General features: G+C 33.4%; 97 protein-coding genes (2 of these 97 only partly in view). 43 read left to right on the forward strand and 54 right to left on the reverse strand.

Annotated features, from left to right (window positions below; all coding sequences use genetic code 11):
- From AC6CH4_RS13640 to trmD, 8 genes are all read right to left on the reverse strand, one after another.
- Positions 1–376, reverse strand: the 5' portion of a protein-coding gene (locus tag AC6CH4_RS13640; protein ID WP_498103767.1) for a thiamine diphosphokinase. The gene continues 287 nt to the left of window position 1, outside the view; the window shows 376 of its 663 coding nt (coding positions 1–376); its start codon is at positions 374–376; the stop codon falls past the left edge of the window.
- Between the two features lie 137 nt (positions 377–513).
- Positions 514–960, reverse strand: coding sequence for a DinB family protein (locus AC6CH4_RS13645; protein ID WP_498103769.1), 447 nt, complete (start codon positions 958–960; stop codon positions 514–516).
- 12 nt (positions 961–972) lie between these two features.
- Positions 973–1,455 carry a GyrI-like domain-containing protein gene (locus tag AC6CH4_RS13650; RefSeq protein ID WP_498103771.1) on the reverse strand — a complete coding sequence of 161 codons (483 nt, stop codon included), beginning with the start codon at positions 1,453–1,455 and terminating at the stop codon, positions 973–975.
- Positions 1,456–1,466: 11 nt separating this feature from the next.
- Positions 1,467–2,288, reverse strand: a complete 822-nt coding sequence (locus AC6CH4_RS13655; protein WP_498103773.1) for a DUF4249 domain-containing protein — start codon at positions 2,286–2,288, stop codon at positions 1,467–1,469.
- A 38-nt stretch (positions 2,289–2,326) separates the two neighbouring features.
- On the reverse strand, positions 2,327–4,708 hold the full coding sequence (locus tag AC6CH4_RS13660; protein WP_498103775.1) for a TonB-dependent receptor: 2,382 nt from the start codon (positions 4,706–4,708) through the stop codon (positions 2,327–2,329).
- Between the two features lie 132 nt (positions 4,709–4,840).
- Positions 4,841–7,063, reverse strand: coding sequence for an NADP-dependent isocitrate dehydrogenase (locus AC6CH4_RS13665; RefSeq protein WP_498103777.1), 2,223 nt, complete (start codon positions 7,061–7,063; stop codon positions 4,841–4,843).
- A gap of 285 nt (positions 7,064–7,348) precedes the next feature.
- Positions 7,349–7,699, reverse strand: coding sequence for a 50S ribosomal protein L19 (rplS, locus tag AC6CH4_RS13670; protein ID WP_007804248.1), 351 nt, complete (start codon positions 7,697–7,699; stop codon positions 7,349–7,351).
- Between the two features lie 213 nt (positions 7,700–7,912).
- Complete coding sequence (gene trmD, locus AC6CH4_RS13675; RefSeq protein WP_192185512.1) at positions 7,913–8,590, reverse strand: tRNA (guanosine(37)-N1)-methyltransferase TrmD; 678 nt, start codon at positions 8,588–8,590, stop codon at positions 7,913–7,915.
- 263 nt (positions 8,591–8,853) lie between these two features.
- Here trmD and AC6CH4_RS13680 point away from each other — a divergent pair, with 263 nt between their 5' ends.
- The 8 genes from AC6CH4_RS13680 (at position 8,854) to AC6CH4_RS13715 (ending at position 14,705) form a co-directional block, all read left to right on the forward strand.
- Entirely contained in the window at positions 8,854–9,213 is a 360-nt protein-coding gene (locus AC6CH4_RS13680; protein WP_498103779.1) for a hypothetical protein, read from the forward strand.
- 72 nt (positions 9,214–9,285) lie between these two features.
- Entirely contained in the window at positions 9,286–9,831 is a 546-nt protein-coding gene (locus AC6CH4_RS13685; protein ID WP_498103781.1) for an NADPH-dependent FMN reductase, read from the forward strand.
- Between the two features lie 52 nt (positions 9,832–9,883).
- Positions 9,884–10,747, forward strand: a complete 864-nt coding sequence (locus AC6CH4_RS13690; RefSeq protein WP_498103783.1) for a sugar phosphate isomerase/epimerase family protein — start codon at positions 9,884–9,886, stop codon at positions 10,745–10,747.
- Between the two features lie 9 nt (positions 10,748–10,756).
- Positions 10,757–11,662 carry a Zn-dependent protease gene (locus AC6CH4_RS13695; protein WP_498103785.1) on the forward strand — a complete coding sequence of 302 codons (906 nt, stop codon included), beginning with the start codon at positions 10,757–10,759 and terminating at the stop codon, positions 11,660–11,662.
- Between the two features lie 27 nt (positions 11,663–11,689).
- Positions 11,690–12,040 carry a cupin domain-containing protein gene (locus tag AC6CH4_RS13700; RefSeq protein ID WP_498103787.1) on the forward strand — a complete coding sequence of 117 codons (351 nt, stop codon included), beginning with the start codon at positions 11,690–11,692 and terminating at the stop codon, positions 12,038–12,040.
- A gap of 142 nt (positions 12,041–12,182) precedes the next feature.
- Positions 12,183–13,331, forward strand: a complete 1,149-nt coding sequence (locus AC6CH4_RS13705) for an MFS transporter (RefSeq protein WP_498103789.1) — start codon at positions 12,183–12,185, stop codon at positions 13,329–13,331.
- A gap of 36 nt (positions 13,332–13,367) precedes the next feature.
- Positions 13,368–14,300 carry a peptidylprolyl isomerase gene (locus AC6CH4_RS13710; RefSeq protein WP_498103791.1) on the forward strand — a complete coding sequence of 311 codons (933 nt, stop codon included), beginning with the start codon at positions 13,368–13,370 and terminating at the stop codon, positions 14,298–14,300.
- Positions 14,301–14,396: 96 nt separating this feature from the next.
- The gene (locus tag AC6CH4_RS13715; protein WP_498103793.1) at positions 14,397–14,705 is read left to right on the forward strand and encodes a cytochrome c; all 309 of its coding nucleotides are present in this window, start codon (positions 14,397–14,399) and stop codon (positions 14,703–14,705) included.
- A gap of 112 nt (positions 14,706–14,817) precedes the next feature.
- On the opposite strand, the gene AC6CH4_RS13720 is transcribed toward AC6CH4_RS13715, so the two are convergent.
- The 3 genes from AC6CH4_RS13720 to AC6CH4_RS13730 form a co-directional block, all read right to left on the reverse strand.
- Positions 14,818–15,213: a GreA/GreB family elongation factor gene (locus AC6CH4_RS13720; protein ID WP_498103795.1), complete on the reverse strand. Its 396-nt coding sequence runs from the start codon at positions 15,211–15,213 to the stop codon at positions 14,818–14,820.
- Positions 15,214–15,595: 382 nt separating this feature from the next.
- The gene (locus AC6CH4_RS13725) at positions 15,596–16,150 is read right to left on the reverse strand and encodes a thioredoxin family protein (RefSeq protein ID WP_498103797.1); all 555 of its coding nucleotides are present in this window, start codon (positions 16,148–16,150) and stop codon (positions 15,596–15,598) included.
- 157 nt (positions 16,151–16,307) lie between these two features.
- Positions 16,308–17,201, reverse strand: a complete 894-nt coding sequence (locus tag AC6CH4_RS13730; RefSeq protein ID WP_498103799.1) for an alpha/beta fold hydrolase — start codon at positions 17,199–17,201, stop codon at positions 16,308–16,310.
- Between the two features lie 136 nt (positions 17,202–17,337).
- Here AC6CH4_RS13730 and AC6CH4_RS13735 point away from each other — a divergent pair, with 136 nt between their 5' ends.
- Positions 17,338–17,673 (forward strand): tRNA-binding protein, encoded by a 336-nt coding sequence (locus tag AC6CH4_RS13735; protein WP_498103801.1) that lies wholly within the window; start codon positions 17,338–17,340, stop codon positions 17,671–17,673.
- Between the two features lie 57 nt (positions 17,674–17,730).
- Here the strand turns inward: AC6CH4_RS13735 and AC6CH4_RS13740 are convergent, their stop codons facing one another.
- The 5 genes from AC6CH4_RS13740 to AC6CH4_RS13760 form a co-directional block, all read right to left on the reverse strand.
- Positions 17,731–18,276, reverse strand: a complete 546-nt coding sequence (locus tag AC6CH4_RS13740) for an RBBP9/YdeN family alpha/beta hydrolase (protein WP_498103803.1) — start codon at positions 18,274–18,276, stop codon at positions 17,731–17,733.
- A gap of 22 nt (positions 18,277–18,298) precedes the next feature.
- Positions 18,299–19,129, reverse strand: a complete 831-nt coding sequence (locus AC6CH4_RS13745; RefSeq protein WP_498103805.1) for an alpha/beta hydrolase — start codon at positions 19,127–19,129, stop codon at positions 18,299–18,301.
- A 10-nt stretch (positions 19,130–19,139) separates the two neighbouring features.
- Positions 19,140–21,395, reverse strand: a complete 2,256-nt coding sequence (bglX, locus tag AC6CH4_RS13750) for a beta-glucosidase BglX (RefSeq protein WP_498103807.1) — start codon at positions 21,393–21,395, stop codon at positions 19,140–19,142.
- Positions 21,396–21,480: 85 nt separating this feature from the next.
- A complete protein-coding gene (locus AC6CH4_RS13755; protein WP_056186704.1) occupies positions 21,481–21,849 on the reverse strand; it encodes a PUR family DNA/RNA-binding protein in 369 nt (122 codons plus the stop codon).
- A gap of 68 nt (positions 21,850–21,917) precedes the next feature.
- Positions 21,918–23,696 carry an ABC transporter ATP-binding protein gene (locus AC6CH4_RS13760; RefSeq protein ID WP_498103809.1) on the reverse strand — a complete coding sequence of 593 codons (1,779 nt, stop codon included), beginning with the start codon at positions 23,694–23,696 and terminating at the stop codon, positions 21,918–21,920.
- Between the two features lie 204 nt (positions 23,697–23,900).
- Here AC6CH4_RS13760 and AC6CH4_RS13765 point away from each other — a divergent pair, with 204 nt between their 5' ends.
- The 3 genes from AC6CH4_RS13765 to yajC all read left to right on the forward strand — a co-directional run bounded on the left by AC6CH4_RS13765 (position 23,901) and on the right by yajC (position 26,562).
- A complete protein-coding gene (locus tag AC6CH4_RS13765; RefSeq protein WP_498103811.1) occupies positions 23,901–25,010 on the forward strand; it encodes a Glu/Leu/Phe/Val family dehydrogenase in 1,110 nt (369 codons plus the stop codon).
- A 274-nt stretch (positions 25,011–25,284) separates the two neighbouring features.
- A complete protein-coding gene (nusB, locus tag AC6CH4_RS13770; RefSeq protein ID WP_498103813.1) occupies positions 25,285–26,196 on the forward strand; it encodes a transcription antitermination factor NusB in 912 nt (303 codons plus the stop codon).
- A 93-nt stretch (positions 26,197–26,289) separates the two neighbouring features.
- On the forward strand, positions 26,290–26,562 hold the full coding sequence (yajC, locus tag AC6CH4_RS13775) for a preprotein translocase subunit YajC (protein ID WP_498103815.1): 273 nt from the start codon (positions 26,290–26,292) through the stop codon (positions 26,560–26,562).
- Between the two features lie 381 nt (positions 26,563–26,943).
- Here the strand turns inward: yajC and AC6CH4_RS13780 are convergent, their stop codons facing one another.
- The 5 genes from AC6CH4_RS13780 to AC6CH4_RS13800 form a co-directional block, all read right to left on the reverse strand.
- Positions 26,944–27,531, reverse strand: a complete 588-nt coding sequence (locus AC6CH4_RS13780) for a YdeI/OmpD-associated family protein (RefSeq protein ID WP_498103817.1) — start codon at positions 27,529–27,531, stop codon at positions 26,944–26,946.
- Positions 27,532–28,809 (reverse strand): peptidase T, encoded by a 1,278-nt coding sequence (pepT, locus tag AC6CH4_RS13785; protein ID WP_498103819.1) that lies wholly within the window; start codon positions 28,807–28,809, stop codon positions 27,532–27,534.
- A 178-nt stretch (positions 28,810–28,987) separates the two neighbouring features.
- Positions 28,988–30,118: a formylglycine-generating enzyme family protein gene (locus AC6CH4_RS13790; protein WP_498103821.1), complete on the reverse strand. Its 1,131-nt coding sequence runs from the start codon at positions 30,116–30,118 to the stop codon at positions 28,988–28,990.
- Positions 30,119–30,212: 94 nt separating this feature from the next.
- Entirely contained in the window at positions 30,213–31,211 is a 999-nt protein-coding gene (locus AC6CH4_RS13795; protein ID WP_498103823.1) for a DUF6515 family protein, read from the reverse strand.
- A 150-nt stretch (positions 31,212–31,361) separates the two neighbouring features.
- Complete coding sequence (locus AC6CH4_RS13800) at positions 31,362–32,582, reverse strand: OprO/OprP family phosphate-selective porin (protein WP_498103825.1); 1,221 nt, start codon at positions 32,580–32,582, stop codon at positions 31,362–31,364.
- Between the two features lie 262 nt (positions 32,583–32,844).
- On the opposite strand from AC6CH4_RS13800, the gene AC6CH4_RS13805 reads away from it, so the two are divergent.
- A complete protein-coding gene (locus tag AC6CH4_RS13805; RefSeq protein ID WP_498103827.1) occupies positions 32,845–33,873 on the forward strand; it encodes a quinone-dependent dihydroorotate dehydrogenase in 1,029 nt (342 codons plus the stop codon).
- Here the strand turns inward: AC6CH4_RS13805 and AC6CH4_RS13810 are convergent.
- Both AC6CH4_RS13810 and AC6CH4_RS13815 read right to left on the reverse strand, forming a co-directional pair.
- Positions 33,865–34,581, reverse strand: coding sequence for a DUF3307 domain-containing protein (locus tag AC6CH4_RS13810; RefSeq protein ID WP_498103829.1), 717 nt, complete (start codon positions 34,579–34,581; stop codon positions 33,865–33,867). The genes AC6CH4_RS13805 and AC6CH4_RS13810 overlap by 9 nt on opposite strands.
- Positions 34,578–35,192, reverse strand: a complete 615-nt coding sequence (locus tag AC6CH4_RS13815) for a SatD family protein (protein ID WP_498103831.1) — start codon at positions 35,190–35,192, stop codon at positions 34,578–34,580. The genes AC6CH4_RS13810 and AC6CH4_RS13815 overlap by 4 nt, the downstream gene beginning before the upstream one ends.
- Positions 35,193–35,404: 212 nt before the next feature.
- On the opposite strand from AC6CH4_RS13815, the gene AC6CH4_RS13820 reads away from it, so the two are divergent.
- From AC6CH4_RS13820 to guaB, 4 genes are all read left to right on the forward strand, one after another.
- Positions 35,405–36,271, forward strand: coding sequence for a hydroxymethylglutaryl-CoA lyase (locus AC6CH4_RS13820; RefSeq protein WP_498103833.1), 867 nt, complete (start codon positions 35,405–35,407; stop codon positions 36,269–36,271).
- Positions 36,272–36,348: 77 nt separating this feature from the next.
- On the forward strand, positions 36,349–36,903 hold the full coding sequence (locus tag AC6CH4_RS13825; protein ID WP_498103835.1) for a hypothetical protein: 555 nt from the start codon (positions 36,349–36,351) through the stop codon (positions 36,901–36,903).
- The gene (locus AC6CH4_RS13830; protein WP_498103837.1) at positions 36,900–38,300 is read left to right on the forward strand and encodes a DUF5723 family protein; all 1,401 of its coding nucleotides are present in this window, start codon (positions 36,900–36,902) and stop codon (positions 38,298–38,300) included. Before AC6CH4_RS13825 ends, AC6CH4_RS13830 begins: the two co-directional genes overlap by 4 nt.
- A 284-nt stretch (positions 38,301–38,584) precedes the next feature.
- Complete coding sequence (gene guaB, locus AC6CH4_RS13835; protein ID WP_498103839.1) at positions 38,585–40,057, forward strand: IMP dehydrogenase; 1,473 nt, start codon at positions 38,585–38,587, stop codon at positions 40,055–40,057.
- A 55-nt stretch (positions 40,058–40,112) separates the two neighbouring features.
- Here guaB and AC6CH4_RS13840 read toward each other — a convergent pair whose 3' ends face one another.
- The 17 genes from AC6CH4_RS13840 to AC6CH4_RS13920 form a co-directional block, all read right to left on the reverse strand.
- The gene (locus AC6CH4_RS13840; protein ID WP_498103841.1) at positions 40,113–40,616 is read right to left on the reverse strand and encodes a hypothetical protein; all 504 of its coding nucleotides are present in this window, start codon (positions 40,614–40,616) and stop codon (positions 40,113–40,115) included.
- Between the two features lie 242 nt (positions 40,617–40,858).
- Positions 40,859–41,740, reverse strand: coding sequence for a L,D-transpeptidase (locus tag AC6CH4_RS13845; RefSeq protein WP_498103843.1), 882 nt, complete (start codon positions 41,738–41,740; stop codon positions 40,859–40,861).
- Between the two features lie 106 nt (positions 41,741–41,846).
- Entirely contained in the window at positions 41,847–42,461 is a 615-nt protein-coding gene (locus tag AC6CH4_RS13850; RefSeq protein WP_498103845.1) for a hypothetical protein, read from the reverse strand.
- A gap of 37 nt (positions 42,462–42,498) precedes the next feature.
- Positions 42,499–43,080 (reverse strand): NUDIX domain-containing protein, encoded by a 582-nt coding sequence (locus AC6CH4_RS13855; protein WP_498103847.1) that lies wholly within the window; start codon positions 43,078–43,080, stop codon positions 42,499–42,501.
- A 53-nt stretch (positions 43,081–43,133) separates the two neighbouring features.
- Entirely contained in the window at positions 43,134–44,405 is a 1,272-nt protein-coding gene (locus AC6CH4_RS13860) for an adenylosuccinate synthase (RefSeq protein WP_498103849.1), read from the reverse strand.
- Positions 44,406–44,500: 95 nt separating this feature from the next.
- Complete coding sequence (locus tag AC6CH4_RS13865) at positions 44,501–44,959, reverse strand: Fur family transcriptional regulator (RefSeq protein ID WP_056186646.1); 459 nt, start codon at positions 44,957–44,959, stop codon at positions 44,501–44,503.
- 184 nt (positions 44,960–45,143) lie between these two features.
- On the reverse strand, positions 45,144–45,686 hold the full coding sequence (locus tag AC6CH4_RS13870; protein ID WP_498103851.1) for a hypothetical protein: 543 nt from the start codon (positions 45,684–45,686) through the stop codon (positions 45,144–45,146).
- A 21-nt stretch (positions 45,687–45,707) separates the two neighbouring features.
- Positions 45,708–47,927 carry a RelA/SpoT family protein gene (locus AC6CH4_RS13875; RefSeq protein ID WP_498103853.1) on the reverse strand — a complete coding sequence of 740 codons (2,220 nt, stop codon included), beginning with the start codon at positions 47,925–47,927 and terminating at the stop codon, positions 45,708–45,710.
- 238 nt (positions 47,928–48,165) lie between these two features.
- On the reverse strand, positions 48,166–49,707 hold the full coding sequence (locus AC6CH4_RS13880) for a serine hydrolase (protein WP_498103855.1): 1,542 nt from the start codon (positions 49,705–49,707) through the stop codon (positions 48,166–48,168).
- 17 nt (positions 49,708–49,724) lie between these two features.
- Entirely contained in the window at positions 49,725–50,516 is a 792-nt protein-coding gene (locus tag AC6CH4_RS13885) for a TrmH family RNA methyltransferase (RefSeq protein ID WP_498103857.1), read from the reverse strand.
- A gap of 199 nt (positions 50,517–50,715) precedes the next feature.
- A complete protein-coding gene (locus AC6CH4_RS13890; protein WP_498103859.1) occupies positions 50,716–51,660 on the reverse strand; it encodes a DUF2167 domain-containing protein in 945 nt (314 codons plus the stop codon).
- Positions 51,661–51,704: 44 nt separating this feature from the next.
- Complete coding sequence (locus tag AC6CH4_RS13895; RefSeq protein WP_498103860.1) at positions 51,705–52,790, reverse strand: phosphoglyceromutase; 1,086 nt, start codon at positions 52,788–52,790, stop codon at positions 51,705–51,707.
- 216 nt (positions 52,791–53,006) lie between these two features.
- A complete protein-coding gene (locus AC6CH4_RS13900) occupies positions 53,007–54,335 on the reverse strand; it encodes a DUF58 domain-containing protein (RefSeq protein WP_498103862.1) in 1,329 nt (442 codons plus the stop codon).
- Between the two features lie 106 nt (positions 54,336–54,441).
- On the reverse strand, positions 54,442–55,455 hold the full coding sequence (locus AC6CH4_RS13905) for an AAA family ATPase (RefSeq protein ID WP_498103864.1): 1,014 nt from the start codon (positions 55,453–55,455) through the stop codon (positions 54,442–54,444).
- Positions 55,456–55,567: 112 nt separating this feature from the next.
- Positions 55,568–56,773, reverse strand: a complete 1,206-nt coding sequence (locus AC6CH4_RS13910) for a DUF4350 family protein (RefSeq protein ID WP_498103866.1) — start codon at positions 56,771–56,773, stop codon at positions 55,568–55,570.
- Complete coding sequence (locus AC6CH4_RS13915) at positions 56,766–57,539, reverse strand: DUF4129 domain-containing protein (protein ID WP_498103868.1); 774 nt, start codon at positions 57,537–57,539, stop codon at positions 56,766–56,768. The genes AC6CH4_RS13910 and AC6CH4_RS13915 overlap by 8 nt, the downstream gene beginning before the upstream one ends.
- A 12-nt stretch (positions 57,540–57,551) precedes the next feature.
- Positions 57,552–58,532, reverse strand: coding sequence for a stage II sporulation protein M (locus AC6CH4_RS13920; RefSeq protein ID WP_498103870.1), 981 nt, complete (start codon positions 58,530–58,532; stop codon positions 57,552–57,554).
- Between the two features lie 20 nt (positions 58,533–58,552).
- Here AC6CH4_RS13920 and AC6CH4_RS13925 point away from each other — a divergent pair, with 20 nt between their 5' ends.
- The 7 genes from AC6CH4_RS13925 to AC6CH4_RS13955 all read left to right on the forward strand — a co-directional run bounded on the left by AC6CH4_RS13925 (position 58,553) and on the right by AC6CH4_RS13955 (position 65,532).
- Positions 58,553–59,296, forward strand: a complete 744-nt coding sequence (locus tag AC6CH4_RS13925) for an RDD family protein (protein ID WP_498103872.1) — start codon at positions 58,553–58,555, stop codon at positions 59,294–59,296.
- A 238-nt stretch (positions 59,297–59,534) separates the two neighbouring features.
- On the forward strand, positions 59,535–60,383 hold the full coding sequence (locus tag AC6CH4_RS13930) for a hypothetical protein (protein ID WP_498103874.1): 849 nt from the start codon (positions 59,535–59,537) through the stop codon (positions 60,381–60,383).
- 102 nt (positions 60,384–60,485) lie between these two features.
- Positions 60,486–61,088, forward strand: a complete 603-nt coding sequence (locus AC6CH4_RS13935) for a trimeric intracellular cation channel family protein (RefSeq protein WP_498103876.1) — start codon at positions 60,486–60,488, stop codon at positions 61,086–61,088.
- A 103-nt stretch (positions 61,089–61,191) separates the two neighbouring features.
- Positions 61,192–62,142: a GNAT family N-acetyltransferase gene (locus tag AC6CH4_RS13940; RefSeq protein ID WP_498103878.1), complete on the forward strand. Its 951-nt coding sequence runs from the start codon at positions 61,192–61,194 to the stop codon at positions 62,140–62,142.
- Positions 62,139–63,293, forward strand: coding sequence for a DegT/DnrJ/EryC1/StrS family aminotransferase (locus AC6CH4_RS13945; RefSeq protein ID WP_498103880.1), 1,155 nt, complete (start codon positions 62,139–62,141; stop codon positions 63,291–63,293). Before AC6CH4_RS13940 ends, AC6CH4_RS13945 begins: the two co-directional genes overlap by 4 nt.
- 3 nt (positions 63,294–63,296) lie before the next feature.
- Positions 63,297–64,805: an O-antigen translocase gene (locus AC6CH4_RS13950; RefSeq protein WP_498103882.1), complete on the forward strand. Its 1,509-nt coding sequence runs from the start codon at positions 63,297–63,299 to the stop codon at positions 64,803–64,805.
- The gene (locus AC6CH4_RS13955) at positions 64,786–65,532 is read left to right on the forward strand and encodes an acyltransferase (RefSeq protein WP_498103884.1); all 747 of its coding nucleotides are present in this window, start codon (positions 64,786–64,788) and stop codon (positions 65,530–65,532) included. The genes AC6CH4_RS13950 and AC6CH4_RS13955 overlap by 20 nt, the downstream gene beginning before the upstream one ends.
- Before the next feature lie 212 nt (positions 65,533–65,744).
- Here AC6CH4_RS13955 and AC6CH4_RS13960 read toward each other — a convergent pair whose 3' ends face one another.
- Entirely contained in the window at positions 65,745–66,644 is a 900-nt protein-coding gene (locus tag AC6CH4_RS13960; protein ID WP_498103886.1) for a glycosyltransferase, read from the reverse strand.
- A gap of 54 nt (positions 66,645–66,698) precedes the next feature.
- Here AC6CH4_RS13960 and AC6CH4_RS13965 point away from each other — a divergent pair, with 54 nt between their 5' ends.
- From AC6CH4_RS13965 to AC6CH4_RS13975, 3 genes are read left to right on the forward strand one after another with little or no spacing between them, the layout of a single operon-like run.
- Positions 66,699–67,790 carry a glycosyltransferase gene (locus AC6CH4_RS13965; protein ID WP_498103888.1) on the forward strand — a complete coding sequence of 364 codons (1,092 nt, stop codon included), beginning with the start codon at positions 66,699–66,701 and terminating at the stop codon, positions 67,788–67,790.
- Positions 67,791–67,793: 3 nt separating this feature from the next.
- Positions 67,794–68,198 carry a sugar 3,4-ketoisomerase gene (locus AC6CH4_RS13970; RefSeq protein ID WP_498103890.1) on the forward strand — a complete coding sequence of 135 codons (405 nt, stop codon included), beginning with the start codon at positions 67,794–67,796 and terminating at the stop codon, positions 68,196–68,198.
- Positions 68,195–69,280 carry a glycosyltransferase family 4 protein gene (locus AC6CH4_RS13975; RefSeq protein WP_498103892.1) on the forward strand — a complete coding sequence of 362 codons (1,086 nt, stop codon included), beginning with the start codon at positions 68,195–68,197 and terminating at the stop codon, positions 69,278–69,280. The genes AC6CH4_RS13970 and AC6CH4_RS13975 overlap by 4 nt, the downstream gene beginning before the upstream one ends.
- A 139-nt stretch (positions 69,281–69,419) precedes the next feature.
- Here AC6CH4_RS13975 and AC6CH4_RS13980 read toward each other — a convergent pair whose 3' ends face one another.
- Both AC6CH4_RS13980 and AC6CH4_RS13985 read right to left on the reverse strand, forming a co-directional pair.
- On the reverse strand, positions 69,420–70,307 hold the full coding sequence (locus tag AC6CH4_RS13980; protein ID WP_498103894.1) for a glycosyltransferase family 2 protein: 888 nt from the start codon (positions 70,305–70,307) through the stop codon (positions 69,420–69,422).
- Positions 70,307–70,990, reverse strand: a complete 684-nt coding sequence (locus tag AC6CH4_RS13985; protein WP_192185456.1) for a cell division ATP-binding protein FtsE — start codon at positions 70,988–70,990, stop codon at positions 70,307–70,309. Before AC6CH4_RS13985 ends, AC6CH4_RS13980 begins: the two co-directional genes overlap by 1 nt.
- A gap of 353 nt (positions 70,991–71,343) precedes the next feature.
- Between AC6CH4_RS13985 and AC6CH4_RS13990 the strand changes: the two genes are divergently transcribed.
- The 10 genes from AC6CH4_RS13990 to secDF all read left to right on the forward strand — a co-directional run bounded on the left by AC6CH4_RS13990 (position 71,344) and on the right by secDF (position 91,398).
- Positions 71,344–74,358, forward strand: coding sequence for a tetratricopeptide repeat protein (locus tag AC6CH4_RS13990; protein WP_498103896.1), 3,015 nt, complete (start codon positions 71,344–71,346; stop codon positions 74,356–74,358).
- A gap of 104 nt (positions 74,359–74,462) precedes the next feature.
- Positions 74,463–75,326 carry a PhzF family phenazine biosynthesis protein gene (locus AC6CH4_RS13995; RefSeq protein ID WP_498103898.1) on the forward strand — a complete coding sequence of 288 codons (864 nt, stop codon included), beginning with the start codon at positions 74,463–74,465 and terminating at the stop codon, positions 75,324–75,326.
- A gap of 167 nt (positions 75,327–75,493) precedes the next feature.
- On the forward strand, positions 75,494–77,245 hold the full coding sequence (locus AC6CH4_RS14000) for a TonB-dependent receptor (protein WP_498103900.1): 1,752 nt from the start codon (positions 75,494–75,496) through the stop codon (positions 77,243–77,245).
- A gap of 165 nt (positions 77,246–77,410) precedes the next feature.
- Positions 77,411–77,860, forward strand: a complete 450-nt coding sequence (locus AC6CH4_RS14005; RefSeq protein ID WP_498103902.1) for a hypothetical protein — start codon at positions 77,411–77,413, stop codon at positions 77,858–77,860.
- Positions 77,861–78,288: 428 nt separating this feature from the next.
- Positions 78,289–79,965, forward strand: coding sequence for an asparagine synthase B (gene asnB, locus AC6CH4_RS14010; protein WP_498103904.1), 1,677 nt, complete (start codon positions 78,289–78,291; stop codon positions 79,963–79,965).
- 311 nt (positions 79,966–80,276) lie between these two features.
- A complete protein-coding gene (asnB, locus tag AC6CH4_RS14015) occupies positions 80,277–81,893 on the forward strand; it encodes an asparagine synthase B (protein ID WP_498103906.1) in 1,617 nt (538 codons plus the stop codon).
- A gap of 263 nt (positions 81,894–82,156) precedes the next feature.
- On the forward strand, positions 82,157–84,892 hold the full coding sequence (locus AC6CH4_RS14020; protein ID WP_498103908.1) for a M16 family metallopeptidase: 2,736 nt from the start codon (positions 82,157–82,159) through the stop codon (positions 84,890–84,892).
- Between the two features lie 322 nt (positions 84,893–85,214).
- Positions 85,215–87,155 carry a DNA topoisomerase (ATP-hydrolyzing) subunit B gene (gene gyrB / locus AC6CH4_RS14025; RefSeq protein ID WP_498103910.1) on the forward strand — a complete coding sequence of 647 codons (1,941 nt, stop codon included), beginning with the start codon at positions 85,215–85,217 and terminating at the stop codon, positions 87,153–87,155.
- Positions 87,156–87,263: 108 nt separating this feature from the next.
- On the forward strand, positions 87,264–88,199 hold the full coding sequence (gene mdh / locus AC6CH4_RS14030; RefSeq protein ID WP_192185448.1) for a malate dehydrogenase: 936 nt from the start codon (positions 87,264–87,266) through the stop codon (positions 88,197–88,199).
- A gap of 226 nt (positions 88,200–88,425) precedes the next feature.
- A complete protein-coding gene (gene secDF, locus AC6CH4_RS14035) occupies positions 88,426–91,398 on the forward strand; it encodes a protein translocase subunit SecDF (protein WP_498103912.1) in 2,973 nt (990 codons plus the stop codon).
- 471 nt (positions 91,399–91,869) lie between these two features.
- Here the strand turns inward: secDF and lgt are convergent, their stop codons facing one another.
- The 6 genes from lgt to AC6CH4_RS14065 all read right to left on the reverse strand — a co-directional run bounded on the left by lgt (position 91,870) and on the right by AC6CH4_RS14065 (position 97,615).
- Entirely contained in the window at positions 91,870–92,802 is a 933-nt protein-coding gene (gene lgt / locus AC6CH4_RS14040; RefSeq protein ID WP_498103914.1) for a prolipoprotein diacylglyceryl transferase, read from the reverse strand.
- Between the two features lie 67 nt (positions 92,803–92,869).
- The gene (yidD, locus tag AC6CH4_RS14045) at positions 92,870–93,109 is read right to left on the reverse strand and encodes a membrane protein insertion efficiency factor YidD (RefSeq protein WP_056186540.1); all 240 of its coding nucleotides are present in this window, start codon (positions 93,107–93,109) and stop codon (positions 92,870–92,872) included.
- A 21-nt stretch (positions 93,110–93,130) separates the two neighbouring features.
- Positions 93,131–94,609, reverse strand: a complete 1,479-nt coding sequence (gene cysS, locus AC6CH4_RS14050; protein WP_498103916.1) for a cysteine--tRNA ligase — start codon at positions 94,607–94,609, stop codon at positions 93,131–93,133.
- A 61-nt stretch (positions 94,610–94,670) separates the two neighbouring features.
- Positions 94,671–95,342: a GTP cyclohydrolase I FolE gene (folE, locus tag AC6CH4_RS14055; RefSeq protein ID WP_492965399.1), complete on the reverse strand. Its 672-nt coding sequence runs from the start codon at positions 95,340–95,342 to the stop codon at positions 94,671–94,673.
- A gap of 165 nt (positions 95,343–95,507) precedes the next feature.
- Positions 95,508–96,266 (reverse strand): hypothetical protein, encoded by a 759-nt coding sequence (locus tag AC6CH4_RS14060; protein ID WP_498103918.1) that lies wholly within the window; start codon positions 96,264–96,266, stop codon positions 95,508–95,510.
- A 152-nt stretch (positions 96,267–96,418) separates the two neighbouring features.
- The gene (locus AC6CH4_RS14065) at positions 96,419–97,615 is read right to left on the reverse strand and encodes a pyridoxal phosphate-dependent aminotransferase (RefSeq protein WP_498103920.1); all 1,197 of its coding nucleotides are present in this window, start codon (positions 97,613–97,615) and stop codon (positions 96,419–96,421) included.
- Between the two features lie 122 nt (positions 97,616–97,737).
- Between AC6CH4_RS14065 and AC6CH4_RS14070 the strand changes: the two genes are divergently transcribed.
- The 5 genes from AC6CH4_RS14070 (at position 97,738) to AC6CH4_RS14090 (ending at position 105,547) form a co-directional block, all read left to right on the forward strand.
- Positions 97,738–99,063, forward strand: coding sequence for a PDZ domain-containing protein (locus AC6CH4_RS14070; protein WP_498103922.1), 1,326 nt, complete (start codon positions 97,738–97,740; stop codon positions 99,061–99,063).
- 160 nt (positions 99,064–99,223) lie between these two features.
- Positions 99,224–101,848 carry a gliding motility-associated C-terminal domain-containing protein gene (locus AC6CH4_RS14075; protein ID WP_498103924.1) on the forward strand — a complete coding sequence of 875 codons (2,625 nt, stop codon included), beginning with the start codon at positions 99,224–99,226 and terminating at the stop codon, positions 101,846–101,848.
- Between the two features lie 32 nt (positions 101,849–101,880).
- On the forward strand, positions 101,881–102,816 hold the full coding sequence (locus tag AC6CH4_RS14080) for a PorP/SprF family type IX secretion system membrane protein (protein ID WP_498103926.1): 936 nt from the start codon (positions 101,881–101,883) through the stop codon (positions 102,814–102,816).
- Positions 102,817–102,826: 10 nt separating this feature from the next.
- Positions 102,827–104,956: an OmpA family protein gene (locus tag AC6CH4_RS14085; protein ID WP_498103928.1), complete on the forward strand. Its 2,130-nt coding sequence runs from the start codon at positions 102,827–102,829 to the stop codon at positions 104,954–104,956.
- Between the two features lie 102 nt (positions 104,957–105,058).
- Positions 105,059–105,547, forward strand: a complete 489-nt coding sequence (locus AC6CH4_RS14090) for a hypothetical protein (RefSeq protein ID WP_498103930.1) — start codon at positions 105,059–105,061, stop codon at positions 105,545–105,547.
- Positions 105,548–105,619: 72 nt separating this feature from the next.
- On the opposite strand, the gene AC6CH4_RS14095 is transcribed toward AC6CH4_RS14090, so the two are convergent.
- On the reverse strand, positions 105,620–106,000 hold the full coding sequence (locus AC6CH4_RS14095) for a DUF1573 domain-containing protein (RefSeq protein WP_498103932.1): 381 nt from the start codon (positions 105,998–106,000) through the stop codon (positions 105,620–105,622).
- Positions 106,001–106,252: 252 nt separating this feature from the next.
- On the opposite strand from AC6CH4_RS14095, the gene AC6CH4_RS14100 reads away from it, so the two are divergent.
- Entirely contained in the window at positions 106,253–108,889 is a 2,637-nt protein-coding gene (locus AC6CH4_RS14100; RefSeq protein ID WP_498103934.1) for a valine--tRNA ligase, read from the forward strand.
- A gap of 226 nt (positions 108,890–109,115) precedes the next feature.
- Here AC6CH4_RS14100 and AC6CH4_RS14105 read toward each other — a convergent pair whose 3' ends face one another.
- From AC6CH4_RS14105 to AC6CH4_RS14120, 4 genes are all read right to left on the reverse strand, one after another.
- Positions 109,116–110,429: an APC family permease gene (locus AC6CH4_RS14105; RefSeq protein ID WP_498103936.1), complete on the reverse strand. Its 1,314-nt coding sequence runs from the start codon at positions 110,427–110,429 to the stop codon at positions 109,116–109,118.
- 140 nt (positions 110,430–110,569) lie between these two features.
- Entirely contained in the window at positions 110,570–112,474 is a 1,905-nt protein-coding gene (locus tag AC6CH4_RS14110; protein ID WP_498103938.1) for a S9 family peptidase, read from the reverse strand.
- 195 nt (positions 112,475–112,669) lie between these two features.
- Complete coding sequence (locus AC6CH4_RS14115; RefSeq protein ID WP_498103940.1) at positions 112,670–114,967, reverse strand: TonB-dependent siderophore receptor; 2,298 nt, start codon at positions 114,965–114,967, stop codon at positions 112,670–112,672.
- Positions 114,968–115,257: 290 nt separating this feature from the next.
- Positions 115,258–115,343, reverse strand: partial view of a DUF4198 domain-containing protein gene (locus AC6CH4_RS14120; protein ID WP_498103942.1) — the 3' portion only. 640 nt of this gene lie beyond the right edge of the window; 86 of the gene's 726 nt are visible here — the last part of the coding sequence; its start codon lies off the right edge, out of view — the gene reads right to left on this strand; its stop codon occupies positions 115,258–115,260.

Consider the following 115,343-nt stretch of genomic DNA (forward strand, 5'->3'; position numbering starts at 1 on the left):
TATTAGTAAGATTCGTAATCGTATGATCAGCACGTCTTCCGGTGGCCCAAACTACGTTTACGGCAGGAATTTTTCGGTCGATTAAATAATCAAACGCTTTTTCAAGATCCGTTTTATTTTGATCTGGCGTGTGTACAATTTCGATTGGATATTGTGACGTTTTATAGATTTCAGGATCGAAACCACGATCGAAATCTCCCAAAAGCACATCGACTTTTATATCTAACTCAATTACTCTTTCGATAGCAGAATCTAGTACAACAACAAGCGGCGACCATTCAAGCAATTGTCCTAATAATTCAGGATTGCAGGCGGCTCCGTTGGCAATAATTAAAGCAGGTTCCTGATCGTCGCGAACTATATGGTGTGATGACATGCTGAATTGTTTTTTTATTGTGGTGCAAAGGTACAGCTACTATTTTAGATTTTAGAGGTCAGATTTTAGATTTTTTGCCACAGATTGCACAAATTAAAGGGATTAATCATGCTAATCTTTTAATCTGTGACAAAATACTATATACCCAAAAGACGACGGTGATAGTTGATTTGGCCTAAATGATACGCTAAATGAGTGGCAAGATGTACCAGAAAAAATTCGGTTGTCATTTCTTTTTCGAAAACGATTTGTGGATACATAGCTTTTAAATCGTTTTCTGATAAAGAATCGAGAGTAGTATTTACAATTAAAATAGTTTCATCAATTTTGCTAATTATTTCAGATCTGGGAATATCTTTCAGCGAAAATTCTAAAGGACGATTTCTAACATAACCTGTTTTTCCTAATTCGGTTCCAATAAAATTATTGATGTTTCCGATAAGATGTAAACAAAGATTTCCGGCTGAATTTGAAATGTTTTTATCAATTGACCAGATTTGACTTTCGTTTTGATAGGATTCGATTTCGACTTTTAGTTTATTAAGATCCCGATTAAAAAGTGATTTTAGAGTTTCTGTTAGCATGGTGTTTTTGTTTTAGGGTCTGTTTTTTATCGGAATCCAGATTTCTTCTTCAGAATCAGGTTCGTCTTTTTTATATCTTTCATCCATTACAGCAAAATGGGGTCTGTCGTCTACCGTATATTCAGAGTTGGGTAACCATTCTGTAAAAATTGAATGATAGGTTTTGTAACCCTCAGTTGCTGGCCCTCTATGTATAAAAACGGCATATATTCCCGTTGGTATTATTAAAGACTCCATTTCAGACGGAATTGTATCTAAATCTTTTACTTCGACTGCGGCCCATTTCTGGAATGTTCTGTCGGCATCAAAATTATCGAAATATTCTTGTGGAAAAACTTCAAGTGAATATAAATTAGAATCGACTGCATTTTTTATTTCCTTTCGTTCTGGCATAAAACTGCTCCATAATTGAAAGGTTTTATTTTCCATAAATGACATGATAATATGTTTGCCTATTAATTTTTTTTCGGTTAAAATTTTAATGTGGGCTTCCATTTTTAATAAGTTTATTTGATAGTGTATTTTTTTAAATCGGTTTCACAAAGTGAAAAATAGCCTAAAGGATAATTATTTTTATCCGTTGTATTGATGATATTTCCTTTTACAGTTGCGGGGGGAGATTGAAACGGTCCACCAACGTTACTGCCTGCAATACTCACCAAAATACTCATGTAATTATAATATTGTTTCGAAATTCCGTAATGTGTTATTTCAATTTCATTTCCAGCTTCTAATTCGTCATCATCTGATAGACTGAAAAATTCATTACCATTAAAAAATTTATCTTCATCTACATAATAGCTTGATTTGATTTTATTGGAGTATACATGGCGGTACAGATAAAAATTATCTACACCTCCGGGATCACTATAAAAGGCTTTTATTTCAATATCTTTTCCTGTAAAACCACCTTCGTTATTTTGTTCAATTCGGGTAATTGGCGCTACAGATTTTAAAGTCTCACTTGCTGTATAAGTACTTCCGCCAGTAATTACAGTTAGTGTGTATTGTTCTTCGATTACAGGTTTGAAATTAGTACATACATAACGGCCCGTTTTTGGAACTTCTATAAAATTAAACCGTTCATTATTACTGTTTTTTATAAAAATAGTTGCGCCGGAAATGGTTGGGATTACGTTTTCGAAATATCCGGTCGTTGTCGTTAACTTTATAGTCTGTTGTTTACCTGTTGTGCCTTTTTGCCAGTTTATAGCCGCTTCGATTACCAATCTTGGTGGCGCAGTATCTAAATCAATATCAACAACTTCTTCGCAGCTGGTGAAGAAAATCGATATAAAAAATACAATAAGGAAAGTTACTTTTTTCATGTTATATATTTTTAATTTCTGATAACAGAAAATAATTTTTAAAATTTAAAATTATAACTCACGGCGGGTACAATTCCGAAAATCGATGTTTTTACGGCTTCGTTTTCACCGGTATCTATGTTTTGTCGGAAATTAATTGAAGCAGCGTTTTTGCGATTGTATAAATTGTAAATGCTGAATACCCATTCGCCTTTCCAGTTTCTGTCTTTGTTCTTTCTTGGAGTTAAAGTTGCCGAAACGTCAAGATGATGATATGCCGGTAAGCGGTGTTCATTTCGCAAGCCGTAGCTCGGAACTGTTATTCCTAAATATTCGTATTGTCCGTTTGGATAAGTAACCGGTTGCCCGGACTGTAATGCAAAGTTAGCACCAAATGACCATTTTTCGTTCAAATTATAGGCAGAAGTAATAGCTAAATTGTGTGTTTTGTCATAGGCTGAACTATACCATTGACCATTATTGATTCCTGTTTCTTCGGGAGTTCTTCCTGGTGTTTGCTGTTCTGATTTTGATAAAGTGTATGAAATCCAGCCATTGAATTTGCCTTCATTTTTTTTGAACATTACTTCTAAACCATAGGCGCGCATTTGGCCATTTAAAATTACTTGTTCGATGGCATTGTTTGCAATCAAATCGGCGCCATCAATATAATCCAGACGATTTTGAATTTCTTTATAATAGGTTTCAACTTCTATAGAATAAGCGCCATTTTTAATATTTCTGAAATAACCCAAAGCTACCTGATCTGCAATTTGTGGTTTGATATAAGTGTCACTCGGCATCCAGACATCAAGCGGAGTAGGAGATGAGGTATTTGAAATCAACTGGAGATATTGTGCCATTCGGTTATAACTCGCTTTAATAGCTTGATCGTCGTTTAATTGGTAAGAAGCAGAAAATCGCGGTTCAAGATTATTATAGCTTTTGATAACTTTATTTTTGCCATAATATTTGGTGTCAATTGGAGTTCCTTTTTCGTAAATCTGCAAATCAGAGTTAAAGACAACAGGATTGTTATTTTCGTATAGGTTGACCGTTGATTCTCCTAAACGATAAAATAAACTGTATCGCAATCCGTAAGCAATAGTAAGTTTTTTCGAGAGCTGATTTTCAGCATCAATATAAAAAGAGGGCTCGAAAGCATATTTTTTATCTAATTGATCCGGATTAATACCGGATTCAGAATCACTAGGTTTTATAGTTCCTGGATTGAATTCGTAGTAGATTCCGTTTAAACCATAATTCAGTTTGAATTTATCTGAAATATAATGTTTGAAATCATATTTGATATTGTAATTTCTAATTCCTGAGTCCCATTTGAAACCAACAAAATCTAAATCAAGACCATAATAATAATCACTGTAAATCAGGGAAAGATTTGAAAATAACTTATCTGAATATAAATGATTCCAGCGAAGATTTAAAGTTGAATTTCCATAGGTATTGGTGAAGCTTTTGTTTAAACTGAAAACATCACGCCCGAAATATCCAGATAAATATAAATTGTTGTTATCGTTTAGTTTGTAACTCAGTTTAGTATTCAAATCATAAAAATAAGCTGAATTATCTTTTTGATCTTCTGATAGTTTAAGAAATAAATGGGCGTAAGAAGCTCTTCCTCCAATTAAAAAGGAACCTCTATCTTTTACAATTGGGCCTTCAGCAAGGATTCGACTGGAAATTAAACCGATTCCTCCATTTACATGGAAATCTTTACTGCTGCCATCTTTCTGATAAATATCCAGAACAGAAGAAGCCCTGCCACCATATCGAGCAGGAATCCCACCTTTATATAATTTTAGATCTTTAATAGCATCGGGATTAAAAACAGAGAAGAAACCAAAAACGTGAGAGGAATTAAATATTGTTGCTTCGTCTAATAAAATTAAATTCTGATCGGCACCTCCACCCCGAACATTGAACCCGGAAGCACCTTCACCTGCATTAGTAACACCCGGAAGCAATAAAATCGATTTTAAAACATCGACCTCGCCCAAAACGACAGGCATTCTTTTGATAGTTGTGATCGAGAGTTTATTGGCGCTCATTTCCGGCGACTTGATATTGATTTTGCCTCTGTTGTCTTTAATGATTACTTCCTGCAGTTCTTCTCCGCCTTCATTCAGCCCGAAATTTATTTTGGTGTTTTGATTTAAGTTGACGGTTTTCTGAACAGTTTGAAATCCAACATAAGTAATTTCTAATTGATGTTCGCCAGCCGGAGCAGTAAGCGAATAAAAGCCATATTCGTTGGTGGTAGTTCCTATTTTTAAAGATGGGATATAAATATTGACACCAATTAAGGTTTCATTGTTTTTAAAGTCGGTTATGGTACCACTTAAAGTAAATTTTTCCTGCGAAAATGAAGTAAAAGTCGTAAAAATTAGAATAAGAAAAATGCTTATTTTTTTTGTAATCATCTTCGTAATTTTGATTTACATAGTTATGAATTCTTACTAAATATTAATACTTAACGATTGTTAAACATTAGTTAAGATAAAAAAAAAGACAACCTTTTGAGGTTGTCTTTTAAATATATAACAATATTCTGCTTATTTTATTTTGGCAATAATTGCATTGAATGTTTCACTAGGACGCATTGCTTTACTTACTAATGCAGGAGTTGGTTGGTAATAACCACCAAGTGTTTGAGGTTTTCCTTGTGCACCAATTAATTCAGCATCGATTTTAGCTTCGTTAGCTTCAAATTCAGCAGCGATTGGAGTGAAAATAGATTTCAGTTCTGCATCCTTATTTTGAGCAGCCAAAGCCTGAGCCCAGTAGAATGCAAGGTAAAAGTGAGATCCACGGTTATCAATTTGTCCTATCTTACGCGCTGGAGATTTATCATTAGCTAAGAATTTATCGTTTGCTTCATCTAAAGTTTCAGATAAAACAATTGCTTTAGAATTATCTAAAGTTTGTCCTAAATGTTCTAATGAAGCACCAAGAGCCAAAAATTCTCCTAATGAATCCCAACGTAAATATCCTTCTTCGGTAAATTGTTCAACGTGTTTAGGAGCAGAACCTCCGGCACCAGTTTCGAACAATCCACCACCATTCATTAACGGAACGATAGATAACATTTTTGCTGAAGTTCCTAATTCTAAAATTGGGAATAAATCAGTTAAATAATCACGTAAAACGTTTCCGGTTACAGAAATAGTATCTAAACCTTTGATGATTCTGTCTAAAGTGAATTCAGTTGCAGCAATCGGATTTAAAATACGGATATCTAAGTTTACGGTATTGTAATCTTTTAAATATTTTTGAACTTTTGCAATCAATTCTCTGTCATGCGCTCTGTTTTCGTCTAACCAGAAAACAGCAGGAGTATCAGATAAACGAGCTCTGTTTACAGCTAATTTAACCCAGTCCTGAATAGGAGCGTCTTTTGCCTGACACATTCTGAAAATGTCATTAGCCTCAACGTTTTGCTCCATTAAAACAGTTCCTTTATTATCAACTACACGAACAACTCCGTCTCCCTGCATTTGGAAAGTTTTGTCATGAGATCCATATTCTTCTGCTTTTTGAGCCATTAAACCTACGTTAGGAACACTTCCCATTGTTTTAGGATCAAAAGCACCGTGTTTTTTACAGAAATCTATAGTTGCAGTATAAAGTCCCGCGTAAGAACGGTCCGGAATGATTGCGATTGTATCTTGTTGTTTACCTTCTTTATTGTACATCTGTCCAGAAGTACGAATCATAGCTGGCATAGAAGCATCTACGATTACATCAGAAGGAACGTGTAAGTTTGTGATTCCTTTATCAGAATTAACCATTGCCAAAGCTGGTCCGTTTTCGATCGCTTTAGTAATGTCAGCTTCAACTTCAGCTTGTTCAGGTCTTCCTGCAATTTTTGCGTAGATATCACCTAAACCATTTCTTGTGTCAATGTTTAATTCATTGAATAAAGCTTCGTATTTTTTGAAAAGATCAGCAAAATAAACTTCAACGATAGCGCCAAAGATAATTGGATCTGAAACTTTCATCATTGTCGCTTTTAAGTGAACAGAAAGTAATAAACCTTCTTTTTTAGCATCAGCAATTGCTTCTGCAGCAAAAGATTTTAATTTGCTCACACTTAAAACAGAACTGTCGATAATTTCTCCCGCTTTTAAAGGAGTGCTTGCTTTTAAAACAGTAGTTGTACCGTCTTTAGCAACGAATTCAATTTTTACATCATTAGCTTCTGAAAGAGTAAGTGATTTTTCACTTCCGTAGAAATCACCATTTGGCATAGAAGCTACCTTAGTTTTTGAGTCAGCAGACCAGGCACCCATAGAGTGTGGATTTGTTTTTGCAAAGTTTTTAACCGCTCTTGGAGCTCTACGATCAGAGTTCCCTTCACGTAAAACCGGGTTTACGGCAGAACCTAAAACTTTAGAATATTTAGCTTTAATTTCCTTTTCAGCATCATTTTGAGGCTCTTCAGGGAAGTTAGGAATTTTGTAACCGTGAGACTGTAATTCTGCAATGGCCGCCTTTAATTGCGGTACAGATGCAGAAACATTTGGTAATTTGATAATGTTAGCTTCAGGTTTTGTTGCTAACTGACCAAGTTCAGCAAGAGCATCTCCAGTTTTTTGATCATCTGTTAAGACTTCAGGAAAATTAGATAAAATTCTACCTGCTAACGAAATGTCTCTGGTTTCAATAGCAATCCCAGCCGTAGCAGTAAATGCCTGAACAATTGGTAACAAAGAATAAGTCGCTAATAGAGGCGCCTCATCAGTTAAGGTGTAAAAAATTTTTGAATTCTGTGTCATTTTTTTTTTTTTTTTTTTATAATCGTAATCACCAAAGGATGGCAATGGAAAAGGTATAGTCGGCTCAAAATGAGCGGAGCAAATATAATAAAATCAGTCCGAAAACGGTGTAGTTTTGGAGAGAAAAACAGGAATTATGAGATTGTTATTTTGGAATCTTTAAATTGTCAAATCGATGATTTTGATATTAAAATTTTACAGTTTTGATATTTTGAAAATAAGGCACAAAAAAAAACTCGTTTCAAATGATATGAAACGAGTTTTTTATAACAAAGAGATAAATGATTATCTTCTTTTATCTTTAATCTTAGCTTTTTTACCAGTAAGTTCTCTGAAGTAGAAAATTCTAGCTCTACGAACAGCACCTTTCTTGTTGATTTCAATTTTTTGCAAAGCTGGCAAGTTTACCGGGAAGATACGCTCAACTCCAATAGCACCTGACATTTTACGAATAGTAAAAGTTTCTGTGTTACCAGAACCTCTTCTTTGAATAACAACTCCTTTAAAAAACTGAGTTCTTGTTTTTTCACCCTCTTTAATTTCGTAGAAAACTGTGATAGTATCTCCAGCTCCGAAAACAGGGAAATCTTTTTTAGCAACTAATTCGGTTTGAACGAATTTCATTAAATCTGCCATGATATCTTTAATTATGGTTTTTTTATAGAGCAACATTCACGGATCTCGCCAGAGGTTAGTCTAATTCGGGTGCAAATGTAGAAAATAATTATGAATTATAAATTGTAAATTGTAAATTATTTTAACTTGTTGATAAAATGGATGTTAGTCTCAGTTTTCGGTCACGGTTGGCAGGTAATCGAATTCACTGAAAACTGAGACTGGGACTGAAAACTACTCCTGTAGCAAATCCGGGCGTCTGTTTTTAGTATGCTCGTAAGCCATATCCTCGCGCCATTTATCGATTTTGGCAAAGTGACCGCTCGTCAAAACTTCAGGGACTTTCCATCCTTTATAATCTGCAGGTCTTGTATATATAGGTCCTGAAAGCAAATTATCCTGAAAACTATCGGTCAAAGCCGAAGTTTCATCACTTAAAACACCAGGAATTAAACGGATTAAAGCATCAGATAGAACTAAAGCGCCTAATTCTCCGCCAGATAAAACATAATCACCAATTGAAATTTCTTTGGTAATAAAATGATCTCGTACACGCTGATCTACACCTTTATAATGTCCGCATAAAATGATAATGTTTTCATACATTGACATAGTGTTGGCCATTTTTTGATTCAGCGTTTCTCCATCTGGCGACATATATATGATTTCATCGTATTCACGCTGACTTTTCAAATGCGTAATGCAATCGTCAATTGGCTGTACGGTCATTACCATTCCGGCACCACCTCCAAAAGGATAGTCATCAACACTTTTTTGTTTATTGGTAGTATAATCACGCAAATTATGAAAATGTACTTCAACTAAACCTTTATCAATGGCTCGTTTCATAATCGAAGCCTCAAACGGACTCTTTAATAATTCTGGTAAAATTGTAATAATATCAATTCGCATTTTTTTTCTTCAAAAGTTCTAGGTCGCAAAGATACAAAGTAAATATTTGAGAATTTTAAAAAACAAAAATCAAATATGTAAGTCATTTATTTAGATAGAGCTTACAGATATTTTTTTTGTAATTTATTTAATTTCAGTTAAATACATAATAATTATATAACATTAGAATGATTTTATGTAAACTCATATCGTATAACTTTAAGTAATATTACTTTCCTAATTAATTTATTCAATTCTGCCAAAAAACATTAAATACTGATTCTATGAAAAATTATATCCTATTAATAACTATACTCCTTTTATCTGCATGCTCGAGTTCAAAAACGACAGGAGATCACTTGGTTGGAAAAACGAAACAAAATCTTATAAAAACCTGGGGTACTCCTATAAGAGTGTTTGATAATAGTACAAATGGAGAAATACTTGTTTATGCTGATCAAATTTATGATCAGTCAAATAGAAATGATTCAAGAGAGGCAGGTTCAAGTTATTGGAATTACAGCTATATGTATGTAGATAAAAGTGGTAAAGTATCTTCTTTTAGAAATGAAAAGCAAAGTTATCCTCCACAAGCGCTGGATTCTGATAAATTGGCAACAATGAATTTATTGACTGCGAAATAATCAGAAGAAGTATTATTTGTTGTATTAGTTTTAATTACTTTATTTTTAAAGAAATTAATTTTTACGATTACAATGTCTTTAAAAAAAATAAAAATCCTCGCCATTACTGGCAGTACAAGAAAAAACTCCAGTAATTATAAGATTCTACAATTCATCTCAGAAAATATTGAAACTCAGTTTGAAGTTGAAATTTTTGAAGATTTAGATGAATTGCCTCATTTTAATCCAGATTTAGACACAGAAAACCCGTCGGAAAAGATTCTTTCATTCCGAAATAAAATTGCTCAGACTGATGGAATCATAATCTGTACGCCTGAATATGTTTTTAGTTTACCCGGAAGTTTGAAAAATGCATTGGAATGGTGCGTTTCAACTACCATTTTCTCAAAAAAGAAAGTTGGATTAATAACCGCTTCTGCTTCTGGAGAAATGGCACACGAACAATTAGTTTTAATAATGAAAACTTTAGAAGCACAATTTGAAGATGAAAATTTGCTGCTAATACAAGGTGTTCGTGGAAAAATTAATGAAGAAGGAAAAATTACAAATGAAGAAACACTTAATTCTCTTCAAAAATTTATCAATGATTTTGAAAATCAATTTTTAAATGAAATGTAAAGAATTTCAATAAAAAGAGTAGATTTACTTTCGGATTTTTTTAAAATAAGAAATGATCACAAGAAGAAACTTCATTATAAATACAAGCCTGGCTGCAACTGCAGTTTTAGCTTCGCCATCATTTGCCTTTACCATGGATAAAAAAGAAATAGGTTTGCAGTTATACACCTTGCGTGATGAACTTCCAAAAGATGTAAAATCGACTTTAGAAAAAGTTGCAAAAGCAGGATACACTACAGTCGAAACATATGGCTTTTCTATCAAAGACCAATTTTGGGGATTGACACCAATTGAACTTAAAAAAATCTTAGACACAAATAATTTAAAAGCAGTTAGCGGACATTATAATTTAGGAAGCTTTCTATATGATGGAAATTTAGAAGAAGTTAAAGCCGCAATTGAAGCTGGTAAAATTTTAAAAAATGAATATTTAACGATTCCCTGGGTTGATGAACCTTTTAGAAATGATTTTCACAAGATTGCCGCTCGTTTAAATGAAGCCGGAAAAATGTGTGCAGATGCCGGTTTAAAACTAGCCTATCATAATCACGATTTTGAGTTTAAAAGCAAGAATGGTATCACAGGTTATGATATTTTGTTAAAAGAAACAGATAAAAATTTAGTCTCTTTTGAATTAGATTTATATTGGGTAGTTCGTTCGGGTAACGATCCGCTCAAGTTATTTAAGGAAAATCCTGGACGTTTTAATATGTGGCATGTTAAAGATATGGATAAAGTAAATCCTGCTTTAAATGCTGAAATAGGTTCAGGCGCTATTGATTTTAAACCCTTTTTTACAGCAGCAAAACAATCGGGAATGATTCATTTTTTTGTTGAACAGGAGAATAATTATATCCCAAATTCTTTTGATTCCATTAAAACTAGTTGCGGTTTTATTTCAAAAAATTTAATCTAATAATATTGTATGAAGAAACTTCTTTTGCTGTTTTTGGTGGTTTTTTGTTCGTGTCAATCAGATAAAAAAGAAAATTTAACTCCAAAGTCGCAATCAAATCCAGAAGAAATTTTACCGCTGCAACCCTATTTTACAGACATTAAAATTAATGATGTTAAGCTTGGGGAGCCTGTTTTTGGTGAATGGCTGTATTCTCATAAAGAAAAAGGGCAGAGTTTTAAGCAATTTATAAAGACACCCCATGTTGTTCCATCCAAAGAAGAGAATATTATCTATTTAAAACCTATCGGAAAATTTCATTCGGTACAATTAAAACAAATTGAATTAGTTCGTCAGTATTTGCAGATTTTTTTTCAATTAGAAACTAAGGTTTTAGAAAATGTTTCAAACGATATTATTCCTGATAATGCCAGAAGAATTGGTGATGTAGGACAAGAACAATTTTTAGCAGGTTATATTTTAAACAATGTTTTGAAAGAAGAAAAACCTCATAAAGGAATCGCTTTAATGGCAATAACAGAAAAGGATTTATATCCCAAGCCCGAATGGAATTATGTTTTTGGACTGGCATCTTACAGAGATAAAATAGCAGTAAGTTCTATTCGCAGAATGCAGCAAGAAGCTGATTTTAATTTATGTTTAGATCGATTGCTGAAAATATGTTCTCATGAAATCGGACATATGTTTGGTCTGCATCATTGTATTAATGCTAATTGTGTGATGAATGGCACCAATAGCATGCCGGAAACAGATAGACACTTTATAAGATTGTGTTCGCTCTGCCAAAGAAAATTAAATTCAGGATTTAAATACGATAATAAAAAACGGTTAGTAGAGTTAGAAAGGTATTTTAAGGAAAACAATTTAGCTGAAGGAACTGAGTTAATGAAGAAGGACCTTAAAAGTATTCAATAAATAAAAAGTTAATTAAATAGAGTTACTATGCAAAGTTTCGGATCAAGCAAAGAATTTATAAAAGGAGACGATATCGAGTGGGAAGTTGTTGGAGAAGGAATCAAACGTAAAATTTTGGCCTATGATGATCGCGTTATGTTGGTCAATGTTCATTTTGAAAAAGGAGGAGTTGGTACTTTGCATGAACATTATCATACTCAGGTTACTTATGTTTCAAGTGGTAAATTTGATGTTACGATTTCAGGAGTTACACAAACATTAAAAGAAGGAGATAGTTTTTATATTCCGCCTCACGCGATTCACGGAGTTGTTTGTTTAGAAGAAGGAATGCTAACCGATGTGTTTAGTCCGATTCGTGAAGATTTTATGAAAAAATAAAAGCTTAGAAATCAATACAATTTCCAAAATACCAATCTGATTTGATCTTACTGTTGAAAAATTTATAGATTTTTTAAAGTTTTGATAAAGATTAGATTGGTATTTTTGCATTATGAATTTATCCAAAACGAATGTCTTATTTATGACAGCTTGCACTGGACTTATAGTTGCAAATCTGTATTACTGCCAACCTTTAATTGTTTTAATTGCCAACGAATTTAAGATTCCTGAAGCCAGCGCTGGAACAATAACCTATCTGACTCAGGCCGGATATGCGATTGGTTTGTTTTTTATGGTACCGCTTGGTGATAAACTCGAACGTAAAAAGCAAATTTTAATGACCACTTTTGCTTCTGTAATTGCTTTAATTATTGCAGCAACAGCAAAAAGTTTCTTCATTTTGCAAATCGCTTCTTTGTTAATCGGAATTACTTCGATAGTGCCGCAACTTATTTTGCCTTTGGCCGCGTCCTTAAGTTCAGTAGAACAGCGAGGAAAAGTCATCGGAACCATTATGAGCGGTTTACTTGTCGGGATTTTACTTTCCAGAACTTTAAGTGGTTTTATTGGGCAGGTTTTAGGATGGAGATCAATGTTTTATATCGCTGCCGGAATTTGTCTTTTGATCTTTTTTGTGATTCAGAAAAAATTCCCCGTTAATAAACCTCAGTTTCAGGGAACTTATGGACAATTAATTCAATCTCTTTTTACCTTAATAAAAACACAACCAATTCTGCGCGAAGCAACACTTATAAATGTGTTTAGTTTTGCCCAATTTGGAGCCTTCTGGACGACAATGGTTTTGCTACTTTCCGGAGAACCGTTTCATTTTAATAGCGCTACGATTGGTTTATTCGGAATTGTTGGAGCTTCGGGAGCTTTGGCGGCGCCATTGGTTGGGAGATTAGGAGATAAAGGGGGTTCAAGAGTTGCAGTTGGTTATGGCTGTTTATTGATATTGATAAGCTTTATAATTTTCTATTTTTCAATAGAAAGTGTCATCGGAATTGCAATCGGAATTGTTTTTATCGACATCGGAATTCAGGGTGTTCACATTTCAAATCAAACCAGAGTTTATTCATTGTTGCCAGAAGCTCGAAATAGATTAAATACGGTATTTATGTCTTTTAGCTTTTTAGGAACGGCAGCCGGATCTGCTTACGGATTGTTATTGTGGAAATTAGGAGGATGGCATGCAGTAGCTATCGGATGTGTTGGTCTTTCAATATTGGCATTAACGGTTTATGGTCTCACATATAAATCAAAATCTAAAAAATTGATAAAAAATTAATTTGTAAATTTGCATTCAAAATTAAAAATAAGAACAATGGAAAACGGAATATACGCTAAATTCAATACTAGCAAAGGTTCGATTTTAGTAAAATTGACACACGACTTAACACCAGGAACCGTAGGGAATTTTGTAGCTCTTGCAGAAGGAAATATGGAAAATAAAGTAAAACCTCAAGGACAAAAATTTTATGACGGATTAACTTTTCACAGAGTTATTCCTGATTTCATGATCCAGGGTGGATGTCCTAAAGGAACTGGAACTGGAGATCCAGGATATAAATTTGATGATGAATTTCACCCAAGTTTAAAACACGATCGTCCGGGAGTTTTGGCAATGGCAAATTCGGGACCTGCAAGTAATGGTTCTCAATTTTACATTACTCACGTTCCAACTTCATGGTTAGACGGAAAACATACTGTTTTTGGTCACGTTGTAGAAGGTCAGGATGTTGTTGATGCTGTTGCTCAGGGAGACAATCTTGATGCAGTAGAAATCATCAGAGTTGGTGAGGAAGCTGAAAAATTTAATGCTATTGAAGCTTTTGTTGGTTTAAAAGGTGCACGTCTTAAAAGAGATGCAGCTTTAAAAGCAGAATCTGAAGCAAAAATGGAGCAATTGGCTGCTGGTTTTTATAAAACAGAAAGCGGTTTACGTTACAAAATGATTCAAAAAGGAGACGGTAAAAGAGCAGAAGCTGGTAAAACAGTTGCGGTTCATTACGAAGGTTCGTTAGAGAATGGAAAAGTTTTTGATTCTTCTTACCCAAGAAAAAAACCAATCGAATTTAGATTAGGCCAGGGTCAGGTTATTGAAGGATGGGACGAAGGTATTGCTTTATTACAAGTGGGTGACAAAGCTCGTTTTGTAATTCCATCTGATTTAGCTTATGGAGCGGCAGGTGCAGGAGGAGTTATTCCACCAAACGCAACTTTGATTTTCGACGTTGAATTAATGGAAGTAAAATAAAATTTTACAAACAATTTAGTATTGTTTTAAATAGTAATCCCATATGTTTCGGCATATGGGATTTTTTTATATTTACTTTAAAATAAACCAAAAACAATGAAAGTAAAAATATTAACATTAGCTGCAGTAACGTTACTTGCAGTTTCGTGTGGTACAAAAAAAACAGCTTCAACTCCGGCTACTCCGGCAGTAACTGAAACGGTGAAAGCTGTAGAATTAACTCCTGAATTGGCAGCAGGTAAAAGTATGTATGAAAATAGTTGTGTAAAATGTCACAAGTTATATGAGCCAAAGAAATTTACTCAGGAGGAATGGGCGCCGATTTTAGTGAGAATGCAGAAAAAAGCGCATTTAGATGATACTCAAATGGCTTCAATTACAAGTTATATACATTCTCAATTATAGGAGAATCAGAAATATATATTTATACTTAAACTATTCAGTAATCTTTATTGAATAGTTTTTTTATTTTAAAATGGAAATAAAAAAACACCTTCACAATGAGGTGTTTCAAAAACTATGAATTGCCTGAAGATGTGTTTTCAACCGAAATTATTTTTAAGGTCTTAATCCCTGCAGGTAATTCCCAATCGACCTGATCGTTTTCTTTAAAACCAATTATAGCCACGCTCAACGGTGCTAAAATAGATATTTTTCTTTCTGTTACATTTGCTAATGAGGGTAAAACAATTTGAATTTTCATTTGTTTATTGGCTTTCACATCTTCAATCGTAACATGCGAATTGATTCGGATGATAGAATTGTCTAAAACACTTTCTTTACTAATAATAGCACGATCGAGTTCTTGCGAAAGCTGACCGATTTCTTTGGCATTTGTTTCGTTTTTACTTTTTAAAATCAACTCTCTTAAAAGCTGATAATCTGTCTTGCAGAAAATTGGTGTTGGGTTCATATCTATATTATTATTATTATTATTATTATTATTATTGAATCAGTATAAAATATCAATATTTTCAAATTGCTTTATCAGCAGTTGAAAATTGAATTATTTGGAAATTTTAAAGTGGTTAAGGCAAAGTTGATCTGAAATGAGGAGTCATTTCAAATAAAAAATAATGAATGAAATTTTATGGTAATCCTCCGTCTGAATGAAAAATGTAAAATAGACGGAGGCCTAATTAATAAAGGCTTTACTATGAGAATTAAATACAGCAATGCATTGTTTTCTTTTATGAGAAAACAACAACGAGTTAGCTGTAAATGTATTTATAATATTCACGGTAAATAATTAATTGGACTGGTAAAGGTAGGTAAACTTTTTAAAGTCTAAAAGCTTATTTCCATTTGATACTACATCCTATACTAGGTTTTTGTGGATCTTTCAAACTTCTGTTGTAAATTAAAGCATCAATAGCACTTCGAAGATCACTTCCACTTAATGGAATTCCGTTTCCAGGTCGGGAATCATCTAATTGGCCACGGTAGAATAATCGGTTTTGATTATCAAATAAATAAAAATCAGGTGTACAGGCTGCTTCATAAGCTTTGGCAACTTCTTGGGTTTCATCGAACAAATAGGGGAAATCCATTTTGTTTTCAAAAGCAAATTCAGTCATCAGTTCTGGGGAATCCTGTGGAAATTTTTCAACATCATTACTGGAAATGGCAATCATACCAAGTCCTTGTACGCGATAATCGTTGGCTATCATTAGTATTTCTGGCAACACATGAAGCACAAAGGGGCAATGATTGCATATAAAAATGACAAGAGTACCTTTTGATCCTTTTAAATCTTCAAACGAATATTCATTATTAGAGTTGGTGTCTTTTAAATAGAAGCTTGGAGCAATTGTTCCAAGCGGAATCATATTTGAAGGAGTTTGTGCCATTTTTTCTAAAGAATTAGTTACTCAAAAATAGCTTTTAATTCTGTAAAGAAACAGCACAAGGATAATTATTTTGCCACAGATTGCACAGATTATAAAGATTACCTTATCTTAATTATGTAAGAGAATTTTTATAATCTGTGCAATCTGTGGCATTATTTTATGAGTTTAAAAAGTTTAATAAATCTTCATTTAAACGATCTTTTGCTGTATAGAATAAGCCGTGTGGAGCACCTTCATAAATAATAAAAGTATTGTCGGCTATAGCTTCTGCGGTTTTTTTTGAGCTTACTTCAATAGGAACATTTTTGTCATCATCTCCATGAATAATTAAAGTAGGAACTTTTATAGTGTGAAGTTCATCTCTGAAATCTGTATTCGATAAAGATTCGGCACATTTTAGCGTTGCCCTTGGCGAAGCAGCTGAGCAGAGCTTAGTAAAATATTCAAGTAATGGTGTACTCAAAGGCTTGTTAATGATAGTAACACCAAAAAATATTTTTCCAAAATTTTCAAGAAACCCTATTCTGTCCTCTCTAATGGCAGCTGCTGTAGCTTCTCCTTTTTCTTTTGGACGCCCTTCTGGATTGTCATCCGTTTTTGCTAAAAATGGAATTATTGATGAAATTAAAGCGGCTTTTGTGACGCCTTTTCCTCCATGACGGCTGAAATAACGAACTACTTCTCCACCTCCCATAGAAAAGCCTACAAGTGTTGCATTTTCTAATTGCAGCTGTTCAATAATTTCACTCAAATCATCAGCTAATGTATCGTAGTCATAACCATCCCAGGGCTGTGATGATTTACCGAAACCACGGCGGTCGTATGCAATAACTCTATAGTTATTTTGAACCAGAAACTCAATTTGATATTCCCACATTTCATTAGACAGTGGCCAGCCATGAATTAAAATTACAGGTTTTCCTTTTCCGTAATCTTTCACATAAAGCTGTACATTTTTGGCTGTTTTTATATATTTATCGGTATTTTGTTCGTGAATATCAAAATCAAAATCTTTTATAGAGTGGTCGCTGTTTAAGATCGTATTTTCCATTTTCTATATTTTTTGTGTGTTAGCTTACAATTTTACTTGTAAATTTAGAAGCACAGTTATAAAAAATGGTTATAGAATTAAGGATAATAATTACAAAATTAATAGGTTTGTAATTCAACTATATTAAAAAACAAAAATGGATTTAACCTGGAGTGAATTTGAAAGAACTGAAATGCGAGTGGGAACCATAATCGATGTGAATGATTTTCCTGAGGCAAGAAAACCGGCGTATCAGCTAACAATTGATTTTGGTCCTGAGATTGGTGTCCGAAAATCATCGGCACAAATAACGGTTCATTATAAAAAAGAAGATTTAGTAAACCGACAAATTATAGCAGTTGTGAACTTCCCTAAAAAGCAAATTGGGAAATTTATGAGTGAATGCCTGGTTCTTGGTGCGATAGGCAAGGAGGGGGACGTGATTTTATTAGCTCCCGATTTTAAGATTGAAAATGGATTGCGAATAGGATAACTAGTCGTCAGTCGCAGTCTCAGTATCCAGTCTGAATATTGAGACTGCGACTGAAAACTATTTTATTTTCTGAATTAACTGAGCTAATATTTCCTGTCCCTCTTCCCAATATTTCAAATCAGAATCAGAGTTAATGTGCCCTTTTTGACCCACATTTACAAAATCACTTCCCCATTTTTCAGCCAAATATTTTTTCCTTTCAAAAGAGGCGTAAGGATCATTTTCGCTTGCCACAACTATTGATGGAAAAGGTAATTTAAAAGTTGGAATTGGAGAAAAATTACGTGTGCTTTCTGGAGTATGTTGAGGTGAATCGACATCGGCAGGAGCCACTAGTAATGCACCAATAATATTTTTGTTAGTATTCGCTTCTGCCCAGTGTAAAACTAATGAAACAGCTAAGCTATGTGCCACTAAAATGGTTGGTTGGTTGAGTTTAGCGATTTCCTCATTTAATCTTTCAAGCCATTCTTCGCGAACAGGTTCATCCCAATTGTCCTGAACCAGGCGAATCGAGTTTTCGAATTTTTTATGCCAAAAGGTTTGCCAGTGTTTGTCACCGGAATTTCCGAGTCCGGGTAATATTAATAAGTTCGTTTCCATTGCCGTGGATTTATTTTAATAATTATTTTTTTGGTTGTTTCTCTTTTATAATGCGGTTTACTTCGTTTACAAGTAATGGAAAGCCGGGTTCAGTCATTCCGTGACCATAACCGTCTAACTCATAAAGTTTGGTTTCCTTGTGTCCAGCCAATTTCATCATGCGTGCCATATAAGCGTTTTCTTCATAACGACCTAACATTTCCAGTTCACGATCTCCGGTAATTAACAAAAGGGGCGGAGCATCGGCACGAACATGGTAAAGTGGTGCAAAAGTATCAATGGTGGGTTGCTTTTCCGGAATGCCATTTTCTCTTCTAATTTCAAAATGAGTAATGCATTGCCCACTAAACGGAATTAATCCCGCAATTTTATTAGCATCAATTCCTTCTTTTTGAAGCCATTTTTTATCAAGTCCATTCATTAAAGCTAAATACGCACCGGCAGAATGTCCTGAAACAAAAATTTGAGTGTTATCACCGCCATAATTGGCAATATTGTTAAAAGCCCAGGCAATTGCAGCCGCAGCATCTTCAATACATTTTACAGCTTTAACCTTAGGAGATAATCTGTAATTTACTCCAACAATTGCAAAGCCTTTATTTTTTAGAGCTTCCGGAATTTCCTTGCTTCCGCCGGTTAATCCGCCGCCATGAAACCAAACTATAGTCGCGAAATTTTTAGTGTTTTTAGGATAATAAATATCCAAAACACATCTTTCATTAATATAACTGTCAGATTTGTTTGTTGCTGCATTATAATATTGAATATTGGTTTTAGTATCATATTCTGCCTTTTGGGCAAAAGAGGAAAGTGCAATAATAAAGAAACAAAATGATAGTGCTATTTTTTTCATAGTAAAAGTATTATTCAATTTTAAAATCAGCTTCCAAACCATTTTCTGCGTGCGAAGCAATCCAAACTTTAAAATCGCCAGGTTCTGTTTTTAGTTCCATTTGATCATTATAAAAGGCAAGGTCTGAAACTGGAATCGAAAATTGAATTGTTCTGGATTCATGAGGTTTTAATTCGATTTGTTTAAAATCTTTAAGTTCTCTGACAGGTCTCACAATACTTCCGGTAATATCACGCACATATAGTTGAACTGTTTCTGTTCCGGTAGTGTTTCCTGTATTTGTAATTAACGCAGAAACATTTAATTTATCATTGTCTTTAAGAACAGTTTTTTCTATTTTTAAATTTTCATAGGAAAAGGTTGTATAACTCAATCCAAATCCGAAAGGGAATTGCGGTTCGTAACCTGCATCAAGATAGTGGGAATTATTTCCTAAAGAACTTTGCCAGGCTTCGACAGGAATGTCCTGAATAGCCACAAAAGTTTTAGGATCTGCTGGTCGTCCTGTATTTGGGTGATTGTAATAAATAGGAATTTGTCCCACTTCTTTTGGCCATGTTACAGGTAGTTTTCCTGATGGATTTGCAACTCCCTGAAGCAAATCAGAAATTGCCGGTCCCGTCATCGTGCCCGGATGCCAGGCCATAATTACAGCATTGACTTTCGGCAAAACAGCAGCTAAAGTTATAGGTCTTCCTGCCATTACTAATAATACAATTGGTTTTCCTGTTTTTTGTAATTCGGCTATTAATTTTTCCTGTAAACCAGGTAAATTTATGTTGGCTCTGGAATGCGCCTCGCCAGAAAGAATAGCCTCTTCTCCAGCAAAAAATAATATGATATCGGATTTTTTAGCTTCTGTTATTGCGGCAGAAAAACCTTCCTCAGATAGGGACCGGCTATGTGAAAGTCCGGGTGTATACAAGATATTATTTTGACCAAAACTATTTTGCAACGCTTTTAGAGGAGTTTGGGAATCTTCTTTATTACCATCAAAAATCCATGTTCCTAATTGCTCTCTCGGGGCATCTGCCAGTGGGCCAATAATAGCTATTTTTTGATTGGATTTTAAGGGCAGGATTTGATTCTCGTTTTTTAACAGAACACAACTTTTAATAGCTGCATTCTTTGCAGTTTGTAAAGCATCAGCAGTTAATAATGAAAATTTTTCCCTGTCTTTAAAATAAGGATTTTCAAAAATTCCGGCTCTGAATTTGATTCTAAGAATATTACGGACCATTTCGTCCAATTGCTTTTCGGATATTTTTTTTTCAGCTATTAATGTTTTTAAATGATGTGCATAAGATAAACTGGTCATTTCCATGTCAAGTCCCGCCGAAGCAGATTTAAGGGCTGCATCTTTCTCATCGGCAGCAAAACCATGCGGAATCATTTCAGTAACAGAATTCCAATCGCTTACTACAAAGCCATCGTATTTCCATTCTTCGCGTAATATTTTTTTAAGTAAAAAGTTGTTCCCAGAAGCCGGAACGCCGTTTAGGTCGTTAAATGAAGTCATAAATGTTGCGGCTCCTGACTTTGCTGCTGCTTCAAAAGGTTTTAAATAAACATTTCGAAGTAAGTTTTCAGACATGCTAACAGTGTTGTAATCTCTCCCACCTTCTGCAGCACCATAGGCGGCAAAATGTTTTGCACAGGCTAAAATTTGACCTGGAACAGAAGGATCTTCACCCTGAAATCCTTTAATGTAAGCAACTCCCAGTCTTGATGCCAATAAAGGATCTTCACCCGGTGATTCTGCTATTCTTCCCCAGCGGGCATCCCTCGCAATATCAACCATTGGAGCATAGGTCCAGTTAATGCATCGGGAGTAGGATTCATTGGCGGCAATTTTTGATGTTTTTTCAACTAATTCCATATCCCAGGAAGCAGCTAATCCTAAAGGAATCGGAAATATAGTTTTATATCCGTGGATGACATCTCTTCCAAATAATAATGGAATATGATTTGGACTTTCTTCTACAGCGATTTTTTGTATTTCAAAAACCAGATTAGGTTCAGTTAGGTTTAATATGGCGCCAACTAATCCCTTTCGGACCTCGTTTTTAAGCTCATCAGATAATCCTTTACTGCGGCTTGAAGTTCCTTTAAGGCAGGCCTGACCAATTTTTTGATCCACAGTCATATTTTTTATGATTTTGTTGATCTTATTTTCAGTATCCAGATTGGTTTTTTGGCTATATGAAAGTGAAATCCAAAGAAAAAGTAATAAAAAATAAAGTGGTTTTTTGGTTAATGTTTTCACAGTTAGTTTTTTAAACTTAAATATATAAAAAAAGTCCAAAATGCAGGACAAATTGGACTCGTACTTTTTAAAAAGTTATTGGGGACTAAATATCATCAAAATCAATATCAGTAAAGCTAGATCTTTGTCCTTCAGGTTTATCAGAACTGTAATCTTTTTTAAAATCTTTTTGATGTCTTTCAGAGATTACTTCTTCGCCTTTGTGGTTCAAGACGTATGAAGTCATTTCTTCTAGTATTTCGGCAAAAGCTCCAAAATCTTCTTTATACAAGTAAATTTTGTGTTTTTTAAAATGAAAAGAACCATCTTCCTCAGTGAATTTTTTACTTTCGGTAATTGTGATATAATAATCGTCAGCTTTTGTAGCTCTTACATCAAAGAAATAAGTTCTTCTTCCTGCTCGTAATACTTTAGAAAAAATCTCTTCTTTTTCTAACATGTCATTTTCTCTCATAATACGTTCTATCATTTTTGGAATTAATAGTACTCAAAAATCATAAAAATTTATCTATTACACAACAATTAAAGTAATTCTTTTTCCGAAAGTTGTTTTAAATATAAAGATGAATAATAACCTTCCTGATTTATTAATTGATTATGAGAGCCTTGTTGTATAATTTTACCGTCTTCTAAAATAATAATTTTGTCGGCATTTTTGGCAGAAGAAACACGATGACTTACTATTATTGTAGTTTTATCTTTACAAATTTCGAATAAATTATTAAGGATTGTTTCTTCGGTTTCAGTGTCAACCGCAGACAGACAATCATCAAAAAGTAAAATCGCAGGATTCTTAATAATTGCTCTCGCAATAGAGACGCGCTGCTTTTGTCCGCCCGAAAGTGTGATTCCTCTTTCTCCTAAAATGGTATCATATTGTTTATTAAAAGCAATGATATTATCATGAACCACAGCATTTTTGGCAGCTGCTATTACTTCTTCATGAGTAGCATTCTGATTTCCGAATTTGATGTTATTTTTAATGGTGTCTGAGAATAAAAAAGCATCCTGTGGCACAATTCCAATATTATTACGGAGGTCATTTAAATTCAAAGAACTGATTTCATTTCGATCAATTGTAATTCTTCCGTCGGTAACATCATATAATCTGGAAATCAAAGATAAAATGGTCGATTTTCCGGATCCCGTTTTTCCTAAAATAGCTAATGTTTCTCCTTTTTTTACAGTAAAAGTTACATTTTTTAAGGCTTCAATATTAGTGTCTTCATAAGTATAGCTTACGTTTTCAAAAGCAATTGAACCTTGAATATCGGACGAATTTTCATTATTATTTTTTATTTCCGGTTCAATTTTCAAAAATTCGTTCAAACGTTTCTGAGAAGCTTCAGCCTCCTGAACCATAGATGAAACCCATCCTAATGAAGCTACTGGCCAGGTTAGCATGTTTACGTATAAAATGAATTCGGCAATAGTTCCAATATTCGGAATTGTTCCGTTAATGTACATCAAACCTCCAAAATAAATAACAACCAAATTACTGATTCCGATCAGGGCGATCATCAAAGGACCAAAAAGTGATTGTACTTTGGCTAAATCCAAACTCTTCTTTTTGCTTTCATCGGCAAGAGCCACCATGTTATTTTGGTGTTGATTTTCTAGTGAATACGCTTTTATAACACGGATTCCCGAAAATATTTCCTGAGAAAAACTGGAAACTTTTGATAAATATTGTTGGAAAGTAGTACTACGTTTATTGATTTCTGAACTCAGTTTAAAAATACAATACGACAGAATCGGTAAAGGCAAAATCGTATAAAGTGTCAATAACGGCGAAACATTATACATATATATAATAACGATTGCAAAACGAATAAAGGTATTGATCGTGTACATCACAGCCGGGCCAACATACATACGAACCTTGGAAACATCTTCACTAATTCGGTTCATTAAATCTCCGGTGCGGTTTTGTTTGTAAAAATTCTGAGAAAGATTTTCATATTGTTTGAAAACTTCATTTTTCAAATCAAATTCAATATGACGCGACATCACGATCAAAGTCTGGCGCATTAAGAAAGTCAAAAAGCCTGCAACAATTGTAGTGGCAATGATTAACAGTACATTATGAATTAAATCGTGACGATAAGAATCGATAATTACCTGAGAATTTTGTTGCACTTCTGGTAATTTATCAAAATTTTCAATAGCGTTTAATGACTTGCTAATAAGCTTTGGCGTAAACAGTGAAAATATTTGTGCGATTATTGTGATTAAAATTCCAAGTATGAAACTGTATTTATATTTGATGAAATATTTGTTTAAATAGCTTAATTCTTTCATTTTTTTAAGAGATTCAATGTTGAAATGTTTTGGAATTGTAAATTATATTCAATAAAAAGTAATTAAAGATATCATTTAATCAAAACAAATCTATTGTAAAATTGTTATTTTAAAGATAAAAAATTAGCACATGTGTATTTTTTATTTAAGTTTGAGATGTCTTTTTGACAAATTCATAATTTTAACTAATAAATAACTAGCGCTATGGATGCAACTTTCGCAACTGGAAAGGAACTTCAAAAAATGGATCCTGTTTTTGGTCAATTATCTTTTGATGATCACGAACAAATTGTATTTTGCAATGACAAAGATACAGGTTTAAAAGCAATTATTGGTATTCATAACTCAGTTATGGGGCCGGCTTTGGGAGGTACCAGAATGTGGAATTACAATACTGAATGGGAAGCTCTGAATGATGTTTTGCGTCTTTCAAGAGGGATGACATATAAATCTGCTATTACCGGACTTAACATTGGTGGTGGTAAAGCGGTAATTATTGGTGATGCTAAAACGCAGAAAACACCAGAATTGATGCGTAAATTTGGTGAATTTGTTCATTCTTTAAGCGGAAGATATATCACTGCTGAAGATGTTGGAATGGAAACTAAGGACATGGATACTGTTAGAGACGTAACACCTTATGTTACCGGAATCTCTGAAGAAAGAGGTGGTTCTGGAAATCCTTCTCCTGTAACAGCTTACGGTGTTTATTTAGGAATGAAAGCGGCTGCAAAAAGCCAGTTTGGTTCTGATGTTTTAGACGGTAAAAAGGTTTTGGTTCAGGGAATTGGACACGTTGGAGAAGCTTTAGTAGAGTATTTAACTAAAGAAGGAGCAGTGGTTACGATCGCTGATATCAACGAAGAAAAATTATACGAAGTAGCTCAAAAGTACAATGCAACTATTTATACTGGTGAAGATTTGTACAGTGCAGATGTTGATATTTATGCGCCATGTGCAATGGGAGCTACCATCAATGATAATACAGTAAACAAAATTAAAGCTAAAGTTATTGCTGGTGCGGCCAACAATCAGTTAGCTGATGAGAATGTTCACGGTGCAAGATTACAGGAAAGAGGAATTCTATATGCTCCGGATTTCTTAATCAACGCGGGTGGTATCATTAATGTTTATGCTGAATTAGCGAACTATGGTAAAGCCGAGATCATGAGCAAAACCGAAAATATCTATAACACTACTTTAGAAATTATCGATTATGCTGTGAAAAACAGAATGACAACGCATAAAGCGGCTCTTACAATTGCTCAAAATCGTATCGATTTGAGAAAAATTGAAAACGCAGCTAAAAAATAATTTTTTTAGTTTACAGTCTCAGTCTCAGTTTTCAGCTCTATCTGGAAACTGAGACTTTTTGTTTTATCAAGATAAAAGGGAGAAACTGCGACTGAAAACTGCGACTTTTTTAACCGGTTTCTACATACTGAAAACTGCGACAGAAAACTGCGACTAATACAACGACTTTTTTACGAATTAATTTTAATATCAGGATTGAAATACTTAATTTTGCAGACTAATTTTTAAATGTTCTTACAAGGTGGTAAATAGAAGACACATACGCGTTAAAGTAATGCAATCCATTTATGCAATGCATCAAAGCGGTTCTGATAATATGGAAAAAGAAGAGAAATTTCTTTTTTATAGCATTGATAATATTCAGGATTTATATCTTATAATGCTTTCTTCATTGATTGAAATTTGCAAAAAAGAATCCGTTTTTTTACATCTTTCAAGCAAAAAACATCTTGCAACTGCTGCAGAACGTAACCCGAATGAAAAATTTATCAAAAACAAAATTTTTCAACTACTAGCCGAAAGCAATTCCCTTAGCATCGCTTTAGAAAATCGTAAAATCAATAACTGGTCATTGAACGATGATTATATTTTATTGCTTTTAAATGATATCAAATCAAGCGATTTGTATGCAAAATACATGACAACTTCAATAAATACTTTTGAAGAAGACAGACAATTTATTATTGATTTGTTTGCCGAAGTTATTGTTCCGAATGAAAAATTATATGAGTATTTAGAAGACGACAAATTAACCTGGGTTGATGATATTCCAGTTGTAAATACGCATATTGTTAAACAATTGAAAGCAATTAAAACAGAAGATCCTGACGATTTTAGAGTGCCAAAATTGTATAAAGATGTTGAAGATAAGGATTTTGCTAAAGATTTATTCAGAAGAACCGTTTTAAACGAATCGATCTTAGCAAAAGAATACGATGATAAAACACCAAACTGGGATAGCGAAAGAATCGCTGAAATTGATACTATTATTTTAAAAATGGCTATTTGCGAATTTTTGAAATTTCCTTCAATTCCGGTAAAAGTTACGCTGAACGAATATTTAGAAATTGCTAAAGAATATTCTACTCCAAAAAGTAGTATTTTTATCAACGGAATTTTAGATAACCTTGTAAAAGAACTTACTGCCAACAAAAAAATGGTAAAAGTTGGAAGAGGTTTGATGTAATTTTATATAAATTCCAATTGAAGATGTCACTCTGAGCGAAGTCGAAGAGCCAAAATAAATTAATATTAATAACAAAAATAAAACCCGAATACTATGCAAGATTTAATGAAATTTGCTCCTTATTTACTAATGTTTGTAGTGTTGTATTTCTTCATGATCAGACCACAACAAAAAAAAGCAAAAAACGAAAAAGAATTTGAAAGCGGCCTAAAAGTAGGTGACAAAATAATTACAAAAAGTGGTTTCCACGGTAAAATTGTTGAGCTTGCTGAAACAAGTGCCATTATCGAGACTATGTCTGGAAAATTAAAAATTGAGCGTTCAGCTATTTCTATGGAAATGAGTGCTGCTTTGAAAAAAGCTTAACGTTTTTTAGAAATTCCAATAAAATTTAAATCCCAAATTCCAATTATGGAGTTTGGGATTTTTTTGTTTTTGAGTAAGCGTATTGTATGTTATTGCGAGGAACGAAGCAATCGCATGAAGCATTGCCGTAAAGTATGTCATTCCGAGGAACGAGGAATCCCCGCGAGCAGCTCGACAAAGATTGGCGATTTTGATTGTAGAGTTTCTTACGGTGATTCCTCGTTCCTCGGAATGACATACTTTGAGGTTACGGTCTTTAAAATACATCGTGTGGTTGCTTCGTTCCTCGCAATGACGTTCTTTGCGTATAAAAAAAGACCTTTGTCAAAGTTTAAAACTTTGACAAAGGTCATATAAGATCGGAATTTGGAATTTAACTCTTTACCTGTATTTATCATTCAAACCAACATTCCCCAAAATCATCGGAATCACCTTCTCAATTCTGGAAAGTTTCGTTTTTTCTTGTTTGGCTGTTTCAATATATTCTAAAAACTCATATTGCTTGTACGGACTGAATTTTTGAAAGGCTTCTGCTAAAGCGGGATTATTACTCATTTCTTTTTGAAGCAATTCAGAAATTATAGCTTCCTTTTTTGAAGGTTTTATGATTTTTCCTTGCTTTTCATTTTCAATAGCTTCGGCAATGTATTCTAAAACTTCCTTTTCGTTTACTTCATCCTTTGAAGTAAATCGCCATTGACGCAAGGATTTTGTTTTGTCTTCCTGAGCGTTGATTAATTTCTTTTTCTCATCTTTCAGAAAAACGCCATTGAAAAACCAAATCGTAAAATAGTCTTTAAAACCTCCAATTCCGATAACATTTTTCTTGTTGTAAACATAAACGGGGCCTCCCCATTTTATAGTTTCTTCCAGTTCTGTTTTATCAATAATAGATTTAAGAAGCAATAATTCTTCCTCCCATAAATGATTACTGTGCCAAACGTATTTTTTATCAGAAGTTGGTTCCAATTATCTTTTTCTTTTAGGTTTTTCGGTTACATCAAAAATACCTGGAATTGCAGTTAATTCAGCAATTTTCACAATTACATCCGTCGCTTTCTGAATACTTTCTGCAGGAACATATTCATATTTTCCGTGGAAGTTGTGTCCACCGGCAAAGATATTTGGACAAGGTAATCCCATAAAAGATAATTGAGATCCGTCAGTTCCGCCTCGAATAGGTTTGATGATTGGTTTTATGTTTAATTCTCTCATTGCTTTTTCGGCAATGTCAACAATATGTTTCACAGGAAGTACTTTTTCCTTCATATTGTAATATTGGTCTTTAACCTGAGCAATTACAATATCTTCTCCGAATTGTTTAGCGTATTTTTTATTGATTTTTTTGGCAATTTTTCCAATTAAATCTTTTCTCTTTTCAAATTTGATTTTGTTATGATCACGGATAATCAATTCTAAAACGGTTTCTTCAATACTTCCTGTTAAGTGATGAACGTGAAAAAAACCTTCATAACCTTTTGTTTCCTGAGGTGTTTCTCCTTTCGGAAGCTCATTAATAAAATCATTGGCGATTAACAACGAATTGATCATCTTCCCTTTGGCATAACCAGGATGAACGCTTTTTCCTTTGCAAATAATTTTAGCGCCGGCAGCATTAAAATTTTCATATTCTAATTCACCAATCTGACTTCCGTCCATTGTATACGCCCATTGAGCACCAAATTTTTCAACATCGAAATGATGCGCACCACGACCAATTTCTTCGTCAGGAGTAAACCCAATTCTGATTTTCCCGTGTTTAATTTCAGGATGCTGAACAAGATATTCCATTGCTGAGACAATCTCTGTGATTCCGGCTTTATCATCGGCGCCAAGTAAAGTTGTTCCGTCAGTGGTGATAATGGTTTGCCCTTTGTATTGCAATAAATCTTTAAAGTAATTTGGAGAGAGAATGATATTTTTCTCCGCATTTAAGATGATATCTTTTCCATCGTAATTTTCAATAATTTGAGGTTTTACGTTAGCACCGCTAAAATCCGGAGAAGTATCAAAATGAGAAACAAAACCAATAGTAGGTACTTCATGATCAACATTACTTGGCAAAGTAGCCATGATATATGCTTTATCATCTATAGAAACCTCTTCAAGACCAATTGTTTTTAGTTCTTCGACTAATTTATTGGCAAGATTCCATTGTTTTTCAGTACTAGGTGTAGTTTGCGAATTTGGGTCCGATTCTGTATCAATTGTTACATAACTGATAAATCGATCTATAATATGCTGCATTTGTTTGTTTTTTTAGCAAAGATAAGTAATTATTCAGGCGTTTAAAAGATAAAAGAGTTTGCCTCGAATTACACGAATTTTCACTAATTAAAAGAATGTACTATTCGAATGTAAAAATCCAATTTAAGAAAATTAATTTCTGAAATTGGATTTTGAGTTTAAGTAATTCGTGAAAATACTATTGCACACATCTAAAACCAATGTGATTAGCAGGAGACTGATAATCTCCTTTTCCTCTTGTACCTACCATATAGCGCGTACAATATTGATCTGTACATAAAAATGACCCTCCACGTTGTACTTTTTTAGGTAAATCAGGCTCTGCGGGATCGTATGATTTGTCAGGTCCTTGCGGATTTTTGATCACATTTCCGCCTTCGCTTAAATTAGCATAATAATCTGCCGTATACCAGTCATTTGTCCATTCCCAAACATTTCCTCCAATATCATATAAACCATAACCATTTGGTTCAAATTGAGCTGTTGGAGCTATACCGATATAACCATCTTCTCCGGTATCTCCTTTTTCAATAGGAAAATGTCCCTGATAAATATTGGCTTGAAATTTTCCTTTAGGTTTTAAGTTATTTCCCCACGCATACAGTTCTCCTGTTTTTCCTCCACGTGCAGCAAATTCCCATTCGGCTTCCGTAGGTAATCTTTTGCCTGCCCATTTTGCATACGCAGCGGCATCAGCATATGAAACCTGAACTACAGGATAATTACCTCTGCCTTTTATAGAGCTTCCGGCCCCTTCCGGATGTCTCCAGTCGGCTCCTTTAACATACGTCCACCATTGCATATAATTATTCAAATCTACTTTTGCAGGGGTAGGAGTAAAGACTGCTGATCCCGCAACCAGGTTTTCTAGTGGTGCATCAGGATATTCTTCATGTGTTGGTGCTTTTTCGGCTAATGTTACATAACCAGTAGCTTTTACAAAGGCTTCGAATTGGTCATTTGTAACCTCTGTCTTATCCATAAAATAACCGTCAACATAAACTCTATGAATTGGCGCAGCATCTTTTGTAATACCTTTTATACTGCATAAACTTTCATCTTCAACATTGCTTCCCATCGAAAATTCTCCACCCGGAATCCAAACCATTCCTTTAGGTGTCTTACCTGTAGGTTTGTTTCTATTTTCTATGGTAGGTTTAAATAAAGAGGCAGAGTCGGCATTTGGAGTTTCGGCACAGTCCATTGCTGCCAGCTTTTGTTTTGGAACAATAAGCTTGGTGTATCCATAAGCAATTGAAATAATGGAAATTGTAAGTATGGCAAATATCCAGTAGGTCTTATTTTTCATTATATTAGTTTTAATCGTGTTGTCAATAATAAAAAGGTAAAGTTAAAAAAATAACTTTATCAAACTATATTTATTCGATAAGGTTAGTGTAGTTTTAGTTATCTTTCTCAACCTGAACAACTTCGTATTTGTTTTTTCCGTCTACCTGAACAGGTTGATAGTATGTTTCTCCAAATTTCACATATTTTACATCCCCTATAGTGACTTCTTCACCGCCTTCAGGTAAATTATCTACAATGGTTCCTGCTGTTGGGGCGACCACTTTATAGCTGTTGCCGTCTTTTTCGTAGTAAGTTCCTCCGTAATAATAGTTATTGACGGTTCCGGTATTGACTGTTTGAGCACCACTCGGAATATTATTGACTGTCCCTCCAACCGGCGCGGGTACAGCAGTATAACCTCCGCTTGTAGGCGTATACCAAACTCCCTGATCATAATGATATTGAGTGCTTTCGACACTTACGACTATTGCTGTAACTGCTAAAGTCGCAACGAAAAATCCCCATGGATGCCAAACTGGTCCCCAATAAAATGGTCTGTACGGATGAAAGAAATAAGGATTATAGGCATGATATCTATATCCGCCATATACATAAGGAGGACGAACATAAGGTCTTGGTCCAGGTCTTACAATGGTATTACGATTGTTACGAACATGTATGCTATTGTTTACGTTAATATTTACATTGTTTCGATTTCTGTTAACCGTGTTGCCACTGATGTTGGTGTTTTTATTACCAACTCTGTTATTGTTGTTTGAATTTCGGGTAACATTATTACCTGCAATATTGGAATTATTAGATGGTCTGTTAACTTTATTATTGTTATTACTCGGTCTGTTAATTCCAGAACCATTAGATCCGGGTCTGGTTGCTGTATTCGGTCTGTTAATTCCGGAATTGTGAGATTCAGGTCTGTTTACTGACGGTCTTGACTGAGTTGCTGGTCTTGCTGGTCTCGCAGATGCACCTCCACGGTGTACACCTCCGCCACCTCCGCGATGTTGCGCGATACTATCAATTGAAATCAAAAAAAATGATCCCACTAAGCATATGAGTGCTGTTTTTCTAAGATTCTTTTTTATACTTTTCATTTTTAGTGTTTTAGGGATATTAAAATTATTAAAAAAAACAAGAATAATTTAGAAAACTATAAATCATTTTTGTTTCTATTTTAGTTATCTATTTGATTATAAATGTAATACAGTTATTTTGTTTTTTGTCTTTCTAAAAAAAATTTAGAGTTATAATGAAATGTCCCATTGTATTCTGAAACGCCATCCGGCTTCTAATGGTAAGGTTTTGTCCTGAAAGCTGAAATAGGATACTTCTGAGGTTAGTTTGTTTTTATGTCCTTTAAAAAACCAATTAAATGCAATTGTTGTTTCATCTTGCAAATTTTGCCTGATTGAATTATCAGGACGATAGGCGGCATGTCTCCCTGCCATCTCTAAATGTTTTGGCCACCAATCGAAAACATTATGAAAAAAATAACCAGCCTGAACGTAATAACCTCTTAACGTGGTTGTATCGTCATTGTTTAATTTATCGATGATTTTTTTAGTATGCCATTCACTTTGCCACGAAAAACCACGATACATAAATGCAGATTCTAAATTCCACTGATTCACGCGATATTGGCCTGGTAAACCATTTTCGTAACCTTCTAAAGAACCTCCCCCAGATTGAGAAAAACGAGTGTAAGGACTTCGGTTTGTTAATCCTGAAAAGGCAATAATTGGAGTTGGTTTTTCGTGAAATTCTAAATCGCTTCCTTCAAAATCAAGAAAACGTCCTAGAAAATTCCATTGCGCTCTTCCAAAATACATTAAATTATTATCATCATTTGAGGTATTTCCTCGTCCGGTTCCTGTTAAAGCTGCAGCCCAATAATTGAAATCGGCAATACCGCCTCCTTTTAAATGACCATATACTTCGACTCCCATTTGTCTGTCGACGGTAAAGGGCCTGTTGATTAACGATCTGTCGACGGTTTGCTGTTCACCACTACTGATAAAGCGTTCTCTGGTATATTCAACTTTCCATTGACCGACTTTAAAACTTAGCCATTTCCATTTTTCTACCATTATTCTAAAATCAAGTAAATTAGATTGACTGAGTTCGTACTCCCAATAATAGTTCAGCCATGGTTCAAAAGCATGACCTCCCACTTTTAATCTGGCCCGATTAATTTTGAATGTAGTTTCTTTATCCTGACTATAATCATCATAGGTTAACGGATCCTGATCGTTGGGTGTGGAGAATCGAAATTGCAGACGGCTTTGTAATTGAAAAAGAAATTTGTTGTCTGTTGTTCTTAATTCAATTCCTTTAGCGCCATAACTGACGTTTATTAGTTTAGTTGTGTCTTTTATTTGCTGAGCCCATCCGTTTAAGCCTAATAGCAGTATTAAACCTGACAGAATATTTTTGGAAATACGAATTAATATGCTGGCTTTATACATATTCTTACTTAGTTGTATAATTTGTATTTACTTTCGCTATTTCTTTTTAAAAAGATTACTGCTTAAATCAAATACAATTTGTAATAAGAATTTTCTTTATATCTCAAAATTAAATAATTAATAGTTGAAAAAGGTTTATTCAATAGCCTGACATTGTTTCATTTTATAATTTGCAACGTTTTATAATTTGTTTTATATAAAAAGAGCCTCTTTCAAGTATTATAATTAAATTTGCATCCGAAAAATAACACAACACACTCTTATGTATAAATTGATAATTCGTCCGATACTTTTTTGTTTTGATCCAGAAGAAGTACATTATTTTACTTTTTCATTTGTTAAATTCATTTCAAAAATCCCGGGAGTTTCATCAATTATAAAATCAATTTACGAAGTAAAGGATAGTCGTTTAGAGCGTGAAGTTTTCGGAATTAAATTTAAAAATCCGGTTGGTCTTGCTGCTGGATTTGATAAAGACGCCAAACTGTACAAAGAACTTTCAGACTTTGGTTTTGGTTTTGTTGAAATCGGAACCGTAACGCCGGTTGGTCAGGAAGGAAATCCTAAGAAACGTTTGTTTCGTTTGAAAGAAGATCAGGCTATTATTAACCGAATGGGATTTAATAATGGAGGAGTTCTGGAAGCTGTAGAACGTTTAAAAAAGAATTCAGGTGTTTTAATTGGTGGAAACATCGGGAAAAACAAATTGACTCCAAACGAAAATGCCGTTGATGATTATATCATTTGTTTTGATGCTTTGTTTGATCATGTTGATTATTTCGTAGTGAATGTAAGTTCGCCAAACACGCCAAATTTAAGAGCTTTACAAGATAAAGAACCTCTGACGGCTTTATTGCAAACGCTTCAAAACAGAAATGTAGAAAAGCAAAAGACAAGCAGTCAAAAAATAAAACCAATTCTTTTAAAAATTGCTCCGGACTTAACTGATGAGCAATTATTAGATATTATTGATATTGTAAAAACAACACAAATTGCTGGTGTGATTGCAACGAACACAACTATTTCAAGAGAGGGATTACAATCTGATAACCAATCTGAAATGGGAGGGTTATCCGGAAAACCATTAGCAAAACGTTCAACTGAAGTGATTCGTTTTCTTTCGGAAAGAAGCAATAAAGCATTCCCAATTATCGGAGTAGGAGGAATTCATTCTGCCGATGATGCAATTGAAAAACTAAATGCAGGAGCAAGTTTAGTGCAGTTGTATACTGGTTTTATTTATGAAGGTCCAGCCCTGATAAAAGCAATAAACAAAAAAGTTTTAGGGTAGTTGTAAAAGAAGAGCCTGAACGATTAATCCAGTCAATATCGCAATTCCAAAACTGATCAGAGTACCAATTAAAACATATTCGGTTAGTTTTCTGTCTTTGGCTTCCTGTAAATCTCCAAACCTGAAAATAGACTTGGCTGCCAATAAAAAACCAATTGCTTCAAAATGTCCGGTTAAGATAAAACAGAAGACAAATAATCTTTCTAAAATGCCAATGTAGTTTCCTGCATGGGCAAGTGAATTATCTGCGTGGGTATTTTCGCTTTCGGGACTCCAAATCGATATGATGGTTTTAATTATAATAGAAACGGGTTTGGTTACAAATAATATTCCGGTCAATAATATCCAAAATTCATTGTCCTGCCAAAAATAAATAATGCTTTTGTTTTGATATAGAAGAACAATCCCAATTAAAATTAAAATATGGGCAATTTGATCTGCAATAAACCAGATACGTTTTGTTTTCGGTTTCTGAAAATTTAATTTGATAAGGTCAATAATCCCGTGTGTAATGGCTATTAAAATAGCATAAGGAATAAAGCTGATTTCCCAAACTAAAATTGCTGCTAAAACTCCGTGCAGCATAATATGAAGATATAAGTAAATACTTTTGTGTTTTTTAGTTTCTTTATCGGCGACCCAGGAATTGGGCTGCCAGATAAAATCGCCTAGTAAATGCGCTAACAATAGTTTTATAAATAAAATCATGAGGCTGTAAGTTGTTTTATTTGTGTTCTGAAATAACGATCTAAATTCATAACCAAGTCAAATTGAGCTCGCTTTTGTCTACGGCTCACGGCAGCTTGGTTAATACCTAATTTTTGACCCAGTTCTTCTTGTGATAAAGTTGGGTTTTCTATAGCAATAGCAACAAATTCTGCAGATTGTACCAGCCAGTTGTCCATAAAAGTCAAAGCTAGCTGAATCATCAAATTCATTTTTTCATCGATATCTGTATTTCCGGTTCGCATTGCTAAAGTTACTTTCTGTTTTTTTAAAGTTTCAAAAAGTTCTCCGGAGTGTATAAAAGCATCTCCATAGCTTTCAGATATTTTTTCGGCATTGTGAGTTTTATTTCCAAAACCAATACTCATTCTGGCATCTAGTTTTACGGCTCTTAAATGGGCTTTAATTAATATTGCGGTTAATAAAGCTACTTTAGGATCTTTTATTTCAATCTGAAATTCATCCCCTCTGTAAACTTCCCATTGGCTTGGGGTTTCGCCAAACGGAGACAGGATTTTTTTTAAATCTTCAACCCAGTCTTTTGATTTTTGCTGTCTCGACCCAATTATATCACCTGTAATTACGCTTGTCATAGATTCAAATATAATTAAAAATAAATAAACTTTATATTACAAATATAGGGAATATTTTTTATTATTACGTTTTTACGTAATATTTATCGTTATTACGTTTTTTGGTAATATTATGATTTATTACAATATTGAGTAATATTTAATTTAATGAAAATTATAACTTTTATTTCTTTAAAAAAGAAGCTAACTTAGCCTTCACAAAAGAATAAGCTTTGAATAAAGAAATCAAGATTATCGAATGTCCGAGAGATGCCATGCAAGGTATCAAAACCTTTATTCCGACAAAAAATAAGGTTTCATACATACAGGCGTTGCTTCGGATAGGTTTTGATACCATTGATTTTGGAAGCTTTGTATCTCCAAAAGCGATTCCGCAAATGCAGGATACGGCCGAGGTTTTAGCACAACTTGATCTTTCTCAAACTACAAGCAAATTATTGGCGATAATTGCCAATACACAGGGAGCGGCAACAGCTTCAGAACATGAAGTAATTCAGTATTTAGGATTTCCTTTTTCTATCTCAGAGAATTTTCAGATGCGAAATACCCATAAAACGATTGCTGAATCATTAATTACTCTGGAAGAAATTCTTGAAATTGCCGATAAGAAAAACAAAGAAGTCGTAACCTATCTTTCAATGGGTTTTGGAAATCCGTACGGAGATCCATGGAATGTTGAAATAGTAGGCGAGTGGACCGAAAAACTTTCAAAAATGGGAGTTAAAATCTTATCGCTTTCAGATACCGTCGGAAGTTCTACTCCTGAAGTAATTACGTATCTTTTCTCTAATTTAATTCCAAAATATCCTCAAATCGAATTTGGCGCACATTTACATACAACTCCTGATAGCTGGTTCGAAAAAATAGATGCAGCGGCAAAAGCAGGTTGTACTCGTTTTGACGGTGCCATTCAGGGCTTTGGAGGATGTCCAATGGCTACTGATAAACTGACCGGAAATATGCCTACAGAAAAACTGATTTCTTATTTTACTGCTAATAAAAAAACAACAGGATTAAACTCTTTAAGTTTTGAGAGTGCTTATAATGAAGCTTCAAAATTGTTCGGAAAATTTCATTAAAAAGTAGTATATTTATTATTTACATGTAATAATGATTAATAAATCAGCGTTATTACTGACTATCTAATTCGCTACTCATGAAAGCAAATATCCTAAAAAGCGTAATTAAAACTTTAGTTTTTGCATTCTTGCTCATTTCATGCTCGAGTGATTTAGATTTTGATCAGGTTGACGACCTTAAGTTAGAACCTGTTTTCGTAGCTAATCTGGCGCATTTTAATGTTGCTGCCAATCAATTTATTGTTGACGGTCAGGCACAGCAAATCGCATCTGATATAGAGGAATTTGATGCTTTTAGAAAGAAATTTTTTAATGAAAATCTGGTTAAGGCTGAATTGAATTTTGAAATCGAAAACACCATAAACAGAGCTTTTACTCTCAATATATTACTTTTAAATGATAATGATGAGGTTCTTCAAACGATCCCGTTTGCGATTCCGGCCTATACAGGAACTCTAAATGTTATAAAATACCCTACAGAAGTTTTTGAAAACGAAAGGTTAGTACTTTTAAAGCAAACTACAAAAGTTGGTTTTTTAATTCAGGTAGCTTCCGGTCCGCCTATAGACGAAAACAGTTTAGGTAATTTAAAATTACGATCAGGCGCAACCGTTTATATGGAGATCGAATGAAAAAAGCGTACTTAATTTTAATGCTGTCTTTGCAGTTAGTTTGTTTTGCCCAAAACAGATCGCTCTTGTATAATTTTACATCAATTCCGCAATCGTCATTGGTTAATCCGGGCGCCGATGTTTCGTATAAATATTACTTTGGAATCCCTGTGTTATCCGGAATTTCGGCTAATATGGGTTCCAGCAGTTTCTCGGCTTATGATTTATTTTCCAATAATGGAGTTGATTTTAATGATAAAGTCAGAAATATTATAAACAAATCATCAAACAAAGACAAAGCTCAGGTCAATGAACAATTAGAATTGTTTTCCGGTGGTTTTAGGGTTGGGGGCGAAGACAGTCAATCCTATATTTCATTTGGAGCTTATCAGGAGTTTGATTTTTTAATGTACGTTCCAAAAGACCCTGCTATATTTGCCTTAGAGGGAAATAGAGATTATATCGGAAAATCATTTAATTTGGCCGATATCAATGTAAGAGCCGAAGTGCTCTCTGTTCTTCATGTTGGGTTTCATAAAAAATTAAATGAAAAAGTTGTTTTAGGAGGTCGGGCCAAATTATATTCAAGTGGTGCTAATGCCACCTCTACAAGAAATTCAGGATATATTTATACGGGGCAAAATGCGGGTACTCCAAATATTTATACGCAAATAATCTCCTCAAATCTGGAACTTAGAACGTCCGGAATTGCCAAATTTACCAAAGATGAATATGAAGGAAATGTTGCAGAAGATATCGCGCACAACACCTTTTTTAACGGAAGTTTAGGCTTGGGTTTTGATGCCGGAATTACTTATTACTTCAGAGACAATCTTCAGTTTACGGCAAGTATTATTGATCTTGGATTTGTAAATCAGTCCAAAGATATCGAAACTATAACCTATAAAGGAACTTATAGATACGAAGGTGCAAATCCTATTTTCGACCTTGCAAATGATCCTGATGATGTCTTTGATGATTTTGAAAAAGCTATTCCACGTGATACACTTTATAATAAATACACCACCTGGCGTCCAACCAAATTATATTCTTCTGTTCAATATTCTTTCGGAGAATCCAGGTCAGATGAAGAATGCAATTGTAAAGCATCCGCAAAAAAAAGATACCTTAATGCAGTTGGTGGTCAATTGTTTGCAATGACAATGCCAAATGAGCCTTTTGTAGCTTTTACGGCTTTTTACAAACGAAGCATTTTTGAAAAATTAGATTTCAAGGCTACTTATACATTCGATTCTTATTCCAGTAAAAATATTGGTCTGGGACTTTCCGGAACGATCGGAAAAGTCAATATTTACGCTCTCGTCGATAATGTCCTAGAATATAAAGATGTCTCGAAGGCCAATAGTCTCGCATTTCAATTCGGAATCAATTTTATCGTCCCTGAATCAAATGAATAATTTTTTACCATATAAGTAATATAAGTTCATATTATTAGTTGTGGTTATTTAGCGCAGATTGAAATCATATGAAATAAGAGAAAACCAATTTCTTATATGATTTAAAAAAGAAGCCGATTTAAATTATGCGCAAAAAACCTAAATTCCTTCTATGAACTTATATGGCTTAAAAAAAGAATTATTTTGTAAGAACATTCTCTATTAGAGAAAATTAAGAAAAAGTTAGTATTCAAGTTTCCAATTTATTCACTATATTTGCACGCAATTCAACTAGAAATTGCAACATGATAGCACACAACTCCAAGATTATCGGCGAAGGTTTAACTTACGACGATGTATTATTAGTACCTAACTACTCTAATGTGCTTCCTCGCGAAGTGAGTATCAAATCAAAATTCTCAAGAAACATAACACTAAACGTTCCTATAGTATCTGCTGCTATGGATACCGTTACTGAAAGTGCAATGGCAATCGCTATGGCGCAGGAAGGCGGAATTGGTGTTTTACATAAAAACATGACCATCGAGCAACAAGCTGCGAAGGTTAGAAAAGTAAAACGTGCAGAATCCGGAATGATTATCGATCCGGTAACCTTACCAATGACTTCAACAATTGCAGATGCAAAAAATGCAATGAAAGAATTCGGAATTGGCGGTATTCCAATCGTTGATGAAAACAGAATCTTAAAAGGAATCGTTACAAATCGTGACTTACGTTTCGAGAAAAACGGAGCAAGGCCAATTGTTGAGGTAATGACAAGTACTAACTTGGTTACTGTTGCTGAAGGGACTTCATTAGAACAAGCAGAAGTAGTCTTACAAGGTCATAAAATTGAAAAACTACCGGTTGTGAATGCTAATAACGAATTGGTTGGTCTAATTACTTTTAGAGATATTACTAAATTGACTCAAAAACCAATCGCAAACAAAGATGTTTACGGACGTTTGAGAGTTGCTGCTGCTATTGGAGTAACAGGTGATGCAGTTCAAAGAGCTGAAGCATTAGTTGCTGCAGGTGTTGATGCTATTATTATTGATACCGCTCACGGGCATACTGAAGGTGTTGTAAACACATTAAAAGAAATAAAAACAAAATTCCCAAATATTGATGTAATTGTTGGAAACATTGCAACTCCGGAAGCTGCTAAGTATTTAGTAGCCAATGGTGCCGACGGTGTAAAAGTAGGAATCGGACCTGGTTCTATCTGTACAACCCGTATCGTAGCAGGTGTTGGTTTTCCTCAGTTCTCAGCAGTTTTAGAAGTTGCTGCAGCCATCAAAGGAACTGGAGTTCCAGTTATCGCTGATGGTGGAATTCGTTACACAGGAGATATTCCTAAAGCTATCGCTGCAGGTGCTGATTGTGTAATGTTAGGTTCATTATTAGCCGGAACAAAAGAATCTCCAGGTGAAACTATTATTTTTGAAGGAAGAAAATTCAAATCTTACCGCGGAATGGGTTCTGTTGAAGCAATGCAAACAGGTTCTAAAGATCGTTACTTCCAGGATGTTGAAGATGATGTAAAAAAATTAGTTCCGGAAGGAATTGTAGGTCGTGTTCCTTATAAAGGAGAATTAAACGAAAGTATGCTGCAATTCATTGGTGGTCTTCGTGCCGGAATGGGATACTGTGGTTCAAAAGATATTCCGACTTTACAAGAAACTGGACGTTTTGTTAGAATCACCTCAAGCGGAATTACTGAAAGTCACCCTCATAACGTAACTATTACAAAAGAAGCTCCAAATTATTCAAGATAATTATTGGCTTTCAATATATAAAAAGGCATAAGATTCAACCCTTATGCCTTTTATTTTAGTTTAAAATTGAAATTCCATTATTCAGTTCATCGATGAGATTTTGATTTTGTTCTATTGCTTCGGCCTGCGCGCCGTATTGCATTTGTATAGAACCACCTTTTCCACTGTAGAAAAATCCTTGATATTTGTATAGATACTCATTATAATCTAATTCACATGTGAAATAATTCACTTCTATAGTGTTTAATTTCTTTTTATAGATTTTTAAATTTTTAATTTTTCCAAACTCTTTATATTGATCTTCAATGGTACTTTTGAGTTTTTTATCAGATATAAAATAATCATATTCAATAAAATAGATATTTACTAAGTTGTATTTATCGTTAAATTCAACATCCCAATTCTCAGATTTAGAATTTTTAATCCAATGATCAGGATTGTATTTAATTTGATACAGTTCTTTTCGACTCGTATAAGTTTCTGACTTTGAATTGCTTTTAGTTTGCCCAAATGAGAGCAGGCATGATAATAAAAATAGAACTATTAATTTTTTTGACATTTTATATTAAGGTTGCAAGTTTAAATTTTATAAAACGAAAGTAAGAAAATTTAACCAGTCATTTTGTAATTCAATACGACTATTAAAAATATCTTCTGCAGTACTTAAAATGTTGGAAGTTGAAGTTTTTTAAGAGACTTTGCGACGATGCGTGAGATTAAACTCATACACATATAAAAAATCAGCTAAAACAATTGCTCTAGCTGATTTCAGAAATGGTATATTTATGTGTAAATGAAGATTTACGATGTTGGAGTTTGATCTCCTTCTCTAAGTTTTTGATTGTCTAATATCTCCTGTAAAAAAGGCTGAACCTGAGTTTCAATTTCAGATTCTGAAATATTTAATGCTTTCGGGTCATTCACTAATTCGAACCATGGTTTTGGTCCGTCAAAATTATAACTTCCAAAAACAATTACCGGAGTTCCTTTTACTTTTACATTTTCGCTATCTTTCAAAATCCATTCATCAGCCCATTTATATAGGTGTTTTGCATCTTTTTCTAATAAACGCAGACAAGAATGTGAGGCAGGATAACCTGGTAATTCATATTCATGAAAACCAACACCTAGTTTATTTTCTATATTAAAGTTCCATTTTAAGTCCCATTCGTCGTTAAAAGTACTGGTCGTTTTTTCGGCTTTCCAATTGGTAAAAAATAGTCCGGTTGGTGTTGGATCTTTTTTTCTTCCCATATTTGTTGGTCCTGTATAAACTAATTCGCCATTTTCATAAGCAGCAAAAGTTTGAGTAGGATAGGAGAAAATCAACACTTTAGATACTTCTTCTAAAGCATCAACATGCAATGGAAAAGGAAGATAATAAACCAAATCACCGCTAAAATCAGTCGGAATTACAACTGAATCCTTTTTAGCGAAATTTAATTTATCCGTTCTGTTTATAGCGTAAGCAATATCAAGTTTAGTCGAGTCGCCTTTGATGGAATCAAGCCATTGTTTTGTTTTTTCAAATTTAAAAGCAATAGATGATTCTGGTTTTTTGTATTCAACTGTTTTGTGATTGTTTGCTTCTGTTCTTTCTATGGTTTTGCTTTTCACGCAAGAACCTAATGAAACTAAAACAACTAAAAGCAAAATGTTGGAAATGTAATATAACTTTTTCATAAAACTGGTTTTTTATTGATGTAAAGTTATTTTAATAGTCGTTCAAATGAATTACACAATTTGCTGAATAGTTTATTTGATTATCATTTTGAATTGTATAATGAAGCTATTGTAATTTGAAATAAGTTTTTGTCACTGTTCCACAAATTATTTCCGTTCTACCGGTTTCGGTTTTATCTCCAGTATAAGTTAAATTTAAATACCCGGTTTTTTCATCTATAGAATATTGCCAAATTTCATTATTAGAATAAATTAATTCAGAATATGATGAATCGCTACTTAAAGAGTCCGAATAAAGTATTTTTTCAGTTTTGATCAGCTTCCAATGCGTAGCTTTTTTTATCAATTCGTAAAACTGAATTTCGTTGCCATTTATTTGGATCATTTTACCAACTATACTGTCTTCTCGCATAACCCAGGAGGGAACATCATCAAACATTTTCCAATTTCCAGCCAACTCGGTAATTAGATTTTTTCGGAGAATTATTTTTAATGAATCGGCTTTTTTAATAGAAAGATTTCCAATTACTGTTTTTGAATTAAGCCTGTTAGTATAGTAAAATGAATTCATAGCAGTCTCTAAATAAGAGTTTTTCAGATACTCATTTGCTGAGTTAAATTCATTCTTTTGTAAATCTTCGGTATTACCATTACTTTGACACCATCCTTGAAAAGATAATACGAAAGCTATAGTAACTATTTTTATTCTAATTAAATACACAAGTATTTTTTATTTTAAGATATTTAAAACATTCTTCTTAAATCAACCCCTTTATCTTAGCATGTTGCAGTAAAATAATAGTTTTAGCATCCACAATTTCACCAGATTCGATCATCGCATAAGCTTCATCAAAAGTGTATTCCAATACTTGAATATTTTCTTGTTCAGAAGCTAGTCCGCCACCTTCGCTTACTTTCATGCTTTCATCGTATTCGCCGGTAAACAAATATAAGATCTCGGTTACGGCTCCTGGAGACATATAGGTTTGTGTAACTTTCTCTACTTTTTTAATTCGATAACCTGTTTCTTCTTCCGTTTCGCGAATGATACATTCTTCAGGATTGTCTTCATCTAAAAGTCCTGCACAAACCTCAATCATCATTCCGGTTTTATTTCCGTTAAGAAAAGTTGGTAAACGAAATTGTCTTGTAAGGATAACCGTTTTTTTAGTCGAGTTGTATAATAAAATTCCAGCACCATTTCCGCGATCATACACTTCGCGAACGTGAGTCTGAATTTTTTCCTTTTCTTTTTGATAACTAAAAGTAACTTTATTCAGTATGTACCAATTGTCTGATAATAATTTAGTTTCTGTAACTTTAATTTCCGGGTTTTTCATGGCGTAAATATTTGTATAAAAAAACGCCCTGATTGTCAGAGCGTTTAGAGGTGTTATTTTGTTATTGTTTGCTTTCTGTCTGGCCCAACCGATACAATTTTGATTGGCACTCCAACTTCTGCTTCAATAAATTCAATATATTCTTTTAGCTCAACTGGCAATTGCTCATAAGTAGTCAATCCCGTTAAGTCAGCTTGCCATCCTTTAAATTCTTTATAAATCGGAGTTACATTTTCTGGCTCGATGTTATATGGAAAGTGAGAGATAGTTTGTCCTTTGTAGTTGTATTCAGTACATACTTTTAAAGTTTCGAATCCTGAAAGAACGTCACCTTTCATCATCATTAACTGTGTTACTCCGTTTACCTGTACAGCATATTTTAAAGCAACTAAGTCTAACCATCCACAACGTCTTTGTCTTCCTGTAACAGATCCAAATTCGTTTCCAACTCTTGCCATTGTAGCACCAACTTCGTCAAAAAGTTCTGTTGGGAAAGGTCCGCTACCCACACGTGTAACGTAAGCTTTAAAAATTCCGTAAACTTCTTTGATTTTGTTAGGAGCAATTCCCAAACCAGTACAAGCTCCGGCAGCAGTAGTGTTTGATGAAGTTACAAAAGGATAAGTTCCGAAATCAACATCTAGTAAAGATCCCTGAGCACCTTCACATAAAATAGATTTACCTGCTTTTTGAGCCTGGTAAATATATTCTTCACTGTCAATAAAATCTAATTTTTTTAATTCTTCGATAGCTTCAAAAAACTCTTTTTCAAGTTCAGCTAAATTATATTGAATAGCAACATCATAAAAAGCAATCATTGCCTCATGTTTGTCTGCTAATGCTCTGTATCTTTCTTTGAAATCTTCTAATTCAACATCTCCAACACGCAATCCGTTTCTACCGGTTTTGTCCATGTAAGTTGGTCCAATTCCTTTTAATGTAGAACCAATTTTTGCTTTCCCTTTTGATGCTTCAGAAGCCGCATCTAATAAACGGTGTGTTGGTAAAATTAAATGTGCTTTTCTTGAAATAATCAATTTACTTTTGATGTCAAGGTTGAATTTCTCTAAACCTTCAATCTCTTTTTGAAAAACTACCGGATCTATTACAACACCATTTCCAATGATGTTAATTGAATTTTTATGAAAAATTCCAGAAGGAATGGTTCTTAGTACGTGTTTAATTCCGTCAAATTCTAATGTATGTCCTGCATTTGGTCCTCCTTGAAAACGTGCAATAATATCATAATTTGAGGTAAGAACGTCAACAATTTTTCCTTTACCTTCATCTCCCCATTGTAATCCTAGTAATAAATCTACGGTCATTCTGTTTTAATTTGCGTTGAGGCAATTTAAGTTGCCCTACTGATTAATGTAGTTAATTTTCTTTTTTTTCTTTTTTGAATAATTCCCTTTCCGGATTATTGATTTTGCTTTTTGTTTCCGTAGAAATAAAGTGAATGATTCGTAATTTCGATATCAAATATTTCTTCGATTGTTTTTTTGATGGTTTGAATTCTTGGGTCACAAAATTCGATTACTTCGCCAGAATCCGTCATGATAATATGATCGTGATTTTTATCGAAATACGATTTTTCGTAGTAAGCCTGATTTTGTCCAAATTGATGTTTTCTAACCAAAGCGCAGTCTAACAATAACTCAATCGTGTTGTATAATGTTGCTCTACTCACACGATAGTTTTTGTTTTTCATTTTAATATAAAGGTTTTCTATATCAAAATGCTCTTCGCTATCGTAAATTTCCTGAAGTATAGCATAACGCTCAGGAGTTTTGCGATGCCCTTTTTGCTCAAGATACATTGTAAAAACATTTTTTACAATTTCTTGATTCTTAGTGTTGTCAGTTGAAATGAGTGTCATATCCTGCAAAGATAAATTTTTATTTTTAATGAATAAAAGTTTCGGGTTTAAAGTTTAACGTTCGAATCTCGATTTGATTAATAATAATGCAATAAATACAGGCTTTTGTATCAATTATTTTTACGGAGTTCAAACAAACTTAATTAACATAATTATTTTTATTTATGATAAAACTAACAAATTTTTATTTCGTTTTTGACATGTACATGTACCAGTTCCATTCCCAGGTTTTTCCTTTGTCATCAGACATTGCCTGGCTCCAAACCGGATTGTTTTCATCTCTGGCGTCCCATCGAAATACTTGTAATACATTTTTGCCTTCAAAAATATCTTCTGAGAAAAAGTGACCTACTTTATTTTCGAAAGAACCAACAACTGGTTTGTCTAAAGTTCCTGTAGTCGAATCAGCCCAATAAATACTCCACAATTTTGTTTTCGGATTAAATAATCGAACCGTCATTCCTTCAAAAGGTTCGCCGTCAAAAGTGGCCAGAAAATTATCAATATTGCCAATTCCGTTCAAGATCTTGTACATTTCCTGAGTTGATGGGAATTCAATCCATTCGGTACAATTTGCAAATCTTGTTTTTAATTTTTTGTTTTTGATAATGGACTTTCCCTGAAAAAAATCGAAATCATCTTTTGAAGAAGATTCAGAAGCAACAATTAAAAGTCCTCCATTTTCATCAAATTGTATTTTCGGGATTTCTAAGGAATCGGATTTCATAAATTTAAGTATTTAAAAAAATTAGGTTCTGTATTCTCTGGTTACTTTATCAACACCATCAACTTTTTTAATAGCGTTGATCATTTTTTTCAAGATGGTATTATTTTTAACAATAACCGCAATCTGACCGTGAAAAATTCCGGCATCAGTACTCAATGAAATACTTTGAATATTTACGCTCATATTGTTCGAAATAACTTTTGTTAACTGATTTGTAAGTCCTAAAACATCCATTCCGGTAATATTGATAATAGCTTTGAATTCTTCCTGAGAAGAATCAATCCATTTGGCGCTCATGATACGATACGCATAATTGGACTGCATTCCAATAGCGTTTGGACAATCTTTTTTATGCACTTTTATTCCTTCGTTGATGGTTACGAAACCAAAAACATCGTCACCCGGAATTGGGTTACAACATTGCGAAAGTTTGTAATCAAGTTTGTCATGTTCTGTTCCAAAAACCAGCATATCATAATTACTGCTGATGACTGGTTTGTGAATATCCTCATCGGCTGTATCTTTATTTCTTTTGATTTTATTCTTAAAGAAATTGATAATAGAATTGCTTTTTTGGGCTGCATAATCTTTTAACTGCTGATTTTCGATAGCACCAATTCCAACTCTGTAAAATAAGTCTAAGCTTGTTTTTAGTTTAAAGAAGTTAACCAATTCGTTGATTACTTGTTCGCTAATAGTAATTTTAAGATGTTTTAATTTTCGCGTAAGTAATTCTTTTCCTTCTTCAGCAATTTTTTTGGTGTTCTCGTTAAGAACGTTTTTGATTTTATTTTTTGCACGTGAAGTTGTTACATATTCCAACCAGTTTACAGTTGGTTTTTGATTGGCTGATGTAATAACTTCGACCTGATCACCACTTTTAAGTTCGTGATTTAACGGAACCAAACGTCCGTTAACACGAGTTCCTCGAGTTTTGATTCCAATTTCTGAGTGAATACTAAAAGCAAAATCCAGAGAAGTAGCGCCCTTTGGCAAAGATTTTATTTCTCCTTTTGGTGTAAAGACAAAAATTTCCTGTGAATATAGGTTCATTTTAAAATCTTCTACGAAATCAACAGCATTCGTTTCCGGATTTTCCAATGCTTCACGAAGTAAGTTCAGCCAAACATCAAGTCCGCTTTCTTCACTTGCACCATTTTTATATTTATAGTGTGCCGCATAACCTTTTTCGGCAATTTCATCCATACGCTCACTTCGAACCTGTACTTCAACCCAACGACCTTTTGGCCCCATGACGGTAATGTGCAAAGCTTCGTAACCAGTAGATTTTGGAGATGAAATCCAGTCACGCAAACGGCTCGGGCTTGGTCTGTAATGATCTGTAACAATCGAATAGATTTTCCAGGCGACAAATTTTTCATCATGCGGATCTGCTTTATAAACAATTCTAAGAGCGAATTTGTCATACACTTCATCAAAACTTACATTCTGCGAACGCATTTTTCTGCGAATTGAATAAATAGATTTTGGACGTCCTTTTATGATATAATCGATGTCTTCATTATCTAAAGATTTTTTCAGAACATCTGAAATATCTTTGATATAAGCATCTTGTTCTTCTTTGGTTTCTCTGATTTTGCTTACGATATCATTGTAGACTGCGGGTTCTGTATATTTTAAACCTAAATCTTCGAGTTTGGTTTTTATGTTATAAAGTCCCAAACGATGGGCGAGTGGGGCGTAAATATATAAAGTTTCAGAAGCGATTTTGGTCTGTTTGTATTCCACCATCGATTCCATTGTTTGCATATTATGAAGACGATCAGCCAGCTTAATCAGAATTACACGTACATCATCGTTCAGTGTAAGGATCATTTTTCTGAAATTCTCAGCTTGCATGGAGGCATTCAAATCTTTTTGAACCAATGAAATTTTAGTCAGACCTTCGACCAATTGTGCCACTTTTGGGTTGAATAAACGTTCAATATCTTCAACTGTCATCGGAGTATCTTCAACAACATCGTGCAATAAGGCCGCAGCAATAGAGGTCGCTCCCAAACCAATTTCAGAGGCAACAATTTTCGCAACTGCAATAGGGTGAAAGATATACGCTTCTCCAGATTTGCGTCGTTGCTCTTTATGGGCATCAACGGCAACGTCAAAAGCTTTCCGGATTAGTTTTTTATCAGCTGGTGTTAAAGTCTGGTAACTTATTCGAAGTAATTCTTTGTATTCCTGCGCAATCGCTTTGTTTTCTTTTTCAATATCTATTTCTATCATAACGGCATAGTTCAAGTACTAAAAATAAGCATTAGTTTGAATATACGCAAGGGAATTGATTGCTGATTTTAGAGTTTAGATTTTAGATTTTTGAACGCTGATTTGTGATTAAAGACTAACAAAATTTGAATGAACTATGATTTTTTAAATTATGTCAGACTGAGCGGAGTCGAAGTCCTTTTGAAAATTAAAGAATCTCGACTCCGCTCGATTTGACAATAAGAAATATAAAAAAATATTATTTAATTTTAGAAAAATCCAAATCCTGAAAATCGTAACTAAAGTCTGTTAACTCAGAAATTGGAAGCATTTTTAGGTTGATTACTTTCCCGGTTTCATCATATTTGAAGATCAAATGTGCATCGGCATGGAAAAAAGCATTGTTCCATTTTACGACGTAGTTGCCATCTTTGTAGAAAAAGACTTCTCCAACCAGTTGTGAAGAACGTTTTGAAGCAAAATATAGTTTTCCTTTTTTCTCTGTTATCGTAATTTCTCCAAACCAATTGTCTTTGTATGTTCCGGTAATTTTAGAAAAATCGGTTTTTAATTTGTCTTTTTTGTTTTTGGTAACAGTTGCCCAAACTTCATCAGTTACTTTATCTGCAGATGCTTCATTGGCTTTCACCCGATTGCTGTAAACCGTTACGTAATCGTCTGATTTTACGGCTAAATAACTGTCTTTAATCGTATTGGTAATAGCGCTAAAAGCCGCTCCGGATTGTTGATTGGTTAAAACGATAATTCCCAAACCGAGTTCCGGAATCAAAGTAGTTTGTGTCACATTTCCTTCTAAACCTCCAGTGTGCGAAACTTGCTTATATCCTTTTACATCACTTAAAAACCAGCCTAAACCATATCCTGAAAAATGTGTATTGTAGGGAGGTTTTGTTTTGGTTGGAATAATGGTTTGCAATTGCCACATTTCGTCGTGTTCTTTCTCTGAAAAGAGTTGTTTGTTATCACCGTATTTTCCATTGTTGATTTGCAAAATCGCCCATTTACTTAAGTCATTTACACTTGAATAAATCCCGGCAGCACCATCAAAAAGCTGATTTTCATAACGTTTGATTGTTTTTAATTTCCCATCAATCGGAACGTGAGGCGTAATAACATTTGAAGTATCTTTTAAGCGTTTTACAGAAGCCACACTTTTATCCATTTCTAATGGTTTCATAATGCGGGTTTCCACAAAATCAGCCCAGGTTTGTCCACTTACAACGTGTACAATTTCACCTGCAATAATGTACATTAGATTGTCGTAATCGTATTTGGTTCTAAAACTTGAAACAGGTTTTAAATATCTTAAATTATGAACAATGTCAGCTGCTTTAAAATCACTTCCGTCAGGCCAGATCATCAAATCTCCGGCTCCAAGTCCGAGGCCGCTTCTGTGCGTTAATAAGTCACGAATCGTAAATTCTTTTGTAACATAATCATCATACATCTTAAAATCCGGGAGATATTGGATCACCTTATCATCCCATTTTATCTTTTTCTCATCAACCAACATAGCAAGCGCGGCGCTTGTAAAAGCTTTACTGTTTGATGCAATTCCAAAAAGCGTATTAGCATCCACTTTTTCTTGTGTTGTTATAGATTTTACGCCATATCCTTTTGCTAAAACTACTTTTCCGTCTTTGACAATTGCCACAGCGATTCCGGGAACATCAAAAGCTTTTATGGTGCGATTGACCAATTCGTCTACTTCCTGATTCGAAATTTGGGCAGAAACGGTAAAACCTAAAAGAAACAGTACGAAAGATAACTTATAACTCATAATTCATAATTTTTAAATTAATTAAATCCTCTTTGACGTTTGGCTTCAAAAATTAAAATTGCAGCCGCAACCGAAACGTTCATGCTGTCGATTTCACCCTGCATCGGAATTATGATATTTTGTGTTGCTGCATCACGCCATTCCTGAGTTAAACCAGTGGCTTCTGTGCCTACAACTAATGCCGTTGGAGTAGTGAAATTTTGGGTATGATATGATGTTGAATTCTGTAAAGTAGCGCAATAAAAATTAATCTTTTTCTCTTTCAAAAAAGCTATGATTTCTGCCGTTGTTCCTGTCGCAATTTGATTCGTGAACAAACAGCCAACGCTTGAACGCACGATGTTTGGATTGTATAAATCACTTTTCGGATTAGCAATCAAAACAGCATCCAGATTGGCAGCATCGGCAGTACGTAAAAGAGCTCCGATATTTCCTGGTTTTTCAGGTGCTTCAGCCACTAAAATCAAAGGGTTTTCAGATAATTTTAAATCAGATAATTGCATTGATTTGGTTTTGGCTATAGCCAAAATCCCTTCTGTAGTATCGCGATAAGCCAGTTTTTGATAAACTTCTTTATTAATTTCAATTAATTGAACAGGTGCATTTACCAATTTATTAATTTGACTTTCAGTTACTAATTCCGGTAAAAATAAAACAGTTTCAATTTCGTAACCGCCTTTTAAGGCTATTGAAATTTCACGTAAACCTTCAATCAAAAATGTTCCGGTTTGTTTGCGGGCCTTTGCTTTTTCCTGCAGTAAAACAAGCGATTTTATAAACGGATTTTGAATGGAAGTGATTTGTTTCATTTTTTTCTAAAGGTACTTAGGTTCTTAGGCGCTAAGGTACTGAGATTTTTTTTAAAAAGGTGCAAAGGTTCATAGATGCAGAGGTTCAAAGGTTTTGAAAAAAAAATTGCCACGAATTTCACGAATTTTCACTAATTTTTTATTCGGCTTAATGCGAGTAATTCGTGAAAATTCGTGAAATTCGTGGCAAAAAAACAATCTATTCCTCAGTAGAAGCAGTTTCTTCTACAAGTTCTTCTTCTTCTTCTTCTTCTTCTTCTTCTTTTGGTCTTGTCATTACTTGCTCTTTTTTACCGAAAAGAAATTTCTTTACTGCAGCAAATGCAGCAATAAGACCGATAACGATGACTTTTCCAAATTTTGCCAAAATAGCGAAGAAGCCCACTTTTGCCAAAACTTTTCCAGCAACTAAACCTCCAATAGTCCAAGCCGCGACGGTATCAGTATCCGCATCAAAATCTAAATACTTGTGTCCGTCATTAAATTCAACACTTTTTAGGATTCCCGGGATACTGGCTTTCACTTCTGCAAGTTCACCCATGTTGGCAACGGCAGAAATATTATACATTCCTTTTCTTCCTAAAACTCTTAAATCGTAATTTAAGGTATTGACTTCGTCTTTACCAAATTTTAATTCTTTTGCCCAATGCAATACTTTTAAATTAGTGTCGTAATACGGTTTTGACGCCCAACCAATTAATTGAACTTCTGCGTAACCACCTTTTTTTCTTTCCTCATTTGCCGTTTTCATATCTTCCTGCATGGTTTTTAGCAAATCGTCATAATCGATGTCATTTGCATCATCATCTTTTACAAAACCATCTCCCTGATAACTTATTACAAACATCCAGCTATTACTGTGTGTAACACCTTTTCCGTCCGGAACAATTGATCCTAAAACCGTTTCATCTTTAGGATTTCCCCATAAATCAGTTAAAACATGTTGGGTTTGCTCTCCGTTTAAAAATTTAAATCCTTTTGGAACGTTTAATATTCCTTCTCCTTCAGTTAAAGTAATTTTTCCGGTTTCATATTTTAAGGATTGCTCAATTTTGTCATAATAGGCCGCAGTGGTATCTGCCTGTGCCATTATGTTTGGAATAAAAATAACAGATAGAAAAAGACTTAGTAGAATTCTTTTCATTGGTTTTAGTTGGTTTAATTGGTTAATTATTAGGGTTGTTAAATTTATTTTTGAAGCAATTCCGGAATTTCACCAGCTACAGGATGTGTTGTAGTGAAATTGTACCCCATAATTTTAGAGATGGTTTGTGCAAATTGTTTTTGATACAATTGTGTGTCTGTTTTTATTTCACCTTTTGCTGCAATTTCTGGTCCTATAGCAGCAAACCAGATTTCAGATGCACCCACAACATCAGCACCATGATCTGTCCATTGCGTTTTTGTTTTGTCGCCACGTCCATGATCTACGGTGATCAATAAAGTAGTTTTGTTTTTATACTGTGGGTCATTTTGTACAAAATCCCAGATTTCTTTGATCCATTTATCAACCTGGTTGGCAGCGTCGAGATACGATCTGTAGTGACCATGATGCGCCCATTCATCTGTTTCGCCGTATGCGATATAAAGGACTTTTGGTTTATTGGTTTTGAGTTCGTTTAAAGCCTGATAGTGTGTGAAAACATCCAGACATTCGTCTTCATGAAAAGGCTTATACGAATTATTACGCATATCATTTAACAGCTTTTGAGTTGCTGTAGGTTTGTTTCCTCCAACATTATCAAAGGCTGAAATAACAGGAAAACCACTTCTTTCTTCGTTCAGGATTCGGTCAAAAGCATCCCAGGCGCCAAAAGCAGCTATTTTGCCTTTGAGTTTCGGTTGTTGATTTAGAAACTCTAAAACATTCACATTTGGATTGGCTTTATAACCATTTGAATTAATAGCTACATCAACATTTCCGGTCATGATTTCACTATATCCGGGATAACTGAACCAATACGGATTTGAAACATCGACTTTATTACCTAGATCACGATTACCATAAATTTGTCCTTTTGAGGCAATTTCTGACCATAAAAAAGGCATTAGTTTTTTGCGGCTTTCCTTGAAATCAGAACCTGAATATTTTTTATAAATATAAGTACTGTCGCCCTGATTGAATTTTTTATCATTAGCAATTGCCGGATCCATTCCTTTAAAGACTTCCTGCCATCTAAAACCATCCGTGGTAATGATGATGATGTTTTCTGTTTTTTGTGCCAAAGATTTCCAGCTTAATAAAATGAACAGAATTAGAATTACTTTTTTCATTTTTTATTAGTTTGAAATTACATCGATTAATTTTAATTTTTTTCAAAACTAATTAATTTAATTAATCGATTTTTACGTGATAACGTAATGTAACCATAAATTAATAAAAGATAAAAGAAAGTCTTTTAATGATTATTGTTTAAGGAATAAACCTTTGAGAATTAATTGAAGTTTTAACTGAATTTTTTTTTGAGTTTGGATGTTTTTCGAAATTAATTACAAAATCCCGCGCGATTTAATTTCCAAATATTTATTAATCGCATCCAAAGTCAAATTCTCCGGCTGTGTTAAAACCGAATGAATTCCGTATTTCTTAAGTTCATTGGCGATTAAGCGTTTTTCGAACATGAATTTTTCAGCTATGACTTTATCGTAAATTTCCTGAACAGTATCTGTTTTTTTGTTGATGATGGCATTTAGCTCTGTATTACTAAAGAAAACAACGACTAATAAATGGCTTTTTGCAATTCCTTTTAAATAAGGTAATTGTCTGTTTAAGCCGTCCATGGTTTCGAAATTGGTATACAAAATAATCAAACTCCTCTGATTGATGTTTTTCTTAATGTCAACATACAATCGGCTGTAATCGCTTTCAAAAAAATCGGTTTTGATATTGTATAGAGTTTCGAGGATTTTTTGCATTTGCGAAGATCTTCTTTCTGCAAAAACTCTGTTTTCTACTTTTTTAGAGAAAGCAAAAATTCCGGCTTTGTCCTGTTTTTTTAGAATGACATTCGATAAAACCAAAGTCGAATTTATAGCATAATCCAATAAACTCAAGCCGTCAAAAGGCATTTGCATAACACGCCCTTTGTCAATCGCCATATAAACTGATTGTGATTTTTCGTCCTGAAACTGATTGACCATCAGCGAATTTTTCTTTGCGGTAGCTTTCCAGTTTAAAGTTCTCAAATCATCACCCTGTACATATTCTTTAATTTGTTCAAACTCCATGGTGTGACCAATGCGACGGATTTTTTTGATTCCGTATTGATGCAAATTATTAGAAAAAGCCAGTAAATCGTATTTTTTTAACTGAATATAAGATGGATACGTTGGTACCATCTGATCTTTATCGAAAGTAAATCTTCTGGAAATTAATTTTAAAGGTGAAGAAACATAAATATTTAAATTTCCAAAAGAATATTCTCCACGTTCTGTTGGACGTAAATCATAACCAATTTCTTTTTGTGTAGAAGCCGGAATCGTTTTTATGATTTTAAAATCACGAATTTGAAACTGAAACGGAATTTCATCAATTATCTTAACCGAAACCGGAAAAGTATACTGATTTTTAATCGTAACCTGAATTGGATTTAAATCTCCATTTGAAAGTTTTTCAGGTGTTTTTCTTGAGGCCTCAATTCCTTTTGACAGATATAAAAGCAAAATGTCCAGACCTAAAAAGGTACTTAAAACCAAAATAATAAACCAAACGCTATTATATAAAATCGGAAAAATAAAAGCACAAACAAACATTCCTATAATGCCTAAAAGGATATAGAAAAAGAAGTTGTTCAGATATAGACTTTTTATGAATTTCATTTTTTATTTAGTTTACAGTCGCGGTTTTCAGTCTCAGTCTCAGTCTCAGTCGCAGTTTACAGTCACAGTAGACACTGAAAACTGTGACTGCGACTGAAAACTAAAATTACCTCGGTATCTCAACTGTTTCAAGAATTTGTTTGATAATTTCAGAGCTTGTAATACCTTCCATTTCGCGTTCAGGAGTTACAATAACACGATGTTGTAAAACCGGAATTGCCGCTTCTTTGACATCTTCGGGAGTAACAAAATCGCGGCCGCGAATGGCTGCGAAACCTTTGGCTGCATTCAAGATTGCAATTGAGGCACGTGGCGAAGCTCCTAAATATAAAAAGGCATTTTCTCTTGTATTTACAACGATTCTGGCGATATATTCCAATAGATTTTGTTCGACTCTAATTTGTTTCACTAAACCTTGGTATCCTTTTATTTCTTCGGCAGAAAGTATCGTTTTAATAGCTTCCAGTTTTCCGTGATCTTGCAATAAATGTTCTCTTTGAATAATCAGGATTTCTTCGTCTAATTTTGGATAATCAATGGTTATTTTGAATAAAAAACGATCTAATTGCGCTTCCGGTAAACGATATGTTCCTTCCTGCTCAATTGGGTTTTGTGTTGCAATAACCAAAAATGGAGTTTCCAATTGATACGCAGAACCATCAATAGTAATTTGACGTTCTTCCATAACTTCAAAAAGTGCAGCCTGAGTTTTGGCAGGAGCACGATTTATCTCATCAATCAAAATTAAATTGGAGAAAATAGGTCCTTTTTTAAATTCAAATTCGGAATTTTTTAAATTGAAAATCGAAGTTCCCAAAATATCTGATGGCATCAAATCTGGCGTAAACTGAATTCGGCTAAAACCAATATTCAACGTTTTAGATAATAATTTAGCCGTAATGGTTTTGGCAACGCCTGGAACACCTTCCAATAAAACATGCCCGTTGGATAAAATCGCAACCAAAAGCTGATCGATCATTTTGTGCTGTCCTACAATAACAGTTTCCAATTCTTTTTTAATCAAATTGACATGCTCCAAAAGTGGTGCTAAATTTATTCTGGTTTCAAAATTCACATATTCATTTGTGATTTCGGTTTCTGGTGTATTGATATCGTCCATGGTTTGGTATGTTTTCTTTTAAATGAATTTTTATTTGTTTTTGCCACAGATTAAAAGGATTAAATTGATTTTTTATTTTCTTCACTTTTAATCTGTGGCAAATATTTTTTATCTAATGTAAAATTTTTTCGATAGCGTTATTAATTCTTATTAAATCTTCTTCGAGGCTTCCGTGATAACTATTTCGATGTTCGTTAATCAGAAAAACCAATTCCTGAATATCGGTTATATCTTTTCCTGTTTTATGATGTAGTTTTTGAATAAAAACATCATCAAGTTTTGTTGTGTCAATTAAATATTCGGTTCTTATTTTTTCCAGAAAATAAATGATTTTTTTGTCAATCAGATTCTGATGATCGCCTTCCTGATGGTATAAATTCCCAATCGTTTTAGTGAAATCAACCGTTAAATTTGGTAATGGTTTTAATATCGGAACAATTCTTTGTTTTCGCTTGGCATTAAAAATAATAAAAATCAAGATTCCGATTAAACTTAAATACCACGCCCATTTTAGCGCAGGCTGACTGTGAATATAACGTAAAGGGGAATGCGAAATAGATTTGTCATTTTGCAATTTGGTATACCAAAAAACATCGCCTTCTGGTATATAGGACAATACATTTTCAGCATATTGAAAATGATCTTTTTTTAATAAATGAAAGTTTGTAAAAGCCGCTGGCTGTGTATGAAGATAAAAATAACCATACTTATAGGGAACTTTTATAAAATTAATATGCTTCTCTTTTTTCGTATTGCTTTGATATCCTAACACAGTTGTATTTGCGGTATCAATTTTAGAAAAATAATCTTCTACGGATTGCTGAAAAACATATTTCTTCGAACTAACATTTTCGTTTGCCATCCAGACCAAGTTGTTTTTTGGCTGATGAAAATCAAATTTGACCTCGATTTTTAGACTATCCATTAACGTTTTTGGAAATGTTCTCATGCTTAAAAAGGCATTATTTCCGTGAGAAACAAAGTAAAAAAGTTCTTTAATCGATTGCTCGTCAATGTTGTCTAATTCTGAAATGCTTAAGAAAGTACCTTCGATTTTGTAATTTTCTACCAAAGTATCGGCATCGTATTTTGAATCCAAGAATTCATACGGTGTTACATTGGCAATTCTTTCAATTTTCTGATTTTTCAAAAGAGGTTTGATTTCCTTGTTCAGAATATATAATCCATACGGAATTTTATCATGTACAGAAAATGTAGGTCGCCAGTCAATAGGTTTTTTCTGGTCGCGATCTGATATTAGAATTAAGGCTAAAACAAAAACCAGAATAGCGATATAAATTTTGATGGATTTATTCATTGCTAAAGGTTTTTATAGATTTCTTAAATCGGTTTTCGGCTTTTGTAAACGTGGTTTCATCCATTTCAAATTCGCCATACCAAATATAATTGTATAAATAGGAGAGATAGGTGAAATCTTCTCTGTTAGCAGGATTTTTAAGTTCGTATAAATAATCGGAATTGGTTTTTTCAATATCCCATTCGATGTAATTATTCTGTGCCATTACTTTTAGCAACCAAAGATAATAATACCGAATAGCAAGTCGTTTTTCTCCAGTTTGAATACTTTCCTGGATCAATTTTTTAAAATCCAGTAAATGAATATTCTTTTCGATATCAGAATATTGAATGGCCCTTTTATTGGCATTTTTACCAAAAATCCATTGTCCTTCTTTATTGATTAAAGCTTTTACGATCAAATAAATAACTACAATAATTACCAGAACAGCCAATACTCTCAATAAAATAATGGTGAAAGTGATAGAAGTTTTTGCATCAGTAAAAGAGAAAATTCTTCTCAAAACACTTGCAATCCATTCTTTAATATTATCCCAAAGACTTCTCTCCGGTGCTTTTGGTTCGTAATTAAATTCAGGATCTGTATATTTTTTTTTGAAGTTTTTTGAAAATGTTTTGGCTTCAATAGTATCTGAATCGATCTGAATGTCTTTTTCGGTATACTTTACAGCAGCCACTTTTGGAGGTTCGGTTTCCGCCAAAGTATCCTGAGCATTTGAGATACTAAAGCAAAAAAAGAAAGATAAAACTAGAAAGATGCTCTTCATTATAATTTTCGGTTAAGTCAATTTAGGTGCTAATTGTTGTACTTTTTTGTGTACGATAAAAGGATAAACCAAATAATAAAATGAGATTAAACCTAAAGTTGATACTATGATAAAAATGCTTAACCAAATAGGCATGTTAATAGAATATCTTGTAATAAAACCTTCTAAAAATCCCGCCATAAAAGTAAACGGAAGCGTGCTTATGTAGATTTTGAAACTGTTTTTAAAACCGATTTTAAAAGAATTTAATCTTGAAAAAGTCTTCGGAAAAAGTATCGAAGCTCCAAAAATAAATCCTGCCGCAGATTCAATTACAATGGCAAATATTTCCATAGAACCGTGAATCCAGATACCACGAACGCTTTTCCAAAAAACACCGTGCTCGAAGAAAAAATACTGAAACGAACCCAGCATTATACAGTTTTGCAACAAATAATAGAAGGTACCAAGTCCGCCAAAAATGCCATAAAAATAGCATGCGGCACCCACCTGAATATTGTTAACGGTAATACCAATAAAACTTCCCCAGTTTGCCGAAGAACCATAAACGGCCATTGGATTTCCTTTTTTGATATTTTCTAAAGTCATATTCACATAATCATCGCCCATAATCAATCGGACAAAATCCTGATCGTAGCGAGCAGAAACAACACCAATTGCAACTGTAGTAAAAAACAAAACAAAAGCATATAATAAATATCTTTTGTATTCATAAACAAGCAACGGAACTTCTGTTTTAAAGAATTCTACGATCTTGTTTTTTTCAGTTCTTTTCGTTTTATAAATTTTTTGATAGATCTGAGAAGCCAGATGATTTAAGTAAATAACGGTTTTACTTTTAGGATAATAAGTTTGCGCATACGCCAGATCATTCATCATTTGAATGTATAAATTAGCTAACTCATCAGGATTTTTTTTAGCTTTACCAAAAATAGCGAGCTCAAACTCCAGCCATTTTTCTTTATTTTGTTTTATGAAGGCAACTTCTCTCATTGTAGGCTAAAATATAAAATATGTCAGAATTATCGATTAACACAACACAAAATGTTAAAATAAATTTTATTGCTGCCTCTGTTGGTGAGCGATTGGGCTCTTATTTTATTGATTTAATTATCAAAATCTCCTATATAGTGGTGGTTGCATTGGTGCTTCTCTATTTTTTTCATTTTGACAGACTATTCGGTGCATTAGATGTTTGGTCCCAAAGAGCAGTTATTTTTATTATAGGTGTTCCGGTTTTACTGTATTCAATAACTTTAGAAAGCATTTTTGAAGGACAAACTTTTGGTAAAAAATTACTGAAAATAAAAGTGGTTAAAATTGATGGTTATCAGGCCAGTTTTGGCGATTATTTTATCCGTTGGTTTTTTAGATTGATTGATTTTTCGATTCTTGGCGGAACAGTTGCTTTAGTGTCGATAGTTTCAAGTAAAAAAGCACAACGTTTAGGTGATATGGCGGCAGGAACAGCTGTTATTACTTTAAAAAACAAGATTAATATCAGTCATACTATTCTCGAAGAAATTGGAACTTCATATGTGCCGACCTATCCTTTGGTCATAAAATTATCTGATAATGATATGAGAATCATAAAAGAAACGTTTCAGAAAGCGGTTAAGAAAAATGATCATGAAATCATTTATAAACTGGTTGCTAAAATTGAAAGCGTAACAGGAATCAAAAATCAATCCGGTGATAATAGTGATTTTATTCGCGTGGTTTTGAAAGACTATAATTACTATACCCAGAATATGTAAGTCTAAGTTGCTAAGATTCTAAGGTTCTAAGTTTTTATTCTTTTTCTTTTGAAAATGAGTGCCCTAGCCCTGCTGTCCACTGTATCTTTTATGTCCGCCGCGGCGGACATAAAAGATACAGTGGACAGCAGGAAATAGCTCCTGAAAATTCTTATTCTTATTTGTAATCTATAATGATATTTGTAAGATGATTTCTTAACTTTGTTAAGAAGCTGAATTTTAATTTAATCTAAATACCATGAAAATAAAGAAAATTATTGCAGTAGTATTGATGTTGTTTGTTTCTGTTTTTAATTTCGCTCAAGGCGGAAAAAAGCTGGATAAAATTATTAAAAGAGATTACACAATTATAGAAGGTACAATTTCAAAAATATCTGATCAGGCAGTTGAATACTCACTGCCGGGTGAAACTTTGTTAATCTCACTGGATGTTTCTCAAATTGCCAGAATTGATTTTGCCAGCGGGCGTTCACAAACTTTCGACGTTTCGCAGGGAAGTACTTCTCAACCAGGTTCAGGTCAAAGTATTACTGCAGCAGAAATGAAACCCAATACGATTGCGGTACTGCCGGTTCCGTATGTGAATTCAGATACACAGCAGGGTTCTGAAGATATGGCGAAATTTGCACAAAACGATATGTATAACAAATTGTTAGATAAATCGGCCAATATTTTTCCGCTAACCGTTCAGGATTTAAGAACGACAAATAGTTTGTTGCACAAAGCCGGAATTGATCATACCAATATTGATGAAACCCCAATTGCAGATCTTGAAAAAATTCTTGGTGTAGATAATATTCTGGCGGCTAAAATTTCATATACTATGTCAACCAGTTCAACTGCATCGACTTACGGAAGTGGAAGCACAACAGTGAGCAATAATGATAAAAAGATTAAATCAAACGATTATTCAACAACAACTGCCAATACGCAAATGTATTATTATTACAATGTGTATTTTGATATGTATAAAAACACTAACAAAATTTATTCGCAAACCCGTAAACCTTTCCTTAATCTGAAAGACAGCTGGATCGATTCGATTACGTATTTATTGAAAAGAAGTCCGATTTATACTAAGAAATAGATTTTAAGAGTAAAGAGTAAAGAGAATAGAATAAAGAATAAAGAGTAAAGAATTTAAGCTTAGTAACTTAGAATCTCAGAACCTTAGCAACTTAAAAAAGAAATGTTTCACTTACTAGATATTATCGGGACGATGGCTTTTGCCATGTCCGGCGCTTTAACGGCAATGCATAAAAAACTGGATCCGTTTGGGGTTTTTATTATTGCTTTTGTAACAGCCGTTGGTGGCGGAACACTTCGCGATGTTTTAATTGGCAGAACTCCAGTGGGCTGGATGAAAGATTTGCAATATGTTTATGTGATTATTTTAGGTTTTTTGCTTGCAATTCTTTTTAGAAAAAAGTTTGATAAATTAAGAACTTCGCTGTTTTTATTTGACACTATTGGTTTGGGGGTTTTTACTTTAATCGGACTTGAAAAAGGGATTTCGATTGGTTTGCATCCTGTAATTTGTATCGCTTTAGGAACGATGACAGCCTGTTTTGGAGGTGTAATTCGGGATATTTTATGTAATGAAATTCCAACGATATTTAGAAGAGAAATCTATGCAACGATCTGTATTTTTGGTGGAATCGTGTTTTTTGCACTCAAAGGACTGAACTTAGATAACGATATTTTATATTTACTGACTTCGGTTGTGATTATTACAGTACGTTTGCTGGCGGTAAAATTCAAGTGGTATTTACCGGCATTCAGCCATAAATAAGATTTTTAACTAAAAAAATGCCACAGATTACAAAGATTAAAATGATTTTTATTCAATCTAACTTTTCAAATCTTTTAATCTTTTTAATCTGTGGCAAGAAAAAATGAAACACTATACCATAAAAAAATACGATCAAAACGATTTCACTATCTGGAACAATTTTGTTGCTCTGGCCAAAAATGCTACGTTTTTGTTTCATCGCGATTTTATGGAATACCATAGGGATCGTTTTGAAGATTTTTCGCTTTTGGTTTTTGAAGATGAAAAACTGAGAGCAGTTTTGCCAGCCAATAGAAAGGAAAATTCGGTTTATTCTCATCAAGGCTTAACTTATGGAGGTTTGATATTTTCTTCTAAATTAAAAACAGAAAAAGTAGAATTAATTTTAGACGAAATTTTATCTTTTTTTAAAGAAAATGCAGTTGAAGCGTTTCATTATAAACCCATTCCAAGTTTTTATTTCCCGAAAGGAAATCAGGAGATGGATTTCTTTTTATTTCAAAGAGGCGCTTTGCCAGAACGAAAAGAAATGAATTTGGCGGTTAATCTACAACTGCCTTTACATGTTTCGAAAAGTAAAATGAAACATTTTAGAAGAATTGAAAATCTTGATTTGGATATTATTGAAGAAAAGGATTTTCAGCCTTTTTGGAATTTTATTTTAGAGCCTCGGTTGTTGGAAAAATTCAACGTAAAACCAGTTCACGCAAAAGAAGAAATGGCTTTATTAAAGCAGAAATTCCCAGAAAATATCAGACAGTATTCCGTTTATCAAAACGATGAAATTATCGCCGGAATAACTATTTTTGAGACTGAAAATGTGGTTAAATCACAATACGGTGCCACATCAGAAAAAGGCGAACAAGTAAGAGCTTTGGACTTTTTATTTATTAATTTGCTTCATAAATACAAACGCAAAGGCAAAAAGTTTTTTGATATGGGAATTGTAAATGAAGAAAATGAAAGTGGTTATCATTCAGGTCTTTTGCAGCAAAAAGAAGAATTAGGATGTTCTGTTTACAATCAGGATTTTTATAAAATCGATATCAAATGATACCATTTCTGGATCTAAAAAAAATAAACGAACCGTATGAAACTGCTTTTCAGGAAAAATTGAAAACGGTTTTAAACAACGGCTGGTATATTTTAGGGAAAGAACTGGAGACATTTGAAAAGGCTTTCGCCGAATATAACCAAACGAAATATTGCATTGGAGTAGGAAATGGTTTTGATGCTTTGGTTTTGATCTTTAAAGGTTATATTCAGTTAGGAAAACTACAGAAAGGCGATGAAGTTATCGTTCCGGCAAACACTTATATTGCCAGCATATTGGCCATTTTACAAGCAGATTTAGTTCCGGTTTTAGTTGAGCCAAAATTAGAAACCTACAACATCAATCCTGATTTGATTCAGGAGAAAATCACCTCAAAAACAAAAGCTATTTTGACTGTTCACTTATACGGACAATTGGCTGAAATGCAGAAGATCAATAAAGTCGCAATCCAAAATAATTTAATTGTTGTTGAAGATGCTGCTCAATCTCATGGAGCTTTTGAAAATTCCAATAATTTTAAATTCCAAATTCCAAACACTACGAATGTCACTCTGAGCGAATTCGAAGAGCCTTTGCGAGCGATTGCCCATAGCTTTTATCCAGGAAAAAATCTGGGATGTTTGGGCGACGGTGGTGCGATAACCACAAACGATTCGGAATTAGCAAAAGCACTTTTTGCGCTTCGCAATTATGGTTCTGATCAAAAATATTACAATGAATATATTGGTGTAAACTCCAGATTAGATGAACTTCAGGCTTCTTTTTTAAATTTGAAATTACCGAATTTAAATACTGACAATGATAAACGTCGCGTGATTGCAAAACGTTATTTAGCTGAAATTAAAAATGATAAAATAATATTGCCGTTTTGGGATTTTTCGAATAATCATGTGTTTCATTTATTCGTAATTAGAACTGAAAATAGAGAGACTTTACAGGAATATTTAACGCAAAACAATATTCAGACTGTAATTCATTATCCGATTCCGCCACACAAACAAAAGGCATTTTCTCCCGAGACTTCGGGATGGAATAATTTGTCATTTCCAATTACAGAGAAAATCCACAACGAAGTTTTGAGTTTGCCAATGAGTCCGGTTCTAACGGAGGCTGAAGTCGATTTTATTATTGAAATTTTAAATCAATATTAGTTCGTGTCCGATAGCAAATCTTCATATCAGCAAATTCTAAAAACGACTTCACTTTTTGGAGGCGTTCAGTTTTTTAATATTTTGATTTCGATTGTCAGAACCAAATTAATAGCGGTTTTTATCGGTCCGGCAGGAATGGGAATTATTGCTTTGCTGAATTCAACTTTGGGAGTGATAAGCAGCATTTCAGGCTTTGGAATCGAAACCAGCGCTGTAAAAAATATTTCAGAAGATTATAAGAATGATGATTTAAAGACCGTTTCAAAGACCATTAAAATTGTAAAAAAGATTGTTTTTTTTACAGGTATTTTCGGAATGTTGCTGACGATTCTTTTTTCAAAAGTATTGAGCATCATTACTTTTGGAGATTCAAGTCAGACTTATTCCTTTATATTTATTGCAATAACGGTTTTGTTTAAACAATTATCATCCGGACAATTAGCCATTTTGCAAGGTTTAAGACAAATGAAATTACTGGCTAAGGCCAATTTATATGGCAATTTATTTGGGTTGCTTTTTTCGATTCCGCTGTATTATTTTTTAGGAATTGATGCTATAATTCCAACCATAATTGTCGCTTCTTTATCAGCTTTTATTTTCTCTTTTTATTATTCGAATAAAATCAAAACTGAAAAAGAAAAAGTTCCTAATTCGGTGCTTCTATTAGAAGGGAAATCAATTGTGAAATTGGGTTTTATGCTGACGATAAGTAGTGTTTTGACACTTTTATCAACGTATTTGGTTCAGATTTACATCGGAAAAAACGGAGGTTTAGAACAAGTCGGATTTTATAATGCCGGTTTTACGTTGCTTAATTCTTACGTCGGAATAATTTTTACCGTAATGAGTACCGATTATTTTCCAAAATTATCTTCTATCAATACTGATAATTCAAAAGTTAGAGAAAGTGTTATTCAGCAAGCTTTTATTTCCATAATCATTATAACGCCGATTATTGTTCTGTTTTTGACCTTCATTTCGGTTATAATTCCAATCATTTATACAGCTAATTTCAATGCTATTATTCCGATGGTTTGTTTTGGAATAATTGGAATGTTGTTTCGAGCGGTTTCGTGGGCGATGGGTTTTATTTTGATTGCAAAAGGAGATTCGATAATGTTTATTAAGACTGCTATTGGTTTTAATATTTTGTCTTTAATAATGAATGTTGTGGGGTATTATTTTTACGGATTAGAAGGTTTGGGTTTTAGCTTTTGCGTATATTTTTTCTTCCACTTTATTGGATTGAAAATCATTACCAAAAACCGATATGATTTCTATTTTAATCCCGATTTTTATAAAATCTATTTCGTTTGTTTTGTGCTCTGTGTAAGTACATTTTTGCTTCGATATATTGAAATTCCAGTTTTAAAATACAGTTTAATGACTTTAATGATTTTGATTTCGTTTGCTTTTAGTTTTTATCAATTGAATAAAAAGATGAATGTAAGCGAAATATTTACGTCATTTGTTCAGCGAAAAAAAGATAAAAATGATTCAGAACGGTTATAGAAAATGTCGCTCTATTTATCATAAATTCAAGTTTTACTGCAAAGTAAACTGGATCAAAACGCTGTATTTTAATTTTAAGAAATTCCCTTTTGAAACGGCTAAAAAGCTTCCGGTTTTCTTTTATGGGAAAGTAAAATTCACTTCAATAAAAGGAGAAATCCAGATTGAAGGAAATATCCACAAAGGAATGATTGGTTGTGGCCAGCCTTATGAACTGGATTCGGCTCACAAAGGTATAGCTGAAGTTTTTATTTTAGGAAAATTGACATTCAAAGGCAGGTTTCAATTTGGTAAAGATTGTTTTGTTTTTGTGGGAGAAAATGCAACTTGCGAACTAGGAAATATGGCTTCAATGGCATCAGACGGAAAAATAATTTGTACCGAAAAAATTATTCTCGGAGATTATGCAAGATTTGGTTCTGAAGCTCAAATTATCGATACTAATTTCCATGATTTAATTGATACGCAAACAGGTGAAAAACTGCAAAAAACAGCTCCCATTTTTATTGGAAATTATAACTTTGTAAGTAACAGAGTTTCGATTATGAAAGGAACGCAAACACCCAATTTCTGTACCATTGCGTCTAATAGTTTGTGCACCAAAGATTATAAAAATTTAGGAGAAAATATTTTGATAGGAGGAGTTCCGGCAAAATTGATTAGGAATAATATTTCAAGAGATTGGGAAGGCGAGAAAGAGCAATTGAATGATTTTTTGACGATTTGATTTAAGATTGATATTAAAATAGAAGTCCCATCGGGACGTCATGTTTATAGAAACATAATTTCATATTTTCCAAAACCCCATCGGGGTGACATGTTAAATTTATACATAGTAAAGATGTCGCTCCGCTGGAGCTTTAAATCGGTATCAAATAATTTTCTATAAACATTTTGCTCCGCTGGAGCTTTCTCATTTTGATGGCAATTATCTTTGCGTTATGCGAAAATTATTCTAAATCTTTGTTTTACTTCCAATAAAATATATTTCAAAAACAATAAATAATCAGCCGTTTTAAAAGACAAAATCATTTCAAAATGCATTCGTTTCAAAATGGCTTTATGTTCGGTTTTTGATCGATTTAAAACAATCGCTTTCTGAATTATTAAATAAGTTGAATAATTTATTTTCTTAGATCGGTTATCATTTTTAATAAAAAAATGAGTTCCAAATGAAGTAGTCGAAATTCTTTTTTTAATTAAAATTTCATCAATATAATCAAATTCATAAATACGAGAAGCCCGAATCCAAAGATCCAAATCTTCATAAGCCAGATTCTCGTCATAACCATTCAAAGCGTCAAAAACAGATTTTTTGACCATGGATGAAACAGAACAAATACTATTTCCACCAGAAATAACACTCAAATAAATATCTCCGGTTGCTCTTTTTTCGATTGTTTTTTTATCGAAATCAACGGGGAAATAATAAAAATAGAACTCGTCTTTATCATTAATTAATTCGGCATTTCCATATACAATCCCAAGATTTTTAAATGGACTTTCCTGAAAAGTTTTTAGTTGTAAGGAAACGCAATTGGGCAGTAAAATATCATCGCAGGCCAGATCAATTATAAAATCACCTTTGGCTAATTTTAATGCTTTATTGAAGGATTTTGTGCTTCCTAAATTGGTTTCATTGGCGATAAATTGAATTTCAGGATAAGCAACAAGCCATTTTTGAATTACTTCTCGTGAATTATCGGTACTAAAATCATCCACAACAATCACTTCAACAAAAGGATAATCTTGATGTATTGCTGAAAATAAACTCTCTACAACATACTTTTCCTGGTTGTAACACAAGCAAATAATGGTCACTAATGATTTATCTTGCATATTGTTTTTAAAGAGTTATATATTTGATACGAAAATAAGAAATCACGGATGATAATGTCTCACAAAAAAAAGAAAATTGCTTTAATTGGCTATCGCTTAAGCGGAGGTGGAAGCGATAAAGTGATGGCAAATATGTCTATTTTTTTTGAAAGACAAGGTTTTGAAGTGGATATTATTATTGTTTTGGATGAAGTTAGTTTTCCTTATTCAGGAAAATTGGTTAATCTGGGATTACTCAAAAACAAAAACAACGGATTCTTCAATAAAGCAAAAAGATTATGGGCTTTGCAAAGATATTTGAACGAAAATAAATTTGATTTTATTATTGATTTTCGCTTTCGAACTAAAATTATTCAGGAACTTATTTTAGCAAGGTTTATTTACAATACCAAGACCATTTTTACCGTTCATAGTTTTTTGATCGATCATTATATGCCTAATAATTCGTGGTTAACGAGATTGATGTACAATCATTGTTATGCCAACGTTGCAATTACTGATGAAATGAAAACATTGATTGAAAATAAACATCAATTGCAAAATGTAGTCACAATTCATAATCCGGTTTATTTAGAGGAAATTCTTGAAAAGCAAAAAGAAAATCTCAAAATTGGATTCGATTTTATTGTAGCGGTTGGGCAATATGAAAACGAGATAAAACAGTTTGATCAACTGATTTCAAACTATGCAAAATCTGTTTTACCTCAAAAACAAATTCATCTGATTATTGTTGGAGATGGAAATGGCAAAAAACTCAGAAAAACAGCTTTTGAGAATGATGTTGAGAAATTTGTTCATTTTGTAGGATATCAAACCAATCCTTTTCAATTTATTGTTAAAGCTAAATTTTTAGTTTTATGCAGTCAAAATGAGGGATTTCCTAATGTTATTTTAGAATCGTTGGCCTGTAAAACCCCGGTTATCTCTTTCGATTGTGATTTCGGACCAAGAGACATGATTACAAATTTAGAAAACGGAATTTTAGTTGAAAATCAGAATTGGGAAAAACTAGCAGAAGCAATGAATTTATTGGTTTCAGATAAAATTTTGTATCAACATTGCAAAGAAAATGCATTCAAAAGTACTCAGCCTTTTTTACTTGAAAAAATTGGACAAGAATGGTTACATTTACTCAAAGCCAATTAAAGTATGACAACAATTCAGGACATAGCATTAATAAAAATTCCAGTAGTTGAGGACCTAAGCGGCAATTTAGCTTTTATTCAAAATGATATTTTACCATTTGAATTCAAAAGGGTTTACTATCTTTTTGATGTGCCGAGCAGTGCTTTTCGTGGCGGACATTCGCACATAGAACAGCACGAAGTTTTAATCGCTCTAAGCGGAAGTTTTGAAGTAACGTTAAACGACGGAACCAATAAAAAAAGTTATTTGCTGAACAAGCCTAATATTGGTTTACATCTTCCAAGGGGAATTTGGAGAGAACTGGAAAACTTTTCTTCCGGTGCAGTTTGTCTGGTTTTGGCTTCTGGTGTTTTTGAAGAATCCGATTATATTCGGGATTATGATGTTTTTTTGAAATCTAAAAAATGAGACTGCTTTATATTGTTCCAAAAATAAAATCTGCTGGCGGAGTTGCGAGAGTTATTGCTATTAAAGCCAATTATTTTGTGGAGCATTTTGGTTATGAAGTTCATATTTTATCTCAAAATGAAGAGGATATTCAACCCTTTTATGATTTTGATTACGATGTTATCTTTCATAATATGATTTTGAAAGGCAATATTTTTAAGTTTTTCAATTCTTTTCAAAAACAAATTAATCAAAAGATTAAGGAAATAAAACCTGATATTATTTTGGTTGCTGATAACGGTTTGAAAGCATTTGTTTTTCCTTTTATTGTCAAAACGAAAACTCCAATTATATTCGAATGTCATGGTTCTAAATTTATTGAAGAACAAGATCAAAATACGAATTTTATCTCCAAATCAATTCAGAAATTAAAATATCGATTCAAAGATTTTAGTGCTCAAAAATTCACAAAAATAGTGGCTCTTTCAGATGAAAGTTTAAAAGAATGGAATATTGAAAACGGCGTTGTGATTCCGAATCCTTCCTGGATAAAAAGTAAAAAAACTGCCGATTTAAAAAACAAAAAAGTAATCGCAATTGCCCGGAATTCTTATGAAAAAGGTTTAGATCGATTATTGTTGATTTGGAAAGAAATCGGAGAAAAATACCCGGATTGGACTTTAGATATTTACACCGATGACGTTGATTCTTTAGAAGAAGAAGCACTAAAATTGGAGATAGAATCTGGAATCAATTATTTGCATTTTGTCAAAAACATTCAGAAAAAATACCTGAAAACTTCTATTTGTGTAATGACTTCCAGAACAGAAGGTTTTCCGATGGTTTTATTAGAAGCAATGGCTTCAGGATTGCCTTGTATGGCTTACGATTGTCCAACTGGACCAAGAGCAATAATTACAAATGCTGAAAATGGATTTCTAATTCCTGATAATAATATTGAAATGTATGTTGAGAAACTTTCTTTCTTAATTGAAAATGAAGAAGTAAGATTGAAATTTGGTTTGGATGCCAAAGAAACTTCAAAAGAATATTCAGTCAAAAAAATAATGGAGCAATGGAGGGAGTTTTTGGAAAATTTATAAGATATTAAGTCCCATCGGGACGTAATGTTTATAGAAAAGTACAATTAAATATCACGAGAACCCCATCGGGGTGGTATGTTTAAATTATACATGATGTGGATATCGCTCCTCTGGAGCTTTCTTTTATAACCGTTGTTGATTAGCTATAAATATTTTGCTCCGCTGGAGCATTATGATTTAAAGCGCAAAAATATCCCAACTTATAAAGATCAAATAAAAACAAAGATGGATTTTGAGAAAGTAAATTCTTCTCGATTTTATTTTGATTTTTTTTGAAAAGTAAGGCTGAAAACTGAGTTAATTTTAGTTTTTTCAGCAATTCAAATGCTTTAATGATTTTACTGTCTTCTGAAGAAATTTTCTTTGAATTATAAAGAAAAAACAGATTCTCTAGAGCAATTTTAGTTTTGTTTAAAAACACTTTTGAAGTCTCTAAATTCAAATGAAAAGTTGGATTTTCAATACGAGAAATTTCAAAATGATTTTTCTTCAAAACAGAGAAAAAACACAAATCTTCATAACCATATTTTGTGATGGTTTCATCAAAAGGATATTGCAGAAAAATTTCTTTTTTGATCCATAAATTCGAGGATAAAAAGGATTTAGTTTCTCTTTTTTGCCCGTAAATCCATCTTAAAAGCTGTTCTTTTTCATGTTTTTTATCTTCATAAATAATTCCACCGAAAATGATATTTTTTGATGAGTCTGAAATAGCATCGCTGTATTTTTGAATGAAATTATCATCAGCCGGAAAAGTATCGCAATCCAATATCAGCAACAAATCATATTTCGCTTTTTGAGCTAAAGAATTGATGTTTGTTCCTCTTCCTAAATTGACTTCATTTATAAAAAACGAACAATTTGGAAGTAGATTAACTTCTTGATTTAGAATGTTTTCTTGTGAATGGGATGCGTCATCCTGACAAAGAATTTCAAAAGTAATTCCACGTTTATTGCATTGTTTTACTAACTCGTTTACAAGTGATAAAACAGTATAATTATAAACCGGAATTAAGATGGAAAGCATTACACAGAGCGTTGCACCACTTCGAAGATTCTTTCATCTTCGCACTTCAAAGTTTTAGATGGGAATTTCATCAACAAAGCATAATCATGCGTTGCCATGATAACCGTTTTTCCGTTAGCGTTGATCTTTTTCAATACTTCAAGAACCTCAGAACTTGTTTGTGGATCAAGATTTCCGGTTGGCTCATCGGCTAAAATAAATTCAGGATCATTTAATAAAGCTCTGGCAATAGCCACACGTTGTTGTTCACCTCCAGAAAGTTGGTGAGGCATTTTGCTTACAAAATCTTTCATCCCTACTTTGTCCAGAACTTCATCGATTTTGTGCTCCATTGCTTCTTTTTCAGTCCAGCCTGTTGCTTTCAAAACAAAAAGCATATTGTCTTTTACAGAACGATCCGGAAGCAGTTTGAAATCCTGAAATACGATTCCGATTTTACGTCTCAAATAAGGGATTTCGCTTTCTTTTAAAGTTGCCAAATCAAATTCAACTATATGACCTTCACCTTCACTTAAAGGTAAATCTCCATACAAAGTTTTCATGAAACTACTTTTTCCGGAACCAGTTTTTCCGATAATGTAGATGAATTCACCGTGTTGAACATCTAAATTAATATGAGATAAAATTTTTCTTCCTTCCTGATATATAGTGACTTCTTTAAGAGACAGTACGATTTGTGACATAATAAAATTGATTTGATTGGTAAAAGTAAGAAGTTAACGGTTGGATTCAAAATAAATTTCAATCATTTCTGATAAAATATTGAAATGAAAAATTTCACCATATAAGTCATATAGGGCCATTTTAGAAAATTGTGGTAAGGGTTTTATTTTGAAAAACTTCTTTGACGTTTAGGATTAATTAAGTTGCTAAAAACGGCTAGCTTATAATTACTTATATGACTTATATGGTGGAAAAATCCCTGCACAGAAGCTATGAAATAACATATGTTATATTTTTTGTTCATAATAAATGCGCGAAACGTTTCGTTATAGACGGTATAAAATGATACATTTGAATACTAAATATAATTACAATGCGTAAACTTTTCTGGTTCTTTTTACTCCAAATAATCCTCATTTCGACCACAGTTTCGGCACAAAAATCAGCTATTTATACTTACGATTTAAAGGATTTTGACAAAGCACTGGCTTTATATAATGACAAACAATACGCTTCGGCACAACATATTTTTGAATATGTAAAAAATAATGCACAAACTGAAGAAGTAAAATCAGATTGTGCTTATTACATCGCCAATTGTGCCATCAGAACCAATCAGCCCAATGCGGATGCACTGATGGAAAAATTTGTCAGCGATTATCCAACAAGTACTAAACAAAATCAGGCTTATATCGAAGTTGCGCAGTTTTTCTTTGAACAGGGAAATTATCCAAAAGCGTTGCAATGGTTTGATAAAGTAGATGAAAGTTACATGAGCAAAGCTGATTCTGATAAATTTAATTTTCAGAAAGGATACAGTTATTTCAATGCCAAAAAGAAAAAAGAAGCTACGACTTACTTTAATAAAGTGGTAAACTCTCCTGAATTTGGTTCTCAAGCCAAATATTACTTAGGATTTATGGCTTATGAAGGTGACGATTATAAAGAAGCAACCAAATATTTTGATGAAGTTTCTGGCGAAGAAAAATACAAAGAAAAGCTTTCGTACTATCAGGCCGACATGAATTTCAAGCTTGGAAATTTCCAAAAAGCAATTGATTTAGGCCAGAAAGCAATGGCGAAATCAAATGAATTAGAAAAATCGGAACTGAATAAAATTATCGGAGAAAGTTATTTCAATTTAAAACAATACGGTAAAGCGATTCCGTTTTTAGAGCAATACGCAGGTAAAAAAGGAAAATGGAATAATACGGATTTCTATCAATTAGGTTACGCTTATTATGAGCAGAAAGAATATGAAAAAGCAATTTCTCAATTCAACAAAATCATCGAAGGAAAAGATTTTGTAGCTCAAAATGCGTATTATCATTTAGGTTTAAGTTACCTGAATACAGGCAAAAAACAAGAGGCTTTAAATGCATTTAAAAATGCTTCTGAAATGGAGTTTAATGCGCAAATTCAGGAAGATGCAGCGTTGAATTATGCCAAACTGAGTTATGAAATTGGAAATGCATACCAAACCGTTCCAGGAATTTTGCTTGATTTCTTAAAAAAATATCCAAACAATTCAAGTAAAGCTGAAGTAGAAAAATTATTGGTTGACTCTTATATTTCTTCTAAAAATTACAAAGAAGCTTTGGTTTTATTAGAGAAAAACAGATCGGCTGAAAATAAAGCGGCATACCAAAAAGTACTTTTTTACAGAGGTTTGGAATTGTATAACGAATCGAATTATACTGAAGCTGGAAAAATGTTTAAAAGTGCCATCAGTGAACAAAAAACTCCCGAGTTTACAGCACGTGCTACTTTTTGGAAGGCTGAAACAGAATATCTTGCAGATGATTTTCAGAATGCATTATTGAGCTATAAACAATTTGCAGGTCAGGCGGCAGCGAAATCAACAGAAGAATATAAAAATGTTAATTATAATATTGGATACACCTATTTTAAATTGAAGGAATACGATCAGGCTGCGAATTCATTTCAGGCTCAAATCGATAGTGCTCCGGGAGATAAAGTTCGTTTAAACGATTCATATTTGCGTTTGGGAGATTGCCGATTTGTAACTTCAAAATATAGTGCAGCAAATGAAGCATACACCAAAGCAATTGCGGCAAAAGGCGTTGATGCAGATTACGCTCAATTTCAAAAAGCAATTTCGTACGGTTTCATGTCGAAAAATGACAAAAAAGTTGACGAGTTGAATAACTTCCTTCAGATGTACAAAAAATCGGAGTATCGCGATGACGCTTTGTATGAGTTAGGAAATACATATGTTGCTGAGAAAAAGAACGATCTGGCAATTAAAACTTACGATCAGTTGATTTCAGAATATAAAAACGGTTCGTTTACTTCAAAATCAATTTTAAAACAAGGTTTGATTTATTACAATTCAGATCGTGACGAACAGGCTTTGGTAAAATTCAAAAAAGTGGCAGCAGAATTCCCAAAAACGCCGGAAGCTTTAGAGGCTGTTTCTACTGCAAGATTGATTTATGTAGATTCAGGAAAAGTTGATGAATATGCTACTTGGGTACGTACTCTAGATTTTGTTTCAGTTACTGACGCTGAACTGGATAACGATACTTATGATGCAGCTTTTAAACAATACAGCCAGAATAACAGCAAACAAGCGATTACAGGTTTTACAGGTTATGTAAGTAAATTTCCAACAGGATTACATACGTTGGAGGCTAACTTTTATTTAGCACAATTGCTTTATGCAGAAGGTTCAGAAGTTAAATCAGTTGCGAATTATCAATATGTAATTGATCAGCCAAGAAGTGAATTTACAGAGCAATCTTTAATGAAATTAGCTCAGATTTTCTTAAAAGCAAAAGATTGTGATAAATCGATTCCGATCTTGAAGCGCTTAGATGACGAAGCTGATTCCGCACAAAACAAAAGTTTTGCACAAGCCAATTTGATGAAATGTTATTATGATAAAAAAGATTATGATAACTCAGTAATTGCCGCCGATAAAGTATTGCAGAATTCAAAAGCTGATGCGAATGTAAAAGCCGATGCCCAAATTATCGTAGCGCGTGCCGCAATGCAGACTGGAGATGAAGATAAAGCAAAAACAGCTTACGCGAAATTATCAACGACTTCAAAAGGAGAATTAGCTGCTGAAGCTTTATATTATGATGCTTATTTTAAAACCAAAGAAGGAAAATTTGATGCTTCAAATGTATCGGTTCAAAAACTGGCTAAGAATTATTCCGCTTACAAATATTACGGAGCGAAGAGTTTAGTTTTAATGGCAAAAAATTTCTACGGATTGAAAGACAGTTATCAGGCAACTTATATTCTGGACAACGTAATCAACAATTTTACTGATTTCCCGGATGTAGTTGAAGAAGCTAAAAAAGAATTAAGTGCGATTAAATTAGAAGAATCTAAAACGAATTCGTCTATTACAAAATAAGAATTGAGAATAAGAATCGAAGTAAAGAAAAAAGAAGCAAGAAGAAAGAAGCAAGAAATCTATTGTCTTGCATCTTGCATCTTTTCTCTAAAAAAAATAAAGAAATGAGTTTACCTTTTTATATAGTTGATGTTTTTGCTGAAAAGAAATATGCCGGGAATCAATTGGCAGTTTTTTTAGATGCAGGGAATTTAAGTTCAGAAGAAATGCAAAAGATTGCCCGTGAAATTAATTTTGCGGAAAGCACTTTTATCACAAAATTTGATAGAGAAAACAATAAGGCTGAAATTAAAATTTTTACGCCAGAGCACGAAATGCAGTTTGCAGGTCATCCCATTATTGGAACTTCCTGGATTTTGATGAATAAAGTGTTTGAGAATTCGCCTGAGCATATAAAATTACATGTTCCGATTGGGCCAATTGCAATTCATAAAACAGAAGATTTGATTTGGTTAAAAGCAGCTCAGCCTAAATTTTGGGATATTTTCTCGAAAGAAGATTTTACATTATTCAGTAATCTGAAAGTCAGTGATTTTGAAAATCAATTTCCAATTCAGGAAGTGAGTACCGGAAGTGCTTTTGTAATGGTTGGGTTAAGTAGTAAAAGAGCATTGGAAAATTTGGTTCTGGATAAAGATAAAACGGACCAATGGCTGAAAAGGAATTGCAAAACAACGCACAGAGGCTTGTATTTCTATTATTTAGAAGATTCAAAATTGTTTAGCCGAATGTTATGCGTTGAAAATAATCAATTGGTCGAAGATGCCGCAACTGGTAGTGCAAGTACATGCCTACAGGCTTTTCTACTAAAATATCATAAACCTGAATTTGAAATGATCAATTATCAGGGAGATTATATTGGTCGTCCTTCGCAGATTTATTTTAAAGGGAAACTAGATGATAATCAATTTGATGTTCAGATTGGAGGAAAAGCGCAGTTTGTTGCAAAAGGAGAGTGGGAAATTTAGGTTAAGAGATAGAGTGTAGAGTATAGAAAATAGAGCCAAGAGCCAAGAAGAAAGATATTAGAAAATAGAAAATAGAGAATAGAAAATAGATTGTAAAGCAAAGATTGGAAGTCTTTTCTCTTTGATTCTTTGTTCTTTTCTCTAAAATTCTCTGAAAAAAATAAAGTATGAAAATTAAATGCCAAAATAAAATCATCATTTTACTGCTGTTGTTTGTTGTTCAGCTTTCGTTTTCGCAAAAGAAAAATGAAAGTATCGGAACAGAAACTGTAAATGTGGTAAAACCTTATTCGCCAACAATTTCAGACGCTTTTAAAGTGAAGGAAACTCCTTCACTTGACGATAGCGGAAATCAGCCAAAAGAAACTATTAAATATAGTATTTTGTCTGTTCCGGTAGCTTCTACTTTTACACCTTCGAAAGGAAATGCTGCGAGTGTTGATAAATCAAAAAAAGAAAGATTGTTTAGTAATTATGCCACTCTGGGAGTTGGAAATTATGGAACGCTAAATGCCGAATTATTCGTAACGCAGGATTTAGGAAACAATGATTATGTAGCAGCAATGTTGCGCCACCATTCTTCGCAAGGCGGGATCAAAGACGTAAATCTGAATGATGAATTTTATGATACAGGTATAAATGTGGGCTATGGCGTAAACAATCGTGATATATCCTGGGGCGTAGATTTAGGATATCAAAATCAAGTGTACAATTGGTACGGCTTACCGACTGATTTCGGCATGACTTTGCCTCCGGAAACACAGGAAGATTTGATAAGAGGAATTAATCCAAATCATTCTTATAATACCATTTCTTTAGGAGGAAATATAGAATTCAACGAAGGGATTTTTAGCAAAATTGATACAAGATTTACGCATTTTTCAGATAGCTTTTCTTCTTCAGAAAACCGTTTTTATGTGAAACCAACTTTCAATGTGGATGTTATGGATCAGTCGATCAATACCAATGTTATCATTGATCACGTAAGCGGATCTTTTGAAAATAATTATGAGCGTACAAATTTAGAACCTGTAAAATACAGTTTGACTAATTTTGGAATCGAGCCAAGTTTTGTAGTTCATGAAAACGACTGGACATTAGAATTGGGAGCAGGGTTGTATTATGGATTGGATTCCGAGAACAGCGGAAACAAGTTTTATATTTATCCGAAAGTGAATGCTTCTTATAAATTAGTGGGCGATTTAATGATTTTCTATACAGGAGTAAATGGTAGTTTAAATCAGAATTCTTATGCTGATTTTGTAACACAAAATCCATTTTTATCTCCAACTTTAAATATGAGGCCAACAAGCAATCAGTATAATGTTTTTGCTGGTTTAAAAGGAAAATTGGCAAACAATATTAATTATAATTTGACTGGTTCTTATTTGAATGAAAAAGACAAAGCTTTGTTTAAAAGCAATGATTATACAGAGAATTTTGATAACCAGAATTATGCGTTCGGAAATTCGTTTGGAGTTGTGTATGACGATGTAAGAACATTGCGTTTTTATGCAGAATTAAAAGCTGATTTCTCTAAAAATGTATCTTTCGGAATCAACGGAACTTTCAATAGCTACAAACAAGATGGTCTGGAAGCATGGAATTTACCTTCAATGAAATTAAGTTCCAATCTTGATGTTACTATTACTGATCAATGGTACGCAGGTTTGAATGTTTTCTTTGTAGGCGAACGTAAAGACATGCAGACGAATTTAGATGTTGCAACACTTGGCGTTCCAGTAACTTTAAAAAGCTATTTTGATGCGAATGCTCATTTAGGTTACAAATACAACGAGCGTTTGACTTTCTTCTTAAAACTAAACAATATAGGAAATCAGGCTTACGAAAGATGGCTGAATTACCCGGTTCAGGGATTCCAGGTATTAGTGGGCGGAAATTATAAATTCGATTTTTAAACTTAACCGCAAGGGGCGCAAAGTTTTTACGCAAAGGGCGCAAAGTTTTTAGCTACGAATTCACGCATTAATTAATTTTATTTGTGAATTCGTGGCTAACTTTTTTTGCATCCAGTAGAAAACCTTCATCTTTGTAACTTAGAACCTCAGTACCTTTAAAAAAAAATGACTTTCAAACAAAAAATACATTCTCATTATTTACAAATGCTTCAGGATCGAATAGATGTTTTTAGGGACATGATTTCGGCTTTGACCGAAGATTCTAAAAACGATGCCAAAGGTTCTGCCGGCGATAAGCACGAAACGGCTTTATCGATGATGCACATTGAACAGGAGAAACTGACCAATAAACTAAAAGAAGCTATAAATCAAAAAGCGATTTTAGATAAAATTGATGCTTCAAAAACAACAGAAAATATCATTTCAGGAAGTTTGGTAAAAGCCAATGGGATTCATTTGTATTTGAGTGTCGCCCTTCCTAAAATTTCCATTGACGGAATTAATGTTATTGCACTTTCTCCACAATCTCCTTTGGGTTCGCATTTAATGGGGAATAAGGTTGGGTTTCAATTTGAAATTAATAAGACACATTATACTATTGAGAGTGTTGATTAACGCTTGTACGCAATCTTGTCATCCTGAGGAACGAAGGATCACACACGAAACTCGACAAAGATTTGATATAGACTTTGCGGAGCTACTAGTGTGATCCTTCGTTCCTCAGGATGACAAATAAATTCTTAAAATAATAATTCCTGTAGACCTTTTATTCTTCTCGTTGAATTTTCCTTAACGTTTCTTTTTAATCTTAAATTATATTTCAGAAATATCTTCAAAACCTTGCAATTTACGCTTGATCAAGCCCTGAAATTGAAATTTTCAAGTTCGAGGCTTTTTTTTATGTTAAAATTTTACATTTTATATGTAAAATTGATGTTATGGTTAAAAATTATAACTGAAATGAATATTTATGTTTTTCAATTATAACCAATACTGCATCTTTGCCTTATCAAAATAAAATTTACAATTAAAAATATATAATTATGTGCGGAATCGTATGTGCCTTTGATCTAAAACAAAAAGCCGAAACCTTAAGACCTCAAGTATTAGAAATGTCTAAAATCATTCGTCACCGCGGACCAGACTGGAGCGGGATTTACAGTAATGATAAAGCGATTCTTTCTCATGAGCGTTTAGCGATTGTTGATCCAGCGTCTGGAAAACAACCTTTATTTACAGAAGATAAAAAGTTGGTTTTGGCTGCAAATGGTGAAATATACAACCACAGAGAATTGCGTAAACAATTTGAAGGAAAATATAACTTTCAAACGGAAAGTGACTGTGAAGTTATTCTGGCTCTTTACAAAGAAAAAGGACCTCACTTTATTGATGAAATGAACGGAATCTTCGGATTTGCAATTTACGATGTTGAGAAAGACGAGTATTTTATTGCTCGTGACCATATGGGAATTATTCCATTGTACATTGGTTGGGACCAACATGGAACTTTTTATGTGGCTTCTGAATTGAAAGCTTTAGAAGGATATTGTACTAAAATTCAATTGTTTCCTCCAGGGCATTATATGACAAGCAAAGACGGCGAATTTGTACAATGGTACAAAAGAGACTGGACAGAATATGATGCTGTAAAAGACAACGAAACAAGCATTCCTGCAATTAAAGAAGCTTTAGAAGCAGCGGTTCACAGACAATTAATGAGTGATGTTCCTTATGGAGTTTTACTTTCTGGAGGTTTGGATTCGTCTATTACTTCGGCTGTAGCCAAAAAATTTGCACAAAAACGTATTGAATCTGATGATACTACTGATGCGTGGTACCCACAATTGCACTCTTTTTCAGTTGGATTAGATGGTTCTCCTGATTTAGCAGCAGCTCAAATTGTAGCGAAACACATCGGAACGATTCACCACGAAATTAAATTCACAATTCAGGAAGGTTTAGATGCTGTTCGTGATGTAATTTATAACCTTGAAACTTATGATGTAACTACTGTTAGAGCATCAACTCCAATGTGGTTAATGGCAAGAGTTATTAAATCAATGGGAATTAAAATGGTTCTTTCGGGAGAAGGTGCAGATGAGTTGTTCGGAGGATATTTATACTTCCACAAAGCACCAAACGCAAGAGAATTCCACGAAGAAAACGTTCGTAAATTAGGAAAATTGCATATGTACGATTGTTTGAGAGCTAACAAAAGTTTAGCTGCTTGGGGAATCGAAGGTCGTGTACCATTTTTAGATAAAGAATTTATGGATGTTGCAATGCGCATCAACCCACAAGATAAAATGATCAACAAAGAACACCCGATGGAAAAATGGGTAGTTCGTAAAGCTTTTGAAGACATGCTGCCGGAAAGTGTAGCATGGAGACAAAAAGAACAATTTTCTGATGGAGTAGGATACAGCTGGATTGATACTTTGAAAGAAGTGGTAGCTAAAGAAGTTTCAGACGAACAATTGGCAAATGCGAGATATAAATTCCCTTTACAAACGCCAACTTCTAAAGAAGAATATTATTATCGTTCAATTTTTGCTGAACATTTCCCAAGCGATGCTGCAGCTTTATGTGTGCCGCAGGAAGCAAGTGTTGCTTGTAGTACAAAAATCGCTTTGGAGTGGGATGAAGCTTTCAAAAACATGAACGATCCATCAGGTAGAGCAGTGGCAAGTGTGCATGATGATGCCTATGAGAAAGCATAAAAAATGAATTTTTGAATTTAGTATATATTAAGCAAAGACGTTCTCTATTCTTAGAGGACGTTTTTCGTCTTTAAAATTGTTAAATTCATAATTTCAACGACTTATGATTTTTTTTTCGATAATATTTAACTTTCTTTTTATATTTGATGTTTTGTTTAAAGACAGATTAAATCTACAAGATTAAGAAAGGATTTCAGGAAAATACAGGAATATATTTAGTTTTACTTCAGATGTAAAATTAAAATCAATTTTAAAAGTTAATTCGCTTCATGAGGGAAGTGAAAAAGATAATAATAAAAAAATAGAATAGTATGTCTGGATTATTGGCAGTTATTGGTAAAGGAAAAGACCCGAAACTTGTAAAAGAACTTTCTAAAAGAATGTCGCATCGTGGTCCTGATGAGAATGATCTGCATATTATGGAGAACGGTAGTATTATTTGTCATGAAAGTTTATCAATTGTAGACTTAAAGACAGGTAAACAGCCTATTCAGGGATCAAATAAAGCCTGGATGGTTCATGATGGCGAGATTTATAACTATCAGGAATTAAAAAACACCGTTTTAAAAGAGCATACGTTTAGAACAAAATCAGACTCAGAAGTTATTGTCCATTTGTACGAAGAATTTGGATACAATTTCTGTAATATGCTTGATGGAGATTTTGCTTTTGTGATTATTGATGGTGATGACTATATTGCCGGAAGAGACCCAATTGGAGTAAAACCTTTGTATTATGGATTGGACGAAAGAGGAAGAATTTATTTTTCTTCAGAAATGAAATCAATTTCAGATCAGTGTAAATCATTTTCAACTTTTCCTCCGGGACATTATTATACGGCTAAAACAGGTTTTGTAAAATATTATCGTCCTGATTACGAAGATCACAAAAAAGCTGTAGAAAGTCTGGATTTGGATTTGATTCGTGAGACTTTGGTCGAAGCTACCCGTAAACGTTTGATGAGCGAAGCTCCCCTTGGAGTTTTGTTATCAGGCGGATTAGATTCATCTTTAACTTCATCAATTGCGGCTAGATTATATGCTGAGAACGGAAAAAAGCTACAGTCGTTTTCTATTGGATTAAATGCTGATGCGCCTGATAATATTGCGGCCAGAAAAGCAGCTGAATTTTTAGGAACTGATCATCATGAAATACATTTTTCTGTAGAAGAAGGTGTTGAAATCATAGAAAAAGTAATTTATCATATTGAGACCTATGATATTATTTCTGTAAGAGCCGGAGTTCCGATGTATTTGTTGTCAAAAGCAATAAGTGAGAAAGGGATAAAAGTAATTCTTTCAGGTGAAGGTGCCGATGAGATTTTTGGTGGCCATTTGTATTTTAGAAACGCTCCATCATCAGAAGAATTCCAGGATGAAACCATTGAAAGGGTTCAGAAGTTATTTACTGCCGATTTATTGCGTGCCGATAAAACGACAATGGCAACAGGTTTAGAAGCGAGAATTCCGTTTTTAGATACAGCTTTTCTGGATGTGGCAATCCGAATTAAAACGGAAGAAAAACAACCTAAAACATATGATGATATTGAAAAATACATTTTAAGAAAAGCATTTGATACACCTGAAAACCCATATTTGCCGGGAGAAATTTTATGGAGACAAAAAGAGCAGTTTTCAGACGGAGTGGGTTATAATTGGGTTGATGAATTAATCAAATATTGTGCTGGACAGGTTTCAGACGAGCAATTGGCCAGAGCTACTGTTGAATTTCCATATAATTCACCAACAACAAAAGAAGCTTATTTTTACAGATCAATATTTCATAAATATTATCCACAAGTTAGTGCTGCCCAAACAGTACGTAAATGGATTCCGAAATGGCAGGACAATCAAGATCCGAGTGGTAGGGCAAATTCAGCTCACGTAAATGCAGGTAAAGAGATTTCGAAGCCTGGAGTTGTGGTTTAAATTTAAATTCCAATCTTTTAAATTCCAAATTCCAAAAGAATTGAGATATTAAAAAAAATAAATAAAAAAACCGAAACGATATTTTAAATATTTGTTTCGGTTTTTTTTATGACATCAATTGGAATTTGGAATTTAAAATTTAAAATTTGGGATTTAATTTTCTGTAAATTACTAAAACTTAGTTAATTTCAGATTATCGTATTTAAGAAAAATACTATATTTGATTACCAAGAACAATTACTTCTAATAATCAAATACAATCTATGAGAAACCTATTACTAAGTGGAATTTTGTACTGCTCATTTGTTTCGTTGAGTTCAGTTTATGCACAAAAATCGGAGACACCCAAATACATTACTAATGTAGAAGGTGTCAAAGAATATTCTTTAAATAACGGATTAAAAGTTCTTTTGATTCCAGATGCTTCTCAAAGTAATATGGTAGTCAATATTGTTTACAGTGTTGGTTCCAGAAACGAGGGTTATGGAGAAAAAGGTATGGCGCATTTATTAGAACACATGCTTTTTAAAAGTACCAAGAATTTGGGTGATATAAAAAAAATGCTTTCTGATAAGGGAGGAGCTGCCAACGGAACCACTTGGTTAGACAGGACTAATTACTACGAAATTTTTCCATCAAACGATGAAAATTTAAAATGGAGTATTGAAATGGAAGCCGATCGAATGATCAATGCGACTATTTTACAAACAGATCTTGATAAGGAGTTTTCTGTAGTAAGAAATGAATTCGAAATAGGTGAAAATAACCCGGATGGTGTTTTGCAGGAACGAATTCTTTCTACAGCTTATTTGTGGCACAATTACGGAAACAGTACCATTGGAAGTAAAGAAGATATTGAACGAGTAAAAGCAAATAGGCTTAGGGTTTTTTATGAAAAATACTATCAGCCGGATAATGCAACTTTAGTTATTGCCGGTAAATTTGACGAACAAAAAGCATTGCAATATATCGGACAATATTTAGGGTCTATTCCAAGACCAAAAAGGGTTTTAGATAAAACTTATACAATAGAACCAGCGCAAGACGGAGAGAAATTTGTTGAGCTTAAAAGAGCTGGTGATAGCAAAAATGTAGGCGCATTATACCATACTGTTCCTTATGCTGATAATGATTTTGCAGCAATTGATGCTTTGGGTGAAATTTTAACATCTGATCCTTCTGGATATTTATATAAAACTTTGGTAGAAACTCAAAAAGTTTCCAGCTTATATGTTTGGCAGCCAAATGTTCGAGATGCCAGTTTTATGTATTTTGGAGTTGCTGTTCCTAATGATAAAGATATTAAAGCAACACAAGAAATTGTTAGAACAGAATTAGATAAAATAACAACCACTAAATATACGGATCAGGATGTAAGCAGGGCTAAAGCAAAGATTATCAAACAAATTGAAGGCGTTAAAAATAATACTATTTCTTTTGCAATTAATCTAACGGAAATTATTGGAGCCGGCGATTTTAGATTGGGTTATTTGTATAGAGATGCTGTTGAAAAATTAACAAAGGAAGATATTCAAAGAGTTGCGGAGAAATATTTTAGAAGCAATAACAGAACGATTGGAATATTTATACCTTCAAAAGAAGAACAGCGAGTAAAACCTGTTGAATTTACAGATGAGCAGGTACTTGCTTTAACTAAAGATTATAAGGGAAAAGCTTTAGAAAAAGAGGCTGCTGCATTCGAAGCTTCAATAAAAAACTTAAAGCAAAATTTTGTTGAAGGAAAATTAAGCAACGGAGCTAAATACGGCTTGATAAAAAAAGAAATAAAAGGCGGTAAAGTTCAGGCCAATTTTAAATTTCCGGTTAGTAATGAAAAAGAATTAGCAGGTAAAACAGATACTGGCGGAATCCTCGCGCAATTACTAAAAACGGGAACTAAAACCAGAACAAAAGAACAAATTCAGGATCGATTGGATCAATTAAAATCTAGTATTTATTTTAACTTTTCAGGACAAACATTATCAATTAACATCAGTACTTATAAAGAAAGTTTTAAAGAAGTAATGGAAATTTTAAATGACTTGCTTGTTAATTCCACTTTTCCGCAAAATGAACTGACAAAAACGATTACGGAGTATAATACGTATTTGGAGTCTAACCTGAATGATCCTCAAACCGTTGCCTTTACGGAACTTACCAGACAGACTACGAAATATGATAAAACGAGTATTTTTTACACGCCAACAATTCAGGAGCAAATAGATGCTTTTAAAAAGATAAAACAAACGGAGATAGTTGATTTTTATCAAAATGTTTTAGGAGGAAATAATGGCATTGGAAGCGTTGTAGGGGATTTAGAAGGTAATTCTACAGTACAGATTTTAGAAAACACTTTTGGAAAATGGAATTCTAAATCAAAGTATGAATTGGCTAAACCTACTTATTTTGAAACAAAAGTATTAGACAAGGATTATATAACTCCGGATAAAGAAAATGCTGTAGCACTTGGTAGAATTGGTTTTAAAATGACAAGGACCAGCCCAGATTATCCGGCTTTTGTGATGGCCAATGAAATATTAGGGAGTGGTGGTTTTTTAAGTGCAAGAATTCCGATGAGATTGAGAGAAAAAGAAGGAATAAGTTACGGTGCAGGCTCATTTATTGATGTGCCTATTACTAGTGATGTTGCTTCATGGTCGTACTATGCTTTTTTAAATCCGACGAAAAAGAATGCAGTTGAAACGGCAACAAAGGAAGAAATTGCAAAAGCGTTAAAAGATGGTTTTACAGTGGAAGAACTAAAATCAAATTTGGTAAGCTGGCAGAATGAAAGAAAAACAAGATTAGGTAGCGATGACACTTTAATGAATTTGGTTAATACTTATTTGCAATATGGAATTCCGCTAGAAGATTATGATGATTTAGAAAATAAAGCTAAGGCATTGAAAGTGGAAGAAGTTAATGCTGTTTTGAAAAAATATTTAAGCTTAGATAAAATGACTTCTGTTTATGCAGGAGATTTTAATAAAAAACAATAAAAGGGAGAAACTTCAATTTATAAATTCCAAATACCAATTTGGAGTTAATTATAGAGTCCGAAACGACATGAAAATGTGGTTTCGGATTTTATTTTTAGGATTGTTTAGGCTTTGAAACAGGAATTTATTTTTTTCAATTTTGATTTAAGATTTAGAATTTCAAAAAAACAGAAATTAAAATCGATTGTTCCTTTTTTAATTGACTTTTTTTGATAATATGTTAATAACTTAAGTGCTTTAAATGGGAATTTAACGGATATATAATTTGCGTTTTTATATATTTGCGTGTTAGACAATAAATACATTTTTTAGAATAAATTATATGAGCGAAGAAATCAAGAAGAACAATTATTCAGCAGATAGTATTCAGGCATTAGAAGGAATGGAGCACGTAAGAATGCGTCCATCGATGTATATAGGAGATGTGGGGGTTCGAGGGCTACATCATTTGGTTTATGAGGTTGTTGATAACTCTATTGATGAGGCGATGGGAGGACATTGTGATACCATTGGTGTTGCAATTAACGAAGACGGTTCGGTAACAGTTGAAGATAACGGTCGTGGTATTCCGGTAGATATACATAAAAAAGAAGGTATTTCTGCACTTGAGGTAGTAATGACCAAAATTGGTGCCGGAGGTAAATTTGATAAAGATTCTTATAAGGTTTCAGGAGGTTTGCACGGTGTTGGGGTTTCTGTTGTAAATGCACTTTCTGTTCATATGAGATCTACTGTTTTTAGAGACGGTAAAATCTATGAGCAAGAATATGAAAGAGGAAAATCATTATATCCGGTAAAACAAATCGGAGAAACAGATAAAAGAGGTACACGTCAGACTTTTTATCCTGATAATACTATTTTTACTCAGACTACAGAGTTTTCATATGATACTTTATCAGCTCGTATGCGTGAGCTTTCCTTCTTAAACAAAGGAATCACAATTACATTTACTGATAAAAGAGAAATTGACGATAAAGGAGAGTTTAAAGTTGAAGTTTTTCATTCTGATGAAGGGCTAAAAGAATACATTCGTTATTTAGATGGTAACCGTGAGCCAATTATTTCTCATGTTATCAGCATGGATAATGAAAAAGGTGAAATTCCGGTTGAAGTTGCCTTGATTTATAATACAAGCTATACGGAGAATATTTTCTCTTACGTAAACAATATTAATACACACGAAGGAGGAACGCATTTACAAGGTTTTAGAAGTGGTTTGACAAGAACCCTTAAAAAATATGCCGATGCATCTGGAATGTTAGATAAATTGAAATTCGAAATTGCGGGAGATGACTTCCGTGAAGGATTAACAGCTATTATTTCGGTAAAAGTTGCAGAACCTCAATTTGAAGGACAAACAAAAACAAAACTTGGAAACAGAGAAGTAGTTTCTCCGGTTTCTCAGGCTGTTGGAGAAATGTTAGAGAATTATTTGGAAGAAAATCCAAATGATGCCCGTATCATTATCCAGAAAGTAATCTTGGCTGCTCAGGCACGTCACGCTGCTAAAAAAGCACGTGAAATGGTACAACGTAAAACCGTTATGGGTGGCGGTGGATTACCAGGAAAATTATCAGATTGTTCTGAACAGGATCCTGCAAGATGTGAGGTTTACCTGGTCGAGGGAGATTCGGCTGGTGGAACAGCAAAACAAGGTCGTGATCGTAACTTTCAGGCGATTTTACCATTACGTGGTAAGATTTTGAATGTGGAGAAAGCGATGCATCATAAAGTATTCGAAAACGAAGAGATTCGTAACATATTTACCGCTTTAGGAGTTACCATTGGTACTGCAGAAGACAGTAAAGCATTAAATCTTGAAAAACTTAGATATCATAAGGTAATCATCATGTGTGATGCCGATGTCGATGGTAGTCACATTTCTACCTTAATATTAACGTTCTTCTTCCGTTTCATGAAAGAATTGATCGAAGAAGGTCACGTATACATCGCAGCTCCACCTTTATACTTAGTTAAAAAAGGAAACAAAAAAGAATACGCCTGGAATGATGTTCAACGTGATCAGGCAAATGAAAGAATGGGAGGAAGTGCAGCGATCCAACGTTATAAAGGTCTTGGAGAGATGAACGCGGAGCAATTATGGGAAACGACAATGGATCCGGGCTTCAGAACTTTGCGTCAGGTAACTATTGATAGTTTGGCTGAGGCAGATAGAGTTTTCTCAATGTTAATGGGAGATGAGGTGCCACCACGTAGAGAATTCATCGAGAAAAATGCTGTTTATGCAAATATCGATGCATAATAAAAAAGTTTAACCTTCAATTCGTTTAATTGTTTAAATTTACTTAAACGATTAAACGAATTGTCGTTTCTAAAAATAAATTAATTAATAACCGATAAAGTATAAAATATGAAAGTTACCATTGTAGGAGCAGGAAATGTTGGAGCTACATGTGCAGATGTTATTTCTTATAGAGGAATTGCAAGCGAAGTAGTGTTGTTGGATATTAAAGAAGGTTTTGCCGAAGGGAAAGCGTTGGATATTATGCAATGTGCCACAAATACAGGTTTTAATACCAAAGTATCTGGGGTAACCAATGATTATTCTAAAACTGCCGGAAGTGATGTAGTTGTTATTACATCTGGAATTCCAAGAAAACCAGGAATGACACGCGAAGAATTAATAGGTATCAATGCAGGGATTGTAAAAACAGTTGCTGAGAATGTATTAAAGCATTCGCCAGATACTATTATTGTTGTTGTTTCCAACCCAATGGATACGATGACGTATTTAGCTTTGAAATCTACCGGATTACCAAAAAACAGAATTATTGGTATGGGTGGTGCTTTAGATAGTTCTCGTTTCAGGACTTATTTGTCTTTGGCTTTAGATAAACCTGCAAATGATATTTCGGCAATGGTAATTGGAGGTCACGGTGATACAACTATGATTCCTTTGACTCGTTTAGCATCTTATAATGGAATTCCGGTAACAGAATTTCTTTCAGAAGAAGCATTACAAAAAGTCGCTGCTGATACAATGGTAGGAGGAGCAACACTTACAGGTCTTTTAGGAACATCGGCATGGTACGCACCTGGAGCTTCAGTAGCTTATTTGGTTGATAGTATATTGAATGATCAAAAGAAAATGATTGCCTGTTCTGTTTTTGTTGAAGGAGAATACGGACAAAATGATATTTGTATAGGTGTACCTTGTATAATAGGTAAAAATGGAGTAGAAGAAATTCTGGACATTCAATTAAATGATAATGAAAAGGCTTTGTTTGCTAAAAGTGCAGATGCAGTTAGAGGCATGAATGATGCCCTAAAATCGATTTTAGTATAAAGAATTTGGTAAAAAAAGGAAAAGGCTGCACTTTTGCAGTCTTTTTTTTGAGATTAATTAATAAATAAATTGGTTAATCTTTTCGAGAATTATATATTTGCTCGGTTTAAAAAAAATGCTGTAATTCGTGATCTGGTTTTTTAGTTTTAAAAAATGATGTCAGGGCTTATTTTATGGGACTTTAAAACAAAAACAAACAATAAAACATAATTAATTTTTAGTAATAATGCAGAATAAAGGACTTATTAAATTTTTCGCAATTCTATTTGCATTGGTAAGTATTTACCAACTTTCGTTCACTTTTGTGGCAAACAGCGTCAAAAGTGAAGCTAAAGCTTTTGCAGGAGACAATCCTGATAAAGAGCTAAAATATTTAGATTCTATTGGAAAAGTAGAGGTGCTAAATCTTGGTTTTACAAATTTTACTTATAACGAAGTAAAAAACAAACAATTAAATAAAGGTCTTGACTTAGAGGGAGGAATCAACGTTATTCTTCAAATCTCTGTTAAGGATGTATTGAAAGGATTGTCAAACAATTCTAAAAACCCGGTATTTAATAAATCATTAGCTGATGCGACTGCAAATTTAGAAGGAAACAAAACCTATTTAAATAAGTTTTTTGAAGCTTTTGAAGCGAACTCAAACGGAACTGTAAAATTAGCTTCACCAGATATTTTTGCAAACAGAAGTTTACAAGGAGAAGGTGGAATTGATTTTCAAATGACTGATGCGCAAGCTCAAAAAGTTATTAAAAGAAAAGTTGATGAGTCTATCGAAAGTGCTTACAAAGTATTAAGAGAGCGTATTGACAAATTTGGTGTTACACAACCAAATATTCAAAAATTGGGAGAAACCGGAAGAATTTTAGTAGAACTTCCAGGTGCTAAAGATGTTGATAGAATCAAGAAATTATTAGGAGGAAAAGCTCAATTAGAGTTTTGGGAAACTTATAAAATTGAAGAAATTGGAAACTTCTTAGTAGCTACTAACGAAGCTTTGAAAAAAACTGAAGTTAAGAAAACAGAAACTAAAACTGTTGCTAAAGATTCATTGAATGCTTTATTGACTGATGCTAAAGATTCTGTTGATGTTAAAAAAGGAAACAACCCATTATTTGACAAAATGTTAGGTCAGGGTGGTGGACCAGTTTTAGCTTACTTTGCTCCAAAAGATACTGCTACTATCAATGCTTATTTTAAAAGACCAGAAATTAGAGTTTTATTGGCTGCTGACCAACACAATGCAAAATTTGTGTGGAGTAAACCAACTACTTTAAAAGATGCTAAAGGAAAAGAAGTTGAAGCAGTTGAATTATATGCTTTAAAAGGAAACAGAGATAACGTACCTGCTATGAGTGGTGGTGTTGTTACTGATGCTAAAGATACTTTTGACCAATTAGGAAAACCAGCTGTTTCTATGCAAATGAACAGTCAGGGTGCTAAAGTTTGGGAAGAATTGACAGGTAGAGCTTTTGCTCAAAAAAGTTATATTGCTATTGTTTTAGATAACATTGTATATTCTGCTCCTGGTGTTACTAGTGGTCCAATCGCTGGAGGAAGATCTGAAATTACAGGTTCTTTTGATGTGGCTGAAACTAAAGATTTAGCAAACGTATTGAATGCAGGTAAATTACCGGCTTCTGCAGATATTATCCAATCAACTGTTGTAGGACCATCTTTAGGTCAGGCAGCTATTGATGCTGGTACAATCTCATCTGTATTAGGATTTTTATTAGTTTGTTTATGGATGGTATTCTATTATGGTAAAGCAGGTTGGTATGCTAACCTTGCCTTATTATTAAACTTACTTTTCTTGTTTGGAATTATGGCAAGTTTTGGTTTTGTATTAACATTGCCAGGTATTGCAGGTATCGTATTAACATTAGGTACTGCGGTAGATGCCAACATTATTATATTTGAAAGAGCGAAAGAAGAATTACGTGAAGGTAAATCATTGTCTGAAGCAGTTGTAGCTTCTTACGGATGGCATGGTGCAATGCGTTCTATTATTGATGCAAACGTAACGCACGTTTTAACTGGAGCTATCTTGTTTATTTTTGGAACAGGACCAATTAAAGGTTTCGCTTTGACATTACTTATTGGTATCGTAACTTCATTGTTTACATCAATTTTTATTGCCAGAATTTTCATTGACAGAAATATTGCTGGAAAAGGTGATTTGACTTTCTCTACTAATATTACTAAAAACTGGTTTACTAATTTCCACTTTGACTTTATTAAAATCAAAAAATTCACTTATATCTTCTCTTCAATTGTTGTTGTTGTAAGTTTAATTTCTATCTTCTTCGTTAACGGATTAGATGAAGGTGTTGATTTTGTTGGAGGAAGAACTTTTCAGGTTAAATTTGAAAAACCAGTAGATGCTACTGCTATTTCAGATGAGTTATCTGCTGCTTTTGGAACTCCGGTTGAGGCTAAAATTTTAGGTGATGATGATCAGTTGAAAATCACAACTAAATATAAAATTAAAGAAGACGGTGTTGCTGTTGATGAAGAAGTGAACAAAAAATTATATGATGCATTAGCGAAGTATTTCCCTAATGTTACTTATGAGAAATTCACTAATACATTTGATGGTAAAAGAGTTGGAGTTTTACAATCTTCTAAAGTGGGAGCTTCTATCTCTGAAGATATCAAAACAAATTCATACTGGGCTGTTCTTGGTGCGATGGCAGTTATTTTCTTATACTTAATGATCTCTTTCCGTAAATGGCAATATTCATTAGGTGCGATTGCAGCTGTTGCGCATGACGTAATCTTTGTATTAGGAATCTACTCTTTATGTTATAAATTCATGCCTTTCCACATGGAAATGGATCAGCACTTTATTGCTGCGATTCTTACCGTTATTGGTTACTCTATGAACGATACTGTAATTGTATTCGATAGAATTAGAGAGTTTATTATCGGAAATCGTAAAGGTAGTTTTGAAGATATCGTAAACGCTTCTATTAATACTACATTATCAAGAACGTTGAATACTTCATTAATGATGATTATCGTATTATTGACGATGTTTATCTTTGGTGGAGAATCAATCAGAGGATTTATCTTTGCAATGTTAATTGGTATTGTTGTAGGTACTTATTCTTCATTATTTATCGCTACACCAGTATTGGTTGACACGATTTCAAGTGATGATAAACATACAATCGAAGACAAGCATAATAAAGCATAATTAATTGCTTAAACTATATTAAAAAGATCCAGTGAAAACTGGATCTTTTTTTATGCGCTAATTTTAAAGTTTTAGAATTTAAAAAATGTATTCGGAATAGAGGTTGTTCAAGGTTGTTGGAATTTTTATTTTAAGGGATTATAAATACTTGTAGATAAATTAATTTCTTCCTACGATAATTTAGCCGTTCAAGGATTGATAATTGGATTAGCCGGGCTATATTACTTTTGAAAAATAGGCTTCTAATCTAGCCCCGATAGAAGCGATATCCTTTTTCTTCCGCCCATAGCGGAAGAAAAAGATATAGCGGATAGCGGGACTGAACATTCTTTTGGAAACGACGACTTTCTGCTTCTAAAAATATAGATAGGAATTATTAAGAATTGGAAACTAGTAAGCTATACGTTTAGTTTAATGCAAAAAAATGCCCGATTTAATAATCGGGCATTTTTATATATCGAAATGTAATTTTTAAGCTGTTGCTAAAGGGTTTCTTTGTGCTCTGATTATAAAGAAAAGACCGATAATGATAAAAGGTATACTTAGCCATTGTCCGGTTGAGAAATAGCCTAATTCTTCTTCAATTCCACCTTGGCTTTCTTTTACGAACTCGACAATGAAACGTACAACAAATAAAAGTACTAGAAATAATCCGAATAATAATCCTGATTTAAGTCTTGCGTTTGTTTTCCAGTATAAGAAGAATAAAATGGCAAATACAAAAATATAACAAAATCCTTCGTACAGTTGTGTTGGGTGCTTTGCAGGAACCTGGGCTAATAACTCGGCAAATTTTGGATTGTGTGCAATTGCATTATAAGCTTCTTTAGGATCTGCAATTTGAGTTGCGTTAACAGCTTCACCCTTGCTAAATTTGTCGTGTAAAAAACGAATTCCAAATGCAGAAGTGGTCTCGTGCCCAATAATTTCAGAGTTGAAGAAATTTCCTAGACGAACGAAGATTGCGCCGCTTGCTACTGGAATAACCACGCGGTCTAAAATCCATAATAAAGGGCGTTTTAAAATCTTTTTGCTGTAATAGTACATTGCAATAATAATTGCAATTGCTGCCCCATGGCTTGCTAAGCCTTGGAAACCTGTAAATTCAAATTTTGGTTCAAATCTAAAAGGTAAAAAGATTTCAAGTAAATGATTTCTAAAATACTCCCAATCATAAAAGAAAACATGTCCTAGACGTGCGCCTGCTAAAGTAGCTAAAACGGTCCAAACAAATAAAGAATCTAATTTATCAATTGATTCATTTTCGCGTTCGAAGATCTTTTTCATTAGGTACCATCCTAAACCAAAAGCAATTACAAACATTAGACTGTAATAGCGAATCATAAAAAATCCTAAATTGATTCCTTCTGAAGGGTTCCAAACGAGGTTTAAGGCGTGTGTCATATAGTATTGTATTTTTTTATTGGTTGTAAAAATAAATATTTAAAGCAGAGTAAGTCTTTATTAAAAGTTAATGTTTATGCGAACATTTCTTTTCAGGAACGGGATCGTAGCCTGTTCTTCCCCAGGGGTGGCAACTCAAAATACGTTTCATTCCTAAGTAACCGCCATAAAATAATCCATGTTTTTGCAATGCTTCAATCATGTAACTTGAACATGTTGGCTCGAAGCGGCATGACGCTGGTGTAAATGGCGAAATGGCATTTTGATAAAAGCGTACTAATAAAACAAATGGAGTAATTACTTTCATGATTTATTAGAAATGAATAGGTTATATTGAAAAGCTTGTGCCTTCTTTTCCGTCTTTCAATTGTATGCCTAAACCAATCAATTGATCACGAATTTGGTCAGAAAGTGCAAAGTTTTTATCAGCTCTTGCCTGATTTCTCATTGCAATAAGCATGTTTACAACACCTTCTAATTTATCATTATTACTGTCAGCAGCTTTGTCATCGCTTAAGCCTAAAACGTCAAAAACAAAAGCATTAATTGCAGTTGTAAATGTTTTTAAATCTTCGGCAGAAATGGTTTCTTTTCCTTCTTTCAATAAATTGATATAACGAACGGCTTCAAATAATTGCGCAATTAAAATTGGCGTATTGAAATCGTCGTTCATAGCGTCGTAACACAATTGTTTCCAAGATGAAACATTAATTGAACTTGTTGCGCTTGCCTTAATTCCTGATAAAGAGTCAACAGCTTCAATTAATCGTTTATATCCTTTTTCGGCAGCTACAATCGCATCATCAGAAAAATCTAAGATACTTCTGTAATGTGCCTGTAACATAAAAAATCGTGTTACAGATGCCGAGAAAGCTTTACTTAAAATGTTATTTTCTCCGCTTAAAATTTCACCTGGCAAAATATTATTCCCAGTCGATTTTGCCATTTTCTTTCCGTTTAATGTAAGCATATTGGCGTGCATCCAATAATTTACCGGAGACTGACCTGTACAAGCTTCATTTTGGGCGATTTCACATTCATGATGTGGAAATTTTAAATCCATTCCTCCACCGTGAATATCAAAGTGATTTCCAAGGTATTTAGTGCTCATAGCAGTACATTCAAGATGCCATCCCGGAAAACCATCGCTCCAGGGTGAAGGCCATCTCATGATATGTTCCGGTTCTGCTTTTTTCCAAAGGGCAAAATCCTGCGGATTTCTTTTGTCTGACTGACCATCAAGATCGCGGGTATTGGCTAACATATCTTCGATATTTCGGCCACTTAAAACTCCGTAATTGTTGGTTTCGTTATATTTTACAACATCAAAATAAACAGATCCGTTGGCTTCATAACCAATTCCGGTATCGATAATTTTTTTAATTATTTCGATTTGTTCAATAATATGACCAGTTGCTGTTGGCTCTATACTTGGCGGCAGAAAATTGAATGACTTTAAAATGTCATGAAAATCTACGGTATAGCGCTGTACAACTTCCATTGGTTCGAGTTGTTCTAAACGTGCTTTTTTGGCGATTTTATCTTCACCTTCATCAACATCGTCTACAATATGACCAACATCCGTAATATTACGTACATAACGAACTTTATAATCAAGATGTAAAAAATACCTGAATATAACGTCAAAAGACATAAAAGTTCTCACATTTCCTAAGTGTACATTGCTATAAACTGTAGGTCCGCAAACATACATTCCAACATTTCCTTCATGAATTGGGTTGAAATTTTCTTTTTCACCCGAAAGTGAATTGTATATTTTTAGATGTTGACTTGTATATAAAGGCATGTTTAGTTTATTATTTAATCGTTTAATTGTTGATTTGTTTAATCGTTGAAGTAATTAACGATTAAAATTGCGTGTCTAATTTGATATAATCCAAGAATTCTCTTTTTGTCTGAGGATCTTTGAATTTCCCACCAAATTCAGACGTTACGGTACTGCTTTCGATATCTTTAATTCCTCTTGAATTTACACAAAGGTGTTTAGCGTCTATAACGCAGGCAACATCTTCAGTACCTAAAGCTTTTTGTAATTCCTGAACAATTTGCATTGTCAGACGCTCCTGAACCTGAGGTCTTTTTGCATAATATTCTACAATACGGTTCATTTTAGATAAACCGATAACTCTTCCGCTGGAAATATAAGCTACATGGGCTCTGCCAATAATTGGTAGTAAGTGGTGTTCGCAGGTAGAATAAACAGTGATGTTTTTCTCTACTAACATTTCACCGTATTTGTAATTATTGTCAAAAGTAGAAGCTTTTGGTTGTTTTGAAGGGTTTAAGCCACCAAAAATCTCCTTTACAAACATTTTTGCTACTCTATTTGGAGTGCCTTTTATGCTGTCATCCGTCAAATCCATTCCAAGAGTTTGTAGAATGTTTTCGACATCTTTTTTTATTTTTTCTATTTTTTCATCATCTGTTAAGTCAAAAGCATCCTGTCTTACAGGGTTTTTCGCGTTGCTGCTAAAATGATTGTCTCCTATTTCGTCTAAAAAATCTTCGTTATTTGTCATTAAAAACTACTATTATAATGGGTATATCTTTTTAAGGCGGTAAAGATAATTAATAAAAAGGAAACCTTTTCTATCGTTTTTACTATTTAATTGATCCTTTTTGGATATAGTTTAAATTAGCGCTACTTATATATTTTTTAATCTAGTGTTTTCATTTATTTGTGCTTACTGATTAAAAAAATAGGAGTACGTATTTATAAAATCAATTGAAAAATCTGCAAATGCAAATCTTTCAGCATTATGTTTTTCTTCAGGAGAAAATTTTTTTACAGATTGGTATTTTGTTATTTCTTTTTCGGGTTTAGTAAATCCATAGTTATAAGCAGTTGCAAAAAATCGAATTTTGTCTTGTGTAGTTTTAAAATCGATATTTTGATATTTATATTCAGCAACATACCAGAATACTTTTAGATATCGAAGTTGCCACTGAAAATTTCCTAACCGGTTTATTCTCTCTTTTCTGGCTTCTGTTTCATTTTTCTTTTGAATAAGAATCCAATTATATAGCTTCAAACTTTCTGTATTGGCCACATAGTTTTCTAAATCCTCTAAAAAGGAAGGTTTCATCTGAAAATAACCAGTTGAAAAATCAGATGCAGTCTTTCCTTCATTCACATATAAAATTTTGTTTGATGATGTCTCCAGATAGTCAGAGTAAGAATTGTATCTTAGAATTTCCGGAAAAGCGATGGAAAGAATTTGTACTTTTTCGTTTTTATTGAGTTCTAAATCAATCTTCTTTTTTTGTTTTTTTAATAGTGAAAAAGCGCGGTTAATTTTTTTTCGATAATATTCTATACCCTCATTTTTAAAACTAAAAGCAGATTTAATTTTAAGGCAATTTTCTGCATCTAAACTATTTTTATTAATAGTAAATGATGCTGATGTTAGAAAGAGAAATGATATTATAATTAACTTTTTCATTCGCAAAAGCCTATGATTCAATAGCTAATTTACTAAGAACTAATTAGATCAAAACTTTTTTACAGATTTATTTTAGAAAAACACAGAGCAAAAAAAAATCTGTTTCAACAATTAAGTTAAAACAGATTTTGAAATAAATATTTTTGACTTTTTTATCTTTTATTATAAACTAAAAGTGCTTCTTTTAAAACGTTTACAGCTTTAATTAAATCTGCTTTGTTTAAAACATAAGCAATTCTTACCTGATTCAATCCCATTCCCGGAGTTGAGTAAAAACCGGCAGCCGGAGCAACCATTACAGTTTCGCCATTAAGATCGTAACTTTCTAAAAGCCATTGTGCAAAGTCTTCTGAATTGTCAATTGGTAATTGAGCAATACAATAAAATGCACCTTTTGGCTTTGTTACGATTACACCTTCAATTTTATTTAATTCAGTAATTAAAGTATCGCGACGGCTTTTATATTCTGATATTACTTCGTCAAAATAGCTTTGAGGTGTATCTATAGCAGCTTCACAAGCAATTTGTTCGATAGTTGGCGGACTCAAACGTGCCTGGGCAAATTTCATTACAGTAGCTAAAACGTCTTTATTTTTAGTAACCAAACAACCAATTCTAGCGCCACACATACTGTAACGTTTTGAAACAGAGTCAACCATGATTACATTCTGTTGTACATCTTCGAGATTCATTACAGAAAAATGAACGTCATCTCCATCGTATAAGAATTCACGATAAACTTCATCTGCAATTAAATACAAATCGTGTTTTTTGATTAAACCTGCTAATTGTTTAATTTCGGCTTCAGAGTATAAATAACCTGTTGGGTTTCCAGGATTACAGATTAAAATGGCTTTCGTTTTTGGTGTGATCAATTTTTCAACCATATCAATACTAGGCAAAGCAAATGCACTTTCTATAGTTGAAATTACAGGGACTACAGTTGCACTTGTTGATGATGCAAACGCATGATAATTAGCATAAAAAGGTTCAGGAATAATGATTTCATCTCCTGGGTCTGTAATTGTGGCCAGTGCAAATAATAAGGCTTCAGAACCACCAGTTGTAACAATGATATCTTCTGAGTTAACATTTACGTTTTGACGTTGGTAAAATTTTGCTAATTTTTTTCTATAACTTTCATATCCGGCAGACGGACTGTATTCTATAATAGTTAAATCAATATTTTTTACCGCCTCGATGGCCACTTCGGGTGTTTTGATATCCGGTTGACCAATATTTAAGTGATACACTTTATGTCCTTTTTGTTTTGCAATGTCTGCATAAGGAGCAAGTTTGCGTATCGGTGATTCGGGCATGTTTCTGCCTTTGTGTGAAATTGTTGGCATGAGCTTTATTATTGAAGTGCAAATTTGCATTTTTTTTTCCAATTTAACGTAAACATTATTGGGTGTTACGAAAATGTAACAATTATCAATATTTTTATTAATTTTATCCTAAAATATTATCAATGAAAAAATATTTTATGTTGTTTTTTGGGCTTTTCACACCTTTTTTACTTTTAGCTCAGGAAGATTTCTCGATTGAAGACCACAGAACCAAGGTAGTCATACCTTTTAAACTCATTAATAATCTTGTTTTTATTCCGATAAAAGTCAATGGAATCGAATTGAATTTCCTGTTAGATTCAGGAGTCGAGGAAACCATCTTGTTTAGTATGGAAGAGAAAAAGGAGGTTAGCTTTAAAAATGTAGAGAAGATAAAGTTAAGGGGATTAGGAAGTGAAGAAGAAATCGAGGGGCTAAAATCAACCAATAATACATTAGAAACACATGGGTTAAGATCTCATAATCATTTGTTGTATATTATTTTAGATCAAAATTTTAACTTGTCTTCTCATATCGGAATTCCTGTAAATGGTATTATTGGATATCAATTTTTTAAAAATAATTTAGTTGAAATTAATTATCAGAAGAAAAAAGTCATTATACACACCAACAACGAAAAAAATCAAAAGAGGATAGACAAAAAATTCAAGACAGTTCCTATAACTATCGAAAGGGCGAAGCCTTATATTCTTGCAAATGCTGTTGTTGATAGTGTTAACATTCCTGCTAAATTATTAATTGATATTGGTAATAGTGATGCTTTCTGGATTTTTGACAACAACAAAATTAAATTGCCTAAAAAGAATTTTCCTGATTTTTTAGGAAAAGGATTTAGTGGTGATGTAGAAGGTCATCGGGCTAAGATTAAGAAGTTTTCTGTTGATGAATTTGATTTTAAGAATCCAATAGTTGCTTTTCCTGATTCAACCTCTATTAGAAACGTCAGAATGGTTCCGGGACGCATTGGTTCAGTAGGTGGTGAAGTTTTAAAACGATTTACTGTTATTTTAGACTATGCGGATAAAAAGATGTTTCTTAAAAAAAATAGTAAGTTTTCAGAACCTTTTACCTATAATAAAAGTGGTATAACTGTACAACATAATGGCTTGCAATGGGTGCAGGAAACTGTTCATTTAGAAACCGTTCGAGTGGTTACTTCACCAAGTGAGGCTGGTTTTAATGATAGTAAGAATAATGATTTCAGATATAAGTTTTCATTAAAACCTGTTTATGAAATCGTAAATATCCGTAAACATTCTGCAGCAGAAAAATGCGGTTTAAAAGCTGGGGATATTATTGTCAGCATTAATCAGACTACACCATACAAATATTCATTACAGCAAATAAATATGTTATTAAAATCGGAAGAAGATGTGTGGATTACATTGGAGGTAGAACGTAATAGTTTAATTTTAAAATTCAGGTTTAAACTGGAAGATGAATTGTAAGAAATTACATTTGAAAAAAACGTGCTTTTTTATATTAAAATCGTGATTATCAATAATATTTTTATATTTTGGTTGAATTTTACTAAAATTTCGTTGTTTTAAAAAAATACTACCTCTCCAGCGTTAATATTTATTAAGTTTGCCAACAAATTAATAGTTTATGGTTGAAAAATACACTAATTTCTTACGAGTAATTTTGTTTTTCGTCTTTCTTTCGTTTTTTCCTTCGACAACTTTTGCACAATGTGCCGGTGATGATGGAGCAATTACAGTTTGTAACATTCCTGATCCTGCCAGCCAAACTGTAGATTTATTTGCGGCATTACAAGGTTTGCCTCTGACAGGAGGGGAATGGACTGATGATAACGGTTCAGGAGGGCTAAATGCAACTACCGGAATTTTAAATGCACATCTTATTCGTCGTAGTGGGACTTTTAATTATACTTACACTGTTGAAGGTTTTGGGCTTTGTCCGGATAATTCTGCCACGGTCAGAGTAACAATAGGAGGATACTCAGGAGTTTCATCTCCAAATGTTTCTGTTTGTAGTGCTATTGAGACTTTTAATCTTTTCTCAGCTTTTGATGGTGAATATTTAGCACCGCATTCTAACGGACAATGGCATAATGATACTACAAATCAAAATATTGGTCCCAATCTTCCTGTAAAAAATTTGCGTGGAACTTTTCAGTTTACTTATACGATGCCTGCTATTGGTACTTGTCCTGCCATGTCATCAACCGCAAAGGTTACTGTTTTCAGGGCACCTGAGTCAGGAACAGCTAATGGAGTATCATTATGTGGGAGCGATGGTTTAACGGCTTATACAGATTATGATTTGTTTAATTCACTTTCCGGAGAAGATGCAGGTGGCGTGTGGAGAGATAATAGCAATACCGGAGAATTAACCACTGTTGGAGATCATACTATTGATATACAAAAAATATTCAACAGATTGGGAGCAGGGGATTACTTTTTTACTTACAATGTGGCTTCAACAAACCCAATTTGTTCAAATGCATCGACCATGATTAGGATTAGGCTTGAGCGAAAACTTGATTTTACAGGTGCCAAAGTTACAGTTGATTCTGATATATGCGAAACAGAAATCCCAACCGCTACTTATTCTGTAACTATTACTAAAGGAGCTACAACTATTCCTAATGATAATTATTATGTCTCCTTTAATGTTTCCGGACCAAATGGCGGATCAGAAACGATAATGGCAAATTTTACGAATGGCGTACTTATTTTTCCAATAAATTCAGAATATTTTCAAAGGGTTGGAAATTTTACTGTAAGTATTAATGATATATATTCTGCAAATAGCGAAAGGGCTTGTAAAAATATCATCAACAATTTATCAGATGTACTAAGTATATATCCAATTCCCGATTTAACAGGCGCAAAAATTGCCCCTATAACAACTTGTCAAAATAGCAATACATTAGTTAATATTTCTGATGCAGCAAGAATTATAGATGGAGATTATGATATTGTATATAATATCTCAGGTGCTAATAATGCATCTTCCCAAATAGCAAGAGTTACATTTGCAGGTGGAAGTGCAAGTTTTACAATGCCTGGGATTTTGAATTCGCAAAGTGGTACAGGAGAAATTAAGATTACTAATATTACTCATGTAATTTCACAATGTACAAACAGTGCAGATTTAAAAGGTACAATTCTTATAAATCCACTTCCTAATGTACCCACTTTAAGAATCCAAATTAATGATTTTTGTTTTGGATCACCTGTTACAGCTTCAGTTTCAGGATTAGGAAGTTTAACGGATGTTACATTGTCTTATGTGCTAACAGGAAGTAATCTGGCAGCAGTACAGACAGTCACTTTAACTGCAACAAATGGTAGTGCAAGTTTTGTAGTTCCCGCGGGTTTACTTATAAACACAGGATCTACAACAATAAATGTAACAAATTTGACAAATAATTCCACGACATGTGGCATAAACGTAACAGGTGTAGCAGATCCTTTTTTATTAAATCCTATTCCAGTTGCACCAACGGCAGGGGATCTGTCTTTTTGCAAGTCTGATCGGGCTACAATTGCCAGTTTAGAACCAAAAGGAACACAATACAAATGGTATAATTCACCGACTTTAACAACTCCTCTTGCCAATACTTATCTTTTAAAAGAAGAAAATTATTATGTAACAGAAACAACTTTAAATTGTACGTCATCGGCAACGATGATTACCGTGACATTAAAAGATACTCCGGCTCCGGAACTAAATCCCGAGGGACAAAATTTCTGCGGATTGGATGCACCAACACTTGCAGATTTATCAAATAATACAAACGTACCTTCATCAGTTGTCTGGTACGATGCTCCGGAAAAAGGATATGTATTACCACCCACAACTGCCTTGGTTGATCAAAGAAAATATTACGCCTTTGATTTCTCAACAGAAGGTTGTCTATCCTATGATTATACCGAAGTTACCGTATCATTAACAGATTGCGATGTTGTACCACCAGATTTCTTTATTCCGGATGGATTTTCTCCTAATGGCGATGGTGTGAATGATGTATTTGTTATTACGAATATTGACTTTTTATTTCCGGATTACCAAATCGAAATTTTCAATAGATACGGGAACGGAATGTACAGGGGAGGAAAAGACAAACCGGGCTGGGACGGAATAAATTATGAAACACAGGGGCTTAACCACGGCACTGCACCAAATGGAGTTTATTTTTATGTTATCCATTTTAATAAAGGCAACACACCTCCTAAACAGGGACGCCTTTATTTAAATCGATAATTCCGTTTTACATTATTTAATATAATTTTCAAATGAAAAAAATAATACTCTTTATAAGTTTTCTCTTTTATATAACCACCGCCTCGGCGCAACAAGATCCAGAATACACCCATTATATGTATAATATGAGTGTAATTAATCCGGCATATGCTACCGGAACTCCTTTGATGATGAATTTCGGAGGCTTGTACAGAACACAATGGGTTGGCGCTATCGGAGCACCAAAAACGTTTACATTTTTCGGACATACTGCCTTAAGTGATAAAATCGAAGTGGGTTTATCTTTAGTATCTGATGATATTGGAGACGGAGCCAAAAAAGAAAATAATGTTTATGCTGATTTTGCTTATGTCCTTAATTTAGGTGGAAAAAATAAACTTTCGCTTGGTCTTAAAGCGGGATTCTCAGCCTTGCAAAGCAATTTTAATGGCTTTCTTTTACAAAGCGGAAATGCAGCTACTGATGCTGCTTTCGCAGAAGATATCAATGTAACCAAGCCAAATATTGGAATAGGGGCGTATTATTTTAGAGATAATTTTTATATAGGATTGTCTGCTCCAAATTTATTGAAGTCGAAACAAATCGAAGAAAAGTCAGGACTAAACGCTTATGGATCTGAAGAAATTCACACCTATTTAACTGGTGGGTATGTTTTTCAGTTAAACGATATGTGGAAAATCAAACCTGCATCAATGGCAAAATTTGTAAAAGGCGCACCAGTGGCTGTAGATATTACGGCAAATGTTTTGTATAATGAGAAGTTTGAACTAGGTGCAGCTTACAGGATAAATGATTCCTTCAGTGCTTTGGCAAATATTAATGTTACACCTTCTTTAAGAATTGGTTATGCATACGATTATACGCTTTCAAATCTGGGACAATTCAATTCGGGAACACATGAAATTATGTTGCTGTTTGATTTAGATTTATTAGGAAAAGGATATGATAAATCACCAAGATTCTTTTAAAATGAAAAATATGAAAAAACTACTTGTTATTATATTCGTATTTTCAATACAGTTTATAAACGCTCAGGATAAGGATTTGGCCAGAGCCAAAAGATTTTTTGATAAGACATTTTATAGCGAAGCCATTATTTTATATGAAAAATTAGCTGAAGAAAAACCTTCACAAGAGGTAATTAAAAACCTGGCAGATTCCTATTATTATACCAATGATTTAGTAAAAGCACAACGTTATTATAGACTTTTAATAAATAGTTATAACAAAGATTTAGATCGAAATTATTATTTCAGATATGCTCAAACGTTAAAAGCTACAAACAGTCCTGCGGATGCTAATGCGGCATTAAAGAAATATTATAGTACTGCAACAAATGGTAAAGATTCCATCTATTTTGAAAAAGAACTTCACGAATTAGAAAATGTTTCTGCAATTGGAAACCGGTTTGAGATTAAAAATCTCGCAATCAATACTCCAAATTCAGAGTTTGGGGCTGTAAAATATAAAGGGAATTTAGTTTTTGCCGGAGTAAAATTAAAACCGGGTTTGTTTGATAAAAAGTTTAAATGGGATAATGAGACTTATTTGAATATGGTTAGTATTCCATTGAATGAAATAAATGCTTCGGAAACCAATTTGACTTATTTTGCGCAGGAATTAAAAACCGGAATGCACGAAGCAAATGCCGTTTTTACTAAAGATAGTAAAACAATGTATTTTACTCGTAATAATTCTAAAAACGGAAGTAAAAAGAAAAATGACGAGAAAATTTCGAATCTTCAGATTTTTAAAGCTGAATTAATTGATGGAAAATGGACTAATATTACAGCACTTCCGTTCAACAGTCCGAATTATTCTGTAGAACATCCTGCTCTTAGCGCTGATGAAAAAGTATTGTATTTTGCTTCTGATATGCCTGGAAGTCTGGGTTCTTTTGATATTTATTCAGTAAATGTCAATAAGGGAGCATTTGATACACCAAAAAATCTAGGGCCACTTGTCAATACAGATAAAAGAGAACAATTTCCTTTTGTCTCAAATGATAACAAACTTTATTTTTCTTCTGATGGACATTTAGGTTACGGGTCTTTGGATGTTTTTGTTTCAGATATTAACGGAAATGAATATTCAGAACCTGTTAATATTGGTTTGCCATTAAACTCTAATTTGGATGATTTCTCTTTTAATATTGATTCAGATACCAAAGAAGGATATTTTGCATCCAACAGAGATGGCGGAAAAGGAAGTGATGATATTTATCAATTCAAGGAAATTAAAGATTTAATTGTTGAAGATTGCAAACAGTTTATTGCCGGAACAATTACAGATGTTGATACTAAATTAGTACTTGAAAATGCGACTGTAATGCTGCAGGATTCTGCTAAAAAGACTTTGAATACAATTACGACTTCTGCAGATGGGCAATTTAGTTTCACTGTTGCCTGTGAGAGCTCTTATACAATTGTTGCTTTTAAAGAAAAATACACCAACGAGTCAAGAACTTTGGAAATCGGGAAAACCAGAAATATAACGAACGATGGCTCATTGGCACTAAAATCTTTAAATGCCATTAAATTGGAAGAACAGAAAAATGCAGAGGATAAGAGAAAAGAGGAAATTCGTTTGGAAAAAGAGAAAAGAGATAAAGAAGCTCTGGCTCTTATCGCTTTAAATGAAGCAACAAAAAAGGCTAAAGCCGATGAAATTGCAGCAGGAGAAGTGAAGAAAAAAGAAAAAGAGGCTCAAATTATGGCACAGGAAAAAGATGTCGTAAAAGATAAGGACCGATTAATCATTAAAACGGATCCGATTTATTTCGATTATAATATGTGGTATATCCGTAAAGAATCGAAAGTTGTCTTAGGCAGGGTTGTGGCTTTAATGAATAAATATCCGGGAATGGTAATCGAAATTGGATCCCATACCGATTCACGTGGAAATGCTAAATTCAATGAAGAACTATCTCAAAAAAGAGCCAATTCGACCAGAGAATTTATTATTCAGTCTGGTATCAATGCAAGCAGAGTTTCATCTAAAGGTTATGGAGAATCTGTGCCAATTATCAAATGTAAAACAGATGAAGCGTGTTCAGAAGAAGATCATGAATTAAACCGAAGAAGTGAATTTGTAATTAAGAAGTTATAAAATTCATTTGATCAAAAAAAAACAATTTTAATTAAGAAGCCTTTTTTTTGGCTTCTTTTTTTTTTATTTTTATAGGATAAGAATGAACTTAAAAATTAAATTATGAAAAAAATAATCGCATTATGCCTGGTGATTACTTGTATTGGATTCCAAAGTTGTAAAAATGATGAAAAACAAAAAGAAATTGAAGCCGCTAAAGCTGAAGGCGAAAAAGTTGTAAGTTCTCAGTGTTATAAGGCGATATATGAAAAAGATACGATTGATTTAAAAGTAAACACATTAAAAAACGGAAAGATATCCGGAGATATGGTGATGAAAGTTGCTAATGCACCGGAACGAACTGGTGAAGTAGCAGGAGAATTTAAAGGGGATACCTTGTTTGTTGACTATACATTTACAGATACTAAAAATAAAAACACAAAATTCAAAAATCCGATGGCACTTTTAAAACGAGATAATCAACTTATCTTAGGAAACGGAACCATGCAGACGACAATGGGAGTTACTTATTTGGTAAAAGATAAACCAATAGATTTCGAAAATGTGAAATATAAATTCACAACTGTTGAGTGTACGAATAAATCAAAATAAGTAAAGAAAAAATACAATAAAAAAAGCCGTTTCATATGAAACGGCTTTACTATTTAGTTTAAATTGTTTTTTTTATAAAACTTCACCTTTAATTTTTAAGGCTACACGACCATCAGGATAATTCACTGCATTGGTTTCAACAGTGATGGTTTTACGAATAGGGCCAGCGGCCATATTATATTTCACATCAATTTTTCCTTTTTTTCCTGGTAAAATAGCAGTTGCTGGTTTTGTAACTACGATAGAACTTACTGTAGATTCTGCACCAGTAATTATCAATGGAGCATCTCCAGTGTTGGTGAATTCGAATGAACGAACTGCATTATCACTCTTAGAAATTTTTCCATAATCAATCGTATTGTCCTGAGCCGCAAATTCAATTTTCGGACCATTTTGTGCGTAACCCATTGCGCTAAACAATACGATTGCAATAAAAGAGGCAACATTTTTCATTTTGAAATTATTTTAAGTTGTAAGTAAATATACATTCTTTTAATTAACACACAAATTATTAATTCGCTTTTTATAGTGTCTTTAATTATTTACTTTTGCTGTCAATTATAATTACAAAAATTAAACCAAAGTTTTTCTGGTTTATTTGTTTAACTGTTTAATCGTTTAATTTATTCATTGATAACGATTAAGAAAAATGGTAAAACAGATTAACGATTAAACAAATTAACGATTAAACATATCCACGATAAAATGACAATTCCAGCACAATTTGACGCTAAAACGATCGAAAATAAATGGTATGATTACTGGATGAAAAATAACTATTTTCATTCGGAGCCAGATCATAGAACACCTTATACAATTGTAATTCCACCGCCAAACGTGACAGGGGTCCTTCACATGGGGCATATGCTGAACAATACAATTCAGGATGTTTTAATTCGTAGAGCACGTCTTAAAGGTTTCAACGCATGCTGGGTTCCGGGAACGGATCACGCATCAATCGCAACTGAGGCTAAAGTTGTAGCAAAATTAAAAGCGGAAGGAATCAATAAAAATGATTTAACTCGTGAAGAATTTTTGGCACACGCATGGGAATGGACAGATAAGTACGGTGGAGTTATACTTGATCAGCTTAAAAAATTAGGAGCTTCCTGCGACTGGGAAAGAACCAAATTTACTATGGATCCTGATATGTCGGCGTCTGTAATTAAATCGTTTGTTGATTTATATAACAAAGGTTTGATTTATAGAGGATACCGAATGGTAAACTGGGATCCTGAAGCTAAAACAACGCTTTCTGACGAAGAAGTTATTTACGAAGAACAACAAGGAAAATTATTTTTCTTAAAATATAAAATTGAAGATTCAGAAGATTTCTTAACGATTGCAACAACACGTCCGGAAACTATTTTTGGAGATACTGCCATTTGTATCAATCCAAATGATGAGCGTTTTACACATTTAAAAGGAAAGAAAGCAATCGTTCCAATTTGTGGAAGAGTAATTCCGATTATCGAAGATGAATATGTAGATGTAGAATTCGGAACCGGATGTTTGAAAGTGACTCCGGCGCACGATATGAATGATAAAACGCTGGGAGAGAAACACAATCTTGAAATCGTTGATATTTTTAATGAAGATGCAACACTAAATAGCTTCGGATTACATTATCAGGGAAAAGATCGTTTTGTGGTTCGTACTGAAATTGCAAAAGAATTAGAAGAAACTGGAGCTTTGGCGAAGACTGAAATCCACTTAAATAAAGTTGGAACATCCGAAAGAACTAAAGCGGTAATCGAACCAAGATTATCAGATCAGTGGTTTTTGAAAATGGAAGATTTAGTTAAACCGGCAATTCAATCTGTATTGGTTGACGGCGATATTAAATTGCATCCAAAACGTTTCGAAAATACGTATGCACACTGGTTGAATAATATTCGCGATTGGAATATCTCTCGCCAATTATGGTGGGGACAACAAATTCCGGCATATTATTATGGAGATGGAAAAGAAGATTTCGTAGTTGCAGAAAGCATCGAAGATGCACTAGTTTTAGCCAAAGAAAGAACGAATAACCCAGAACTTACAACTTCTAACCTGAAGCAAGATGTTGATGCCTTAGACACCTGGTTTTCATCCTGGCTATGGCCGATGTCGGTTTTTGGCGGAATAATGGATCCTGAAAGTGCTGATTATAAATATTATTATCCAACAAATGACTTGGTAACTGGTCCGGATATTTTATTTTTCTGGGTTGCCAGAATGATTATTGCTGGTTACGAATATGCTGGTGAAAAACCATTTACAAATGTATATTTGACTGGTTTAGTTCGTGATAAACAACGTCGTAAAATGTCTAAATCATTAGGAAATTCTCCTGATCCTTTAGATTTAATTGAGAAATTTGGTGCAGATGGTGTTCGTGTAGGATTGCTTTTAAGTGCTTCTGCAGGAAATGACATTATGTTTGATGAAGAATTATGTAATCAAGGAAAAGCGTTTTCAAACAAGATTTGGAATGCATTTAAATTGATTAAAGGATGGGAAGTTTCAGAAACTATTCCACAACCAGAATCATCAAAAGTAGCGATTGAATGGTACGAGGCGAAATTGCAACAAACTTTAGTTGATATTGAAGATAATTTTGAGAAATACAGAATTTCAGATTCATTAATGGCGATTTATAAATTGGTATGGGATGATTTCTGTTCTTGGTTTTTAGAGATGATCAAACCGGCATATCAACAACCAATTGATAAGGTAACGTTTGATAAAGCGATTGAAATGTTAGAAAGTAACCTGAAATTGTTGCATCCGTTTATGCCTTTCTTAACTGAGGAAATTTGGCATTTAATTGCTGACAGAACTCCGGAAGAGGCCTTAATTGTTTCAACCTGGCCAGAATTAAAACCATTCAATGCGAGTTTAATTGCTGATTTTGAAAGTACAATCGAAGTGATTTCAGGAATCAGAACGATCAGAAAAGATAAAAATATTCCTTTTAAGGATGCTATCGAATTGAAAGCAATCAACAGCGAGAATATCACAACTTATTTTGATTCAATCGTAACGAAATTAGGAAATATTTCAGCTTTCGAATATGTTTCGGCTAAAGTTGACGGCGCATTATCTTTCCGTGTAAAATCAAATGAATATTTCATTCCGATTTCAGGAGGAAATATTGATGTTGAAGCTGAAATTGCAAAACTAACTGCAGAGTTGGTTTATACGCAAGGTTTCTTGAAATCAGTTCAGGCAAAATTGTCTAACGAAAAATTTGTTGCCGGAGCACCAGAAAAAGTTTTGGTTAACGAAAGACAAAAAGAAGCGGATGCTTTGGCGAAGATTGCTACAATCGAGCAGAGTATTGCTGGTTTGAAATAAGATATTTTTATAATATAGAAAAGAAAGAGGCTGTCCAAAAGACAGTCTCTTTCTTTTTGGTTGTCATTTCGAGGAACGAGAAATCACATAACGTAACCATGCAGTGCGTCGCTCCCTGGATGTGATTTCTCGTTCCTCGAAATGACAAAAACTATGGCAATTGAAAGAAATAATTCGTCAATTCGCGGCCATTAAATATTAAGTGCTATTTTAAAAAAAATTGCTTTTACTTCTTCTTCCTCAAAACCAAAAATAAAGGATAAGAAACAATCGTAATTCCCACAATAATAATAAAGCTTTTAGGATCACTGTAAATAAATCCCATCAATAATGCGATAGAAGCTATGATTGCAATAAATGTCGTCCATGGATACCAAAATGATTTGTATGGCCTTGGTAAATCAGGTTCTGACTTTCTAAGTTTTATCAGAGAACAATAAGCCAATCCCCAAACAATAATAGAGATAAAGGCAGCAAAGGAAAACAAAACTTCAAAAGAACCAATGCATATTAAAAATAAGCTGACAAATGATGAAACTAAAAGTGCCACAATTGGTGTTCCGCCTTTATTAACCATAGTTCCTTTTTCAATAAAAAATCCATCACGGCTTAATCCGTAAAGAATTCTTGGCGGAATCATCATAAAAGCATTCAAGATACTGATTAAAGAGAAAATAGAGATAACCGTTACGATTATAGCGCCATTTTCTCCAAAAAGAATCTTGGCCACATCGGCAGCAGCCAGATTTGATTTCGCTAAAGTTGCAATTGGTAAAACATGAAAAAATGCCACATTTACTAAAACATAGATGGCAACAACTAGAATAACACCACTGTACAATGATTTCGGAATATTTTTACCCGGATCATCATTTTCTTCGGCAAAAAAGCAAGCGCTGTTCCAGCCATTATAAGTTCCGATAATAAGTTGTAATGATTTAAAAAATCCAAATAAAAGTCCGATTTGAAAAAACGAATTATCTGTTTTAATTACCGGAACGGCAACACCTGAATATATAAAACAAGCCACAACCAAAGCTACAAAACAAATGACTTTAAGCAAACTTGTAATTTGTTGAATTGTACTTCCGTTTTTAACGCCACTCAAATGAATTAATACAAAAGCAGCCAATAAAGAAATAGCCATAACCATTGAATAATTGGCAAGGGCAGGAAACAAAATAATCATGTATTCACTAATGACAATACAATAAAATGCAGGCGGAATTGCATTGCAGATATAATCGTACCACCCAGATAAAAAACCGGCATATTCGCCAAAAGCTCTTTTAATATAATTGTAAGATCCTCCAGCTTTTGGGAGCATAGTAGCAAGCTCTGCATACGAATTGGCACCAATTAAAACATATAAACCGCCAAAAAGCCAGGAAGCAATTATAAGCCAGTAATTATCTAACATTCCGGCAATAGTTCCAGGCGTTCGCAAAATTCCAACTCCAATCGTTCCTCCAATTAATACTGCGATATTAAAACTTAATCCAAGCGTTTTTTTTAATTGGTTTGGTTTGGAATCTGACATAGAATTTTGTTTTGTTGAAATTAGAATGTTTTGGCAAAAGTAAAGATATTTAAAGCACTTTCTTCTTTGAAAATAAAAAACCTCATCTATTGCTAAATGAGGTTTTTAAAAGGTTTTGTAAATTGGAATTCTGTTTTGTTTTATTTTTTTGCTTTCAGATATTTATCCAAAAAGGCGAGTGTTTTCTTTGATGTAGTGATTTGATTTTCTTTTTTCTGAAAACCATGGCCTTCATCAGGATAAACAACATATTCTACAGGAACACCATTTTTCTTCACACCGGCTACTATTTCATCACTTTCGACAGGCAGGACTCTGACATCATTTGCGCCCTGAAAAACGAGCAATGGTTTGTTTATTTTTTGATAATTAAATAATGGAGATATCTTTTTCAGGCGTATACTATCAGAAGTATACGGATCTCCTAATTCATCATATAGTGCGACACGAAAGGCTTCCCAATAAGGCGGAATACTTTTTAAAGTTCTTATCCAGTTGGCAACACCAAACAAGTTGACACCCACTTTAAATTCCTCAGGATGAAATGCCAACGCACCTAAAACCATGCAGCCACCATAACTTCCTCCATAAATACCAACTGAAGTTGAATCGATATAATTTTGTTGTGCCAGCCATTTTTTACCCCAAATACAGTCCTTCAGGTCACCGTTGCTATGATCTTTGTTGTCTAGTTTGTAAAATGTTTTTCCGTAACCGTTGCTGCCCCGATTATTGACCGCCAAAACAGCATAACCATGATTAACTAAATATTGAATACTGTTTGAATATCCAATTCGGCTTTGTCCCCCCGGTCCACCATGAACCCAGATCAATGCTGGCACCTTGCTGTTTTCTGATGCCTGTAAAGGTTTGTAATAAATTGCCGGGATTTCTTTTCCATCAAAAGATTTAAATCGGACTACTTCTGCTTTTACAAGGTCATTTTGATCAATTTTTTTGCTTAAGGTTGAGGTTAATTGTTTTAAAGTTTTAGTAGGAATATCATATACATATAAATTTGGCGAACTGGTACTGCTTCCAACTGTTAGTAACAATTTGTTTTCGCTGTTAGCTATAATTACGTTTTGAACATCGCCATCTTTCAAATCAGGAAAGTCTATCTTTTTTCCAGTTTTATGGTCGAAAAGAATAACCTTATTTTTACCGTCATCGTTGATGAAAACGATATGATATTTTTCATTTTCGCTTAGACTCATATAATTCACATCCCATTTGTCTTCGAAAATTTTTTCAGATTTTCCTGTGTTTAAATTGTATTTTACCAAATAACTAAATTGACTATCATCGTTCGTTGAGTAGTAAAAGATACTGTCATTTTTTTCGAAAGCCATCGGAATCCAGCTAGCTTCTTTGTCGGAACTGATTTTTTTAGTGGTTTTGGTTTTACTATCATAAATATGCAGTTCATTTTTATCTGTTGTAATTTCTTTTGTTAACGCTATATATCTTTCAGTTTTACTGATTACCGATGGAGTTAAACCTGTCTCGTTTTTATATAAAATGGTAGGTTTCCAGCTAAGTGTGTCCAATTTCATAATATCAAAATATTTTACATCTCGCTTGTTACTGCTTACGTACATATTTTTCTTATCGAGACTCCAGCCAACAAAACTATTAGCGCTATTGGACCAGGGTGTAATGTCTTTTACGGAAGCATCGTTTCTATTCATTAGATAGAGGTGTGTATTTTCATTTCCCCCTTTATCAGATGAATAAATAAATTTTGAACTTCCAGGCAAATAATCAACAGCATAATTGCTTTCTGTTTTAGATTTTGTAAGTGCAAGAGAGGTAGTATCTGCAAGATTTAATTCATACAGATTTGCAATTCCGGTAACATTACTATTAATTAAAATTTTAGTTTCATCCTTATTAAAACCAGCTGCACCAATTGCTTTGGTGTCATAAAAATCCTCTACAGCATATTGTTTGGGTATTCTTGCCTCTTCTTTATTTTCTTCTTTTTTGCACGAATTGAATATTAGCACAGAAAAAACGCCAATTATAATAAACTTTTTTTTCATTTTATACGGTTTTAAATTATTGGTTATCAGTTGTTAATAATCAAATTTAAACAAAAAAGTATTGAATAGAAAATAAAAAACCTCATCTATTACTAAATGAGGTTTCTATTGAAATTTAAAAACCAAAACTTCTTCTGCTTTCAAAGAATGAATAGACAGAAAAAGCTTTGGGTATAAAAAATCTAATTCAAATTTTTAGAACTTGTATCGTAAACTTGTCATGATTTGACGAGGAGCGATAGGGTTCACACTATAATTTTCGTGAACTGTATAATTCAATTCGTTTGTTATGTTTGATAATCTGCATAAGATTGAGAATTTTTTCCATTCATATCCAAGAGAAGCATCTACAGTAACATAACCTTCCAAAGGAATATCACGATCTCTAATTGTTACCGTATATGTTTTTGGATTGGTTGAAGGTGTGTTTTCTGTCCATAAATAATCATCATTCCAACCTCCAGTACGGTCACCAACATAATTTCCAATCGCTCCAAAAGTCACTCCTTTTAATAAACCACTAGGTAATTTGTAGAAAAAGCTCAAATTGGCAGTATTTTTTGGAGTTCTTGCTAAAACATCTCCAACAACAAGGCTACCGCTTGTGCCAGATGATTTAGATACTTTGGTTTCATTAAAACTATAACCAGCCATAATGTTCAAACCTTCTACAGGTGTCGCCGTAATATCTATTTCAACTCCTTTTCCTTTTGTTGCTCCAACTAATTCTTTTAAATTAGTATTAACGTTTTGTGTAACACCGTCTGATAAATATTGAGCCGTTTGTGCTAAATTATTATTTGTAATTTGATATACTGTTACGTTTGTTGTCAAAAAGCCTCTAAAGAAATCTTTTTTCACACCAACTTCATATTGATCTATAATTGATGGATCTAATGGTTTTGAATCTACGGTTGTCCCTGTATTTGGAGTAAAAGAATTTGAATAACTTGCAAACAAAGACAAATCTTTAGTAGGTTGTACTACTAAACCTGCTTTAGGTGAAAAAGCTTTGTTTATAGTTTTAGCACCAGTTACAGGTAGTGCATCTTCGTAAGCAGTTGTAATGACATTTACATTATTCTTTTTCTCTATCACTTCTTTTGTAGTAGTAGCTTCGCTTTGCTGCCATGACCAACGTAATCCCGCCAGAACTTTTATGTATTGATTTATCGAAACTAAATCTTGAAAATAGGCTCCAAAACGTTGCGTTTCTGTACTGGTTAATTGAGTAGTTCTTGTTGGATAAGGAATAATAGTAGTTTGTGTGCTATAATCGTAAGTATATAAGTTTATAGCGGTAGCTTCTGTTGTTAAAAGGTCTGCAGGTTTTCCAGGAGCAAAGAATCCAAAAGTATAATTTGGAGCAAGTGAATTTTCGTAATCTACTCCGGTAAATATTTGATGTTTGATGCTTCCTGTTTTAAAATTTCCTTGTAAACTTATTTGATCACCAAAAATTTGTTCGGCACCGTCAGCTTTTGTTAAACCACGTTTCCAGTTTCCATTAGCTTCAATTGTACTTAGCTGCGCTGTAGAGGTTTGTGTTCTTCTGTAAGATTGATAAGAAGAATTAAAATTTAATTTCCAGTTTTTGTTGAAATCGTGATTAAACAATAGGGAAGCACTAGAAGATTTAGTATTTGCGGTTGACCAAAGTGCTCCGAAGAATTCGTTACGAGGCAAGTCCAGAATTGTTTTACCATAAATACCTGTACCAAAATCAGGAGTCCAGTCGGCACTTAAATAATCCCCTTGTAATGTAATTTGGGATTTATCTGAAAGGTGGAATAAAAAGGACGGGTTGATATAAATACGCTCGTTTTTCACATAATCTCTAAAACTTTCAGAGTTTTCATAAGATCCGGTAAATCTGTATGCTATAGATTTATTTAATGGTCCGTAAAAATCAATAGACGGTTTGTAGTAAGAATAGCTTCCCATTTGCATAGAAACTTCTCCACCGCTTGTGAATTTTGGTGTTTTAGTAACCAAATTCATGATTCCGCCCGGAGCAACATTCCCGTATAATAAAGCTGAACTACCTTTTAGAAATTCCACTTTTTCTAAAGAGGAAACTTCTGGTATTGAACCTGCATTATATCGGAAACCATTTTTAAACATATTATTGGCACTCATATCATATCCTCTTGAAAAGAATGATTCCTGCGCACCACCACGTGCAGATCCTACATAAACACCGTTTAGATTTTTTACTACTTCACTCAATCTTATTGCTTGTTGCTGTTCGATTACTTCACTACCAATAACCTGAACGCTTTGTGGTAAGTCCATAACTTTAATACCTGAACGAGCTGCTTCAATAGGCTTTTTAGGTTTATTTGGTGTAATTAATACCTCATTAAGAATTTCTCCTTTTTTATTTTTTACAGTATCATTTACAGTAGAAGAAGTATTTTCTGCCGTTGTGTATTCCTGGCTATAAACTCCAAAACTTAGCAAAGACAAAGCAAGTAGTAAACTATGTTTCATGTTCTTTATTTAGATTTAATAAAAATAATTTTTTGTGCAAATATAAGGTTAGATTAATGTTTTAACAAAATTTAACAATGTATTTTCTTGCTTAAACTTCCATTAGTTTTATCTTAAGATTTGCTTAAGAATTTGTGTCTTTTATTTTAATTCATTATAAATAAAAATTAATTTCCGAATGATATATAAGTCTTATTTATTGTCCTAAACTCTTGAAAAGAAAAAAACCTTGCTCAATGAACAAGGTTTTAAACTAAGACTAATTTTGTATTTAAAAATGAAGGGTATTATTATTTTACTGTAATTAAATAAGTTGCCATTTTCCAGATTTCATCATATTTTTTACCGTTATGCTCACCTGAAGCTTTTTCAGTAT

This window comes from Flavobacterium sp. GQ95, from assembly GCF_059758655.1.

Bases quoted from the DNA above. Each gene is read 5' to 3' on its own strand.
- AC6CH4_RS13895 (WP_498103860.1), bottom strand. From the start codon at position 52,790: ATGAAAAAAGTAATTCTAATTCTGTTCATTTTATTAAGCTGGAAATCT.
- AC6CH4_RS13645 (WP_498103769.1), bottom strand. From the start codon at position 960: ATGCTAACAGAAACTCTAAAATCACTTTTTAATCGGGATCTTAATAAA.
- guaB (WP_498103839.1), top strand. From the start codon at position 38,585: ATGATAGCACACAACTCCAAGATTATCGGCGAAGGTTTAACTTACGAC.
- folE (WP_492965399.1), bottom strand. From the start codon at position 95,342: ATGACAAATAACGAAGATTTTTTAGACGAAATAGGAGACAATCATTTT.
- AC6CH4_RS13695 (WP_498103785.1), top strand. From the start codon at position 10,757: ATGAAGAAACTTCTTTTGCTGTTTTTGGTGGTTTTTTGTTCGTGTCAA.
- lgt (WP_498103914.1), bottom strand. From the start codon at position 92,802: ATGACACACGCCTTAAACCTCGTTTGGAACCCTTCAGAAGGAATCAAT.
- AC6CH4_RS13830 (WP_498103837.1), top strand. From the start codon at position 36,900: ATGAAAAAAGCGTACTTAATTTTAATGCTGTCTTTGCAGTTAGTTTGT.
- AC6CH4_RS13730 (WP_498103799.1), bottom strand. From the start codon at position 17,201: ATGGAAAATACGATCTTAAACAGCGACCACTCTATAAAAGATTTTGAT.
- AC6CH4_RS13875 (WP_498103853.1), bottom strand. From the start codon at position 47,927: ATGATAGAAATAGATATTGAAAAAGAAAACAAAGCGATTGCGCAGGAA.
- asnB (WP_498103904.1), top strand. From the start codon at position 78,289: ATGTGCGGAATCGTATGTGCCTTTGATCTAAAACAAAAAGCCGAAACC.
- AC6CH4_RS14020 (WP_498103908.1), top strand. From the start codon at position 82,157: ATGAGAAACCTATTACTAAGTGGAATTTTGTACTGCTCATTTGTTTCG.
- AC6CH4_RS13935 (WP_498103876.1), top strand. From the start codon at position 60,486: ATGTTTCACTTACTAGATATTATCGGGACGATGGCTTTTGCCATGTCC.
- AC6CH4_RS13975 (WP_498103892.1), top strand. From the start codon at position 68,195: ATGAGACTGCTTTATATTGTTCCAAAAATAAAATCTGCTGGCGGAGTT.
- AC6CH4_RS13855 (WP_498103847.1), bottom strand. From the start codon at position 43,080: ATGAAAAACCCGGAAATTAAAGTTACAGAAACTAAATTATTATCAGAC.
- AC6CH4_RS13790 (WP_498103821.1), bottom strand. From the start codon at position 30,118: ATGAAAAATAAGACCTACTGGATATTTGCCATACTTACAATTTCCATT.
- AC6CH4_RS13915 (WP_498103868.1), bottom strand. From the start codon at position 57,539: ATGAAGAGCATCTTTCTAGTTTTATCTTTCTTTTTTTGCTTTAGTATC.
- AC6CH4_RS13685 (WP_498103781.1), top strand. From the start codon at position 9,286: ATGTCTTTAAAAAAAATAAAAATCCTCGCCATTACTGGCAGTACAAGA.
- AC6CH4_RS13810 (WP_498103829.1), bottom strand. From the start codon at position 34,581: ATGATTTTATTTATAAAACTATTGTTAGCGCATTTACTAGGCGATTTT.
- nusB (WP_498103813.1), top strand. From the start codon at position 25,285: ATGCAATCCATTTATGCAATGCATCAAAGCGGTTCTGATAATATGGAA.
- AC6CH4_RS13745 (WP_498103805.1), bottom strand. From the start codon at position 19,129: ATGAAAAAAATAGCACTATCATTTTGTTTCTTTATTATTGCACTTTCC.
- AC6CH4_RS13725 (WP_498103797.1), bottom strand. From the start codon at position 16,150: ATGGCACAAACTCCTTCAAATATGATTCCGCTTGGAACAATTGCTCCA.
- AC6CH4_RS13845 (WP_498103843.1), bottom strand. From the start codon at position 41,740: ATGAAAAAGTTATATTACATTTCCAACATTTTGCTTTTAGTTGTTTTA.
- AC6CH4_RS13705 (WP_498103789.1), top strand. From the start codon at position 12,183: ATGACAGCTTGCACTGGACTTATAGTTGCAAATCTGTATTACTGCCAA.
- yajC (WP_498103815.1), top strand. From the start codon at position 26,290: ATGCAAGATTTAATGAAATTTGCTCCTTATTTACTAATGTTTGTAGTG.
- trmD (WP_192185512.1), bottom strand. From the start codon at position 8,590: ATGCGAATTGATATTATTACAATTTTACCAGAATTATTAAAGAGTCCG.
- AC6CH4_RS13885 (WP_498103857.1), bottom strand. From the start codon at position 50,516: ATGAAACAAATCACTTCCATTCAAAATCCGTTTATAAAATCGCTTGTT.
- AC6CH4_RS13865 (WP_056186646.1), bottom strand. From the start codon at position 44,959: ATGACACTCATTTCAACTGACAACACTAAGAATCAAGAAATTGTAAAA.
- AC6CH4_RS13880 (WP_498103855.1), bottom strand. From the start codon at position 49,707: ATGAGTTATAAGTTATCTTTCGTACTGTTTCTTTTAGGTTTTACCGTT.
- AC6CH4_RS13665 (WP_498103777.1), bottom strand. From the start codon at position 7,063: ATGACACAGAATTCAAAAATTTTTTACACCTTAACTGATGAGGCGCCT.
- cysS (WP_498103916.1), bottom strand. From the start codon at position 94,609: ATGCCTTTATATACAAGTCAACATCTAAAAATATACAATTCACTTTCG.
- AC6CH4_RS13970 (WP_498103890.1), top strand. From the start codon at position 67,794: ATGACAACAATTCAGGACATAGCATTAATAAAAATTCCAGTAGTTGAG.
- AC6CH4_RS13650 (WP_498103771.1), bottom strand. From the start codon at position 1,455: ATGGAAGCCCACATTAAAATTTTAACCGAAAAAAAATTAATAGGCAAA.
- AC6CH4_RS13995 (WP_498103898.1), top strand. From the start codon at position 74,463: ATGAGTTTACCTTTTTATATAGTTGATGTTTTTGCTGAAAAGAAATAT.
- AC6CH4_RS13905 (WP_498103864.1), bottom strand. From the start codon at position 55,455: ATGGACGATATCAATACACCAGAAACCGAAATCACAAATGAATATGTG.
- AC6CH4_RS14075 (WP_498103924.1), top strand. From the start codon at position 99,224: ATGGTTGAAAAATACACTAATTTCTTACGAGTAATTTTGTTTTTCGTC.
- AC6CH4_RS14105 (WP_498103936.1), bottom strand. From the start codon at position 110,429: ATGTCAGATTCCAAACCAAACCAATTAAAAAAAACGCTTGGATTAAGT.
- secDF (WP_498103912.1), top strand. From the start codon at position 88,426: ATGCAGAATAAAGGACTTATTAAATTTTTCGCAATTCTATTTGCATTG.
- AC6CH4_RS13840 (WP_498103841.1), bottom strand. From the start codon at position 40,616: ATGTCAAAAAAATTAATAGTTCTATTTTTATTATCATGCCTGCTCTCA.
- AC6CH4_RS13795 (WP_498103823.1), bottom strand. From the start codon at position 31,211: ATGAAAAGTATAAAAAAGAATCTTAGAAAAACAGCACTCATATGCTTA.
- asnB (WP_498103906.1), top strand. From the start codon at position 80,277: ATGTCTGGATTATTGGCAGTTATTGGTAAAGGAAAAGACCCGAAACTT.
- AC6CH4_RS14065 (WP_498103920.1), bottom strand. From the start codon at position 97,615: ATGCCAACAATTTCACACAAAGGCAGAAACATGCCCGAATCACCGATA.
- pepT (WP_498103819.1), bottom strand. From the start codon at position 28,809: ATGCAGCATATTATAGATCGATTTATCAGTTATGTAACAATTGATACA.
- AC6CH4_RS13765 (WP_498103811.1), top strand. From the start codon at position 23,901: ATGGATGCAACTTTCGCAACTGGAAAGGAACTTCAAAAAATGGATCCT.
- AC6CH4_RS13940 (WP_498103878.1), top strand. From the start codon at position 61,192: ATGAAACACTATACCATAAAAAAATACGATCAAAACGATTTCACTATC.
- AC6CH4_RS13735 (WP_498103801.1), top strand. From the start codon at position 17,338: ATGGATTTAACCTGGAGTGAATTTGAAAGAACTGAAATGCGAGTGGGA.
- AC6CH4_RS13655 (WP_498103773.1), bottom strand. From the start codon at position 2,288: ATGAAAAAAGTAACTTTCCTTATTGTATTTTTTATATCGATTTTCTTC.
- AC6CH4_RS13990 (WP_498103896.1), top strand. From the start codon at position 71,344: ATGCGTAAACTTTTCTGGTTCTTTTTACTCCAAATAATCCTCATTTCG.
- AC6CH4_RS13720 (WP_498103795.1), bottom strand. From the start codon at position 15,213: ATGAACCCAACACCAATTTTCTGCAAGACAGATTATCAGCTTTTAAGA.
- AC6CH4_RS13760 (WP_498103809.1), bottom strand. From the start codon at position 23,696: ATGAAAGAATTAAGCTATTTAAACAAATATTTCATCAAATATAAATAC.
- AC6CH4_RS13740 (WP_498103803.1), bottom strand. From the start codon at position 18,276: ATGGAAACGAACTTATTAATATTACCCGGACTCGGAAATTCCGGTGAC.
- AC6CH4_RS13755 (WP_056186704.1), bottom strand. From the start codon at position 21,849: ATGAGAGAAAATGACATGTTAGAAAAAGAAGAGATTTTTTCTAAAGTA.
- AC6CH4_RS14110 (WP_498103938.1), bottom strand. From the start codon at position 112,474: ATGAAAAAAAAGTTTATTATAATTGGCGTTTTTTCTGTGCTAATATTC.
- AC6CH4_RS13920 (WP_498103870.1), bottom strand. From the start codon at position 58,532: ATGAGAGAAGTTGCCTTCATAAAACAAAATAAAGAAAAATGGCTGGAG.
- AC6CH4_RS13815 (WP_498103831.1), bottom strand. From the start codon at position 35,192: ATGACAAGCGTAATTACAGGTGATATAATTGGGTCGAGACAGCAAAAA.
- AC6CH4_RS13985 (WP_192185456.1), bottom strand. From the start codon at position 70,990: ATGTCACAAATCGTACTGTCTCTTAAAGAAGTCACTATATATCAGGAA.
- AC6CH4_RS13680 (WP_498103779.1), top strand. From the start codon at position 8,854: ATGAAAAATTATATCCTATTAATAACTATACTCCTTTTATCTGCATGC.
- AC6CH4_RS14085 (WP_498103928.1), top strand. From the start codon at position 102,827: ATGAAAAAACTACTTGTTATTATATTCGTATTTTCAATACAGTTTATA.
- AC6CH4_RS13890 (WP_498103859.1), bottom strand. From the start codon at position 51,660: ATGAAAAGAATTCTACTAAGTCTTTTTCTATCTGTTATTTTTATTCCA.
- AC6CH4_RS13945 (WP_498103880.1), top strand. From the start codon at position 62,139: ATGATACCATTTCTGGATCTAAAAAAAATAAACGAACCGTATGAAACT.
- AC6CH4_RS13660 (WP_498103775.1), bottom strand. From the start codon at position 4,708: ATGATTACAAAAAAAATAAGCATTTTTCTTATTCTAATTTTTACGACT.
- AC6CH4_RS14080 (WP_498103926.1), top strand. From the start codon at position 101,881: ATGAAAAAAATAATACTCTTTATAAGTTTTCTCTTTTATATAACCACC.
- AC6CH4_RS13690 (WP_498103783.1), top strand. From the start codon at position 9,884: ATGATCACAAGAAGAAACTTCATTATAAATACAAGCCTGGCTGCAACT.
- yidD (WP_056186540.1), bottom strand. From the start codon at position 93,109: ATGAAAGTAATTACTCCATTTGTTTTATTAGTACGCTTTTATCAAAAT.
- AC6CH4_RS13955 (WP_498103884.1), top strand. From the start codon at position 64,786: ATGATTCAGAACGGTTATAGAAAATGTCGCTCTATTTATCATAAATTC.
- AC6CH4_RS13715 (WP_498103793.1), top strand. From the start codon at position 14,397: ATGAAAGTAAAAATATTAACATTAGCTGCAGTAACGTTACTTGCAGTT.
- AC6CH4_RS14095 (WP_498103932.1), bottom strand. From the start codon at position 106,000: ATGAAAAATGTTGCCTCTTTTATTGCAATCGTATTGTTTAGCGCAATG.
- AC6CH4_RS14060 (WP_498103918.1), bottom strand. From the start codon at position 96,266: ATGAAAAAGTTAATTATAATATCATTTCTCTTTCTAACATCAGCATCA.
- gyrB (WP_498103910.1), top strand. From the start codon at position 85,215: ATGAGCGAAGAAATCAAGAAGAACAATTATTCAGCAGATAGTATTCAG.
- AC6CH4_RS13925 (WP_498103872.1), top strand. From the start codon at position 58,553: ATGTCAGAATTATCGATTAACACAACACAAAATGTTAAAATAAATTTT.
- AC6CH4_RS14005 (WP_498103902.1), top strand. From the start codon at position 77,411: ATGACTTTCAAACAAAAAATACATTCTCATTATTTACAAATGCTTCAG.
- AC6CH4_RS13960 (WP_498103886.1), bottom strand. From the start codon at position 66,644: ATGCAAGATAAATCATTAGTGACCATTATTTGCTTGTGTTACAACCAG.
- AC6CH4_RS13930 (WP_498103874.1), top strand. From the start codon at position 59,535: ATGAAAATAAAGAAAATTATTGCAGTAGTATTGATGTTGTTTGTTTCT.
- mdh (WP_192185448.1), top strand. From the start codon at position 87,264: ATGAAAGTTACCATTGTAGGAGCAGGAAATGTTGGAGCTACATGTGCA.
- AC6CH4_RS13910 (WP_498103866.1), bottom strand. From the start codon at position 56,773: ATGAATAAATCCATCAAAATTTATATCGCTATTCTGGTTTTTGTTTTA.
- AC6CH4_RS13800 (WP_498103825.1), bottom strand. From the start codon at position 32,582: ATGTATAAAGCCAGCATATTAATTCGTATTTCCAAAAATATTCTGTCA.
- AC6CH4_RS13860 (WP_498103849.1), bottom strand. From the start codon at position 44,405: ATGACCGTAGATTTATTACTAGGATTACAATGGGGAGATGAAGGTAAA.
- AC6CH4_RS14115 (WP_498103940.1), bottom strand. From the start codon at position 114,967: ATGAAACATAGTTTACTACTTGCTTTGTCTTTGCTAAGTTTTGGAGTT.
- AC6CH4_RS13980 (WP_498103894.1), bottom strand. From the start codon at position 70,307: ATGCTTTCCATCTTAATTCCGGTTTATAATTATACTGTTTTATCACTT.
- rplS (WP_007804248.1), bottom strand. From the start codon at position 7,699: ATGGCAGATTTAATGAAATTCGTTCAAACCGAATTAGTTGCTAAAAAA.
- AC6CH4_RS13700 (WP_498103787.1), top strand. From the start codon at position 11,690: ATGCAAAGTTTCGGATCAAGCAAAGAATTTATAAAAGGAGACGATATC.
- AC6CH4_RS14090 (WP_498103930.1), top strand. From the start codon at position 105,059: ATGAAAAAAATAATCGCATTATGCCTGGTGATTACTTGTATTGGATTC.
- AC6CH4_RS14000 (WP_498103900.1), top strand. From the start codon at position 75,494: ATGAAAATTAAATGCCAAAATAAAATCATCATTTTACTGCTGTTGTTT.
- AC6CH4_RS13900 (WP_498103862.1), bottom strand. From the start codon at position 54,335: ATGAAATTCATAAAAAGTCTATATCTGAACAACTTCTTTTTCTATATC.
- AC6CH4_RS14100 (WP_498103934.1), top strand. From the start codon at position 106,253: ATGACAATTCCAGCACAATTTGACGCTAAAACGATCGAAAATAAATGG.
- AC6CH4_RS13870 (WP_498103851.1), bottom strand. From the start codon at position 45,686: ATGAAATCCGATTCCTTAGAAATCCCGAAAATACAATTTGATGAAAAT.
- AC6CH4_RS13710 (WP_498103791.1), top strand. From the start codon at position 13,368: ATGGAAAACGGAATATACGCTAAATTCAATACTAGCAAAGGTTCGATT.
- AC6CH4_RS13805 (WP_498103827.1), top strand. From the start codon at position 32,845: ATGTATAAATTGATAATTCGTCCGATACTTTTTTGTTTTGATCCAGAA.
- AC6CH4_RS13965 (WP_498103888.1), top strand. From the start codon at position 66,699: ATGTCTCACAAAAAAAAGAAAATTGCTTTAATTGGCTATCGCTTAAGC.
- AC6CH4_RS13825 (WP_498103835.1), top strand. From the start codon at position 36,349: ATGAAAGCAAATATCCTAAAAAGCGTAATTAAAACTTTAGTTTTTGCA.
- AC6CH4_RS14070 (WP_498103922.1), top strand. From the start codon at position 97,738: ATGAAAAAATATTTTATGTTGTTTTTTGGGCTTTTCACACCTTTTTTA.